We start from the raw sequence: 111,147 nt of genomic DNA on the forward strand, positions 1-111,147 counted from the left end.
CTTCATCTGCGCGGTCGGCACGGGCGGCACGCTGGCCGGCACCGGCATGGCCTTGAAGGAGCGCAACCCGAGGATCGCCATCGGTCTTGCCGACCCCATGGGCGCTGCCCTCCACAGCTACTACACCGCCGGCGAGCTGAAATCGACGGGATCCTCGATCACGGAAGGCATCGGTCAGGGCCGGATCACCGCGAACCTGGAGGGTGCGCCGATCGACGTGGCGTTCCAGATCCCGGACGAGGAAGCCGTGCCGATCATCTTCGACCTGCTGGAGCATGAGGGGCTGTGCCTCGGCGGATCCTCGGGCATCAATGTTGCCGGCGCGATCCGGCTCGCCCGGCATCTGGGACCTGGACACACCATCGTCACCGTGCTGTGCGACTCCGGCACGCGCTATCAGTCCAAGCTCTTCAACCCGGAATTCCTGCGCTCGAAGAACCTGCCTGTTCCACAATGGCTCGAAAGGCGCAGCACCATCGATCCGGGGCTCGTTTAGCCTGGGAGCGTCTCCGGCATATTGCAGCGTACGGGACACATGCCGCGTCCCGAGCGGACGGACGCGGCACCGTTATGTCATCCGGCCATCATGCGGCAGAGGATGTTCCGGCCTCGGATCCTGCAGTCGTGCCCGTGTCATCGGGGCGCTGTTGCTGGGGGCGGCTGAGATTGGCGGGCGAACGGTTTTGCGCGGTCGCTGCCGGCGCCCTCGGATTGACCGTGTGAAGATCGGCCTGGATGCTGTCGAGAAGATCGATGAGCCAGCTGTCGGTGCCCTGAATTCTGTCGCGAAGAGCCGACTTGGCGATGTCGACCTTCGCCGAAATCTCCATGGTGTTGCGCGATGGTAGGTCGCTGAAATCCTGCTCGATGGCGGAAAGCTCGCGCAGGAGTTCATCGCGCAGCGCGCGCTGGTCCTCTGCCATGATCAGCGGCGAGTTCAGCATGCCGCGCAGCGCAGCCCAGCGCAGGCCAAGCGCGCTCACCGACTGCGTTCCGTCGAGGCCTGACAGGTTTGAGGATTCAGCCACGGTCTTTTCCTTTTCGCGAGAACTCAGAATCGAGTTCGCGCAGAAGGGAGCATGGTTGTGGCGTGAATCGGGCAGCAGCCCGCAAAAACCCAGCGGGCCTTGCGCTATTTCGAGTATGGTTATCGAATTCAGCGGATAAAGAAATACAGTGTCAGTGCAGCGCCCACCGCGATCACGAGCCAGCGGATCACGCTTGCCGGCAGACGCCGGCCGAACACGACGCCAAGATAGCCGCCCACCACCGAGGCTGCGCCCACGATGACGGTCTCGGGCCAGCTCACGAGGCCTGCCGCGATGAACAACACGACCGCGACGAGCTGGATCAGCGTGGAGCACAGATGCTTCGCGGAATTGATCAGATGAAAGTCGTCGCCTTCGGTGATGGCGAGCGCCGCCAGCATGACGATGCCCATCCCGGCGCCGAAGAAGCCGCCATACACGGCAACACCCGTCTGAAACGCAAGGCCCGCAACCCACGCTTTCGTGGAGGGATGGCTGCCCTCCTGCTTTCCGATGGCGCGGGCAAGAGCCACGATGCGCGGGCTTGCGGCAAAGAGCAGGGTTGCGAACAGCAGCAGCCACGGCACGAGTTGCCGAAAGGATTCGTTGTTGGTGACGGTCAGAATGTAGGCGCCGCCCAGGCCCCCGACGAGGCTGACGATTCCAAGCGCTGCGAAGCGCCTGATGTTGGCGGCCAGCTCGCGTCGATAGGCCCAGGCGCTGGCCAGATTGGCGGGCGTCACCGCCACCGCGCTCGTGGCATTGGCGACCACGGGCGGGAGGCCTGCGGCGACGAGCGCCGAAAAGGTGAAGAAGGTGCCGCCGCCCGCAATCGCGTTGACGAGGCCGGCCGCGAGGCCCGAGGCGGCGAGAAGCGCCGCAGTTGCCAATTCCATGATCGATCAGTCTGGTGGTGAAAACCCGAGGGCAGGAGGGCAGCCCATAGCATGACCGGGCGGCTCCGGCCCATTAGGCCATTGTCTAGCCAGGTATGCATCGTCGGGTCGGGCGCTTCGGTTGCGCGGCTGGGTCAGGCAGCCGGGATCTGCTTGTAGAAGACGGTCGTGTCGCAGAAGCCGCCATGGGGCCACAGGGCATAGTTCGGAATGACGCCGGACCGCGTCCAGCCGACGCGCTCGTAGAGGCGCTCCGCATCGCCTCCGGTGACGGTGTCGAGCACCAGCACGGTCTTTCCCGCCCGGCGGGCTGCGTCCTCGGCGGCGCGCATGAGAGCCGCCCCGACGCCCTGCTTGCGGGCCTTGCGATGAACGAGCATCTTGGCGATGTCGGCACGATGCGGCTGGTTCTCCGGCTGCGTCAGAACCACCTGCACGGTTCCGACGATCTCGCCGCTGGACTGGTCCCGGGCCACCAGCAGGATCCGTTCGCCCGCGGCCACACCCTCGGCCACACCCTGCCAGAAGGCGTTCGCCCTCTCCTGCGTCAGGGGCAGCATGAAACTGACGGAGGCGCCGCCTTCGACGCAATCGATCAGAACGGAAGCCAAAGCCCCAATCTGCTCCCGAGCCTCGCCGGGGGACAATTGACTGATCGTGACGTGCTCACTCACGGGAGTTCCTCAACGTTGCGTGTAGCCAAGGCCGGCGCGCGTCTCGTCGGTGGCGAGCGCCACCACATAGCGAGCAGGCTGTTCGGACGGGTTTCGAAAAAGGATGGGCTGGTCGAGGCGCATGGACAGGCAATCGCCCGTGGCCAAGCGGTAGGTTTCGTCACCGAGTGTCAGATCGATCTCACCCTCGATCAGCCAGATCTGCTGGCCGATGCCCACGGAGCGCTGCGCCGTGTCGTAGGCCACCAGCGCCCCGGGCGGGAGAACCACCTCGACGAGTTCGATGGGAGACGGAAAGCCGGGGGCCGAAAGGTTGCGGCGCAGGTAGCCGCTGCTCGGGTCACGCCACAGGCGTTGATCGGCGCGGCGCGACAGAGGGGAAGCGCTGACGCTGGCCTTCTCGGCAAACAGGGATGCGAGAGTGACCCCCAGTCCTGCCGCGAGCTTGTCGAGCACAACGGCTGTGGGGCTGCTCTCGCCGCGCTCGATGAGCGAGATCATGGATCGGCTGACGCCGGTCCGGTCGGCCAAGCCATCGAGCGTCAGTCCCTGCTCGGAGCGAAGGCTCCGCAAGCGCCCGGCGAGGTGAGCATTGATGTCTGCCGGCTGTTCCATTAAATTAGAATATTCATCTAATAAATTGGAGTCAATCGATCGGGGAGGGTTATATTCCGGCACAGCGGCCTCACAAAAGGATCGCCAAGGCTCTTCTGAGGCCCTATGGCTGCGGTTTGCTGTGGATCACGCCAAGGCTGTCCATTGCCCTGGACGCTGCAAAAGAAGATTTTCAAAGCATGTCGAACGTGATCCCTCTCGCTCCGCGCCTGAAGCAAGGACGGTCCCCCGCCGTAGAGGTGGAGGAGAGGGCGGCTCTCGCAGCCGAGCTGATCGAGCTGATCGACCGGGTGAGGGACCTGACCGAGCATGTGGCCGGTCTTCCGGGCTCGCCCCTTCAAATCCAGCAGACGGCGCAGCAGCTGCTGGATGCCGGCACAGCCCTGGAGCGCGCCGTCGACTCCCTGACCGAAGGCGGCGAGTGGATTCCGTTCTAAGCCTTCGTGGGCCCAGCTCCACCGCTCCCCGCAGGCGCAAGGAGCGGGCTTATTTCAGCGCATCCATTCGCTCTCCGGCTTGAGGAACGCCACGGGCGCGGGCATGGGCATAGAATTCCCGCGCCTTGGCCACGTCGCCACGAATTCCCATGGCTCCCAGCCTGGAGAGGATATTGGGATCGAATGTCTCGGCGAGCAGGAAGGCCGCACGCGCATTGCCGCTTGCCAATGACCTTTCGAGGAGAAGCCGGGCTCCGCTCACGTCCCCTTTGCGGAGGAGTTCGTCCGCCCTGACCAGGAGACGGTCGTCGGCCTTGGGGGCGGACGCCGGCGGATCGATCTTCACGGCCGTGTTCGGTGGCGGCCCCACCCTCGCCTGATCCATGGTGGTGACGGCGCCCGGCAGAGGTTGGATGGCATCCGGCAGGGAAGCGATCATCACGGGGCCGGGCTCCCGCCGCGGCAGGGACGATGTGGCATCCTGGGGAGCCGGCCGGGGAGCCGCGGGCGCCGGTTTCAGCTCCGGTTCCGGTGACGGAAGAGGCTGAACGTCCAGGCTTTGCGCTGGAGCCAATGGGGCGTCCGCTCCTGAAGCCGCCAGGCGGAGCACCAGGGGTGTCGCGCTCGGCCGGTTCGGCTCCTGGAACGCGCGCAGCGCCTCGCCGGTATCGGCGAGTTCCTGCGAAAGGGCGTCGCCTCTCATCTGGGCTCGCGCCAAGGCCTTCTCCAGTTCGGCCACGCGCAACGATTCCGATGCGGTCACCTCGTCCTTGAAGGCTTGCAGGGCACGCAGCTCCCTCTGAACGCCCGCAAGCTGGCGTGTGGCCTGGTCGCTTTGCTCCCGTTCCTGCCGGAGGAGCGCCTCCAGGCCGGAGACGTTCGAGGGGACCGCGCCCGCATCCTGCTTCTTGGCCGCCTGCAAAGCGCGGTATTCCTCCTGGAGGGATGCGAGTTCGCGCATGGCGGCCTCGCGTTTCTCCTGCTCCTGCTGGAACGCCTTTTGAAGCTCCGAAACCTTGAAGCTCTGCGACGCCGTTTCGGTATCCAGGCGCGCCGTCAGGGCATTGTGCTCCTGCATCAGATCCGTCAGCGTCTGTGAGATCATGCTGGCGTAGGACTGCTCCTGCTCCAGCGCCTGCTGCAGTTCGGCGAGATTGGCCGCTGTCGGCACGGCAGGCGCGCTGCAGGCTGCAGATGGGCCTGCGGCGTTTGCAGCCTCTACCGGCGCAGAGGGGACGTCGCTTCGGAGCCCGAGATCCTGCAGGGTTGCGAGCAGGTTCGGATCGCGCAGGTGATCGGCCAGAACGATGGCGAGGGTGCCCACCTCGATGGCCGTGTTGAGGCTGTTCTCGGCACCTTTCAGATTGCCTTGCCGGATCGCGGCTTCAAGATCCGTTGCCAGCCGCTTCCGATCCTCGGACGTCAACAGGAGCGGCAGAAGGTTCTGGAGCTCGGCCACCCCTCCGGCCTTGACGGAGGCGCCATCGCTCGCGGGTGTTTTGAACGGGACGCTCAGGGTCTCCTGAGCCGATGCGGGCCCGAGTATCGATATGGCGAGGAAAGTGGTGGCCAGCAATCTGGTGGTCAAATGCTTCAATCGAAATTCATTTCGCCCAATCATTTCGGACCTCCTTTGTTGGTTGCCAAAGGCTCATGAAAAGCCTTTGGCTTCGGTCCTGTCTGGGATGGTCTCAGTCCTGCCGGGTCACGCGCCGGGGCGCCCTCTGCCGGTCGCTCTGCCATGCCAGAAACTCCCGGAAGAGGACCTCGCGCTGCTCGGCCGAAACAGCAAGGCCCCTGCTGCTCATGAAGCTCTCGAAGCTCTGGACCTGGGCCGAGGGCTTGCTGGCGGTTGCGGCGCGGTCGAGCCAATCCTGCGCAGGCTTCACGCGCTCCCAGCCGGGCACGTCGGCCGCCAGATTGACCTCTTTCCATTTCGGATGCCGGCCCGGCTGCAGGAACTCGTCGAACCGGGAGAAGAACGCATCCACGAAGCGCCTTACGCGATTGAACCGGTCGGAGTTCTCAGGCCAGTTGAACACCGCAAGCAGGCTGCCCACGGCCAGGGTCTCGACGGGCTTGTCCCTGTCGACGAGCTGAGGATAATCCGCATCCGCGAAGCGGGCCGGGAAGTAGCTTTCCGCGATCTCTCCCTCAAAGGGGATCGGGAGGAGATGGAAGCGGCCTTCTGTCTGGAATTCCGCAATGGCGCGCACCGGCCGTCCGGCGACATAGACGGCGGCCTGGATCTCCCCGGACTTGAGTCGAGCATAGGACGAGGCCTGATCGAAGGTGGTCATCTCGGGCTTGACGCCCAGCTTCTCGAAGATCAGGCGCGAGGTCAGGTTGGTGCCGCTGCCCGCCTTGTCAATATTGACCTTCTTGCCGTCGAGCTGCCGGATATCCGTGATGTCCCGGTTTGCGATGATGTGGACCTCTTCGTTGTAGAGGCGCGTGATGTAGCGCAGGCGGCGGACCGCATCGGTCTGGAGGTTCTCCGCCTGCAGCTGCTCACGGGCATCCATCTGGACGATGCCGATGTCGACGCCGCGCAGGAACATGATGTCGCGCAGGTTCTGCAGCGAGCCGCGGCCGATCATCGGCAGCACACGAATGTCATCCCCGTCGAGCACATTGGCGAGGTCGGCCGCGATCCGGATATAGGTGCCGTCAGCTCCCCCTGAGATCACGCCCAAGGTGCCGGCATTGGCGCGGGAAGGGTTGAAGGCGGGTGCGGTCTGGGACGAGGCGCAGAGCGTGCCGGAGAACAGAGCGGCTGCGACAACGGCGGCTTGAAGCGAGAAATGACCCAAAAGACTGCGGACTGAGGAGAAACCATAAACTCGACCCGACATTCGTTGCCCTCCCTGGACTGGCCTTACGGCCGCTTGTCGATTCGATCGTTTCGTTTTCGTTGGCTATGATTTAAGAAAGTAATCTTATAAATACTAATAACGAAACGAAGGAAGGGTCATCCTATGCCCATGAACCTCATGGTCAATTAAGCTTTTACGGATAGGTAATACTCAAGAAGTGCTAGCAAATACTCATTTAGGGATAGAGGATATCTTTATATTCCTTGAAAGGGCTGAATGTCTCATCCATGCGACATTGCGTCTGCAGGCAGCACTCAGATGTTTCCAGGGGCGGGCTACGCAAAATTCTTGGGCCGTGAAGCATCCTTTAACGGTCCGTTAACCATGAACGGTCGAAATCAGAGGGAATTAAAGGAATCTGAAATCCCGTGACCATTGCCGTTCGCACCCGCCCATCTCTTCGCTTCCGTGGCCGGTCCTTCATGGCCCTGGTCCTCGCGCCCGAGGTGCCGCTGAGGGACTGGCTCGAGGATCTCGACGCCGTCTCGGAGCGCTCGCCGGGCTTCTTTTCCGGACGCCCGATCATTGCCGACGTGTCGTCCCTGAAGCCGTCAAAGTCCGAGTTGAAGTTCCTCCTCGCCGCGTTCAAGATGCGCAACATCCGCATCATCGGCCTTGAGGGCGCTGCTCCCGAGAACGTCGACGCCGATATGCCGCCGGCGATCAACGGCGGCAAGCCTGCGGGCGAGATCGACGTGCCGGACGCGGCGAACGCCGCCGTCGCCGCAGCCGCCGGTTCGTTCGACCAGGCGCCGGCGCCGGAGAAGTCGCTCCTCATCGAGGGCTCCGTCCGGTCGGGCCAATCGATCCTTCATCCCGAGGGGGACGTGACGGTTCTGGGCTCCGTAGCATCCGGCTCCGAGATCGTCGCAGGCGGCTCGATCCACATCTACGGCACCCTGCGGGGTCGCGCCATCGCCGGCTGCACGGGCAATTCCCGCGCCCGCATCTTTTGCAGAAAATTCGAGGCCGAACTGATTGCAGTCGACGGGCTCTACAAGACAGCTGACGATCTGGGGGGCAAGTTCCTCGGTCAGCCCGTGCAAGTGAACCTGGATGGCGATTCCATCATCCTGAAAACATTGGATTAAAGAAAGAGAGACGACAATGGCCAAAGTCTTGGTCGTAACTTCCGGCAAGGGTGGCGTGGGCAAGACAACGTCCTCGGCAGCTTTGGGCGCAGCCCTCGCGCATGGCGGCGAAAAGGTGGTCGTCATCGATTTTGACGTCGGCCTGCGCAACCTGGATCTGGTGATGGGCGCCGAACGCCGCGTAGTCTTCGATCTCATCAACGTGGTGCAGGGCGACGCCAAGCTCAACCAGGCCCTCATCCGCGACAAGCGCATCGAGAACCTGTCGCTGCTTCCCGCCTCGCAGACCCGCGACAAGGACGCATTGACGGAAGAGGGCGTCGCTCGCGTTCTCGACGAACTGCGCCAGAAGTTCGACTGGATCATCTGCGACAGCCCGGCGGGCATCGAGCGCGGCGCCACCATGGCCATGCGCCATGCGGACGTGGCCGTGGTCGTCACCAACCCGGAAGTCTCCTCGGTGCGCGACTCCGACCGCATCATCGGCCTCCTCGATTCCAAGACGGAGCTGGCCGAGAAGGGCGGGCGCATCGAGAAGCACCTGCTGCTCACCCGCTACGACCCTGTCCGCGCCGAGCGCGGCGAGATGCTCAAAGTCGACGACGTGCTGGAGATCCTCTCCATCCCGCTGATCGGCATCATCCCGGAGAGCGAAGAGGTACTGCGGGCGTCGAACGTCGGCTCGCCGGTCACCCTCAACAATCCCGGCAGCGCGCCCGGCCGAGCCTATTTCGACGCCGTGCGCCGCCTCAAGGGAGAGACCGTCGAACTCACGATCCCCAGCGACAAGAAGAGCCTGTTCGGCAAGCTGTTCGGACGGAGGGCCGCATGAGCCTTTTAAGTTTCTTCAACCGGCGCACATCGGCGCCCGTTGCGCGCGAACGCCTGCAGATCCTGCTGGCGCACGAACGCGGCATCGTCGGAGGCAAGCCCGATCTGGTATCGCAGCTGCGGGAAGAGATCCTAGCCGTCGTCCGCCGCCACGTCATGGTCGAGCAAGACAACGTTCAGGTGAAGATGAATCGCGACTCGGACATCTCGACCCTTGAGATCGAGATCGAGATTCCCGCTCCTGCGGCAGCGGGCGCATAGGGCGCAATCACCGATCAGGCGGCCCCTGCTCCGGCAGGGGCCGCTTTTCTATGGCTGCTTGCTCCAGACGCCGATCTTCGCCTCGCGCGCCTTGTCGGCCGCCGCCTTGAGCTCCGGGGTCGCATCGGCCGTGGGCTGGCCGCCGCCGTTGAACAGCACGACCCGCGACAGGTCCTGCCCGCCCACCTGACAACGGTAGGTGTCGTTTGCGCCCATCGGCTCGCAGGAAACCTCGCGGCCCTTGAGGTACTGGGTCAGATCCTCCGGCTTGCCGCCGCCGGGAGCCCATTCGACGCCGAACAGGCGCACCACTTCGCCCTTGAGGGACAGGGTCGCCGTATCGATGACGTCCGGAACACCCTGAAGCGAGCTCGAGGAGGCGGTCGAGCCGGTCACCGATGGTTCCGGCTCACGCAAGGGCGTTGCGTCCGCGGCTGCCGTCTCGGCAGGCTGAGGGGCGCTGGCCTGAGGCGCAGCAGGATCGTCGTTCTGGAACAGGAAGGCTCCGACGCCAAGAAGCGCCAGGATGCCCAAGGCGCCGACGGCAAGGCCCGGCCGGGCCCAGGAGCGCACACGCATTCCGCTAAAGACGTTCCGTTCGTGCTCGGCCGCAACCGGGATGGCATGTCCAGTCGCCCGCGGTCCTGCGGCAGGATTCGTTGCGGCAGGGCCTATCGGAGCGGAGTCCGTTGCTGGGCCGGGCTTGAGCACCTTCAGGGCGTTGCGGGACCATTCATGAATGCGCACCCTGCCCTTATCCGCATTGACCGAAGCGGGCTCTGGGGTGAGTGGTGCGGCTGCACCTTCAGCCGCAGTCGCAGCCGCAGGCTTCGGCTCGCCGGAGTCGAGACTAAGCCAATCGCGCTTCGGCTTCTCCTGCGTCTTGGGAGCCTCCTCCGGCCAGCTCACCACGGCGGGGTCGGTCTTCGCCCGCCGGAACAGCACAGGATAGCGCACGCGAAACTCGTCGATGAGATCCTGGAGGGTGAACTCAACCTGCTGCCCGTCCTTCTCGATCATCCGGGGCTGACTGTTCTGATCGATGACGGTGAGCTTGAAGGCGCCATCGACCTCGGACGGGCGGACCGACGACTCGATGATGAGTTCGAGCGCCCGGCGGGCATCGTCCGTGGGATGGATCTTGTCGATCTCCTCGCGGATGACCGCTCGCATTCTCTCCGTCAGCCGGGTCCAGTTCCGAAGCGAGTCGTTCGGGGAGTCATGGGTCGTTTGATCGTCAATCATTCGAGGCACCCTCCAGAGCAAGGTTTCGCTTGCGCTCCTGGCCGAGCAACGTGCTGTGTTCCGCCACGATAACGGGCTTGTCGCCGATGAAGTGCACGACGAGCTGAAGGGCTCCGGTGCCCTGCGAAACCCGCCGCCGCTTGGGATGAGAGGCGGTGAAGTCGAACACGGCATGCACCGTGCAGACTTCGCCCGCCGGGTTGCAGACCGTGCCGACGCCGTCCGGGCGCGGACGATAGTCGCGCTCCGGCCAGCGGCGCACGAATCGGCGCTTCTCTTCGAACAGCCGTTTCATGCTGACCTCGCGGCCATGAAACAGGATGCGGGGCGCATAGAATGCCGCAGTGGCTTCAAGCGCGGAGTCATTCGGAGCCGACCAGGAATTCAAATAATCAAGGGCAAAGGCTTTGGCGACCGAGGTCCGCGCCGCACGCATGTCCGTATCGGGATCCTTCGTCGGCTGAGCGGCGGCAGCGGCAGGCGCCGGCTCGCGCGGCTGCTCCGCCTGACGGGTGGGGGGCGGCTCCGGCTTGACGACGGGAGTGTTCGGCTGCGCCGATTGTGCGGGCGGGTTTGCCGGGGCAGTAACAGGAGAAGCGACGGGAGCAGGGGCCGGTGCCGCTGCTTGCGGCACAGGTGCGGGCTCGGCCGGCGCCGGACTCGCAGGTTCTGGCGCAGGGGCAGGAGGCTGTGCGGGCGGCTGGGGCGCCGCTCCGGATGCGGGAGGGTCGACCCAGGGGCGTACCGCCTGAGCCACGGCCGTCGATCCGCCGGCCGTCAGCAGTGCCAGGAAGAAAACCGTTCTTGATGCCAGAGACCAGCTGATCTGCATGTGCTTTCCAAAAGGCCTCTCTTGGAGAAAAGGGACCTGGGAAAAGCGGGTGAAAGGCCTCTGGGTTCCATTTGCCGCCCTGACCGGAAGGCTCCGGCCGGGGCGGTTTGCAATGGTTCAGGTGATCGAAAAGGTATTTGGGTTGGAAGGACCCATCAAAGCTGGGCGACCGTCACCGAGGCAACGCCGGAGAGCCCGATCGCCTGCGCGGAGGCTTTCGAGAGATCGATGACGCGGCCGTGGGCATAAGGGCCACGGTCATTGATGCGCACGATCACGGACTTGCCGGTTTTCTTGTTCACGACCCGCACCTTGGTGCCGAAGGGCAGGGTGCGGTGGGCGGCGGTCAGGGCATTGGTATTGAAGGTCTCGCCGCTCGCCGTCCGCCGTCCGTGGAATCCCGGCCCGTACCAGGAGGCGCGGCCGCTTTGAACGACCCCGCCGGGTGCTCCTGCCGGCTCGGCATTGCCGGTGGCCGGGAAGAAGATTGCCGATCCAGAGATGAACAAGCTTGCGATGGTGAGCGTTACCTTGCGTTGATCCACAATGCATTCCCTTGTTTGTTTTAGGAAGTGCGCAAAATGGAGCCTAATGGGGCAAGAATAAGACGTTCTACATGGTAGGTTGTCGTCTCTATAGCCTCGATGGGCAAAACAATTCTGAAACAAACAATGTTGATATTGTAACAAGTTCGAATTTCTGAGCGCAAAATCAATCATCTTCTTTGTTGGTGCGCTCGTTTGAGCATCAGGATTTGGCTTGCGCCTGCTCGGTTGTGCGGGGCGGCAGCATGAACAGCCACAAGGCAACGGCGAGCGCTCCAGCAAGCAGAACCGTGACGAGCCCCGCCACTCCCGGCCACCCTCCTTTGGTCCAGAACACCCCGCCCAGGGTCCCGATGGCGCTCGAGCCCAGGTAGTAGCAGAACAGATAAAGAGCCGAGGCTTGCGCTTTGGCGCCGAGCGCCCGGTTGCCGACCCAGCTGCTGGCAATTGAATGAGCGCCGAAGAACCCGAAGGTGACGGCGACGATTCCAGCCAGAATCAACGCGAGATGGCTGAACAGGGTGAGCGCGACACCGGCGAGCATGATGGCGATCATCGCCCACAGAACGCGCCTGCGGCCCAGCTGTCCGGCCAGCGCGCCGATCCAAGCGGAGCTGAACGTTCCAACCAGATAGGCGGCGAAGATCGCCCCGATGGCGGTTTGGCTCAACGAGTAGGGCGGCTCCGTCAGACGGTAGCCGAGATAGTTGTAGAGGGTCACGAACCCGCCCATGAGCAGGAAGGCCTCCGCGAACAGGCCGCGCAGCCCCGGATCCCGCAGGTGCTCCGCAAATGAGCGCAGCAGATCCGCCGGATCGGCCCGCCGGGGCCGGAAATGGGCAGAGGCCGGCAGGCTCCGCCAGGCTGCGAGGGCCGAGGCCAGACCGATGGTTCCGATCAGGCCGACCGCAAGCCGCCAGGAGCCGAGATCCGTCAAAACACCGCTGATAACGCGGCCCGCCATCCCGCCGACCGCATTGCCGCCGATGAAGAGACCCATCGCCAAGCCGATCGACTTGGGGTCCACCTCCTCGCTCACATAGGCCATGGCGACCGCAGGCAGCCCGCTCAAGGTGATGCCGATCAGCATGCGGGAGAGGAGCAGGCTGGTCCAGTTCGGGGCAGCGGCGGAAAGAATTGTCAGGAGCGCCGATGCGAGAAGGGAGGCCACCATGACGGGCTTGCGTCCCCAGACCTCGGACAGGGATCCGGCGATCAGCATGGCGACGGCCAGGAGGCCCGTGGAGACCGACAGGGACAAGCTGCTGACGGCGGCGCTGACCTCGAATTCCCGCGAGAACTCCGGAAGCAGCGGCTGAACGCAATAAAGAATCGCGAAGGTTGAGAAGCCGGCCGCAAAGAGCGCGCGATTCAGCCGGCGAAATTCGGGAGTTCCGCTCACCAGGCGGCTCGGCGCATGATCGTGCATCGGTTCATCCTGCAGGCCGGCGATGGATCGCAGGCCTATGCGGTCTGGTTTTAGAGCAGGATCACCGCGGATGCCCTATGCCTGATATGCAAATGTAATCTAGAGGCCGAGCCGATCCATTCGCCTGAAGCATGGAGTGCCTGCCAAGTTTGCACTTCTCCCTAGAGCAAAACAGTATTGTATGAAAATCCATTACCTCCAAGACCTTAGACCTCCAGGCTCGCTGCGTCATCGCGCGAGCCTCATTTTTTGAGCGCTTCATGACCTCCAGCCCCGCTGCCCGGAAGAAGTCAGAGCCGTCGACGCCCGGGGGTCTGCCGGCGTCCTCTCCGCTGCGGGGTATTCTGCTGCTGGTGGCATCCACGGTGTTCTTTTCCGTGGGAGACGTGATCACCAAGCAACTGGCCCTCACCCTGCCGGCTCCCGAGGTCGCCTGGATGCGCTATGCCACCTTTGCGCTCCTGGTGGTTCCGTTCGTGCTCCTGAAGGGGGCGTGGGGCTTCTGCGCTCCCGGCGGCCCGGTCTGCAGGTTGTCAGAGGCTTCGGGATGGTCGGCTCGTCCCTCATGTTCATCGAGGGGCTGCGCTATCTCCCCGTGGCCGACGCCACCGCGATCTTCTTCGTCTCGCCGATCCTGATCATGGCGCTGTCGGTGGTTTTCCTCGGCGAGACGGTGGGCTGGCGGCGCTGGACCGCCGCGGCGGTCGGCCTGCTCGGGGTGCTGATCGTCATCCGCCCTGGTACGGGAGCGTTTCAGGCGGCGGCCTTCCTGCCCGTTCTCGGCGCAGCAAGCTGGGCCGTGGGTGCCGTGGTGACCCGCAAGATGAGCGGGGACAGCGCGCTGACGATGCTGGCCTATTCGGCTGTCATCGGCAGCCTCGTGCTGAGCGCCGCTCTCCCGTTCGGCTGGGTGACGCCGGGCTGGCGGGAGATGGGCCTCGGGCTCTGCATGGGTGTTCTGTTCTCGATCGGGCAGTGCTTCGTCGTCCTGGCCTATCGCCACGGCAGCGCCTCGCTGATTGCGCCCTTCTCCTACGTGCAGCTGATCTGGTCGGGCGCGCTCGGATATCTGGTGTTCGGTTCGCTGCCGGATTCCTGGACGATGACGGGCGCCTGCATCATCGCCATGAGCGGCCTCTACACCGCCTACCGCGAGCGCGTTCGCGCCCTGCAGAAGCGATTTCCGGCCTGACGGGAGGAGATCAGGCGCCTGAATGAACCACGCGCAGGCGCGGGCGGGCAGTGCGGCTGTAGAAGGTGAGTTCGACGAATTCCTCGGTCGCCGCGCCCTCGACGAGGCGGTAGCCGAACTGCTCCACGAGAGCGCGCACCTGCCCCAGATTAGCGCTCGAGATCCTGCGGCTGAACTCGGCCGGATCCTGGCTCATCAGCGCAGCCACGATCCCGATCTCGACCCCCTGATCGAAATCGGCGCTCCGCTCCGGAAATCGAAGCCTCATACCCTCGGCGAGATGGATGTGATGCATGGGATCCTGGTCAGTTCACGACGTTGGGGCCGCATTTATCGTTCGGGAGATCCTACCGCTTGCTTAAGGGCCGGTCGACCGCCTGGAGCGGGGGCAAACGTGGTTAATCCTTTGTGCTGACCCCTGCGATGGATCCGGAGGCCAGGCTTTGCATTGATGTTCCTGCAGGCCTCGCGCCACGCTTGCCGCAAAAGCGGCCGGCGCAGCCTGCCCGCTCAACGATGACGAGGCGCAGCATGAGGCATTTTCTGATCGGGGCCGCGCTTGCGGCGGGGGTGTTCGGGCCGGCGGCCCAGAGCGCGGAGTTGACCATGGTCACCCGTGCGCAGCCGGACCGCGCGATCTCACGCCTTGCAACCCAGGGGCTTGGCTATTCGGTCCTTCACGCGGTGCCGGGCGTTCCGCAGCGCTCGTATCGCGTGCACGTCACCTGCGCCATCGACGAGAGCTTCATGCAAACCTACTGCCCGACGCCGGTCTATGAGGCCTATTGCCCGAGCGCTCGGATCGCCTGCGGCGGCGCGGCTCAGGGTGGACGGCAGGCCCTGCGCCTGAAGTACTGACGGCCTCCGTCGAGGCGGGTATTCTCGCATGGAGGCTTACCTTCCGGGCTCCGGCATACTAAGAACGCGGGCGTTCAGGATGGGCCAGGCACAGTGCAGGATGTGAGACGAACCGGGGTTTACGGAACGCCGCCGGCAGAATTGGCGGAGGTGCCGGCGGGAGCCATGCAGTTCTCTCCCCTGATCCCCGGCTCCGCAAAGCTGGAGGAGGAGCCCCAAGGATCCTTCGGCGGCATGGTCGTCCTGGCTCCCCCCGGCACGGTCGAGCGGCGCACAGTCATCGCCCTGGCCCTGAGGGCGCTCGCGCCCGGCGGCGCCCTGACGGTTCTCGCCCCCAAGGACAAGGGCGGCTCGAGGATTGCCAAGGAGCTCAAGGGCTTCGGCTGCGCAGTGAACGAGACCTCCCGCCGCCATCACCGCATCTGCGCCAGCGAACGGCCCAATACCCTTGCTGGCATCGATGAGGCCCTGGCCGAAGGCCGTCCCCGGCTGGACGAAGCCTTAGGCCTGTGGACGCAGCCTGGCGTCTTCAGCTGGAACCGGCTCGATCCGGGCAGCGCGCTTCTGGAGCAGAACCTGCCCCCGTTGAGCGGGCGGGGGGCGGATTTCGGGTGCGGCATCGGCACTCTCAGCCGCGCGATCCTGGCGTCCCCCAAGGTCGAGCATCTGAGCCTGATCGATCTCGACCGCCGCGCCATCGAGATGGCCCAACGCAACATCGACGATGCCCGCGTGGCCTTTCACTGGGCGGATGTCCGCAGCGGCACCCCGCTCAAGGGCTTCGACTTCGTGGTGATGAATCCGCCGTTCCATGACGGCGGCGCCGAGGATCAGAGCCTGGGCCAAAACTTCATCCGCCGGGCCACGGAGGCCCTGCGTCCCGGCGGGGTCCTCTGGCTCGTCGCCAATCGCCATCTGCCCTACGAGGCGGTGCTGAAACCCCTGTTCCGGCGCATCAACCCTCGGGTCGAGGCCGCAGGATACAAGGTCTACGAGGCCCAGAAATGAGCAAGACGCCGACGCTTCGCCTGGACCGCCTCCTGGCCAATATGGGCTACGGCTCGCGCCGCGAGGTTCAGCAGTTGGCCCGCGCCGGTCTGGTGACGCTGGACGGGGCCGCGATCGAGGACGCCGATCAGCGCATCGCCGTGAGCCGTGACCTGCCGGACAGAATGCGCATCCAGGGCAAGCCGCTCGATCCGCCGCCGGGCCTCGCTCTGATGCTGCACAAGCCCTTGGGCGTCACCTGTTCGCACAAGGAGGCCGGCCCCTTGGTCTATGGGCTGCTGCCCGAGCGCTGGCGCCGCCGCGACCCGGCGCTCTCAACCATTGGGCGGCTCGACAAGGAGACGTCGGGCCTGCTGCTCATGACCGACGACGGCAACCTGCTGCACCGGATCATCTCGCCCCGCGCCCATATCCCCAAGCGCTACCGCGTGACCCTCGACCGCCCCCTCAAGGGCGACGAGGCGGAGATCTTCGCCGCCGGGACCCTGCTCCTCGAAGGCGAGGACAAGCCGCTCCTGCCTGCGCAGATGGAAGCGCTTTCCAGCACCAGCGCCTACCTGACCCTGACCGAGGGACGCTATCATCAGGTCCGGCGCATGTTCGCCGCCATAGGCAATCACGTGACGGCCCTGCACCGTGACCGTATCGGCGCCCTGACGCTGCCCGGCGATCTGGAGCCGGGACAATACCGGGTGCTCACCGAGGCCGACATCGATCTGGTCCTGCCGCCCGGCAAAGGCGCATCGGCAAGCGCTTCATGATCTTTGCCGGAGGCGCCGCCGTCGCGCTCCCGCGCCGGGCATTTCACGGCACCGTGCGTCAGAGGTTGCCCTGAGAGGCATAATCGGCTAGGGAAGGATCAGGCCCATCGCCGCAAGCACCCGTAGCTCAGCTGGATAGAGCGTTGCCCTCCGAAGGCAAAGGTCACACGTTCGAATCGTGTCGGGTGCGCCACTCTTTCCAGCAGCTTGAGCAAGATCGGCGGGGCGTCCCCGTCCGCCGAATGCGCCCGGACAGGCTGTCGCTGGAACGGCCAAAAGAAACATCACCTAACCTATCCGGTGCCCGAAGCGCCCGATCACGTCTGGCGACCAGACAGGCTGGAGGCATGCTTCCAGAAGGCCTCGGCCGCGCTGGTGAGCCGCGCTCTCGGGCGGAACAGGCGCACCTCGACGGAGATGTTCCATTCGGGTCCGCCTGCCAGCACGAGCCGTCCCGCTTCGAGACCAGCTTCCACCAGGCTGCGAATGACCCACGCGACGCCGGCGCTGCTCTGGGCCATTTCGGCCAACAGAACCGCGGGTCCGATGAAGCCTGGCTGAAGGGAGGCGGGCTGCTCCTTGGCGGCGAGCGAGCCCGCAACGATCCGGCCGATGCCTGACCCTGGATGATAGGTGAGGTGGGGCAGGGGAGCATCCAGGGTGCCGGGCAGCGCGAAGCGCGGCTTCCGGGCGTCGGCTTCGTCCGGCGCGCTCACAGGCACGACCAAGTCCTTGCCGATGAGAACGGACTGGAAGCGCGACGACTGGAGCCGCGTCGGCGCGAGCACATGATGATGAGCGATCAGGAACTGCGCCTCGCCGTCGATCAGCATGCGCTCGCAGGACGCCATGTTGGCGGAGACCAGCTGCAGGTTCATGCTGGAGGTGGCTTCGGCCTGCACCTGGCGGAACCAGTGGGGAAAGAACGTGATGGACAGCGCGTTCGTGACGGCAAAGCGCAGGGACTCGGTTGCCGCGTGGGCCTCCTCCAGAACCCGGTCACGGCCCGCCGCGACGCGGTGCAAAATGTCCTCCGCGATGGGCCGGAAAGCAGCTCCGGCACGCGTGAGCACCACAGTGTGGGTGTTGCGCTCAAACAGGGACGTGCCGAGCCATTGCTCCAGGGCGCGGATGTGCCGGCTCAAGGCAGGCTGTGTCACATGGCGCTTCTCCGCCGCCCGCGAAAAGCCGCCCGCATCGATCACTGCGAGGAAATCCTTCAACCAGCCGAGCTCGACATCCATGCGCTTAGCGTATCATTTCATGCCGTCTCTGCATTACACCTCCGAAAGTTTCGCGTCTATCAAAGTGTGAGCTGCCGGTCGGGCTGCCGCTTTTCCCGGCCGAATTCCTCAACAAGAACAGATCGCTGACGATCTGGGAACGCGCCATGACCCCTGCTCAGAATCCTTCGGACACCAGGCTCCAGAACGACAGCAATGCCAAACCGCGCATTGCCCTCACCATGGGCGACTGCACGGGCATCGGCCCTGAGCAATGCGCGCGCATCCTCTCCGACGGCCGCATGAACAGTGTTGCGAAGATCGTTCTGGTGGGCGATGCCCGGGTGCTCGACCGTGGTATGCAGGATGCAGGCGTGAGCTTCGATGTGCGCCGCGTCTCCTCCGCAAGCGACATCGACTGGAACGAGGACATCGTTCCCCTGATCGATCTGGGCAACACCGATCCGAGCACGCTTCCGCGCGCCTCGATCTCGCCGGAATCGGGCAAGCTCACGGGTGACACGCTGGCGCGCGCCATCGAGATCGCCGGCGAAGGCCATGTGGACGCGGTCACTTTCGCGCCGCTCAACAAGGCCGCGATGTTCGCGGGCGGATGGAAGTTCCCTGACGAGCACAAGATGTTCGCCCATCTCCTGGGCCACAAGACCTACTTTTCCGAGATGAACGTGCTCGACGGCCAGTGGATGTCCCGCGTGACAGGGCACGTGTCGCTTCGGCAAGCCCTCGAGGAGATCAACCCGCAGTCGATCTCCGATGCCGTGACGCTGGTGCACGAGATGCTGAGCAATGCCGGTATCGAGAATCCCCGCATCGCGGTGGCGGCGCTCAACCCCCATGCCGGCGAAGGCGGCCTGTTCGGCCGCGACGAGATCGAGATGATCGGGCCTACCGTGAAGGGGCTGGCCGAAAAGGGCATTAACTGCTCCGGGCCTTATCCGGCCGACACGGTCTACATCAGAGCGTTCAAAGGCGAGTTCGACAGCGTGGTCGCCATGTATCACGACCAGGGTCAGATCGCCACGAAGCTGAAAGGCTTCAACCGCGGCGTCACCGTCACGGCCGGTCTGAAAACCATCTTCACCACGCCCTCGCACGGCACGGCCTTCGACATCGTCGGCAAGGGCGTCGCCACCACCGGCGCACTGGAGTCGGCGATTGCGCTCGCCGCGACGCTGGCGAGCAACAGGGCGCGGCGGGCAGCCGCGGGGCGCTGACGGGCACACTGACCACAAGAGAAGATCACCAAAAAGGTGACAGCATTTTTCATCGGGCTGCCGCACGAAGCGGCGTTCGAAACACCAAGGAGGAACACGTGAAGAAAGCCATGACGATCGTTGCCGCGGCGGCTCTCGCACTCGCGAGCGCAAGCCCGGCATTCGCCGAGATCAAGCGCCTGGAGATCACCGCGCCGGCCGCCGCCGGCGGCGGCTACGACCAGAATGCCCGCATCATGCAGCAGGTGCTCCAGAAGGAGGGGCTCGCATCGGGTGTCCAGGTGGTCAACCAGCCCGGTGCGGGCGGCACCATCGGTCTTGCGAACTATGTCAACAACAAGAAGCGCACGCCAACCCTTCTCACAGGCGGTCTCGCGCTCGTGGGCGCCATCATCACCAACAAGTCCACGGTCACGTTCGAAGACACCTATCCGCTGGCCCGGCTGAGCGCCGACTACCAGCCGATTGTCGTTGCGGCCGACTCTCCGTACAAGACGCTTGAGGACCTCATCGCCAAGTTCAAGGCCGATCCGGGCTCCGTCTCGTGGGGCGGTTCCGGTCCCGGCAGCACGGACCACATGCTCTATGGCCTGCTTGCGAAGGCCGCCGGCGTCGAGCCGTCGAAGATCAATTACGTGGTGCTCACCTCCGGCGGCGAGATGCTGTCAGGCGTCATGGGCGGCCACGTAACCGTCGGCACCGGCGGCTACAGCGAGCTGTCCGCCCAGATCAACGCCGGCAAGGTGCGTGCGCTCGCCATCTCCTCGCCGGAGCGGCTCCCGGGCGTGGACGTTCCGACCTTCAAGGAGAAGGGCTACGACGTGAACCTGGTGAACTGGCGCGCGGTCTTCGCGCCCAAGGATCTCAAGGCAGAAGAGAAGCAGGAACTCGAGCAGGCCATCGACAAGATGGTGAAGAGCGAGGACTGGAAGGCCGCCGTCAAGCAGCGTGGCTGGAGCGACGTCTATATGCCGGCAGCCGAGTTCGCAGCCTTCGTCAAGCAGGAGCATGTCCGGGCTGAAACCCTGTTCAAGGAACTTGGCCTCCTGAAGTAAGCTCCCTGGCCGGACCCGTTCGCAGAATGGGTCCGGTCTGCCGTCCTGTTCCGCCACCGACGCGAGCCAGGGCCTTCACGGCAATCCCGCATTGCCCGGAAGCAGACCTGTTCGCGGCGTGGATGCCGACCAGATCATCGATGCGCCATGATGATCGACGGAGGTCGCTCGATGCATTCGACAACCAAGCTTCAGATCGGGAACCTCGCTCTCGGAGCCATCCTGTTCCTTCTTGCCGTTCTCGTGGCGGTGGAAACGGTCTCGCTGACCCCGCCCACGCAGCAGGCGACGGTTGGACCTGCCTTTTTCCCGTTGCTCGTTGCCCTCGGCCTCGCGGCGAATGCCGCGGCCCTGTTCTGGCAGGCGCTTCGGGGCAGGGTTTCCGCGGATCAATGGCTGAAGCACGACATGGCGCCTATGCTGATCGTGCTTGCGGGACTCGTCCTGCAGATGGCTCTGCTCACGACGGCCGGGTGGATCGTGGCGACAACGCTGCTTTTTGCAACCGTCGCGCGGGCGTTCGGCAGTCGCCGCATCGTGCTCGATCTCCTCATCGGCTTCCTGTTGAGCGCAGCATCCTTCTACATGTTCAACGAGGTGCTGGGACTTTCGCTGCCGCAGGGATGGATTGTCGAGACCTTCATGAACGACTGATCCCCCGCTTCCCACCCTTTGATGCAAACCATACCGGGCGCTTCGCGACATGATGGAAACGCTGCAACTACTCTTCCAGGGGTTCACTGTTTCCCTGGCTCCCATCAATCTCCTATGGGCAGCGGTGGGCGTCACGATCGGCACCGCCATCGGCGTGCTTCCGGGCATCGGGCCGTCGCTTACGGTCGCGCTCCTGTTGCCTGTTACCTCCGCCCTCGAGCCGACAGCCGCTTTCATCATGTTCGGCGGTATCTATTACGGCGCCATGTACGGCGGGTCGACCACGTCGATCCTGCTCAACACGCCGGGCGAATCCGGCGCGATCGTGACCGCCATCGACGGGCATGCCATGGCCCGTAAAGGCCGGGGCGCACAGGCTCTCGCGACCGCGGCCATCGGCTCCTTCGTGGCGGGCACCATCGCCACCCTGGCGATGACCTTTGTGGCCCCCGCCATGGTGTCGTTCGCGCTGCTGTTCGGCCCTGCCGAGTATTTCGGCCTCATGGTGCTGGCATTCGTGACCGTCACGGCCGTGCTGGGTGAGAACCTGGCTCTCGGGATGGCCAGCCTCATGCTCGGGCTGACGCTTGGTCTCGTAGGCATCGACAACCAGACAGGCGCCGCCCGCCTGACCTTCGGCATCCCGGAGCTGCTCGACGGCATCGACGTCGTCATCGTAGCCGTGGGCCTCTTTGCCATCGGCGAGGCGCTGTACCAGGCCTCGCGCTACCGGCACGAGAAGGAAGAGATCTATGCCCTCAAGGGCTCGCTTTGGATGAGCCGGGAGGATTGGAGCCGTTCCTGGAAGCCGTGGCTGCGCGGAACCGCCATCGGCTATCCCATCGGTTCGCTGCCCGCCGGCGGCAGCGAGATCCCGACCTTCCTGTCCTATGTGGTCGAAAAGCGCCTCGCCAAGAAGCCCGAGGAGTTCGGCCATGGGGCCATCGAGGCCGTGGCAGGGCCGGAGGCCGCCAACAACGCGTCGGCTGCCGGCGTGCTGACGCCCCTTCTCGCCCTGGGCCTGCCAACCTCCGCGACCGCCGCCATCATGCTCGCGGCGTTCCAGCAGTACGGGCTGCAGCCCGGTCCGCTGCTGTTCGAGAACGATCCGCAACTCGTCTGGGGCATGATCGCAAGCCTTTATATCGGCAACGTATTCCTGCTTCTGCTCAACCTGCCGATGGCGGGGATATGGGTGAAGCTGCTTCTCGTGCCCAAGCCCTGGCTCTACGGCGGCATTCTGGCCTTTGCGACGCTTGGCGCCTATTCGCTCAATAACAACATCGTCGATCTCGTGCTGCTTTGGCTCATCGGCATCGGCGGGTTCGGCATGAGGCTGCTCAACGTGCCTGTCGCGCCTTGTATCGTGGGCATCATTCTGGGTCCCATGGCCGAGCAGCACTTCCGCCGCGCGCTCGCCATCAGCCAAGGCGATCTGTCGGTGTTCTACAACCCGATGACCCATCCGCTGGCCGTGAGCCTGCTGGTGATCGCCGCGGCCTTCCTCCTCGTGCCGGTGGTTCTGCGGCTGCGCCGCGCCTGACCGCTTCTTTCCTTTTGACTCCCCTGGAGACCGACATGCCTGCTCCTCTTACAATCGCCGTTCTGCCCGGCGACCACATCGGCCCCGAAATCACCCACGCGGCCGTGCTTGCGCTCGAGGCCGCCAACGAGACCTATGGCCTGAACCTGCGGTTCAAGGAGCATATGGTGGGCCATGCAAGCCTGAAGGCCCACGGCACCACGCTCACGGACAGCGTGTACAAAGCTGCCATCGAAGCCGACGGCATCCTCCTCGGACCGTGCGACAATGGCGGTTATCCCGCGCCTGGCGAGGGCGGCATCAACGTCCCGGGCCGGTTCCGCCACGATCTCGATCTCTATGCCAACCTGCGCCCCTCGCGCTCGCACCCCAGCGTGCCCCACGCGCGGCCCGGCCTCGATGTGCTGATCGTGCGCGAGAATTCGGAGGGCTTCTATCCGGACCGCAACATGTTCGAAGGTTATGGCGAGGTGATGCCGGTGGAGGGCGTCGCGATCTCCATGCGCAAGATCACCGCGCATGCCTCGAACCGGATCGCGCGCAGCGCGTTCGAATGGGCGCGCAGGCGGCGCAAGCATGTGACCATCGTCACCAAGAAGCACATCTTCCGCATGACGGACGGCCTCTTCTACAATGAATGCGTGAAGGTGGCCGCAGAGTATCCGGACGTGCAATGGACCTCGTCCATTGTCGATGCCTTCAACGCCGATGTCTACATGACGCCGGATCGCTACGATGTTGTGGTGATGACGAACCTGTTCGGGGACATCATCTCCAATCTATGCTCCGCGCTCGCGGGCGGCCTCGGCCTTGGCGGCGGTGTCAATGCCGGCGTCAATCACGCCATGGCGAACGCCTCTCACGGCTCCGCGCCGGATATCGCAGGCCAAGACAAGGCCAACCCGATCAGCATGGTCACGTCGGGAGCGATGCTCCTCGGCTGGCTCGGCCAGAAGCATGGGCGCGAGGATCTGCTCGAGGCCGAGAAGGCCATCGAGCGGGCTGTCGATCGCGTGCTCGAAAGCCCGGAGACCCGCACGGTCGATGTCGGCGGCAACGCATCCTGCAGCCGGTCCGCCGCCGCCATTGCGGACGCAATCCGCCAGAAGGTATAGGAATGCCCGTAACAGGGAAGGGGCCGATGCGCCCGGCCCCGCATTCCTTCCCCCAGGCAGCAGCCAAGGCTTAATCCCGGATTGCCGATGACCCCGACCCGGGACCATGTTCCCCTCGCGTCCCTCTTTCTCGTGTTCTTTCGCGTGGGGCTGTTCAGCTTCGGCGGCGGGCTCTCGGGCTGGATCTATCGCGAGGTGGTGACCCTGCGGGGCTGGATGAACGACGACGATTTCTTCTCGGGCCTGGCGCTCTCCCAGATCCTGCCGGGAGCAAACGTCACCAATCTGTCGGTCTATATTGGGCAGCGCCTGCGCGGCCCCGTGGGGGCGGTCTGCGCTCTCACCGGTCTCGTGATCGGCCCGTTCTTTGCGGTGATCGCGCTGGCGACAGCCTATGCCCAGATCGCCACGATGCCGTGGATCCAGGACGCCATGAGCGGGGCGGCGGCAGCGGCCATCGGGCTTCTGCTGATCGTCGCCCTCAAGGGCGCCTACGGCGCGAGCCGCAAGCTCGTGCCGTTCCTGATCCTGATGACGACCTTCGTGGCCGTGGGCCTGCTGCAATGGCCGCTGGTGCCGGTCGTGCTGGGGCTTGCGCCCGTCTCCATCGCCTTTGCCTGGTGGAAGGCCTCGTCCGATGCGTGAGAACGTTCTTTGGTCCCTGATCGCCGTGTTCGTGCCGTTCTCGCTGGTCTCCATCGGCGGAGGTCCCAGCATCTTTGCGGGCATCCAGCATCAGTCCGTTGAAGTCCATCGCTGGGTGACCGCCCGTGAGTTCGTCGACCTCTTCGCCATTGCTCGCGCCGCACCCGGCCCGGGTTCCATGCTCGTCACCCTGCTGGGCTGGAAGGTGGCGGGCTGGACCGGCGCCATCGTGGCGACGCTTGCGCTGTTTATCCCCTCATCGCTCCTCTGCTACGGCGTGACCAAGATGTGGAACCATTATCGCGGCCGCCACTGGCACACCGCCTTGGAGGCCGGGCTTGCGCCCATTGGCGCAGGGCTGATCTTGGCCGGGGTTTTCGCGGTTTTCCGCATCGCCGGTGCGGGCATCCTGTCCTGGGCAGTGGCAGGCATCGCGGCTGCCGTCCTCGGCTGGCGTCCGACGCTCAATCCGCTGATCCTGCTCGCGGCCGGCGCTGTCGCTTTCGCGATCCTGCACGACGGGCTTTGATCGCTTAGGATTCTCGCGCAAACGAGAAGCGTAACTCTTTGAAGGCTCCTTTTCGGAAGGCTTTCATGAAGCAATATCAAGCCCTCCTCCATCCTCTGGAGCAATGCTGCTGAACTGGCATATATTGGCCGAATGCCGGCAGCCCGGCTCGCACTGCATTGGAGCAATGAATGACCCATCGTTTCAACGGCATATCATCCATGGCAACGAGGCAAATTCTGGCCGATCTTGCTGCGGTGTATGAACAAAGGGCAGGGGTGCAGTTTGCAGTAAGGTCCATGGGTGGCGTGGAGGCAGCCCGGCTGCTCCGGGCCGGTGAGCCCGCCGACATCGTCGTCCTGGCCGGAAACGTCATGGAGCAACTGGAGTCCGAGGGGCATATCGCCTCCGGGACCCGAATGGGATTTGCACGATCATCCATTGCGATGGCGGTTCGCTCGGGCATGCAGCGGCCTGATGTCAGTGACGAAGAAGCCGTCAAGCAGGCGATCTTGCAGGCGGACAAGATCTGCTATTCCACCGGGCCAAGCGGCGACCATCTCATGCGGTTGCTGGAGCGATGGGGCATGTCCCAGTCAGCCGCGCAGCGCGCTCTTCAGGCTCCTCCAGGTGTACCGGTGGGCACGATGCTGGCGCGAGGTGAGGCGGATCTCGGCTTCCAACAGTTGAGCGAACTGCTGCATGTTCCCGGCATCGAGATCGTAGGCTCCTTGCCGCCTGAGATCCAAGCCGTAACCATCTTCACGGCTGGCGTATCCACCATGTCCTCCCACCCCGAGGAAGCGCACGCACTGGTCGCCTACTTGACCTCACCGGAAGCGGATGCGGTGAAACGCCAGTATGGTATGGAGCCCGCATAAGCGGCGGCCCTCACAGCGGGACCTCTCGCCGTGAAGGCGCCGGCCCGCTTGCCTGTACGCGACGGACAGGTCAGGCGGCCTTTGAGCTGGGAAACTGGACGACCTGGGCCGCTACAGGACTCTTCAAAGCCTGCAGGACCTCGAGAACCCGCATGGCGGCCGCCGGTTGAATGAAAACTGCATGTGCGGACGGCATATCGGCCGGACTGGCAGGGGAGATCAGCAGCGCTGGCCGGTCGGGGTGATGCTGATGGTATTCGTCCTCCAGGATCCATCCGCAGACGAGCCCTGGCAGGCTCACCTTGCTTACGAGCCAGTCGATCTCGTCTCCCTGCTGGCTCAAGAGCAGCAAGCCCCGCTCCCCGGTTGGTGCGACGATCACATCGAAGCCGCCTGTCTGAAGCAGCTGAGCGAGGAGCTCGCGGGTGACCGCGTCATCTTCGACGATAAGGACCGTGGCCTTTGATCGGGAATCCGTAAGCATCTTGGTTTCCCCAAATGATGCTCGATTTTCCGCCCGATCCGATTAATGCCGGCTTAATCGAACATGCCACTTTGAGGGATCATCCCAAATAGAGTTGGCGCCCGACGCAAAGGGAAGGCCTAGCCTTGCGATGCCGCCGCACCTCCTCGATCGATTCTTTGGCAACTGTCCATCGCAGGAGCGGGACGCGGCTGCTCCTGAAACATTCTTATAAACTCCGTGATGGAATAGGCGGGCAATCGCCTGCGTTTGCTGACCATGCGTCCTCAACAAGGAATCAAGGTCAAGCCTATGAACAACATCCAAACTCTGGAAGCCGCACAGGGCAGCGCTTCGTCTCCCGTCCAAGCAACCAGCCCCGGCCCATCTCTCCAGCGCGCGTCGATCATGTTTGTCGCCTCCGTGAGTTCATTCATCGGGGCAAGCCTTCTGCTCGCCAGCCTCTGACGGGCCTTGAACTGCAGAGCAGGATCTCTCCAGTCTCAGCCGCTTCCACCGAGCTTCCGCGAAGATGCGGAAGCTCGCATCTTGTTCGAGGCGGAGAATGAAGGACTGCAGGGAACCTCGGACGTGTGCGCTGGTTGGCCTGGCACGCTCCTTTGCAAGGTGAGGCCAAGCCGATGATCTGCCAATTCTGCCAGCAGGACGTAAGCGAGCCCTGTCATGACACCCAAGACATGCGCCGGCGCGCCATGAGCCATGTCGATCGCTGCGAGAAAGCCCTCAAGGACGATCTGAGCGATGGGATCAACCCAAGCGACGGTCAGAGCGCCGGGAGCATCTGAGGCTCAAGCTGCAAGGTTCGGACAGGGCCTGGGCTGCCGATGGGCGGCTCACCTACTCCCTGCCTTGCTCGCGGCGGGCCAGCGTTTCCACGAGCTCCGCCAAACGAGCCGGGAGGGACTCCTCGACCGGAGCATAGGTCTCCTGCAGGAGTTCTCCGAGCCTTTGAAGCTCGGGGGAGTCCAGTAATCGATTGGACGCGCTGTCGGCCGGGAGGGAAAACGTGGCTGCCGGGGCGTCAGTCGGGGGAAGACCTAACATTCAAGAGCTCTCGCTGTTGGCGCGGGTATGCCGCTGAATGCCCCTTCATTCTTGCCCCGTTCAGGGTCGCTGCTGTGCAAAGCAGCGGGATTTTGTGGCGAATGTGCGGTCAGGGTGGCAGGTCTCCTCTCTTTGCAACCTGATTGGGATCAAGATCCTAGAGACATCGGGTGGATCGGCCGTTGCCGCAACATCTCCATTCAGCCATGCACGAGAGAACACCCACCCAAACAGGAACCTCTTGGAACAGGCCTACGTTGGCCAGGAGCATCAGAGGTTCAGCCCATGAAGAAGATTGCACTCGCCGCCGCCGTCATGCTCTCGCTCGGCGTTGCCGCTGGCTCGGCCGAGGCTCAGAGCCGCCCCGGCGGTTGTCTCAAGTACGGTCTGGGCGGGGCTGTCGCCGGTCATTTCGCCGGCGGTCACCGGATAAAAGGCGCTCTCGCGGGCTGCGCCCTCGGCATTTATCAGCGCAGACAATACGAGCGCCAGGTTCGGGAGCAGAATGAAATCCGCAACAGGATTCCCGAGCGCCGGCGCGTGCCCAACCCGCAACCTAATGACACCTATGAGAATCGCGACAGGAGCGCCAACCGGGCTCCCCTGCCTCAGAGGCCCATGCCGCGTCAGGAGGGAACCAGCCCTTACGAGGACCTTGGCCTTGGTCGCGGTGGTCCCACCACCCGTGAGCAGGCCACGAGAGGCCAGGATCGCATCGGCAGTCAGACCGCCGGGCAGGGCGGTCATACATCCGGCGGGGCCTTCGCACGGGGGCAACAGGAGAGCCGTGACCGTGTCCAGAACCGGGAGTGGGTTCCCAATGCGGGACAGCTCAGGCGCGCGGATCCTGAGGCGACCGGCAGCTTCCCTCGTTCGAACGGGCAGATGTACTAGCTCGGCTTGAGGTCGTTCGATCCCGTGAGCCATTGCGCCGGCCAGCGGCGCCAAGGAGGCCCCTGCTGGGGCCTCGCTCCCGAGCGCGGCAAACGGTCTCAGCGTGGCTGGCGGGCGATGATCCAGACCGCATGCACGATTCCCGGAATGTAACCCAGGATCGTCAAAAGGATGTTGAGCCAGAACTGCCCGCCCAACCCGACCGTGAAGAACACGCCGACAGGGGGCAGCAGGATGGCAAGCAGGACGCGCAGAAGATTTCCCATGGCACCGCAGTCAGAGTTGAAACTGCCAAGGGAACGGCATTGCGACCATCCTGTTCCGGGCTCAGCCTTCAGGCAATCGTGACGCCGCCATCCACCACAATGGTCTGGCCGGTCATGAAGCGTGCCGCCGGGGAGGCCAGGAAGGCGGCCACGGGGCCGATCTCGTCGGGGGTTCCGATCCGGCGCAGGGGTGTCTGGCTGTTGCGCTGCTCCAGGGCCTCAGGGTTCTCCCAGAGGGCGCGGGCGAAATCCGTCCGGATCAGGCCCGGCGCGATGCAGTTGACCCGTACGTTCCTCGGGCCCCATTCCACCGCAAGGTTGCGGGCAAGCGCAAAGTCGGCGGCTTTCGAGATGCCGTAGCCGCCGATCACGCCCGTGCCTCTCAGCCCCGCGATCGACGAGATGATCACGACCGCGCCGTCGCCGCGCTCCGCCATGCCCGGGATGACGAGATTGCAGAGCCAGAGATTGCTCTTCACGTTGGATCCCATGATCTTGTCGAAGGCTTCGTCAGTTAACGAGCTCATGGGGCCGTAGACGGGATTGACGGCAGCGTTGCAGACCAGGATGTCCACGGGTCCGAAACGCTCCTGCGTGCCGGCCACCAGCGCCTCCACCTCGTCCTTGCGGGAGATGTTGCAGGGGATGGCGACCGCTTCACCGCCCCGTTGCCGAATGCCTTCCACCACCGGCTCGCAGGCCTCGATCTTGCGGCTCGATACAACCACCTTGGCCCCCAGGCCCGCCATGGTTTCCGCGATGGAGCGACCGATGCCGCGGCTCGATCCGGTGACGATGGCAACCTTGCCGGTGAGGTCGAACGGAGTTGTCATGCGGCAGGCCCTGTATTGTGCAGCCGGTCGGCGGCTTTGTATTTGGCCAATTCGATCTTGGCGACCGTCTCGCGATGCACTTCGTCCGGACCGTCCGCGAGCCTGAGCACACGGGCGCGGGCATAGGCGTAAGCCAAGTGGAAATCCTGGGACACGCCGCCTCCGCCGCAAACCTGGATGGCGCGGTCCACCACCTTCTGGGCCACGTTCGGGGCTACCACCTTGATCATGGCGATCTCGGCGCGGGCCGCCTTGTTGCCGACCTCGTCCATCATGCGCGCGGCCTGAAGCGTCAGCAGGCGAGCCTGATCGATCTCCATGCGCGATTCGGCGATCCAGTGGCGCGTCACGCCGTGGTCGGCCACCGGCCTGCCGAAGGTGCTGCGGGACAGGGCGCGCTTGCACAAGGTCTCGAGCGCCCGCTCGGCCAAGCCGATGGAGCGCATGCAGTGATGGATGCGCCCCGGCCCGAGGCGCCCTTGCGCGATCTCGAAGCCGCGGCCCTCGCCAAGCAGCATGTTGGAGGCCGGCACGCGCACGTTTTCGAACGCGACTTCCGCATGGCCATGAGGCGCATCGTCATAGCCGAAGACCGTGAGCGGGCGGATCACCTGTACGCCCGGCGTGTCCATCGGCACCAGGATCATCGATTGCTGCTGATGCTTCGGCGCGTCGGGATCGGTCTTGCCCATGACGATGGCGATCCTGCAGCGCGGGTCCATGGCGCCGGAGGTCCACCACTTGCGGCCGTTGATGACGTAATCGTCGCCGTCGCGGCGGATCTCGGTGCGGATGTTGGTGGCGTCGGACGAAGCGACGTCCGGCTCCGTCATGGCAAAGCAGGAGCGGATCTCGCCCTCCATCAGGGGCTTCAGCCAGCGCTGCTTGTGCTCGTCCGTGCCATACAGGATGAGGGTTTCCATATTGCCGGTATCGGGCGCCGAGCAGTTGAAGGGTTCCGCGCCGATGGGCGAGCGGCCCATGATCTCGCAGATCATGGCGTATTCCAGATTCGATAACGAATCCGGATAATGGCGCTTCGGCAGAAACAGATTCCACAACCCTTGAGCCTTGGCGCGCGCTTTCAGATCCTCCATCACGGACGGCACGCCCCAGCGGCTAGGCATGGCATTGAGCTGCTGCTCGAAGATCTCCTCCGCCGGATAAACGTGAGCTTCCATGAACTCCGCCACGCGGCTGCGGAGTTCTTCGGCGCGTTGGCTGATGGGAAACAGCATCGGGGTGCCCTCTCTAGGCTGCCATCAGGCCGCCGGCTTCGGCGAGTTTGGACAAATGATGATCGGCATCGCCGAACAGGATGTCGATCATGGTCACCCGCTTGAAGAGATGGCCCACCTTGTATTCCATGGTCATGCCGACGCCGCCATGGAGCTGAACCGCCTGCTGGCCGACGAAGCGGCCGGAGCGCCCGATCTGCACCTTCGCGGCCGAAATCGCCTTGCGGCGCTCCTCGGCATTCCGGTCCTGCGCCATCATGGCCGCGAACATCGCCATGCTTCGGCCCTGTTCGACGGCAATGAACACCTCGGAAGAGCGGTGCTGCAGCACCTGGAAAGATCCGATGGTGGTGTTGAACTGGCGGCGGGTCTTCAGGTAGTCCACCGTGAGCTTGAGCATCTCGTCCATGGCGCCGATGGCCTCCGCAGCCAGAGCCGCAATGGCCACATCGGTCACGCGCTCGATCACAGGCAAGGCACCTTCCGGGTTGCCGATGACGTTGTTCGCATCGACCCGCACACCTTCCAGCGTCACCTCCGCGGCGCGCTGGCCGTCCTGAGTCGGATAGCCACGTCGCGACAGGCCCGGAGCATTCGCATCGACCAGGAACAGGCCGATGCCGTCGCGGTCGCGGCGGGAGCCGGCAACACGCGCCGACACCAGGATCTTGTCCGCACTGTCGCCGTGCAGCACGACGCTCTTTTGACCGTCGAGAACGAAGCTGCCACCGTCGCGCCGCGCCGTCGTGCCGATATCGAAGAGATCGTAGCGCGATTGCCGCTCCGTGTGGGCGAAGGCGAGCCGCAGGTCGCCTGTGGCGACCTGCGGCAGATAGACGGCTTTCTGCTCGTCGCTGCCGCCGTGCTGGATCAGTCCGCCGCCAAGGATCACGGTTGCCAGATAGGGCTCGAGCGCAAGGGAGCGTCCGAAGGCCTCCATAATCGTCATGGTCTCCACCGGCCCGCCGCCGAAGCCCCCATGAGCCTCATCGAAGGGCAGGGCCAGGAGACCGAGTTCCGCATAGGCGCTCCACAGGTCCCGGCTCCAGCCTTCCGGCTCCTTTGCATAGCGCTGGCGGCTCTCGAAATCGTAGCGGTCCGCCATCAGGCGGTCGACGCTGTCCTTCAGGAGGCGCTGCTCTTCGCTGAGATCAAAGTCCATTGTCGCGTTCCCTTAAAACTCTTGTCACAGAGGTCAGAACCCCAGGATCGCCTTGGCGATAATGTTCTTCTGGATTTCGTTCGAGCCGCCATAGATCGAGATCTTGCGCCAGTTGAAGTATGTTGGCGCGATGGTGCTCGCCCAATCGGGTCCATCCGTGGGTTCGTTGCGTCCTTCCTCCTCCGGCTGATAGGGCAGGGCGAAGGGACCCACGACCTCCATCAGCAGCTCGGTGGTGGCCTGCTGGATCTCGGAGCCCTTGATCTTGAGGATCGAGGAGGCCGGATCGGGCTTGCCCTTCTCGCGCCTGCCCTCGGCGGCGACCACGCGCAGCTGCGTCATCTCGAGCGCCTTCAGCTCCACCTCGACGGCCGCGAGCTTCTCGCGAAAGCGCGGAATCTCGATCAGCGGAACGTCGCCTACGCGCTCCAGGCTCGCGAGCTCGCGCACGCGCTTCAGCCGCGCCTTCGAGATGCCGATGCGGGCGATGCCTACGCGCTCGTTGCCGAGCAGGAACTTGGCATAATCCCAGCCCTTGTTCTCCTGGCCCACGAGATTCTCGACCGGCACGCGCACATCGTCGAGGAACACCTCGTTGACCTCGTGGCCGCCGTCGATGGTCTGAATGGGACGCACCGTAATCCCCGGCGTCTTCATGTCGATGAGCAGGAACGAGATTCCCTCCTGCTTCTTCACGGCGGAGTCGGTGCGCGCGAGGCAGAAGATCCAGTCCGCATGCTGGGCCAGCGTGGTCCAGGTCTTCTGGCCGTTGACGATGTAATGATCGCCGTCCCGCTTGGCCGTGGTCTTCAGGGATGCGAGATCCGATCCGGCGCCGGGCTCCGAGAAGCCCTGGCACCACCAGTCGTCGAGATTGGCGATGCGGGGCAGGAAGCGGCGCTTCTGATCGTCGTTGCCGAAGGTGTAGATCACAGGACCCACCATGCTGACGCCGAAGGCGAGCGGTTCGGGGGCGGGCGCCTGCTGCAGCTCGTCGCGGAAGATGTACTGCTTGACCGGGCTCCAGCCGGTGCCGCCCCATTCCACGGGCCAGTGCGGCACCGCCCAGCCCTTGGCGTTGAGGATGCGGCTCCAGGTGACGAGGTCATCCTTGCTCGGATGATGGCCCTCAATCATCCTGCGGCGGATCGGGTCGGGGAGCGATGTGCGAAAGAATTCGCGAACCTCTTCGCGGAAGGCGAGCTCCTCATCGGTGAAGCGCAGATCCATGGCGGATGTCCTCTAGACGGAAAATCGAGTTGAGCAGATGAGAGTGGTCATGATGCGGCGCGCTCAGTCGTGCCGCGTTCGGCTTCGCGCAGCTCGACCTTGGACAGCTTGCCCACGGAGGTGCGGGGAAGAGCGTCGCGAATTTCGAGGGCCGCCGGCATTTCGTGCTTGCCGAGCTTGTCGGCGAGAAACGACTGCAGCTCGTCCAGGGTGAAGCCCGGCGCATCCGCTTTCAGCTTGACGAACACCTTGGCGGCCTCGCCGCGATAGGGATCGGGAATGCCCACAACGGCCGCCTCCTCCACCTGCGGATGCTCGTAGACGGCCTGCTCGATCACCTGCGGATACACGTTGAAGCCGCCGGAGATGATCATGTCCTTGCGGCGGTCGACGATGAAGAAATAGCCGTCCTCGTCCCTGTAGCCGATATCGCCGGTCAGGAATCCTTCCGGCGTGAAGGCCTCGGCGGTCTCCTTGGGCTTGTTCCAGTAGCCGCGGCTGACATTCTGCCCCCTGATGCGCAGCTCTCCGATCTCTTTGACGCCAAGAACGGTGCGTGGCTCCTCGAGGGACACGATGTCGAGCTCGACGCCCGGCATGGGAATGCCGATGGAGCCCGGTTTCGGCGGTCCCCGCAGCGGCAGGTTCGTGCCGGCAGGCGAGGTCTCGGTCATGCCCCAGCCGCCCAGAAGCCTCTGGCCCGTCAGGCGCCTGAAGCGCTCCGCCACCTCGATGGGAAGCGGCGCTGCGCCCGAGCTGCAATGGATCAGGGAGGAGAAGTCGCGCTTCTCGAGATCCGGGTAGTTGGCCAGCGCGATCCACATGGTGGGAACGCCCGGAAAAGCTGTGGCGCGCTTCGTCTCGATATCGCTCAGGGTCGTCTCGGGATCGAAGCGCAGGCGCAGCAGGATCTCGTTGCCGTTCCGGATCTGCCGCAGCAGGATCGTCGTCAGGGCATAGATGTGGAACAGCGGCAGGACGCAGATCACCTTCTGCTCGCCGGGACGCGTGTTCAGCTGCGGGCCGAACCAGGCCTCGTACATGGCAACTGCGGCCGTGAGATTGCCATGGGTAAGGATGGCTCCTTTCGGCGTGCCGGTGGTGCCGCCGGTATATTGCAGCAGAGCGATGTCGTCGGCCGTGATCGAAGGCCATCGCGGATGCGGATCCGCATCCCGCGTAAACGCTTCGAAGGAGGTCACATCCGGCCTGTCGGGGATCGGCATGACAGGGGCCGGCGAGGGGCCCCACACCGCATCCTCGCCGACGATCACCCGATCCACATGGCCGCCGTCGAGGAGCTTGAGGGCCATGGTCAGCATGGTGGCGAGGTTCGTCGTCACGAGAATGCGCGCGCCGCTGTCATGCAGCTTGTGCGCCAGCTCGCGCTCCGCATCGAGAGGACTCAGGTGAACGAGCCGGATGCCGGCCTTCGCGCCGCCGAAGAATGCGAAGGGATGGTAGGGCGTATTGGGCAGATAGAGAGCAAGAGCCCCGTCGGCGCCGATGCCCGTCGCCAGAAGGGCCGACGCCATGGCATCGGCTTGGCGGCCGATCTCCGAATAGCTGATGTGCCTGTCCCGGTATTCGATGGCGGGCCTGTCGCCATAGGCGCTGACAGCCTCGTCGAGAAGCTTCGGCAGGGTGGTCTGCCTGATAGGCGCGTCCCAGCGGACGCCCGGCGGATAGGAGCGCTCCCAGGGAAAGGTCTGACGGCTCATCGGCCCTCCGTTCCGTCGATGGTCACAACGATCTTGCCCATCGCCTTGCGGGCACTGAGCGCCGCGATGGCATCGCCTGCTCGGGCCAGGGGAACGCGCTCGGAGATAGCCGGCCTGATGGCGCCGCGCGCATAGAGGTCGAGAAGCTCGCGGATGTTGGCCGCATTGGCCGCAGGATCCCGCTTGGCGAAGGCGCCCCAGAACACGCCGACGATCTGGCAGGATTTCAGGAGCGGCAGGTTGAGCGGAAGCTTCGGAATGCCCGCCGGAAACCCGACCACGAGAAACCGCCCCTCCCAAGCAATGGCGCGCAGCGCCGCCTCGGAATAATCGCCGCCGACCGGATCGTAGATCACGTCGGCGCCGCTCGACCCGCACGCGGCCTTGAACTGCTCGGCCAGAGCTTTCGCGCCGTCCTTGTCCAAGGGGCCGGCGGGATAGACGATGCTTTCGTCGGCGCCGTGCTTTCTCGCAAGGGCCGCCTTCTCGTCCGACGAGGCGGCTGCAACGACCCGCGCCCCCATGGCTTTGCCGAGTTCGACGGCTGCGAGCCCGACGCCTCCGGCCGCGCCCAGAACCAGCAGAACCTCGCCGGCTTTCAGAGCGGCCCGGTCCTTGAGGGCGTGATAGGAGGTGCCATAGGTCATGATGAAGGCTGCCGCTTCGTCGAACGGCATCGCGTCCGGCATCGGGATGCAGCGCTCGGCGGGAAGGGCGAGCTTCTCGGCCATCCCGCCCCAGCCGCAGGAGCCGATCACCCGATCCCCTACCTTGAGGGAGGTCACGCCCTCGCCCAGAGCCTCGACAATTCCGGAGACCTCGCTGCCCGGCGCAAAGGGACGTTCGGGCCTGAACTGGTAGCGGTCCTCGATGATCAGCGCATCGGGATAGTTCACCCCGCATGCCCGTACGGCGAGCAGGATTTCGCCCGGCTTCGGGCGCGGCTCGGCCAGGGTTTCCAGCGCGAGCGTCTCCGGTCCGCCCGGCCGCCTGCTGAGTAGGGCCAGCATCCTTCGCTTCCTCCCGAGAAAGCGCATCGTTGTTGTTGGTGGGTAGGGTACTGCCGATGGTTTGATATGCAAGCCGATTTTTCGAAAAACATCAGGAAATGGAAATTTTCTTATATTTTCAAAGGTATTTGGGGTAGACAAAAACATACCGCTTTTGTCATTAATACACTCCAAAAAGGCGAAACCACGTGGCCTGGCCTGATTCAAGCCACCTCGAGAGCAGGAAGCCCCAAGGGCTCCCGACGGTCCAGGGAGGATCTCCAAATGCGTGAGGCTGTCATCGTTTCCACCGCGCGTACCCCGATCGGCAAGGCGTATCGCGGCGCGTTCAACAATACCCAGGCCCAGGCTCTCGGGGGTCATGCGATCGCCGAGGCCGTGAAGCGCGCCGGCATCGATCCCGGCGAGATCGGCGACGTGGTCATGGGCGCGGCCCTTCAGCAGGGTTCGACCGGCGGCAACGTCGCCCGCCAGTCCGCCCTGCGCGCCGGGTTGCCCACGGGCGTCGCCGGCATGAGCATGGACCGCCAATGCGCCTCTGGCCTCATGGCCATCGCGACGGCCGCCAAGGAGATCATGGTCGACGGCATCGACGTTGCGGTGGGCGGCGGGCTCGAATCGATCTCGCTCGTCCAGAACGAGCACGCCAACCGCTACCGCGGGCAGGATCCCGCGCTCGTGGAGCGCATTCCGGCGCTGTACATGTCCATGCTCGAAACGGCGGAGATCGTCGCCGACCGCTACGGCGTTTCCCGCGAGGCGCAGGACGAATATGCCCTCCAGTCGCAGCAGCGCACGGCGCAGGCCCAGTCGGAAGGGCGCTTCAAGGCCGAGATCGCCCCGATGACAACCAGCATGATCGTCGTCGACAAGGCGAGCGGCGCCGCCTCCGAGCGGGAGGTGACCCTCTCGCAGGACGAGGGCAATCGACCGCAGACCCGGCTCGAGGATCTGCAAGGCCTGAAGCCCGTCTTCAAGGATGGGCAGCAGGTGAGGGAAGGGCGTTTCATCACGGCAGGCAATGCCTCACAGCTCTCGGACGGAGCTTCGGCCTCCGTTCTGATGGAGGCGCGAGAAGCCGAGCGCCGCGGCCTCCAGCCGCTCGGGGCCTATCGCGGCATGGCGGTTGCCGGATGCAGCCCGGACGAGATGGGCATCGGTCCTGTCTTTGCCGTGCCGAAGCTGCTCAAGCAGCATGGCCTCACGGTGGACGACATCGACATCTGGGAGCTGAACGAAGCCTTCGCCTGCCAGGTGCTCTACTGCCGCGACAGGCTCGGCATCCCGAACGACAAGCTCAATGTGAGCGGCGGCGCGATTTCCATCGGCCATCCTTACGGCATGTCGGGAGCCCGCATGACGGGGCACATCCTTGTCGAGGGCAAGCGCCGGGGCGCCAAATACGGCGTCGTCACCATGTGCGTCGGCGGCGGCATGGGGGCTGCGGGTCTTTTCGAAATCTACTAAGACAACGCTTCGGCACGAAGCCGAGGATCTGGGATGGAGAACAGCATGGATACGGCGGCAGAAGCAGCTTCGAGAACCCGCATCAATCCTGTCGTCGAACTGGCGCGAGACGGCGAGGTCGCCGTGCTCACCGTCGATTCGCCTCCGGTAAACGCGCTCTCGGCTCAGGTCCGCGAAGGCCTCGTGGAAGGCATCCGGCAGACCGACGCCGATCCGGCCGTCAAGGCCGTGGTGCTGCACTGCGCGGGCCGTACCTTCTTCGCGGGCGCCGACATCAGCGAGTTCGGCAAGCCGCCGAAGCATCCGAACCTTCCCGAGGTGGTGGACATCATCGAAGCCTCCACGAAGCCGGTGATCGCCGCCCTTCACGGCACGGCCCTCGGCGGCGGACTGGAGACGGCGCTCGCCTGCCACTACCGGCTCGCCGTGCCCTCGGCCAAGTGCGGTTTTCCGGAGGTGAAGCTGGGACTTCTGCCGGGAGCCGGCGGCACGCAGCGCCTTCCGCGTCTGGTCGGTCCCGAGCGGGCGCTCGACCTCGTCACGTCCGGCAGCCAGATTTCTGCAAAAGCCGCGCAGGAAATGGGCATTGTCGACGAGCTTGTGGAGGAAGGCAGCCTGCCGGCGAGCGCGATTGCCTTCGCTCGCAAGGTCGTCGCGGAGAACCGCCCCTTGAAGAAGGTGCGCGATCTCGACGACAAGATCGAGGCGGCCCGCGGCAGGCCGGAGATCTTCGATGATTTCCGCAAGGCCAATGCCCGCAAGTTCCGCGGCTTCCAGGCGCCGGAATACAACATCCGCTGCGTCGAGGCCGCCGTGAACCTGCCCTTCGACGAGGGCATCAGGCTGGAGCGCCAGCTGTTTCAGGAGCTCGTGAGCGGCGAGCAATCCGCCGCCCAGCGGCACGTGTTCTTCGCGGAGCGCCAGGTCTGGAAGATCCCCGATATTTCCGACGACACGCCGACGCTGCCCGTCAAGAAGGTGGGCATCATCGGCGCCGGCACCATGGGTGGCGGCATCTCCATGAACTTCGCCAATGCCGGGCTGCCTGTCACCATCGTCGAGGCCAAGCCGGAGGCTCTGGAACGCGGCCTGTCGGTGATCCGGCGCAACTACGAGAGCACGGCCAAGAAGGGCCGCATGACGGCCGAGGACGTGGAGCGCCGCATGGAGCTCCTCACCGGCAGCCTCGATCTGTCCGCGCTAGCCGATTGCGACCTCATCATCGAGGCCGTGTTCGAGAACATGGCCATCAAGAAGGAAATCTTCACGAAGCTCGATGCCATCGCCAAGCCGGGCGCGATTCTCGCCACCAACACGTCCTATCTCAACGTGAACGAGATCGCCGCGATGACGAAGCGGCCCGAGCACGTGCTCGGCATGCACTTCTTCTCGCCGGCCAACGTCATGCGGCTTCTCGAGGTCGTGCGCGGTGAGAAGACCGACAAGCGGGTGATCGCCACCGCCATGCAGCTCGGCCGCAAGATCGGCAAGATCGCGGTGCTGGTGGGCGTCTGCCACGGCTTCGTGGGCAACCGGATGCTAGAGCCGCGCCAGCGCGAGGCCAACCGCCTGGTGCTGGAAGGCGCGATGCCATGGGACGTGGACCGCGTGCTCTACGATTTCGGCTTCCCCATGGGGCCCTTCGCCATGGCCGATCTCGCCGGCCTCGACATCGGTTGGTCGCGGGAGACCTCGAAGGGCGAGACGGTGCGGGAGATCCTCTGCGAGCAGGACCGGCGCGGCCAGAAGACGGGCGCGGGCTTCTACGATTATGACGAGAACCGCAAGGCGAAGCCGTCCGGGCTCGTGGAGCAGATCATCCTCGACCTCTCCGCCAAGAAGGGCATCACGCGGCGAGCGATCTCGGACCAGGAAATCCTGGAGCGCTGCGTGTATTCGATGGTGAACGAGGGTGCCAAGATCCTGGAAGAGGGCATCGCCATCCGTTCTTCAGACATCGATATCGTGTGGATCAACGGCTATGGCTGGCCCGTCTATCGCGGCGGCCCGATGTTCTATGGCGAGCAGGTGGGTCTGGCCAAGGTGCTCGAACGGCTCCGGGACTACGAGGCGAAGCTCGGGCCGGAGTTCAAGCCCTCCGCTCTGCTCGAGCGCCTCGCCTCCGAGGGCAGGGGCTTTCGGGAGCTCTAACGTCTGACACGGATCGCGCCCGGCATGAACGATGTGGTTCACCAACCGAGCCTCCGTACCCTCTCCGGTGCGCACCCCGGCGCGCCGGACTGGTTCGAGAAGGCTCTTGCGGACGCTCCCGAGCGCGGCTTCGTCGAGGCGGCAGGCGCCCGGATCGAAACCTTGACCTGGGGGGAGCGCGGAAAGCCCGGGCTCCTCTTCCTGCACGGCAACGGCGCGCATGCGGATTGGTGGAGCTTCATCGCGCCGTTCTTCGCAAAGCACTACCGGTGTGCCGCGCCGTCCTGGTCCGGCATGGGCGGCTCGGATCGCCGCGAGCGCTACTCCTTCGACCTCTTCCTCCAGGAGGCCATGACGGTTGCCGAGAAGACAGGTCTTTTCGCCGGCCCGGCAAAGCCCGTCTTCATCGGCCACTCCTTCGGAGGCTTCCCCATCCTCGAGGCCGCTGCGCGGCACGGCGAGCGCCTGGGCGGGGTCATCACGGTCGACACGCCGATTTTCTCGCCCGAACGGAGCCGGGAGCGCCGGAACAAGGGCGCCGCCTGGGAGATGCGCCCCCACAAGATCTATCCTACCCTTGAGGCGGCGCTGCAGCGCTTCCGCCTCGTTCCCGCGCAACCCTGCGAGAACCTCTTCATTGCGGATTTCATCGCCCGAACCTCGCTCGCTCAGGTTCAAACACCGGAAGGCTCAGGCTGGACCTGGCGCTTCGATCCGTTTCTCTGGCGCGACTACGAATGGGAAGATCCGGCGCCCGCCCTGTCCGCCCCAAAATGTCCCCTGTCCATCCTCCTGGGCGCCCGGTCGACGCTGATGCAGGCGGGCGATATCGAGCGCATGCGCCGCATCCCGCCGCCCGGCACGCCGATCGTCGAGATCCCGGAAGCCTACCACCATGTGCCGATCGATCAGCCGCTTGCCCTGGTTGCCGCGATCCGTGCCGTGCTGGCGGGCTGGGCCTCCGCTTCGGCCTCCGGGGTGAACACGCCCATGAACAGGGGCTTTGCGTAGAGGTCGGCTGCGGATACCGGGGTGATCCCGGGAACCCACCATTCCAGCTCGACGGCTGCGTTGATGATGCTGTCGACCATATGAGCGGCCACGGAGGGATCGAGCGGGCGGATCGACCCGTCGACCATACCGTCCACCACAAAGCTGCCGAAGCGCTGCGCCAGCCGGTCCATGGTGCGCTTCGTCTCGCCTCTCATGGCTTCAGGAAGAGCGCTGAAGGCGGAGATGCGCAGAAGGGGCCCCTGGTCGGAGAGCTGATAGCGAACGAGCTCGCTCGTCGCCGCGCAGAGATGGTCCCAGCCGGTCTCCCCATTGGCCTCGGCGGCCCGTTGAACCTGGCGCACGACCGCAAAGGTCCGCTCGAAGCAGGCTGCGATGAGGTCGTCCTTGTTGTCGTTGTGGTGATAGAACGAGCCCTTGGTCACATTGAGCCGGGCCGAGATCTTCTCGACGGAGGCGCCGCGATAGCCCTGCTCGTTGATCAGGATGGTGGCCGAGCGCAGGAAGGCCTCGGGAGAGACCTCCTCGGCCGACGGCCAAGTCATCTGCGGAAGCACGGTCGGACCCCAGCCGGATCGCGCCGCGGCGAGGCCTCCGATGAGAATGTCGCTCACCCTGTCGGCGACGCGCCGGTAATCCTCCGGCTCATAATGGTCGATCCAGTGCCGGACGCCGTGCATGACCGAGATGATCAGATGGGTCCGGGCGTTGCGGTGGGCGCGGGTCAGGAAAGGATCGCTGTCCAGCTCGAAAAGGCCGCGCAGATGCCGGAACATCTGGTTGTAGGTGCCGAACACCAGCTCCGCATGAGGAGAGGTCAGGGACCGCATGTCGCTGAAGCTCATGAGGGGAGGCTGGTCACCGGATGCGCTCTCCGCAAGCTTGTCGCAGTAGAGGTGCAGGATCGCACGCAGCCGATCCTCGGGAGCAGCCTCCTGGAGGGCTGCGGCAATCATCCCTTCCAGCACGTCGATGGAGCGCACGAGGCACGCGGTCGCGAGCTCCTCCTTTTTGCGGTAGTAATAGGTGACGCTGTTGGTGATGAGCCCGACGCTCTGCGCCACATCCGCCAAGGTGGTTCCCTTCAGGCCCTTCTGGTTGAACAGGCGCACCGCAGCATCGAGAATGGCTTGCCGCTTCTGCTCATAGCGCTTGGTCTGGCGCGGGAGGGCACTGGAAGAGGGCGTCATAACAATCTCGCGGCTCCTTGCCGGGGAGGCGGGTGCACAAGCCACCCATCGTTCAGCTCCTAGCATGATTTTAAGTCGAGCGCGATGCCGGGATCGCCACAGAATGACTGTACCGGTTATTCTAATATGCCGCAGCGACACAGTTCGAGACGTCAACGAAAGGCTTAAAAAACGGACTCAAGGATCCGTTGACGCCATATTTATATCGTGTCAGTCTTTTGCCCAATCACCGGTGGCGCCAATGCAGTGCCGCCGGCGGTACGGTCCATAAAAAAATCCGTACCGTTCATTCGAGAGGAAACGATCCGAGGATCTCGGTTGGTTCGATGTGAGGTGCCTGCGGCCGCAAGGCCAAGCCCTCGTTCCTGCCCTAGCCAGGCGGGAATTTCGTGACCGAAGCCGGCCCCGGTGCCCAAGAGGAGGACGCGGCTCCTTGAACATATTTTTCCAGCAGCTTTTGAACGGGCTTACGCTCGGCAGCGTCTATGCGCTCGTGGCGCTCGGTCTGACGCTCGTCTACGGGATTCTCCACATCCCCAACTTCGCCCATGGCGCGCTTTACATGGTCGGGGCCTATGCGGCCTTCTACTTCGTCGGCACCTTGGGGGCCAACTACTGGGTCGCCATGATCGGCGCCGCCGCAGTGGTCGCGCTGCTGGCCGTGCTGTCAGACCGGCTCATCTTTCACAGGCTTAAGGATGCGCCGCCGCTGCACGACATGATCGCGGCCATCGGGCTTCTCCTCTTCCTCGAAGCCTGCATCCAGGCGACCTGGGGCGCGGAGTTCCATCGCCTCGCTCCTCCCTATCCGCAGATCGTCCGGGTCTTCGACCTCGTCGCGCCCGCCCAGCGTCTCATCATCATCGCGGCTGCGTTCGGGCTGATGCTGGTCCTGCATCTCTTCCTCACGCGCACGCTCGTCGGCTCGACGATCATCGCGATGGCGCAGAACCGGGAAGGGGCCTCTCTTGTGGGCATCGACGCCACGAAGGTGTCCATCCTCACCTTCGCCATCTCGGGAGCTCTGGCGGCCGTGGCCGCAACCCTCTTCTCGCCGATCAACCTGATCTATCCGTCCATGGGCCATCTGGTGATCATGAAGGCCTTCGTGATCATCATTCTCGGCGGCATGGGCAGCATTCCGGGCGCCATCGTCGGCGGCCTCGTGATCGGGTTCGCGGAGAGTTTCGGCGCCTTCTACGTGTCCACCAACTACAAGGACATCATCGCCTTCGCGCTTCTCGTCCTGATCCTGTCCTTGAGGCCCCAGGGCCTCTTTCCAAGCGGAGCCCGGTGATGCCCTCGACCGCATTGCAGAAACCTCTGCTCGCTCTCCTTCTGGTCGCGGCCATCGCCTTCCCGGTGATCGCAGCCAACGACTACTACATCTACGTGATGTCGCTGGCCTACATCATGGCCATCGCGGCGGTGGGGCTGAACCTGATCCTCGGCTATACCGGGCAGCTCAACCTCGCCCATGCAGGCTTCATGGCCATCGGCGCCTACACGGTCGGCATCCTGACCGTGGATTACGGGGTGCCCTACTGGATCGCCTTCGTGATCGCAGGCTTTCTTTCCGCCTTCATCGGCGTCTTCGCAGGCCTCCTGTCGCTGCGGCTCAAAGGGCACTTCTTTTCGATCTTCACCCTGTGCGTCGGCTTCATCATCTATCTCATCATCGAGAAGTGGGATGCCCTGACCCATGGCACGGTGGGCATCATCGACATCCCGGCGCCCACCGGGATCGGGCCGCTCCGCTTCGACCACACCTGGTCCCAGTACTACCTCGTTCTGTTCTTCCTGGTGGCGAGCCTGTGGCTGATGAGCCGGATCGTGCATTCGCTCCTCGGCCGGGCCTTCGTGGCCATCCGCAACAGCGAGGATCTCGCCGAGACCCTGGGCATCAGCCTGATGCGCACCAAGGTGCTCGCCTTCGTGCTGTCCACCTTCTACGCGGGCATGGCCGGCGCGCTCTATGCCGGATTCGTGCGCTTCATCGGCCCAGGCATGGCGCTCGAGAGTCACACCTTCGACATGATCGCCTTCATTCTGGTCGGCGGGATCGGGACGCTGTTCGGGCCTCTTCTGGGCGCGATCCTGCTCACTTGGCTGACCCAATCCCTGCAATTCCTGCAGGACTACCGGATGATCATCTTCGGTCCTCTCCTGATCCTCTTGGTCATGTACTTCCCGCAAGGTCTCATCGGCTACTACCGGGAGCGGCAGATCAAGCGCGCGGCCGCATCCGTGCAGGACAGACGCCTTCAAAGAGCCGTTCTGGGCTCCGGGCAGGAGGCGCGCACCAATGCTTGAGATCCAAGGACTGACCAAGCGCTTCGGCGGACTGACCGCGGTGCGCGACGTGACCACCTCCTTCGAGAGGGGACGCATCAACGCCATCATCGGGCCGAACGGGGCAGGCAAGACAACCTTCTTCAATCTGGTGAGCGGGTCCCACCGGCCCACAGCAGGCCGCATCGTCTTCGACGGGCAGGATGTGACAGGGTTGAGGCCCGATCAGGTTGCCAGGCTCGGCGTCGCCCGGACCTTCCAGTCGACCCACCTGTTCGATCAGGCAACCGTGCTCGACAACCTGATCGTCGGTCACCGCCTGCGCACCTCCTCCACCTTCTGGGACGTGATCTTCAACACCCAGCGCCTCAAGGAAGACGAGCGAAGCTGCCGCGCGAAAGCCAAGGAGGTGCTCAACTTCGTGGGGCTCTCGTCGGTCGCCCATCATCGGGCGGCGGACATCTCGCAGGAGGAGCGCAAGCGGGTCGCCTTTGCGCTGGCGCTCGCCACCGATCCCAAGATCGTTCTGCTCGACGAGCCCGCCGGCGGCGTCAACCCTGAGGAAACTCTGGGGCTCGCCGAACTGATCCGCAAGATGGTTCGCAGCGGCCTCACCGTCTGCCTGATCGAGCACAAGATGGACATGATCATGAGCCTTGCCGACAAGATCGTCGTGCTCGACCATGGCGAGATGATCGCCGAGGGAACGCCGGCCCAAATCCGATCCGACCAGCGGGTGATCGAAGCCTATCTGGGAGCCGACTATGCTGCGGCTTGAGGGGGCTCAGCTGAACTACGGCAGCTTCCGGGCGCTCGACGGAATCACGATCCATGCCGATCCGGGCGAACTCGTGGTGATGCTGGGGGCCAACGGCGCCGGCAAGAGCTCGCTCTTCCTGGCGATCAGCGGCCTGCGGAAGCTCAGTCGCGGCAACATCTGGTTCAAGGATCAGAACATCGCCGGGCGCAAGCCGTCGCAGATCGTGCAGGCGGGCGTGGTGCATTGCCCCGAAGGGCGCAAGCTCTTTCCCGAGATGTCCGTGCGCAAGAACCTGCTTCTCGGCGCCTATGTGCATCGCCAAGACAAGAAGGAGACCCAGAAGATCCTTGATCAGGTCTTCGAGATGTTTCCGATCCTTCACGAGAAGCGCAACGATGCGGCCGGATCCTTGAGCGGCGGCCAGCAGCAGATGGTGGCCATCGGCCGCGCCCTGATGGGGCGGCCCGAGGTCCTGCTTCTCGACGAGCCTTCGCTTGGGCTCGCACCCCTCGTGGTGAAGCAGGTGCTCGGCGTGATCAAGACCATCAACGACAATGGGACGACGGTGCTGCTCGCGGAGCAGAACGCATACGCCGCGTTGCAGATTGCCCGTCGCGCCTACGTCATCGAGAGCGGCCGGATCGTCATGGAAGGCGATCGCGAGACGCTGCTCAATGATGAGCGTGTTCGAAAAGCCTATATCGGCGCCTGATCGGAGCGCCGGTAGCGCAGGCCTGCGAGCCATGGAAGGTTCGTCAAAAGAGGAAGGCAGGGGCCGGCTATAATCGAGCTCCTGCCCCATGAAGAACAAGAGGAGAGGAAACAGATGGCTCTTTGGAAACACTTGGTTCAGGCCGCAAGCGCGATCACGCTTGCCGCAGCCTTCACGTCCGTGGCATCGGCTCAGGAAACCGTCAATATCGGCTATACCGGCCCGCTCAGCGGCGGCGCGGCGCTCTACGGCAAGAACACCCTGGTCGGCCTGGAGATGGCCGCCAAGGAGATCAACGAAGCCGGCGGCTTCGAGGTCGGCGGCAAGAAGTACAAGTTCAACATCGTGGCGCTCGACGACAAGTACTCCCCCAGCGAAGCGGCCGTGAATGCCAAGCGGCTCAAGTCCCAGAACAACACCCCCATGGTGTTCACGCCCCACTCCGGCGGCGCCTTTGCCATCCAGGCCTTCAACGAGCAGGACAACTTCATTCTCGGCGCCTATACCAGCGTGCCCAACATGACGGAGCGGGGCAACAAGCTGACCTTGCGCATCCCGCCGTCATTCGCAGGCTACGTGCAGCCCTTCATCAATGTGGAAATGAAGGCTTTCGGCAAGAAGCTCGCCATGGCCGGCGGCGACCACGACTACGCCAAGGCCTGGGCGCAGCTCTTCGGACCGGCCTGGAAGCAGGCGGGCGGCGAGATCGTTGCCGAGAACCCGATGTCCTACAACAAGGACACCGATTTCTACAGCGGCGTGAGCCGCGTTCTGGCGGCCAACCCCGACGTCCTGTTCGTGGGCGGCGCCTCCGAGCCGACGGCTCTGGTCGCCAAGCAGGCGCGCGAGCTCGGCTTCAAGGGCGGCTTCGTCGTTATGGATCAAGCCAAGCTCGACGAGATGGCGGCGGTTGTGGGCGGCATGGACATGCTGGAAGGTTCTGTCGGAGTTCTTCCGCTTATTTATGACAAGCGGCCGGGCACTGAAGCCTTCATCGCGAAGTTCAAGAAGCTCTACGACCGCAACCCCGGAACCGAGGCTTCCTACCACTACTCGACCCTGAACGCGGTGAGCGAAGCCATGAAGCTTGCCGGCACCGTCTCCGACCCGAAGGCCATCCACGCCAAGCTCAGCGAAGCCTACGGCAAGCTGCCGCCGGAGCGTAATCCTGCCCGCATCACCAGCGTCGATGACCGTGGCGGCACCAACGCCAACATCGTCGTCGGCATGGTCAAGAACGGCAAGGTCGAGACCATCGAGGCGGCAAGCCTCGGTCAGTAAGTGACACATGAAGGCACGGCTTGCAAAAGCCGGCCGTGCCTTCGGCTGCTTCTGTCAACGGGGTGGTAGCGACATGGACGCGATCTCATTCGAAAGTCGAGCTGACGAGATTCGTAAGCACGTGTCCCTACAAGGATTCATGAACCTTCTTGGCGCGGAACTCGATGAGCTAACGCCAGGATCATCGACGCTTTCCGTCTCACGCCGCAGCGACCTCCTACAGCAGAACGGCCTCTTCCATGGAGGCGTCACGGCTTTCCTGATCGACAATGGGACGACCATTGCAGCGGCAACGGTCCTGAACTCACAGCAAGGTGTGCTCACCGCGGAGTACAAGCTCAATCTCTTCTCGCCAGCAGATGGCGATCAGCTCATCTGTCGTTCGCGGGTGGTCAAGCCCGGCAGCCGCCTGGTGATTGTGGCGGCCGACGTGTTCACCAAAAAGGATGGGCGAGAGAAGCAGACCGCCGTTGCACTTGCGACAATAGCTGTTCTGGATCAATCGTCCCTGCCGCTGTTGCGGCATGCCGGGTAGTTGATCCGGCTGACCCATATTTCCTGACAATAAAGCAAAGAGGGAAGAAACGATGTTGAAGGGAATGATGATGGATCGGCCGCTGTCGATCCCCGCGATCATCGATCTGGCGGCGGAGGTTCACGCCAAAACGGAGATCGTCTCGGTCGCCACCGAAGGCGGAATTCATCGCACAACCTATGGGGACATCCATAAGCGGGTGGCCCAGCTGGCTCACGGTCTACGCGCCCTTGGCGTCAAGCCTGGAGACCGCGTGGCGACGCTTGCCTGGAACGGCTACCGGCATTTCGAGCTCTATTATGCCATCTCGGGCATCGGAGCGGTGTGCCACACGGTGAACCCGCGCCTGTTCCCAGAGCAGCTGGTCTACATCATCAATCACGCGCAGGACACGGCGCTCTTCTTCGACATCACCTTCGCTCCCCTGATCGCAGCCCTGCGGCCGAAGCTGCCTGAAGGTCTCACCTATGTGGCGATGACGGGCCGCGAGGCGATGCCGGCGCAGGAAGGGCTCGACGGCCTCCTGTGCTACGAGGATCTGCTCGCCGGTCAGCCCGAGACGATAACCTGGCCCGACCTCGACGAGAACACCGCCGCGGCGCTGAGCTATACCTCCGGCACCACGGGCGAGCCCAAGGGCGTGCTCTACTCGCACCGCTCGCAGGTGATCCACGCCATGACGTCGGTGATCGGGGCCTCGCGCTATTTCGGCATGGGAAAGAAGATCCTGCCGGTCGTGCCGCTGTTTCACGTCAACGCATGGGCGCTGCCCTATTCGGCCCCCATCTCCGGCACATCCCTGATCTTCCCGGGCGCGAAGCTCGACGGTGCAAGCCTCTTCAACCTCATGGACACCGAGAAGGTCGACAACAGCTGGGGCGTACCCACCGTGTGGCTCGGCCTTCTGAACGAGATGAATCAGCGTGGCCGCAAACCGGAAGGGCTCACGGATGTCATCATCGGCGGCTCGGCGGCACCTCAGCCCATGATCGAAGCCTTCGAGCGCAATTTCGGCATCAGCGTCTGCCATGGCTGGGGCATGACCGAGATGAGCCCCATCGGCACATTCGGCATGCTGAGCCCGGAGATGGAGCGGCTGCCGCTGGACGAGAAGGTTGCCCTGAAGGTGCGCCAGGGGCGGCGTCTCTTCACGGTGGACATGAAGATCGTCGACGAGAACGGCAGGGAACTGCCCAAGGACGGCGTGGTCTTCGGCGAGCTCTGCGTGCGCGGTCCCGCAGTAGCCTCGGGCTACTACAACAACGAAGCCGCGACGGCCCAGGCAATCGATTCTGAGGGCTGGTTCAAGACAGGCGACGTGGCCAAGATCACCCCGGATGGGTTCCTTCAGATCGTGGACCGCACCAAGGATCTCGTGAAATCCGGCGGTGAGTGGATTTCCTCCATCGACCTGGAGAACGCGGCCCTCGGCTGTCCGGGCGTTGCCAATTGCGCCGTGCTTGCCATGCCGCATCCGCGCTGGGGTGAGCGGCCGCTCCTCATCGTTGTGCCGAGGCCGGATGCCAAGCCAGCGAAGGAGGACATCTTGGCCTACCTGGCCACAAAGGTCGCAAGCTGGCAGGTGCCGGACGATGTGCTGTTCGTTGAGAACATCCCGCTGACGGCGACCGGCAAGATCTCCAAGCTCGAGCTGCGCAAGACGCTGAAGGATTATGTCCTTCCCTCGGCGGCGTGATCGGCAATGCCGCAGGATTATCTCAACAGCCTGTTCTCGGTCGCCAGCAAGACGGCGCTCGTAACCGGCGGCGCAACCGGCATCGGGCGCATGATCGCCGAAGCGCTCGTGCGGGCAGGCGCGCGGGTGCTGATCGCTTCGCGTAAAGGAGAAGCCTGCGAGGCGGTGGCCAGGGAGCTGAACGCTCTCGGGGCTGCCGGCTCTGTGGAGGGCTTTGCGGGCGATGTGGCAACCGAGGCCGGCGTGCTGGCTCTGGCCGCCGAGGTGAAGGCCAGAACCTCGCGCCTTCACATCCTGGTCAACAACGCCGGCAAGACCTGGGGCGAGTCCCTGGAGCGCTTTCCGCACAAGGCTTGGGACGGCGTGTTCTCGGTCAATGTGGCGGGGCTCTTCACGCTGACCCAGCAGCTGCTCCCCTTGCTCAACGAAGCCGCATCGGATGACGATCCTGCCCGCATCGTCAATCTCGGATCGGTGATGGGCGCGCAGCCCATCGGCGACAATGCCTACTCCTATGGGGCATCAAAGGCTGCCGTGCACCATCTCACCCGAATCCTTGCGAAGGAACTTGCCGAGCGTCGCATCACCGTGAATGCCTTCGCGCCGGGGCCCTTTCGAAGCCGCATGACGGCCTTTGCGACAGGGGACGAGCACAAGCGCGCCCTCGTTGCTGCCGGTGTTCCCTTAGGCCGCATCGGCCGGCCGGAGGATATTGCCGGAGCGCTCCTGTTCCTGTGCGGGCGCGGTGGCGCCTACACGACAGGGGCAATCATCCCGCTTGACGGGGGCATCGGAGTCGAGACGGGCCACAAGATTTTCGGCGAGGCGGCGGAATGAACGCGCATGCACCCGTGCCCGTTTCGCTTGATGATCTGAAAGGCCAAGTTGGCCAGGAGATTGGTGTATCGCCCTGGACGACCATCGATCAGGAGAGGATCGACCGCTTTGCTGAAGTTACGGCGGATCGCCAGTTCATCCACGTGGACCCGGAGAGGGCTGCCGCAGAGACGCCTTTCGGCGGCACCATCGCGCATGGCTTCCTGACCCTGTCGCTTCTGTCCGCCATGGCACAGGAGGCGTTGCCGGTGCTCGCGAACCGCACCATGGGCATCAATTACGGCTTGGAGCGGGTCCGCTTTCTCGCGCCCGTACCGGCTGGAGCGCGGGTGAGGGGACGCTTCACGCTCGCGGATGTTTCCATGCGCTCCTCCGTACAGGCCATGCTCCGCTATCAGGTGACCGTCGAGATCGAGGGCGCCGATAAGCCGGCGCTTGCGGCCGAGTGGATCACCCTTGCCGTGCTCGGCTGAGGTGGCGTCAGCCCAGGGCATATGAAGGAGGCCGTCTGCCCGTGACAGCGCAAGCAACAGCACATCTCGAAGCCGAACGTCTCGGCCCCTATCTTGCGGCGCACGTTCCGGCCTTCGGGCAGCTTGTCAGCGCCGAGAAATTCGCCGGCGGCCAGTCGAACCCAACCTTCCTGATCACGTCGACGGAGGGCCGCTTCGTGTTGCGGCGCAAGCCTCCGGGAGCCCTTTTGAAATCCGCCCATGCGGTCGACCGCGAATACCGGATCATGGCGGCACTGGCTCAGACGGACGTGCCCGTGCCGCACGTTCTGCATCTCTGCACGGATGACTCCGTCATCGGGTCCATGTTCTACGTCATGGAACATGTCGAGGGGCGGATCTTCTGGGACGGCAAGCTGCCGGAACTTCAGCCCGATGAGCGCCGCGCCATCTACGATTCCATGAATGCGGCGCTTGCGGCCCTGCATAAAGTTGATCCCGCTGCGGTTGGGCTGGCCGATTACGGGAAACCAGGAAGCTACTTCGAGCGGCAGGTTGCCCGCTGGACGGAGCAATACAGGGCATCCGAGATCCACCCGATCCCGGCCATGGATGCGCTGATCGAATGGCTTGTGAGCGCGATGCCGGAGGATGACGGGCGGGTAAGCCTCGTTCATGGCGATTACCGCATCGACAACATGATCTTCGAGCCGTCGGGCGCGCGGATCCTCGCGGTTCTCGACTGGGAGCTGTCGACCTTAGGCCACCCCCTCGCGGATCTCGCTTACCAATGTATGCAGTGGCGCCTGCCGTCCGAGGGTGCGTTCCGCGGCTTGGGGGGAATTGACCGGCAGGCCTATGGCATCCCGACCGAAGCAGAATATGTCGAGCTCTACTGCAAGCGATCCGGCGTTGACGTCATCGGCAACTGGCCCTTCTATCTCGCCTTCAGCTTCTTCCGGCTCGCCGCCATTCTCCAGGGCGTCTACAAGCGGGCGCTGGATGGGAACGCATCCAACCCCGAGCGCGGACGCCGCATGGGGGAAGCCGTTCCCATGATGGCCGATATGGCATTGGAGGTCGTCCGCTCCCGCTGAGGGAGCTTCAACCGAAAGCCTCGGCGCGCCTCATGTCTGAGACGCCCGGCAGGATCGAAGCAGAGAGGCCTGTCAGGGCTTTGCCAGCATCCATTCATGATCCGGATCGTTGTGGAACTTCCACACACGCTTCGGGCCTGCCATCACATTCAGGTAGTAAAGCTCATAACCGTGCGGTGCGCCGACAGGATGGTATCCCTCCGGCACCAGCACTACATCGCCATTGGCGGCGGCCAGCGTTTCATCGAGAGAGCGGTCGTCGGTGTAGACCCGCTGGAGTGCGAAGCCCGAGGGCGGGTTGAGCCGGTGGTAATAGGTCTCCTCGAGCAGCGACTCGTTGGGCAGCATGTCCCGGTCGTGCTTGTGGGGCGGGTAGCTCGACCAGTGGCCGGACGGGGTGATGACCTCGACCACGAGCAGGCTCTCTGCCGGTTCCGTTTCCGGCAGGATGTTGCGCACATGGCGCGTGTTCGTGCCTTGGCCGCGGGTTTCCTGGCCCACCTGATCGGGACGGATCACGCGAGCCGGGAGCTTGCCTTCGCCCGGTGCCGTGCAGACGGCGACCTCGCAGTCGGTTTCCGCCTGCAGCGACCATTCCGAGCGCGCGGGTGCATAGAGCGACCACGGGTCTGCCTCGAAGGGTGAGGAGCGCCCGCCGATGGTGCCGAAATCCTGGCCCGCCGCGCCCACGCGCGCTGTGCCGGAGAGCAGGACGATGCAGGCCTCCCGGTCTCCCGTCTCCTGCTTGAGGCTCTGCCCGCTTTTCAACCGATAGACCTCGAAGCCCACATAGGTCCATCCGGCGGATGCGGGCGTGATGGCGTGGATGCGCCCTTGTTCATCGGGTTTCGACGGTTTGACCAGGAGCTTCGACATCGCATCTGTTCCTTATCGCAGGCCGGCTTCCTTGAGGAAGCGGGTGAGATTGGCATAGCCCATCTTGGCATAGGTGAGCGGGTGAGCCTTCTTGGGATCCTGCTCCGCCTCGATCACCACCCATCCGCTGTAGCCCGGCAGTTCCTTGAAGACGGAGACGAAGTCCACCATGCCGTCACCCGGCACGGTGTAGACGCCTTCGAGAACGGAATCGAGGAAGCTCCAACCCTTGGAGCGCGAGCGCTCCATCACCACCTTGCGCACGTCCTTGGTGTGCACATGGCTGATGCGGTTGCGATAGCGGCGTGCAAGCTCCGCGGGGTTTGCCCCGCCCCATGTGGCATGCCCCGTATCGAGGAGAAGATGCACGGCCTCGCCCGTGGAGCGCATGAAGGCGTCGATATCGGCCTCGGATTCCACGATGGTGCCCATGTGGTGGTGATAGACGACACGCACCCCCTCCTGCAGGGTGCGCTCGGCCACCTGCGTGATGCGGCGGCCGAACTCGGCCCAGTCGCCTTCCTGCATCACGGGTCGCTGCGACAGGGGCTTGGAGCGATCGCCATGGATCGCGTTCGATGTCTCGGCGAAGACGAGCACGTTCGAGCCCATGCTTTTCAGGAGATCGAGATGCGGGCGGAGCGCCTTCATCTCCGCATCGGCATCGCGCGTGAGAAGCTCGGCGGAGTACCAGCCCGACACGCAGGCCATGCCGAAAGGTGCAAGCGCCTTCTTCAACGCCTCCGGCTCGCGGGGAAACTTATTGCCGAGCTCCATGCCTTCGAAGCCAGCCTCCTTGGCCTCGGCGAGGCAGACCTCCAGCGGCGTCTCGCCGCCGAGCTCCAGCATGTCGTCGTTGGACCAGCCGATGGGATTGGCCCCGATGCGGATCGTCATTGTCTTTATCCTTCGTGTTTTGATCAGTCGCCCACCCGCTGTGCGGCCAAGGCTGTTTCATAATCCTTGCGGGCGGCCTTCACCTGCTCGCGCACCGAGACTTCCGGCACCGCAACGTCCCACCAGTGACCGCCCTCATCCGTTGAGATCAGCGGGTCGGTATCAATGACAATGACCGTGCTGCGGTCTGCCTGACGCGCCTGCTTCAATGCGTCTTCCAGTTCGGCGATGCTCTTCACCTTGGTCGCCTGCGCTCCGAGGCTTGCCGCATGAGCGGCGAAGTCGATATCGGGCAGGGTCACGTGGTTCGTATGCTGCAGGAGGTTGTTGAAGCTTTCACCGCCGGTGGCGCGCTGCAGGCGATTGATGCAGCCATAGCCACGGTTGTCGAGGAGCACCACGGTAAGCCTGTGGCCCAGCATGACAGAGGTGGCGAGTTCGGAATTCATCATGAGGTAGGAACCGTCACCCACCATCACGATCACCTCGCGGCTTGGATCCGCCATCTTCACGCCGAGCCCGCCTGCGATCTCGTAGCCCATGCAGGAATAACCATATTCCATGTGGTAGCCGAGAGCGGTGCTCGCCTTCCAGTGCTTGTGCAGTTCGCCCGGCAACCCGCCTGCGGCGCAGACCACCACATCTGTTAGCGAGGAGGTGCGCTGCACCGCGCCGATCACCTGCGCGTCGGAGGGAAGTTCGGCATTGGTGGGGTCCGTGTAGCGGTCGGCGGTCTCGGACCAGCGTGCCTTCTCATCCCGGCCCTTGGCGGTCCAGGTGTCGGGCGCCTTCCAGCTTCCCAGCGCGTGGCTTAATTCCTCGAGGCCGACGCGGGCATCCGCCACCAGCGTCTGGGCGCTATGCTTCGCGGCATCGAAAGCCTGTACGTTGAGCCCGACGATGCGCCGGTTCGGATCCTTGAACAGGGCCCAGGAGCCGGTGGTGAAATCCTGCAGACGCGTGCCGACCGCGATCACCACGTCGGCGTTCTCGGCGAGCGCATTGGCAGCCCCCGTGCCGGTGACGCCTACGGCACCCAGGCAGGCCGGGTGATCATGCGGAACGCTCGACTTGCCGGCCTGTGTCTCGCCGATGAAGAGGCCATGTTTTTCGGCAAATTCCGCCAGCACCTTTTCAGCGCCCGAATAGAGAACGCCGCCGCCGGCGATGATGAAGGGCTTCTTCGCGTTGCAGATGATGGCGGCCGCCTCTGCGAGTTCGGTCTCATCCGGGCGGATGCGGCGCGGCGACCAGATCTTTTCCGCAAAGAAGCTTTCGGGATAATCGTAAGCCTCGGCCTGCGTGTCCTGGCACAGCGCAAGGGTTACCGGGCCGCAATCGGCAGGATCGGTGAGCACGTTCATGGCGCGCTGGAGCGCGGGAATGATCTGCTCCGGCCGCGAGATGCGGTCGAAGTAGCGGGAGACGGGCTTGAAGCAGTCGTTGGCCGAAACCGTGCCATCCGAGAAGCTTTCGATCTGCTGCAGCACCGGGTCGGGCCTGCGGTTGGCGAACACGTCGCCCGGCAGCAGCAGCACCGGAAGGCGATTCACATGGGCAACCGCTGCCGCCGTCACCATGTTGGTGGCGCCGGGGCCGATGGAGGTGGTGCAGGCCATCATGCGACGCCGCCGCGAGGCCTTTGCAAAGGCCACCGCTGCGTGGGCCATGCCCTGCTCGTTGTGGGCGCGGAATGTGGGCAGACGGTCACGCACCCCGTGCAAGGCCTCGCCCATGCCGGCCACGTTGCCATGACCGAAGATGGCCCAGACGCCACCGAACAGCGGCAGGACCTCTCCGTCAACTTCGGTTTTCTGCGCCGTCAGGAAGCGGGCAATGGCTTGCGCCATGGTGAGGCGGGTCGTGCTCATGCGTGCTCCAAATGAATCGCGCCGACCTTGCAGGAGGGGCGCAGCCTTCTCAAGCTGGTCTTCAGGATAGGAAGGGGGTTGAACATGGAACCGCCCGTTATCGTTCATGCGGCTTTCGCTCGCTCGGAGACCCGCTGCCAGGCATCGACGAGGCGCTGAAAGCGTGAGGCCATGTCACAGATGGCGGCTTCGCCCGTGATCTCGCCTTTGAGCCAGCGGCGGGCGGCGTCGTTGAAGATGGTGCGGCCGACCGCGAATCCCTTCACTTGGCGCTCGCCCGCGGCTGCCGCAAAAGCCGCCTCCAGCTCGTCTTCCGGCGCTTCGAGGCCGAGCAGTACGATGCCGCGGCAATAGGGATCATTGCGGGTGATCACCTCTCCGATGGCGTGCCATGCCGCTTTGTCGCGCTGCGGCTCCAGCTTCCACCAATCGGGCTTGATCCCGAGATCATAGAGGCGCTGGAGAACGCCGGCGACCGTATCGGTTTTGAGCACTCCGTGCTTTCCCGCGATGATCTCGACAAGAAGCTCGCGGCCGATGCGACGTGCGGCATCGTGGAGCCGCAGCAGGTCGCGTTCCTGGCGCTGCTTCAGCTCCGGCGGGTCGTCCGGGTGGTAGAAGCACAGACACTTGATGGTGTGCCCGACCGGCCATTCGACCAGTTGCGCGCCAAGGCTGCCGCCGCCCTCGAAGTCGAGGGGGCGCGAACCCGGAAGCTCTACCGGACGCCCGATCCAAAACGGATGATCGGCGGCGCGAAACAGAGCTTCGCGGCCATAGGTGCCATCGATCAGCATGCCGAAACCGGGGCGGCCATCTGCAACGCGCGCCGCAGCCTGCACGGCAAGCACCTTGAAATCGGGAATGCGGCCGACGGGTGCGCCGACCTCGTGCGCCATCGCTTCCAACTGCATGCGGTGGTCGATGGCAAGCGCCATCAGCGTGTCCGCTTGAGGCCTTCGGGTCGTCGCCCAGTGGATGTGATTGATGTCTTGGTCGAACCGCAACGCCTTGTGGCGGCTGCCCTCCTGCAGAAAATGCTGCAGCTCGGGAAAAGTTGGGATTTCGGGCGAGCAGAGGAGGCGCGAGACCGCGAAGGCGCCGCTGGCATTCGCATAAGCGCAGCACGTTTCAAGCGTCTCATCCCTGAGCCAGCCGCGCAGGAAGCCGGAGAGAAACGCATCGCCGGCGCCGAGCACGTTGTAGACCTCGACCGGAAAGCCAGGGCCTTTCACCCCGTCATCGAGAGAGGCCGGGATCTCATCAGGAAACACCACGCACCCCATGGGACCGCGCTTGCACACGATAGTAGCCTTCGAAATGGACCGAATGGCACGGATCGCCGCAAGCGTATCCTCGGAGCCTCCTGCGATATGCAATTCCTCTTCCGTTCCAACGATGAGATCGCAATCGGCCAGGATTGGTTTCAGGTGTTCCGTCACCGCATCCGAGCGCACATAGCGCGCCTCGCCTGCGCTGTGGCCGAGAAGACCCCAGAGATTGGGGCGGTAATCCACATCGAACACCACCTTGCGCCCGTTCGCCTTGGCGATGCGGATCGCCTTCCTCTGCGCGGCTGCCGTTGTTTCCCGGGAAAAGTGCGTGCCTGTGACGACGATGGCCGCGGCAGAGGCGATGAAGCTCTCGTCGATATCGTTCTCGGTGAGCGCCATGTCGGCGCAGTTGTCGCGGTAGAAGATCAGTGGAAAGGAATTCTCGTCCCGCACCCCAAGGATCACGAGGGCGGTCAGGCGCTGCTCGTCCGTGACGATTCCTTGCGTCGTGACACCCTCGCGCTCCATCTGCTCCCGGATGAAGCGGCCCATGGCTTCATTGCCGACACGGGTGACAAACCCCGATTTCAATCCGAGCCGCGCCGTGCCGATGGCGATGTTCGCCGGGCATCCCCCGACCGCCTTGGAGAAGGAGGCCATGTCCTCCAGCCGCCCGCCCACCTGCTGGCCATAAAGATCCACCGAGGAGCGGCCGATGGTGATCACATCCAAGGCTGGCTTCATGCTATTCCTCCCGCTTCCGGCTCTCGTGAGCCTTGTTCGGCCCTTGCGGTCATAGAACGTTTATTCTATTAGCAAGTTATGCTGGAATATCAATTCTAAATTTGCTGTGAGCCGGCAAAGGATATGAGGGGACAGATGATCAGGATCGCCGTTCTGGGCGCGGGCCGCATCGGCCGCATTCACGGGCGCAACGCCGCCAGCCATCCCGATGCGCGCCTGGTGGCGGTGGCCGACCCGCATACGCCTTCCGCCCAGGATCTGGCGGTGTCGACGGGGGCCGAGGTCGCGTCCTTGGACGAGATCGTCGAGCGCTCCGATGTGGACGCCATCCTGGTCTGCACGCCGACCACGACCCATGCGGATCTGATCGAGCGCGGGGCGCGGGCCGGCAAGGCGGTGTTCTGCGAGAAGCCCGTCGATCTCTCGAGCGCGCGCATCGAGGCTTGTCTCGCCACAGTGGAGAAGGCCGGCACGCCGCTGATGATCGGCTTCAACCGCCGCTTCGACCCGAACTTCGCTGCCTTGCGCCGCCGCCTCGCCGACGGGGAGGTGGGCGAGGTGGAGCTGGTGACGATCCTGTCCCGCGATCCCGGCCCGCCGCCGGTAAGCTACATCGCCACCTCGGGCGGCCTGTTCCGGGACATGATGATCCACGACCTCGACATGGCCCGCTTCCTGCTGCTGGGTGACGAGCCGGTGGAGGTTCATGCGGTCGGATCCTCCCTGGTCGATCCGGCCATCGGCGAGGCGGGCGATGTGGACACGGCGGCCGTGATGCTCAAGACCGCCAGGGGGCGGATCGTGCAGATTTCCAACTCCCGCCGCGCCACCTACGGCTACGACCAGCGCATCGAGGTGCATGGCTCCAAGGGCATGATCCGTGCCGGCAACATTCACCGCACCACCGTGGAGGTGGCGAATGCGTCGGGCGTCACCGCCGATCCGGTGCAGGACTTCTTCCTGGAGCGCTATGCGGAGGCCTACCGCGACGAGCTCGCCGCCTTCCTGAACGCCGTGCGCGACGGCAAGGCCTGCGACCCCACCGGCCACGATGGCCTCATGGCCCAGCGGCTGGCGGATGCGGCGACGGAGTCGGCGAAGGAAGGAAAGCCGGTGCGGGTCTGACAGTGTCATCTCGGACAGAGCGCAGCGACGATCCGGGATCGTAGTCCGAATAAAGTGCCGTCATCCCGGGGCTGCGGAGCAGAGCCCGGGATCCATAACCGCTAACGTTGCAGAACAAGACGCGACGCTGTTCGCCCTCTCCTGAGACGTCAGTGGTTATGGATCCCCGCCTGCGCGGGGATGACAGCGTTGAGGATCCAGCACTTGATCCTGCACCCGGTCCCGGATCGGCTGCGCCGTCCGGGATAACGGCCGGATCAGCCTTCCGCCCGCTTCTCCGCCGTGCCCACGGCGAGCGCCATGGCCAGCGCGAAGGAGGCGGACAGCGACCGGAAGGCGCCGAAATCGGCCTCCGCCACCTCCAGCCACACATCGGCGCTCGTCACCAGGGGGCTGAAGGCCGAGTCGGTGATCGCCACCACCGGGATGTTGCGCTGCGCGGCGCCGGCCGCGAGATCGGCAGTCACGGGCGCATAGGGCGTGAAGCTGATGGCGAGCACCGCGTCCCGCCGGGCGGCGGTGGCGAGCTGCTCGGGGCCGAGCTGGCCCACATGATCGATGAGAATCGCCCGCACCCCTAGCTTGCCGAACGCGTAGGCGCAATAGGCGATGACCGGAAACACCCGGCGCGCGCCGAGGAGATAGATCGTGTCGGCCTTGGCGAGCGTTTCGATGGCGCGGGCCAGTTCCTCCGGGCGCACGGAGCCGCGCATGCGGTCCAGCGACAGGGCGGCGGCGCCGGCGAAGCCTTCGAGCAGGGAGGCCGCATGAACATGATGCCCCTCGGGGCTGCGCAAACCCTTGAGGCGCTCGCGATAATCGGGGAAGCGCTCCCGCAGGCGGTCGCGAAAGATCTGCTGCAGATGGGAAAAGCCGTCATAGCCCAGGCTTTTGGCGAAACGCACCAGGGTGGAGGGCTGCACGCCCGCATGCTCGGCGATGCCCGCCACCGTCCCGAAGGCCACCTCCTCGGGATGCTCCAGGGCGAAGGTTGCAAGCTGCTTGAGACGCTTGGGCATGGCGTCGTGGCGGCTGAGCAGAAGCGCCCGCAGCCCATCGAAACTGTCCGGAGCCTCTGTGGTGACCTCTGCCTCGCTCATGCTCTTGCCTGCTCTCATGCCCCAAAGGGCTGCTCCGGATCGGGCCTTGACACCGATCGTACAAAAATGGAATAAAAATTCCAATATATAAACAAAAAGGTTCTGGCGTTCTGCTTGAAGTGGAAGACCGAACTGACAGAGGGAACGCCAGGAAACGGACGATTCGCTCTCGAATCTCTGGTGTTTCCCTGACAACTCATACCAGCGGCCCTGGAAGCCGCAGCGTTCAGCCGGGCCAAATCTCTGGCAGGTTGCGTGCATGAGATACCAGTTGGGAGGAAGCACATGAAATCGTTCGTCACCGGTCTGGCTGCCGCGGCTGCCCTGACCCTCGCCGCGGTCGCGCCGGTCGCCGCGCAGCAGAATTCCCGCATCATCGTCGTCAGCCACGGCCAGGCCAACGACCCGTTCTGGTCCGTGGTCAAGAACGGGGTGGCGGCGGGCGGCCAGGACATGAAGGTCCAGGTCGATTACCGGGCGCCCGAGACCTTCGACATGGTCGCCATGGCCCAGCTCATCGACGCCGCCGTGAACCAGAAGCCCGCCGGCCTCATCGTGTCGATCCCCGACGCCTCGGCGCTTGGGCCCTCGATCCAGAAGGCTGTGGCCGCCGGCATTCCGGTGATCTCCATGAACTCGGGCTCCGACGTGTCGAAGAAGCTCGGCGCCCTGCTCCATGTGGGCCAGGACGAGGTCGAGGCCGGGCGCATTGCCGGCGCGAAGCTGAAGGAGATGGGCGGCAAGGTCGGCCTGTGCGTGAACCAGGAGGTCGGCAACGTTTCGCTCGACCTGCGCTGCAAGGGCTTCACGGAAGGGTTCGGCGGCAAGGTGACCGTTCTGCCCGTGTCCAACGATCCGGCGGACATTCGCGCCAAGGTGAAGGCGGCGGTTGCCTCCGACGCGTCGGTCGACACGATCCTGGCGCTGGGCGCAGGCACGGCGGGCGAGCCGTCGGTTGCGGCGGTCAAGGAGGCTGGCAAGACCGGCGCCATTCGCGTTGCCACCTTCGACATGTCGGCGGGCTTCCTCAAGTCGGTGGCCGCCGGCGAGGCGGTCTTCGCCATCGACCAGCAGCAGTACCTCCAGGGTTATCTGCCGGTGGTGTTCCTGGCCAACTACGCCAAGTACGGCCTGATGCCGGGCGGCGACGTGGCCTCGGGCCCGAACCTGATCACCAAGGAGAAGGCCGGTCAGGTGGTCGAGCTGTCCGCCAAGGGCATCCGCTAACCGCCACTCAAGGCCCGCAGCCGCACGGGTTGCGGGCCTTTCGTTCTACCGAATCGCTTCGGGGAGGCGCCCATGGTGAACACCACTCAGCCGACCGCGGATCTCAGCCCGCCTCCAGCGGTCAAGCAGATCCAGGACGAACGCCTGAGGGATGTCTCCCTCGTGACCAAGATCATGCGGCGTCCCGAACTCGGGGCGCTGGCCGGCCTCGTCCTGGTCGCGATCTTCTTCGTCTCCACCGCCGATGCGTCCATGTTCACGCTCGCGGGCATCATGAACATCCTGTCGCCCGCAGCCCAGCTCGGCATTCTGGCCATCGCTGCGGCCCTGCTGATGATCGGCGGCGAGTTCGATCTTTCCATCGGCTCGATGGTTGCCTTCACCGGGCTCATCTTCGGCGCCTTCATCACCCTGAACAGCTGGCCCCTGCTGCTGGCGATCGTCGCCACCTTCGGGTTAGCGGCCCTGCTCGGGGGGCTCAACGGCCAGATCGTCATCCGCAGCCGGCTGCCGTCCTTCATCGTGACCCTGGCCTTCCTGTTCATCCTGCGCGGCCTCTCGCTGGTGGGCCTCAAATGGGCCACCGGCGGCTCGACCCAGATGCGCGGCATCGGCGATCAGGCCGGTGAGGGCCTCATTCGCGAGCTGTTCTCCGGCGTTGCCTTCGAGGGTGTCTTCGCGTGGCTCGCCGCCAACGACCTCATCGGCAAGTTTCCCAATGGCACGCCGACCGTGACGGGTGTGCCCGTCTCCATCGTCTGGTTCGTCGGCTTCGCGCTTCTCGCCACCTGGATCCTTCTGCGCACGCGCGCGGGCAACTGGATTTTTGCAGCCGGCGGCGATCCTAATGCGGCGCGCAATTCCGGCGTGCCGGTGGACCGGGTGAAGACCGCGCTTTTCATGCTCACCGCCTTTGCGGCCGCACTTGTCGCCGTTCTGACCGTGCTCGATGCCGGCTCGACCGATGCGCGGCGCGGCTTTCAGAAGGAGTTCGAGGCCATCATCGCGGCGGTGATCGGCGGCTGCCTGCTCACGGGCGGCTACGGCTCGGCCATCGGAGCGTTCTTCGGCGCCATCATCTTCGGCATGGTGTCCATCGGCCTCACCTACACGCGGTTCGATTCCGACTGGTTCCAGGTTTTCTTAGGCGCCATGCTGCTGCTCGCGGTGCTGTTCAACAACTTCATCCGCCGGAAAGTCACGGGAGAGCGCTGATGGACCAGGATGTTCCGCTCATCGAGATCCGCAATCTGGTCAAGCATTTCGGCTCGGTGATCGCGCTGTCGGGCGTGTCGCTCACCGTCAATCGCGGGGAGGTCATGTGCCTGCTCGGCGACAACGGCGCGGGAAAATCCACGCTGATCAAGACGCTCGCCGGGGTGCACCGTCCCACCTCGGGCGACTTCCTGGTGGAGGGCCGGCCCGTGAGCTTCACCAGCCCGCGCGATGCGCTCGATGCGGGGATCGCCACGGTCTATCAGGATCTGGCGATGATCTCGCTCATGTCGGTGACGCGCAACTTCTTCATGGGCCGGGAGCCGGTGAAGGGCGTCTGGCCCTTCCGCCGCGTGGACTTCGATCACTGCGACGCGGTCACCCGCGAGGAGATGCAGCGCATCGGCATCGACGTGCGCGATCCGCATCAGGCGGTGGGCACGCTTTCCGGTGGCGAGCGGCAATGCGTGGCCATTGCCCGCGCGGTCTATTTCGGCGCCAAGGTGCTGATCCTCGACGAGCCCACCTCGGCGCTGGGTGTGGCGCAAACCTCCATGGTGCTGAAATACATCCATCAGGTTCGGCAGAAGGGGCTGGGCGTCATCTTCATCACCCACAACGTGCGCCATGCCTACGCGGTGGGCGACCGCTTCACCGTGCTCAACCGCGGCAAGACGCTGGGCACCTACGACAAGGCGGGAATCCAGATCGACGAGCTGCAGAACCTCATGGCCGGCGGCAAGGAATTGCAGGCGGTGTCGGCGGAACTCGGCGGGATGGTGTGAAGCGAAGAGCATCCCCTCTCCCGTGCGGGAGAGGGGCAGGGGTGAGGGTGTGCGGCTTTACCAGTCAGGCGCCGTCGTCCCCGCTGCAACGTGGTCCCCTCAACGCCACACCCAGCGCCGGCCTTCCCTCACCCCAACCCTCTCCCACTCGGGAGAGGGAGAGACACGCCACCTCCACGAGACGAGGGCAGCCGATCATTCTTCATCGCAGGAGCTCGTAGCATGACATCACTCGGCATCGGCCTCATCGGCACCGGCTACATGGGCAAGTGCCATGCGCTGGCCTGGAATGCGGTGGCGGCCGTGTTCGGGGATGTGGCCCGGCCGCGTCTTGCGGTGCTGGCCGAGCACTCCCAGGAGCTGGCGGACAGAAAGGCGCGGGAGCTCGGATTCGAGCGTGCAACGGGCGACTGGCGCAGCCTCGTCACGGATCCTGCCGTCGACGTGGTGTCCGTCACCACGCCCAACGCCTTTCACCCCGAGATGGCGATTGCGGCGCTGGAGGCGGGAAAGCACCTCTGGTGCGAGAAGCCCATGGCCGTGAGGCTCGAGGATGCGGAGCGCATGCTGGCGGCAGCCCGCGCTTACGGCAAGGTGGCGGCGCTCGGCTACAACTACATCCAGAACCCGATCGTCCGGTTGATCCGGCGCCTTCTCGACGAGGGCCGGATCGGGGACGTGAACCATGTGCGCCTCGAGATGGACGAGGACTTCATGGCCGATCCCGAGGCGCTGTTCACTTGGAAGAGCGAGGCATCTTCGGGCCACGGGGCGCTCGACGATTTCGGCGTCCATCCCTTGAGCCTCGTCCAAGCCTTGTTCGGCGGCGTGCGGCGCGTGTGCGGCCATATGGCGAAGCCCTATGCCGACAGACCTGTCGAGGGCGGCGCACGGCGTCCGGTCGAGACCTACGACATCGCGTCAGTTCTGATGGAGCTGGAGAACGGCGCGTCAGGCGTGATGGCCCTCAACCGCTCCGCCTGGGGCCGCAAGGGCCGCATCGCGCTCCAGCTCTTCGGCCACAAGGGCAGCATCGTCTACGACCAGGAGCGCATGAACGAGGTGCAGCTCTACACGGCCGAAGGAGCCCAGGAGACCCAGGGCTTTCGCACCATCCTGGCCGCGCCGCATCACCCGCCCTACGACCGGTTCATCCCGGCGCCCGGCCATGGGCTCGGCTTCAACGACCTGAAGATCATCGAGTGCCGCGAGCTGATCCGCCGCATCGGCGGCGAGGCGGCGCATCTCATCACGTTCGAGGACGGCATCCGCATCGAGCGCACGGTGGACGCGATCGCGCGCAGCGCGCACGAGGGGCGGTGGGTTGAGGTGACGGGTGGGTAGAGAACGCGTCGGTTCAAGACGCGCTGTCATTCCGGGGCCGCGCAGCGGAGCCCGGAATGACGGTGCGCCTCAACCGGCGTGCGCCTTGAGCACCTCGAGAAACACGTCCGCATAGCGGTCGAGCTTGGCCTGACCCACCCCGTGGATCTTGCCGAAGGCCCGCACCGTGACGGGCCGCTTGGCCGCCATGTCGATGAGGCTGCGGTCGGAGAAGATCACGTAGGCCGGCACGCCTTCTTCCTTGGCGAGCTTCGTGCGCAGGCCTTTCAGGTCGAGAAGCAGCGGATCGTCGGACGGCACCACGGATTCGGCTTCCATCCGGCCGCGCCGTCGGCGGCGCTCGGCGGGCTTCATCAGCACGTCGGAGCGCAGCTCGATTCCTTCCTGGCCTTTGAGCACGGCGACGCCCTTGTCGGTGAGGGTCCAGCGCCCGTATTCGGCGAGCTCCAGGCTGATCAGGCCCGCCGCATAGATCTGGCGCAGCAGCGAGCGCCATTCGGGCTTCGAGCGATCATTGCCCACGCCGAAGGTCTTGAGCTTGTCGTGGCCGAAGCGGCGGATCGAATCCGTGTTCTCGCCCACCAGAATGCTGATGAGATGCTCCGTGCCGAAGCGCTCGCCGGTGCGCACGATGGCGGAGAGGATCTTTTGCGCCTCGATGGTGCCGTCGAAGGACATGACGCCGTCGATGCACAGGTCGCAGTTGCCGCAGGGCTCCGTGGTTTCGCCGAAATAGGCGAGCAGGGTCTGGCGGCGGCAGCGCGGGGCCTCGCACAGGGCGACGAGCGCGTTGAGGCGCTGGCGCTCCACGCGCTTCTGCTCGTCGGCCGCGTCGCTCTCCTCGATCTGCAGGCGGCGCAGGCGCATGTCGTCGAGGCCGTAGAGGGTGAGCGTGTCGGCGGGCGCGCCGTCGCGGCCCGCGCGGCCGATCTCCTGGTAGTAGGCCTCGATGGATTTCGGCAGGGCGGCGTGCGCCACGAAGCGCACGTCGGGCTTGTCGATGCCCATGCCGAAGGCGACGGTGGCCACCATCACCACCCCGTCCTCCTGCAGGAAGATGTCCTGGTTCTTGGCCCGGTCCTGCTGGTGCATGCCCGCGTGATAGGGAAGCGCCCGATAGCCCGCCTGGCTCAACGAATCGGCGAGCCGCTCCGTGGCGTCCCGGGACGAGCAATAGACGATGCCGCTCTCGTGCCGGTGCTTGTCGAGGAAGCCGAAGAGCTGGCGCTTGGAATTCTCCTTCGCCTGCATGGCGAGCCGCAGGTTCGGCCGGTCGAAGCCGTGGATGAAGAGGCGCGGCTCCTGCTCGAACAGCCGGCGCATGATGTCGCCGCGCGTCGCCACGTCGGCGGTGGCGGTGAGCGCGATGGTCTGCACGTTGCCCAGGCGCTGGCGCACCTCGCCGAGCATGGCGTATTCGGGCCTGAAATCATGTCCCCATTGCGAGACGCAGTGCGCCTCGTCGATGGCGAGCATGTTCACGCCGGCGCGCCCCAGCCACTCGGTCGTGCCCGTATTCGCCAAGCGCTCCGGCGAGGCGTAGAGGATGCGCATGCGCCGGTCGCGCACCGCGTCCACCACGCGGCGGTTCTCCTCCGGGTCGTTGGCGGAGTTCAGGCTGCCGGCCTCGATGCCGAAATGGCGCAAAGCCGCCACCTGGTCGCGCATGAGCGCGATGAGCGGCGAGACCACGAGGGTCAGGCCCTCGCGGGCAAGCGTCGGCAATTGGAAGCAGAGGGACTTGCCCGCGCCGGTCGGCATGACGGCGAGCACGTCCTCGCCGGCCAGCACCGCGCGCACGATCTCCTCCTGTCCTTCGCGGAAGGACGGGAAGCCGAACACGTCGTGGAGGATTTTAACCGGATCGATCACGTCTGCCGTGTGGCCGATGAAGGCCCCGAGGTCAATGCGGCATCGGGAATCCGGAACGAGGCCAGCACCCCGCGGGCCGCCGCGATGCCGGTGGCGAAGGTGGCCTGGAGCAGGTAGCCGCCGGTGGGCGCCTCCCAGTCCAGCATCTCGCCGGCCACGAACACGCCCGGCATCCGGCGCAGCATCAGGTGGGCGTCGAGCTCGCCGAAGGGCACGCCGCCGGCGCTGGAAATGGCGCGGTCGAGGGATTGCGTGCTGGCCAGAGTCAGGGGCACGGCCTTGATCAGGCGGGCGAGGGCCTCCGGCTCCGACGGCAGGGCCGGGGAGGCCTCCCGCAGCAGACCGATGCCCACGGGGCTCAAACCGGCAGCCTTGCGCAGGAAGGTGGAGGCGGACTGGCCCTTGCGGGGCGCTGCAAGCTTCGGCACGAGGATCTCGTGCGACACGTCGGGCCGAAGATCGACGTGAACAGTGGCGCTGCCGCGCTGCTCGACAGCATCGCGCAGGGGGCCCGAGAGGGCATAGACCGCGCCGCCCTCGATCCCGTCCGCCGTCACGATGGCCTCGCCCCTCACCGTCGTGCCCTCGAAGGCAAGCGCGATGCGCTTCAGGGGCTCGCCCTCGTGGCGGCGCATGAACGGGGACCAGGGGAGGGTGAAGCCCATATTGGCCGGGCGCAGGGGGCGGACCGGAATGCCCCGTTGGGCCAGGAGATCCGCCCAGGTCCCGTCGGAGCCGAGGCGGGGCCAGCTGGCGCCCCCAAGGGCCAGGATCGTGGCATCGGGTTGCGTCCGGACCGGCTCCCCCGCCGCATCGGTGAAGACCAGAGCGCCGTCCTCGTCCCAGCCCTGCCAGCGATGGCGCAGGGCGAAGCGCACGTTCAGGGCTTCCAGCCGCTGCAGCCAGGCCCGCAGGAGGGGCGAGGCCTTGAAGGCCTTGGGGAACACCCGTCCGCTGGAGCCCACGAACGTTTCCTGCCCTAAGCCCTCGCACCAGGCGCGAAGATCCTCCGGGCGGAAGGCCTCGATCAGGGGCCTGAGCTGGGGCTGGGCCTCCGCATAACGGGAGAGGAAGCGCTCGAATTCTTCGGAATGGGTCAGGTTCAGGCCGCCCCGGCCCGCCATGAGCAGCTTGCGGCCCACCGACGGCATGCGGTCGTAGACCGTGACGGCAACGCCCGCGCGCGCCAGAACCTCGGCGGCAACCAAGCCGGCAGGGCCGCCGCCCACGATGGCGGCTTCGGGAGGGGAGGATTTTGAGGGCATGCGGTCAGCTGACGCGGGAGGAGAAGGAATCTGGACCCTCACGCTGCAACATGGCATGCAGCGCCATCGGGTTCATGGCTTGATGCACATGAACGCCACAGGTGTTTTTTTCAAGAGGAGCGGCGCTGAACGCCGCCCGAAGGGGAATGCGATGCGTGCTCTTGTCCTCTCGGCTCTGATCGCGCTGGGGCTGGCCGGCTGCGCGGGCGACTCGGTGCTGACGCCCCAGGATGCGGTCCTGGCGAGCTCCACGAACGATGCCGCCCAGGCCGCAGCCCTCATCTCGGCCTATCGGGTGTCGAAGGGCCTGAGCCCGGTGACGGTGGATTCCCGCCTGAACAGGGCGGCGGAGCACCAGGCGCGGGTGGTGGCGGCGGCGGGCCGGCTCAGCCACGGCAGCTTCGTGAGCCGCATGGATCAATACGGGATCAACGGCTACTCGGCCGAGAACCTGTCGGCGGGCTCGTCCTCCGTGGACGGGGCCATCAGCCGCTGGAAGGCCTCGCCCGGCCACAACAGCAACCTCCTGATGCCCCAGGCCCGCAGGATCGGGCTCGCGCGAGCGGATGCCAACAACCGCTACGGCCGCTACTGGGCGCTGGTGCTCGGACAATAAGGCCTCAAGGCACAAACAAGGTCATGGCGCGTTAGGAAGCTGATTCCTCTCGCTTGCAGATTTCATGACCCAGCCACAAATTCTTTCCTTCGCCATCGTCGCCGGGATGATGGGGCTCTTCGTCTGGGGACGCCTCCGCTACGATCTCGTGGCGGTGCTGTCCCTCCTGGCCGCCGTGCTCGTGGGCATCGTGCCGGCCGACAAGGCCTTCACGGGCTTCAGCGACGACATCGTCATCATCGTGGCAAGCGCGCTGCTGGTCAGCGCCGCTGTGGCGAAGTCGGGCATCCTCGAGGTCGGGCTCAACCATGTGGGGCCGTATCTTCGCACCACGCAGATCCAGGTGGTGGTGCTCGTCGGCGTGGTGACGGTGCTGTCCGCCTTCGTGAAGAACATCGGCGCGCTCGCCATGATGATCCCGGTGGCGTTCCAGATCGCCCGGCGCACCAACACGCCGCCGTCGAGCTTTCTCATGCCCATGGCGTTCGGGTCGCTGCTCGGCGGCATCGTGACGCTCGTGGGCACCTCGCCCAACATCATCGTGTCCCGGGTCCGGCAGGAGCTCCTGGGCGAGCCTTTCGGCATGTTCGACTTCACCCCCGTGGGCCTGGGCATCGCGCTCGCGGGCGTGGTCTTCCTGGCCTTCGGCTACCGCCTGCTGCCCCAGGGGCGCAAAGGGGCGGCCTCCCTGGACGAGGCGCTGAACATCAAGGACTACGTCACGGAAGCCCGGGTGACGCCGGAATCCGATGTGGTCGGCCAGACGGTGGCGGACCTGCACAAGCTCGCCAACGGCGAGGTGAAGATCGCGGCCATCATCCGCAACGAGAACCGCAGCTCGAGCCCGCTGCCCGATGCCAAGATCCGCGAGAACGACGTGCTCATGCTCGAGGGCGAGTCGGACGCCCTCGAGAGCGCCGTGGTGCGGGCCGGACTGAAGCTCAGCCGCGAGCACCACCAGCCGGAGACCGAGGAGGCCACCGACGAGATCGGCGTGATTGAGGCCATCGTCGGGCCGAGCTCGGTTCTGACCGGGGTCTCTGCGGAGCGCATCGGCCTCTACGAGCGCTTCGGGGTCAACCTCATCGCGGTGAGCCGCAGCGGCGAGCGCTTCAAGGAGCGCCTGCGCACCATCACGCTCCGCTCCGGCGACGTGATCGTGCTCCAGGGCAACCTGAAGAAGCTGCCCGACACCTTGCGCGATCTCGGCTGCCTGCCCCTCGCCGAGCGCGAGATCCGCCTCGGCAGCGCCCGCAGGAGCCTCGTTCCGGCGCTGATCCTCGTGGGCACCATGGTGCTGGTGGCCTTCAACATCCTGCCGGTGGCCATCGCGTTCTTCGGCGCGGGCGTCCTGCTGGTGCTGTTCGGCTCGCTCACCTTGAGGGAAGCCTACGAGACCATCGAGTGGCCCATCCTGGTGATGCTCGGCGCGCTGATCCCGGTCAGCGAATCGATCCGAACCACCGGCGGCACGGACCTCATCGCCGCCTGGCTCTCGTCCATCGCCAACATGCTGCCGCCCACCGGGGCCCTCGTGCTGATCATGGTGGCCGCCATGGCGGTGACGCCCTTCCTCAACAATGCCGCCACCGTGCTGGTGATGGCGCCGATTGCGGCAAGCTTCGCCACCCAGCTGGGCTTCAGGCCCGACGCCTTCCTGATGGCGGTGGCGATCGGGGCGGCCTGCGACTTCCTCACCCCCATCGGCCACCAGTGCAACACCCTGGTGATGGGCCCGGGCGGCTACCGCTTCGGCGATTACTGGCGCCTCGGCCTGCCGCTCTCGATCATCGTGGTGGTGGTGGGCGTGCCGCTGATCATGCTGTTCTGGCCCCTGCGGTAGGGCGGTTCGGCAGGGTGAAACCTGAAACCAGCATGCCGCTTCTCCCTCTCCCGAGTGGGAGAGGGGAGGCCATGGCGGCCTCGCGCTCTTCCGATGAAAGCCCGTAATCCGGCTTTCCTAACCCTCAGCCTCCTCCCTTCAAGAGACAGGCTCTCAGTCCCCCTTCAAGAGACAGGCTCTCAGTGCAGGAAGGCCGCGAGGAGAAGGGTGGTGCCTGCCGCCGAGGAGGACAGGGTCACGATCATGGCCCAGAGATGCAGCCGGTCCCGCTCCTCCTGGTTGAGCAGGGGACGGTAGCGCGCATCCGAGCGGCCGAAGATGAAGCTCGCCGTCCGGGCCGGTCTCGGCGCATGCGGCATGACGCAAAAGCTCGACCTCACCATGCGCATCGGCTGCCGGTGCGTGCCGGCATCGTAGGAGGGGTCGTGGGAGATCTGCGGGTTCATCGCTGACGCAACACAAGAAGAGATCGTGACCAGACGCTCGCCCGGAAGCCATGAACGCGGGGTAAAGATGCAGCCCCGGTTGCCGGCGTCGTAAACCAAACCTTTATGGTGGGCCCATCTTACCGGTGGACAAGTCCAGCCGTGCGGTCCGAGGAGGCGCTTGCGCTGCCGCGTGCCACGAGCGAATCGCGCTCCACGTCTTGAGCGGCGGCCTGGGTAGCATTCCCGGCCGTAGCGCAGCGAAGGGGGCCAAGGCGCTGAGGGCTGAATGGATCCCCTTCCCTCGCTCCGCTTGGCCTTAGGATGACAGGGGCACCACCTTCGATGTCATTCCCGGCCGGAGATGGCGCAAGCCATCGCAGGGGAAGGGAATCCATGCGCTGCATGGAGTGGATCCCCTTCCCGGTCCTACGGACCGCCGGGGATGACAGCGGAGCGCTAACCTGGGTGTCATTCCCGGAAGGACGCGCAGCGGAGGGGAAGGAAATCCACTCAGTGGCTCACCACCATGGATCCCCTTCCCGGTCCTACGGACCGCCGGGGCAACAGGAAACCACGAGCGCGGTTACCGCCGCCACAGGAAACGGGTCGCCCGAGGGCTGAACCTGTGTCATCCGTCGGCTAACGAAAGGGGCGCCCGCATGACGCAAGCACCGGTTCACAAAACCATGACGGCATCCGACTGGGCGCTTCTGATCGCCCTGTCCGTGGTCTGGGGCGGTTCGTTTCTCTTCGTGGGGGTTGCCGTCAAGGAGCTGCCGCCGCTGACCATCGTGGCGTCTCGCGTCGTCATGGGAGCCCTGGCCCTGCTGGCCGTGCTTTATGTCATGAGCCTTCAGCTCCCGCGCACCCGGCAGGCCTGGGGCGCCTTCCTGGGCATGTCGATCCTCAACAACGTCATCCCGTTCACCCTGATCGTCTGGGGGCAGAGCCACATCGCCAGCGGGCTTGCCTCCATCCTCAACGCCACCACGCCGCTCTTCACCGTGATCGTGGCCCATTACCTCACGGACGACGAGCATCTGACGGCCCAGAAATTCTCCGGCGTGATCGTGGGCTTTGCCGGCGTCGCCGTGATGATCGGCGCGGCCGCCATGGCCGCCTGGGACGCCGGCATCCTGGCGCAGCTCGCCGTGCTGGGCGCGGCCCTGTCCTACGGCTTTTCGGGCGTGTTCGGGCGACGGTTCAAGACCATGGGCATTCCGCCGCTCGCGACCGCCGCCGGGCAGGTCACCGTCTCCAGCGCCCTCCTGCTGCCCGTGGCGCTGATCGTCGACCGACCCTGGACCCTGGGCGTGCCGAGCACCGGCGCCCTGTTGTCCATGGCGGCTCTCGGGCTCGTTTCGACGGCGTTTGCCTACCTGATCTTCTTCCGCCTGCTGGCGCGGGCGGGCGCCACGAATGTGGGCCTCGTGACCTTCCTCATTCCCGTGAGCGCGATTCTGCTCGGTGTGCTCGTCCTGGGCGAGACGCTGGCCCCCCGGCACGTCGCCGGCATGGCGCTGATCGCGGCGGGCCTCGTCCTGATCGACGGTCGGCTGGTGTCGCGCCTGAAGGGGTTTCTCAGCGCGAAGGAGCCGGCGACGCGCGGAAACGGTTGAACATCATGTCGGGCGCGCTGGTGTTGTGGCGCGACGGCACGAGGCGGCCCATCCAGGCATCCGTCGCCTTGGCGCCGGGGAAGTTCATGATCGGCTCCTCGCGCCAGGAGCGGGCACCCGCCTCGCGCACGGCCATGCGCGCCACGTCCGCGTTGAACTCGGTCACGTACATGGAGCGCAGGCCCGCGAACGGCATGCCCGAGATGGGCTGGTCGAAGGCGACGTCGAGCGTCTGCCGCTCCTCGTTGAGGGCCTTGACCGCGACGCTCGCCTTGCCGCCCTTGGCGAGGGTGAGCGTGAAGGTCATGGTGGCCGGATCGAAGGCCACGTCCTTCAGGTTCACCACGGGGCGCTGGTCGAACTCCACCGGTCCGACCAGGAAGGACGAGCCGTAGGAGGTCCAGTCCAGGTGCTCGGGCGGAAGCGGCTTGATGCGCCAGTACCCGTCGCCCGGATAGATCACCAGCACCTCGATGGCCTTGTCGCCCCGCTTCTTCAGGAGCTGGAGCAGGTGGATCCTGGGCGTCACCGTGCCGCCGATGGTCACCGTCACGTCGCTCGGGCGCCAGAACTCGGTGAAGGACAGGCCCATGATCCGCACGTTGCCGTCCTCGTAAAGCGTGCTCATGGTCGGGTGCGGCTTGGCGGAGGTTTCCTCGGAGATGTCCTCGCAGGCCGTCCAGTCCGGCTCCCAGCGGTCCTGGCGCAGCGAGCCCATATAGGCCGGATGCACGGCCTCGATCTGGAAGTGGCGCACCTCCGCCGATGCGAAGTTGATGGCCACGTTGTCCTTTTCGGCGCAGAGCACGGGCTCGCTGGTGTTCGTCACGTCGACGGCCAGCCCGTCGAGGCTGGCAGCCTGCGCCGCCGAGGCGAGGCCGAGAAGTCCAAGGGCGATGAGCCGGGGGAGGAGGGTGTGCATCGTTTAAGGGTTCTTCATGAAAAGCGGGGCTGTCGACCGGCAGAGATAGCGCGCTCCCTCTATGCCGTCGAGCCAAGAGGTCTTTGCAGGCGGGCTTGTTGATCCGGCATGGCAGCCATCGCATATGTGCCATTAGGGTTCACATCGCGCCTGTGATAGGGTGCAGACGATCCTGAAGCTTGGCTTCATGGGCGGTTTGCCCCCAAAAAGCCCATTCGCCTGCCAGTTTTGAGGCCTTTGCCCGAGTTTATCGATGATGCGCCTGACCTTGAGCCTCTCCGACAATCCCGCCACCACGTCCGTGGAACGGGCGATCATGGAGTTCCGCAGCGCCCGCCCGGTGGTGATCGACGGCCCAGAGGGCAGCGCGCTCGTGCTCGGGGTCGAGAACCTGGACGAGGCCATGGGCGCCGAGATCGAGGCGATTGCCGGCGGCCATGCCCATCTGGTGCTGCCGGCGGCACGGCTGCGCCGCCTCGGCCTCGAGCGGGAGGCCCCGGGCCGCGTGGCCCTGCCGATGGTCGACCGGGCCAGGGTGGAAGCCTTGGCGTTGAAAGCCGACGGCCGCATCGATGCGCCGGTCCGTCCCGCCGGAGCCCCCGACGAGGAGGCGCTTGAGCTCGCCCGCCTGTCGCTGGTGCTCCCCGCCGTGGTCGTGGTGCCGCTGGCATCGGGCATCGAGATCGATCCGTCCCTCGTGCGCGTCTCGGGCCCGGCGATCCGGGACTACCGGCGGGCCAAGGCGCTCGATCTTGCCATCGTCAGCCGTGCGCCGGTGCCTCTGGAGGGTGCGCCCACCAGCGAGTTCGTGGTGTTTCGCGGCGGCGAGGGCCTGCGCGACCAGGTGGCGATCGTCGTGGGCAAGCCCGACCTGTCGAAGCCCGTGACCGTGCGGCTGCATTCGGCCTGCCTCACGGGCGATCTCTTCGGCTCCCTGAAATGCGATTGCGGCGACCAGCTGCGCGAGACCGTGCGGTTCATGGCGCAGAACGACGGCGGCATCCTGCTCTATCTCGACCAGGAGGGGCGCGGAAACGGCATTGCCAACAAGATCCGCGCCTACAAGCTCCAGTCGCAAGGCTACGACACCTACGACGCCGACGAGGTGCTGGGCTTCGAGGCTGATCAGCGCCGCTTCGATTTCGCGGCCGTGATGCTGAAACAGCTCGGCGTCGGCGCCGTGCGGCTCATGACCAACAATCCCGAGAAGATCGCAGCCCTCGAAAAGGCCGGCTTGAGCGTCGTGTCCGACCACCGGGTGCTGGGCCGTCCGACGGCGGAGAATGTGAGCTATCTCGCCGCCAAGCGCGACCGGGCCGGGCATTACATCGACGTCGAGGGCCTGCTCGCCTGCTCGAACAAGGACTGAGCCCGGCGCTCGCGGGGCTTCCGGTCTTGGAGGCCCATGGGGCCTTGAGAATCCCGGCGGTCTCCCGCAGCTCGCGGAATTATGTCCCTTCAAGCCATTGATATCATTCGCTATTTTAATCGCGCATCAAGCGGCCTTGCCGTCTGCCAAGTCGATGTATAGTATACTATACGTAGCTCGATACGAGGAGATGACGGAATGCTGCGTGGGATTTCGCTTGCTGTTGCGGTTGTGGGGGCTCTGACGACCGGCGCCTATGGGCATGGGGTCTGGACGGCCCAGCGCCATGGAGACTTGGCCGTCGTCTACGGCCATGGCGCCGGGGACGAAGCCTACGGGCCGGAGAAGGTCAGGAAGGCCATCTCGCACCTGCCGTCCGGCGAAACCCGGGACAGCAAGGTTCTGCCCCAGGCGAAGAATGCCCTCGTGGAGCCCGCTCCGGGCGCGGTGGCGCTGACCGTCGTGTTCGACAACGGGGTCTGGACCAAGGGTGCCGACGGGACGTCGGTGAACAGGCCGAAGCGCGAGGTGAACGGGGCGCAATCGGCAAGCCATTCGGTGAAGATCAACACGACCGTTCTCAAGGAGGGCGCCGCCCTCAAGCCGACGGGCCAAGGCCTCGAGATCGTGCCGCTGGTCGATCCCATGGGCCTGAAGATGGGCGACGACCTCCCGGTCCAGGTTTTTGCGGACGGCAAGCCGCTCCCAGGCGTCCCTCTCTATCCCGATTACGTGAACGACGGCCATGCCCAGAGCGGCAAGACGGATCAGGACGGGAAGGTGGTGCTCTTCGTGCGCAACGACGGCTTGAACGTGATCGGCGTCTCGCACGCGAAGAAGACGCCCGACAATGCCGAGATCGATCAGGTCGGCTATTTCGCGACGCTCTCCTTCGCCCTGCCGCACGCGGACGATTGAAAGAGCCCGGCAAGACCGGCCTTTCCGCAAAAGGATAAAGGCTGACCCCGCGAACGGGGCCAGCCTTTCTGGTTGGCGCATCGGATAGGATCCCAAAAGTGCAAGTCCACTTTTGGGTCGAGTGATCTAGCGCGCCGGCATGCCGTTCTCGACGATCTTCGCCCAGAGCGAGACGCCATAGGGGCTCGCCTCGTCGTTGAAGTCGTAGGCCGGGTGATGGACGCCCGCCGTGTCGCCGTTGCCGATGAAGATGTAGGCGCCCGGGCGCTGCTCCAGCATGTAGGAGAAGTCCTCGGCTCCCATGAGCGGCGGCACCGTGGTGTCGACCGCGTTCTCGCCGCCCACCGCGCGGGCGACGGCCGCCATGAACTCGGTCTTGTCGGGATCGTTCATGGTGACCGGGTAGCCGCGGTCGTACTCGACCTCCGCCTTCGCCCCGAAGGCGGCGCAGATGTTCTCGACGATGGCGCGCATGCGGGTCTCGACCAGATCGCGCACCTCCGGCGACAGGGTGCGCACGGTGCCGAGCAGCATGGCCGTCTGCGGAATCACGTTGAACGCATCGCCCGCCCTGACGGTGCACACCGAGACCACCGCCGAATCGAGCGGATCGGCGTTGCGCGAGGTGATCGTCTGGAGGGCCGTGATCACATGGGCCGCGACCACGACGGGATCGATGCAGTTGTGCGGCATGGCGGCGTGGCCGCCCTTGCCCTCGATGTTGATCGTGAAGCGATCCGCGGAGGCCATCATCGGGCCCGGCCGGATGGCGAACTGGCCCACGGGAATGCCCGGCATGTTGTGCATGCCGTAGACCTCCTGCACGCCGAAGCGCTCCATGAGGCCGTCCTTGAGCATCTCGTTGCCGCCGCCGCCGCCCTCCTCGGCGGGCTGGAAGATCACCACCGCCGTGCCGTCGAAGTTGCGCGTCTCGGCCAGGTACTTCGCGGCGCCCAGCAGCATGGCGGTGTGGCCGTCATGGCCGCAGGCATGCATCTTGCCGGGCACCTTGGACTTGTGCGGAACGTCGGTCGCTTCCTCGATGGGAAGGGCATCCATGTCGGCGCGCAGGCCGATCACCTTGCCTGAAGTGTTGGTGCGCCCCTTGATCACGCCCACGACGCCGGTGCGCCCGAGACCGGTGACCACCTCGTCGCAGCCGAAGCTCTTGAGCTTCTCCGCCACGATTCCGGCGGTGCGGTGCACGTCGAACAGGAGCTCCGGGTTCTCGTGAAAGTCGCGGCGCCAGGCGGTGACTTCATCGGCAATGTCGGCGACGCGGTTGATGATCGGCATGAGCAATCCTCGAGCAATAGGTTCGAAGACGTCAGCCAAGCAGAGGCAGGACCCTTCCGTCAACCGTTATAGGGTTCACCATCTGCCGAAACGAAAGATCACGCCTTCCGGCTCAGAACGGCCTTGGGCCGGGTGGTGCGGAATTGCCCGCGTTCGATGGCGACGAAAATCAGCACCAGGACGACGAGGGCCGTGAACCACCACACCTGCGTGGTGCCGATGCCGAGGCAGCCCAGGGCATAGGCGCAGGCAAAGGCCGCCATGATGGCGGGACCCACGGTGGCCCGGTGCCCGCGGGCCCGGACGACCGCCTGGTAAAGCAGGATGCTGCCGGCTGCGGCCCCCACGAGGCCGAGCTCGTACCAGAGCTCGAACAGCAGGGTGGACGGGGAGGACCAGGGCAGCAGGCCGAAGAGCCGGCCGCGCATGGCGGTCTCCAGCCCGTGCCCCGTCAGGAGCCGGAGCGGCTCGTCGAGGATGATCCGGCGCCAGACGCCGAGGCTTGCCGCCACCGGGGATTTCGGCCCCAGAATGCCGTCCGCCAGGGGCTTGAGCAGGAAGGGCAGGAGCGGCGCAAACAGGAGAAGCCCCGCCATGGCCAAGCCGGTCAGCCGGGACCCGATGACGGGCATCGATGCGGTGACGACGAAGACCAGGGCGCCTGCGGCCAGCCCATAGAAGGGCAGGCCGTCCCGGGTGAGCAGCGCCCCCACGGCAACCGCAAGCGCAAGGCCGATGGCCTCCAGGTTCCTCCCGCGGGAGTGGAGCCACGCGAGCGCCGGCCAGAGCAGCAGCACGAGGGTGATCATGCCCCGCTCCAGGCTCAGGCCCTCCGGATCGAACCGGCTGCTGCCCCGGATCGCCAGCGGAATCCCGATCAGGGCGGCAAGGCCGACGCCTATGGGAAGAATGTAGAGATTGGCCGAACGCATGCGCTCCGGCACCGCCAGATAGCCGGCCAGAGCCATCAGGGCCATGCCGGTGAGGTTGAGAAGGCGCTCGGAGGCCTGCGGCAGAAAGGGCGTCCAGAGCAGGGACAGGCCGGCCCACAGCAGCAGGACCAGCCCGGCCATCCCACCGGGGGAGATCGCGAGCGCCATCAGCTTCTCCCGGGGGTGCTTCGCGCTGCCGTCGAGGGCCGCGGCGAGAACGAGGAGAACAACCGCGAGAGGCGCCATCACCACGAGCGCGCGACGGCTGAACAGGGACGCCAGGGGAACGGCAAAGAAAAGCAGCGCGAAGCCGAGGCGCCGCAGCACGGCGGCGGCATCGGCTGAAGGGTTGGCCGTTTGAATCGTGGGACGGGCCATGCGGGCGGGCAATCGACAGTTGAGCGTTCGGAAGCCGGGAGACTAATGGACGAACAGCTGAAAAGCTGTAGGTGTCTTGCAACACATCTCATTCCTTTCACGCCGTTCAGGGAGAGCAAGGTGCCCGGCGCCGGCCCGCCTCAGAAGCATCTCCTCCTGGTCGGGGGCGGGCACGCCCATGTGCTCGTGCTGGATGCCTTTGCCCGTAAGCCGGAGCCGGACCTGGAGATCACCCTCGTGACCAAAGCCGGGCTGACGCCCTATTCGGGCATGCTGCCGGGGCATCTGGCCGGAGCCTACCGGCGGGAGGAGATCCATATCGACCTGGAGCGGCTCGCGAGGAGGAGCGGCGCGCGGCTGATTCGGGACGAAGCCGTCCGTTTCGACACCCGCGCCAGGCGGGTTTGCCTCAGAAGCGGCAGGGCGCTGCCCTACGATGTTCTGTCCATCGATATCGGCATCACCCCGGACCTGTCCGAGATCGCGGGAGCGGCCGAGCATGCCCTTGCGGTCAAGCCCATCGGCGATCTGCTGGAGGGGTGGGACCGGCTCGTCGCCGACCGGGCAGGGGCGGGCGGGCCGCGCCGCTTCGCGGTGGTCGGCGGCGGCGTGGCGGGGATCTGCCTTGCCTTCGCGGTATCGGCCTTTCTCAGGGCGAGGACTGCTGAGCCGGTGCAGGTTGCTCTGGTGGGTGCGTCCGCTTCGCCTGAGATCAACGCCGGGATGCGCCGGCGCATCGCCAAAGCGCTGACGCGCCTGGGGATCGGGGTTCACGAGGGCGACCCGGCCGTGGCCGTCGATCCCGGGGGCGTGAGGCTGGCGAGCGGCGGCCATGTTCCGGCCGACGCGGTGCTCGTCGCAACCCGCGCCGGGCCGCCGCCTTCGATCCGCGATGCGGCACTGGCCAAGGACCGGGACGGCTTCCTGGCCGTCGGCCCGACCCTGCAGTCGCTGGACGACGAGGCCGTTTTCGCGGCCGGAGACTGCGCCGCCATGGTGGCGCATCCGCGCCCGAAGGCCGGCGTCTTCGCCGTGCGGCAGGGGCCGGTGCTCGCGCGAAACCTGAGACGCGCGCTCAGGGGCGAGGCGCTCGAGGCGTATGTTCCGCAGCGCGATCACCTGATGCTGATCGCAACGGGAGACGGCCGCGCCATCGGCGGTCGCGGGCGCTTCATCGCGTTCGAGGGCCGTCTTGCCTGGCGGCTGAAGGACTGGCTCGACCGGCGCTTCATGCGCCGGTTCGCGTGAGGGAATAGCCCAGGCCCCATCCGGGCATGAAGGCCGCTACCGCATCCCCTCTCCCGAGTGGGAGAGGGAGACCAGTGCGTTCTTCCAAGATGCGCGGCGTCACTCCGTCCGTCCGCGAATGAAGTTGATGATGCCGCTGTAATCGTCGCCCTCATGGCCCGATCCGGCAAAGAGGCCGAAGAGCTGCGCGGCTTCCGCTCCCAGGGGGGTCGACGCGCCCGACGCCAGGGCCGCCTGCTGGGCGAGCTTCAGGTCCTTGAGCATCAGCGCCGCCGCGAATCCCGGCTTATAGCCGTTGTTGGCCGCAGACGTTGGAACCAGCTCGGGCACGGGGCAATGGTTCATCAGGGCCCAGCACTGGCCGGACGACGTGGAGGCCACGTCGAACAGGGCCTGATGGGACAGCCCGAGCTTTTCGCCGAGCACGAAAGCCTCCGCCACGCCGATCATCGAGATGCCGAGGATCATGTTGTTGCAGATCTTGGCCGCCTGGCCCGCGCCCGCCTCGCCGCAATGAACCACTCGTCTGCCCATTTTGGACAGGATCGGCTCGGCCCTGTCGAAAGCCGCTTTCGCGCCGCCCGCCATGAAGGTGAGCGTCGCGCCCTTGGCGCCGGCCACGCCGCCGGAAACCGGCGCGTCGAGGGATTGCAGGCCGCGCTCGCCCGCCAGCCCATGGGCCTTGCGGGCGCTCTCCACATCGACGGTGGAGCAGTCGATGAGGAGCGCGCCCTCCTTCACCGAGGGAATAATGTCGGTCCAGACCGAGAGCACGTGCCGGCCCGCCGGCAGCATGGTGACGACGATCTCTGCATCGCGCACCGCCTCGACGGTCGAGGCGGCGATGCCCACCCCGTCGCCCCGCGCCTGATCGCAGGAGGCGGGGGAAAGGTCGAAGCCGGTGACGGAGTGCCCGGCCTTGACGAGGTTTGCGGCCATGGGTCCGCCCATGTTGCCGAGGCCGATGAAGGCGATGTTGGTCATGATGGTCCTCCCTTGTTGTCGTGTGACGGTTGTAGCAGCCACATCGAGCCTAATGCCATGACGAGGCCGCTGACTGCATGCAGCAGAAGATGTTTCGGGCTCTCGACACCCCGTTCCAGGAAGACGAGGACGACGTCGCCTGCGGGAATGAGAACCGTAAGCCCCAGCACCACGCCGAGGGTGCGCCGCGTCGACAGACGCGACAAGGCCGCGAGATAGGACCCGAAGGCCAGGTCGCGCAGGCCGATGGCAGACACATAGGACAAGCCAGGGCCTTCCGGAGCCGCGATGCCGAACAGGGCCGCTCCCGCACGCGGCGCGAAGACGAACACCAGCCCGAGGGCGATGAAGACGCCCGAGAGGGCGAGAACGAGCCAGGCGCGGGGCTCGCTCCATGACAGTCCCGATGGCCCGCCTCGGTCGGTCATGCGCGCCGGGCCACCCACAGGGCTCCCGCAAGCGCGAAGCCGTAGAACCACAGCATCAGCGATCCGAAGACCTTGTCGAGGGCCGGATCGAGGCGCGGGAAGAACACCGCGAAATGGGAGCCGACCGCCGCCATGATCAGCATGCCCGGAACGGCCGCGAGCGCTATGGCGTCCGTTGCGGCTTTTCGCGGCGCGCCCAGGATCCGGTGGACCAGCAGGCCCAGCGCCAGTCCGAGAGCCGCTCCTGCCGTGAAGTTGAGCTGGAACGGCCTGCGTCCGTCGAGGAAGAACCATGAGCCTGCGAAATGAAACAGCGCGAAGATCGCAGCGGCGATGCCGAAGCCGAGGAGGAGCGATTTGAACGCTATGGCCATCATGCTCTCACCTCGTCCTGAAAGTCCGGCTCATGAAGGTTATTCGCTGGCTTTCCCCTCCCCCTTGCGGGGAAGGAGTGGGGGTGGTGCGACCGGGTGAGACCTGGAACCAGCCAACACGTCTCCCTCTCCCGGGTGGGAGAGGGCTGGGGTGAGGGAAGGCCGGTGCTGGAAGAGACGCTGCGGGACCTGTGTTGCAGCTGAGATGACGGCGCTTTGCTGCTGAAGCCGCACGCCCTCACCCCTGCCCCTCTCCCACCCGGGAGAGGGGAGCTGTAGAGTCTCTTGTGATCTTTGAACGAAGCACAGCGCTCTGACTTTCCGACCTCCACCCGGCCGCTGCGCTACTGCCCCTCCCCACAAGGGGGAGGAAAACACGCGCGGTTGGAAAGGGCCCGGCACCCACGATCATCGATTGCCGCGCCCCACCAGGTCGCGGGCCACGATCAGGCGCATGATCTCGTTGGTGCCCTCCAGGATCTGGTGCACGCGAAGATCCCGCACGATCTTCTCCACGCCGTAATCGGCCAGATAGCCGTAGCCGCCGTGGAGCTGGAGCGCATCGTTCGCCACCTGGAAGCCCACATCGGTGGCCATGCGCTTGGCCATGGCGCAGAGCTTGGTGGCATCGAGCGCCTTGGCGTCGAGCGCGGAGGCCGCGCGCCACAGGAAGGTGCGCGCCGCTTCGAGCTCGGTCGCCATGTCGGCAAGCTTGAACTGCAGCGCCTGGAAATCCGCGATGCGCTTGCCGAAGGCTTTTCTGTCGCCCGTATAGGCGAGGGCCTTGTCCAGCGCCGCCTGCGCGCCGCCGAGCGAGCAGGCGCCGATGTTGATGCGTCCGCCGTCGAGGCCCGACATGGCGATCTTGAAGCCCATGCCCTCGTCCGCCAGGCGGTTCGCGACCGGCACGCGCACGTCCTCGAAAATCACCGCGGCGGTGGGCTGCGCGTTCCAGCCCATCTTCTTTTCCTGCGCGCCGAAGGACACGCCGGGCATATCCTTCTCGATCACCAGGGTCGAGATGCCGGAGGCCCCTTCCTCGCCGGTGCGCACCATGGTGACATAGATGTCCGAGGTGCCGGCGCCCGAGATGAACTGCTTGACGCCGTTGACCACGTAGTGATCGCCGTCGCGCACCGCCCTGGTCTTGAGCGCCGCCGCGTCCGAGCCGGAGCCCGGCTCGGTGAGGCAGTAGCTCGCGATCAGCTCCATGGTGGCGAGGCGCGGGATGTAGCGCTCGCGCTGCTCCTGCGAGCCGTAGCGGTCGATCATCCAAGCGGCCATGTTGTGGATCGACAGATAGGCCGAGACGGCCGGGCAGCCGGTGGCGAGCGCTTCGAAGATCAGCGCAGCATCAAGCCGCGTCATGCCCGATCCGCCCACATCGTCGCGGGTGTAGATCGCCGCCATGCCCAAGGCTGCCGCCTCGCGCATCACGTCCACGGGAAAATGCTTCTTCTCGTCCCATTCGAGGGCATGGGGCGCAAGGTTGTCCGCCGCGAAGGCCAGCGCCATGTCGCGAACGGCGATTTGATCGTCTGTGAGGGAAAACTGGGTCATGGCCTCAATCGTCATACCGGAGGGGTTTGGGCAACCGTGACTTTCGATCTAGGGCGGAGGTGAAACACACCAAGCTCGCGTGCTTAGGGACCCTAGCGATCCCTTGCTGTAAGCTTCTCGACTTCATTCCTCATGGCACGATCAAGAAGAAACCACCTATCTGGGGAGCGAGAAGGGGGTTGTGTTTCTACAGTGAGTTCGATCTCTCGCCCCAAACGCTTACAGAGGCCAAAACCGCCATCTATATCTTTAAAAAGAGGGTTATTCTGGTTGGATAACCCGTCGAAGCCATCAGCAATATAGATTTTCTCCCCATGGCCAGACAGGATATCATTCTCCTCTTCTTGGATATTAGAGCATCCGCCATCGCACCAGCCTTTATAGATAATCCTCGCATACGGCTTCCTGTCACCCTTTATCCATTCAGTGACTTTGAAGGTCAGAATGAAGACCGGGTACTCTTCGTCAGGACCTATAAATTGGACATTGATTGCATGGCCTTTGAAGATGGATGGTGCCTCTGCGACTTTCTTGGCAGCGAACTGTGCCATGCCCTCGACCATCTCATTCACGGGCATTTTAAAGCGCCAGAATTGGGGGTGAGCGCACTGAAGCGCCTGAGCCGGCCATGCGAAAACCGCCGCTCCCAGGGTGAGAGCGGCGGCAAGAGATTTTCGCGAAGCGGCCTTCAAGCCGTTCTCACTTCATCGTCGGAATGGAGAATTCCGCGCCTTCCTTGATGCCGGAAGGCCAGCGGGAGGTGACTGTCTTGGTCTTGGTGTAGAAGCGCACCGCGTCCGGGCCGTGCTGGTTGAGGTCGCCGAAGCCCGAGGCCTTCCAGCCGCCGAAGGTGTAGTAGGCGAGCGGCACCGGGATCGGCACGTTGATGCCCACCATGCCCACATTCACCCGGGAGGCGAAGTCGCGGGCAGCGTCGCCGTCGCGGGTGTAGATCGCGACGCCGTTGCCGTATTCGTGGTCGGACGGCAGGCGCAGCGCATCCTCGTAATCCTTGGCGCGCACCACGGAGAGCACGGGCCCGAAGATCTCCTCCTTGTAGATGCGCATGTCGGTCCGCACCTCGTCGAAGAGGCAGCCGCCCATGTAGAAGCCGTTCTCGTAGCCCTGCATCTTGAAGTCGCGGCCGTCGACCACGAGCTTGGCGCCTTCCTGCACGCCGATATCCACGTAGGAGCGCACCTTCTCCATGTGCGCCTTCGTGACCATGGGGCCGAAATCGGCCGACGGGTCGGTGGAGGGGCCGACCTTCAGGCTCTCGACGCGGGGAATCAGCTTGTCGAGCAGCGCGTCCGCCGTGGCCTTGCCCACCGGGACCGCCACCGAGATCGCCATGCAGCGCTCGCCCGCCGAGCCGTAGCCGGCGCCGATGAGCGCGTCCGCCGCCTGATCGAGATCGGCGTCAGGCATGATGATCATGTGGTTCTTGGCGCCGCCGAAGCACTGGGCGCGCTTGCCGTTGGCGGTGGCGCGGGAATAGACGTACTGCGCGATGGGCGAGGAGCCCACGAAGCCCACGGCCTTGATGTCCGGATCGTCCAGGATGCCGTCGACCGCTTCCTTGTCGCCGTTGACCACGTTGAGGATGCCGGCGGGCAGGCCCGCTTCCATCATCAGCTCGGCCAGGCGCAGGGGCACGCCGGGGGCGCGCTCGGAGGGCTTCAGGATGAAGGCGTTGCCGCAGGCAATGGCCGGCGAGAGCTTCCAGAGCGGGATCATGGCCGGGAAGTTGAACGGCGTGATGCCGGCGACCACGCCCAGCGGCTGGCGAATCGAATACATGTCGATGCCGGGGCCGGCGCCTTCCGTGAACTCGCCCTTGAGCAGGTGCGGGATGCCGGTGCAGAACTCCGCCACCTCGACGCCGCGCTGAATGTCGCCCTTGGCGTCCACGACCGTCTTGCCGTGCTCGCGCGCCAGCAGCTCGGCAAGCGTGTCGTTTTCCTTGGCGATGAGCTCCAGGAACTTCATCATCACGCGGGCGCGGCGCTGCGGGTTGGTGGCGGCCCAGGCCGGCTGGGCGGCCTTGGCGTTCTCGACCGCCTGGCGCAGCTCGTCGCGGGAGGCCAGCGCGACCCTGCCGATGACCTCGCCGGTCATGGGCTGGAAGAATTCCGTTGTCCGGCCCGACTGGCCCTGGACGTGCTTGCCGCCGATGAAATGTCCGACCTCACGCATGGCGTCTCTCCTCCTCAAAGGGTGTTTTTCGTGCATCTCTTCTATCATTGTCGAAATCGCACGACTATGGGTGAAACTAAAGCACCGTTGTGCGAAAACACCCATATGGCTGACGAGCGGGCATGAGCGCTTTCGATTGGGACGATCTCCGCTTCTTTCTCGCCGTCGCCCGGGCGGGCCGCCTCACGGCGGCTGCCCGCCAGCTGGAGGCCGACCACACCACCGTCTCCCGCCGCATCTCGGCCCTGGAAGCGGCCCTCAAGGCCAAGCTGTTCGAGCGCAGCCCTCAGGGCTATACCCTCACCGAGCCGGGCGAGCGGCTGCTGAAACATGCGGAGACCATGGAAACCCAGGCGCTGGCGGTGGCAAGCGAGCTCGGCGGCGCGGACTTGGCGCTCACGGGCACCGTGCGCATCGGCGCGCCGGACGGGATCGGCACCTATTTCCTGGCCCCCGAGCTTGGGGCTTTGGCCGAGCGGCATCCGGGGCTGACCCTCCAGCTCGTGGCGCTGCCGCGCACCTTCTCGCTCTCCAAGCGCGAGGCGGACATTGCGGTGACCCTGGAGCAGCCGACGGAGGGGCGTCTCGTGTCGCGCAAGCTCACCGACTACCGCCTCAGGCTCTACGCCTCGAAGGAGTATCTCGCCCGCCACGGGCCGATTCGGGAACTGCCGGATCTCTCCGGCAAGACCCTCGTCACTTATGTGGCGGACCTGCTCTACAGCCCGGTGCTCGACTACTTTTCCGCGCTCGAGAAACACACCGCCCGCCGGTTCGAATGCGCCAGCGTGGTGGCGCAGGCAGAAGCCGTGCGGGCGGGCGTGGGCATTGGCATCCTGCACGATTACGCGGTGCGGCAGTTTCCGGAGCTTCAGGTGGTGCTGCCAGAGGTCTCATACTTGCGCACCTACTGGCTCGTGACCCATGCGGATGCGCGAACCTTGCGCCGGGTGGAGGAGGTGTATTCGTTTATCTTAAGCCGGGTGCGGGCGAACCGGGGGCTGTTTGTGTAGAATCGCTCCCGTGTCATCCCCGGCGCACGAAGTGCGGGACGGGGATCCATGGCATTGCGCGTGTGGGTGGATTCCCTTCCCCTCCGCTGACGCTTCGGCCGGGAATGACATTGAGGTTAGCGCTCCGCTGTTATCCCCGGCGGTCCGCAGGACCGGGAAGGGGATCCACAATGCTGAGCCTAAGCGTGGATTCCCTTCCCCTCCAGCGGCTCTGCCGCTTCCGGCCGGGAATGACACAGAGGTCAGGTAAGCGCCACCCTGTCATCCCCGGCGAGCGTCAGCGAGGGAAGGGGATCCACGCTTAGGCTCAGCATATGGATCCCTCCTCTCCGCCGCGCGTCCCTCCGGGGCTGACAACAGAGATGCATTTGATCCTTTCCCCTTCACGCGGGCACCTCAACCCACTAAGTCAGGCTAAAGCGAAACCCACGGAGATCCGCATGCCCTCCAAGCTCGACCAATTGCGCGCCATGACGGTGGTGGTCGCCGATACCGGCGACCTCGAGGCGGTGCGCCGCCTGAAGCCCCAGGATTGCACCACCAACCCGACCCTGCTCCTGAAGGCGGCCGAGACCCCGGCCTATGGGCACATCATGGACGAGGCCCTGGCCTGGGGCCGCGCCCAAGGCGGCTCCCGCGAGGGCGCGATCGCGGCGATCTGCGACCGGCTCGCCGTGGCCTTCGGCGCCGAGCTTGCCGGCATCGTGCCCGGCCGCGTCTCCACGGAGGTGGACGCGGATCTGTCCTTCGACACGGACGCGACGGTCGCGAAGGCGCGGGCCATCGTCAAGGCTTACGAGGAGCGCGGCATCGGGCGCGAGAAGATCCTGATCAAGATCGCCTCCACCTGGGAGGGCATCCGCGCGGCGGAGGTGCTCCAGAACGAGGGCGTCGACTGCAATCTCACGCTGCTGTTCTCCCAAGCCCAGGCCCAGGCCTGCGCCGAGGCCGGCGTGTTCCTGATCTCGCCCTTCGTCGGGCGCATCCTCGACTGGCATGTGAAGGCGGGCGGCGGGCCCTATACGGGCGAGACCGATCCGGGCGTGATCTCGGTGCGCAAGATCTATGCGTCCTACAAGGCGCAAGGCATCAAGACCGTGGTGATGGGCGCCTCCTTCCGCAATATCGGGGAGATCGAGGCGCTCGCAGGCTGCGACCAGCTGACCATCTCGCCCGCGCTCCTCGACGAGCTGGCTGCTTCGCAAGGCGAGCTGCCGCGCAAGCTGTCGTCGGACAATGTCGAGGCGATCGCACCCTTGCCGCCCATGGACGAGAAGAGCTTCCGCTTTGCCATGAACGAGGACGCCATGGCGTCCGAGAAGCTGTCCGAGGGCATCCGCTCCTTCGTGAAGGACCTGCGTTCGCTGCGCAGCCTCGTGGCGCAGCGTCTGGAGGAGAAGGAGGCGGCTTGAAACCGCCTCCTTGCCTTGATTATCGGAGCCGGCCTAACGGTTGTCGGGCCGGCCTCTCACCGCCTGCAAGCCCTGCCGGGTGATGCGGTAAGGGCCGCCGTTCGTGGATGCGATCAGCCCTTTCTGGCGCAGGGCCTTGAACAGGTCGAGCGTGCAGAGGGTGAGCAGCCATCCCTCGCGGGTGAGGCATTCGATGTCGGAGGTGCGGCCGCCCTCGTCCTTGTAATGACGAATGACGCCGCCCTGTGCGAGCACGTGGAGCACGCGCTGCCCATTGCGTGAAACGTTCACGGGGAAAACCTGAAGCTTTGAGTGGTGTCGGAGAGTGCGCGCACGTGCGCGTTCGGCTGATCTCGATCAGCCGCTGCCCGCTGTACTGCCAGCGGGCCTTACCGGGTCTCGGTCTCTCCGCGCATCAAAGCTCCAAAAGGAAACGGCGGCGTTATAAGCGCCGCCGTGTCGGGCCGTCAAGTTTGAGCGAATTGCCACCACTGTCATTCCGGGGCCGCGCAGCGGAGCCCGGAATCCATTAACATGGCAGTGTTTCAGTGAGGCGCTTCGAGAGCCGCTGCGCGCTGTCTTGCAATGTCAGCGGTTATGGATTCCGGGCTCGGCCTGTGGCCGCCCCCGAATGACGGTGGAGGGTTACTTCTTCTCCGCCAGAGCCTTCTCGCGGATCGCCGAGAGCGACATGGAAGGCGTGATCGCCTCCGGGTCGATCATGCAATGCAGGATCGCAGGCTTGCCGGAGGTGAGCGCCCTCTGGAGAGCGGGGGCGAAATCGTCCGTCATCTCCACGCGCTCGCCATAGCCGCCGAAGGCGCGGGCATAGGCTGCGAAGTCCGGGTTCTGCAGCATGGTGGCCGAGACGCGGCCGGGATATTCGCGCTCCTGGTGCATGCGGATCGTGCCATACATGCCGTTGTCGAGCAGGATCACCAGGATGGGCAGGTCGTACTGCACGGCGGTGGCGAATTCCTGCCCGTTCATGAGGAAGTCCCCGTCGCCGGCAAACACCACCACGGGGCTGTCGGGCTGCATGCGCTTGGCGCCCACCGCCGCCGGCACCCCGTAGCCCATGGAGCCGGAGGTGGGCGCGAGCTGCGTGCCGTATTGCCTGAAGGGCCAGAAGCGGTGGACCCAGGTGGCGAAGTTGCCGGCGCCGTTGCAGAAGATCGTGTCGGCGGGCATCACCTCGCGCAGATGCCGCATCACCTGGCCTATCTGCAGGGCACCGGGATGATGGATCTCGCCCGGATTGCTCCAGGCCAGATAGCTCTCATGGGCCGCCCTGGTGCCCTCGCTCCAGGGGAGCGAGGCGGGCGGATGCACCGCCTCCAGCGCCGCCGTAAAGGCCACCGGCGAGGCGTTGATGGCCAGATGCGGGAAATAGACCCGGCCGAGCTCGTTCGAGTCGGGATGGATGTGCACCAGCTTTTGCCGGGGCGCCGGAATGTCGAGGAGCGTGTAGGCCTGGCTCGGAATCTCGGACAGGCGCCCGCCCACGAGGAGGATGAGGTCGGCTTCCTTGATGCGGGCCAGAAGCTTCGGGTTCACGCCGAGCCCGAGATCGCCGATATAGGACGCGTGATCGGCCGGAAACAGCATCTGGCGGCGGAACGTGCAGGCGACCGGCAGTTCGAAACGCTCGGCAAAGCGTTTGATGCGCTGCACGGCCACGTCCGACCAGCGGCTGCCGCCGAGCAGCGCCACCGGGTTCTTCGCGCCATGCAGCAGCTTCTGCAGCTCCGCCATCTGCGTGAGGCCCGGATGGGTCTCGATCACCTGATAGGGCGGGGCGTCCGCCACCTGCGCCATCTCGGTCAGAACGTCCTCAGGCAGCGCGATCACCACGGGGCCGGGGCGGCCCGAGGTGGCCACATGGAAGGCGCGGGAGACGATCTCGGGAAAGCGCGCCGGGTCGTCCACTTCCGTCGCCCATTTGGCGAGCGGGCCGAAGGCGGCCCGGTAGTCGAGTTCCTGGAACGCCTCGCGCTCGCGCATGCCGCGCTCGATCTGGCCGACGAACAGGATCATCGGGGTCGAGTCCTGCTTGGCGATGTGAATGCCGGGCGAGGCGTTCGTGGCGCCGGGGCCGCGGGTGACGAAGCAGATGCCGGGGCGTCCCGTGAGCTTGCCGTAGGCCTCGGCCATCATGGCAGCGCCGCCTTCCTGGCGGCAGACCGTTATGGCGATGCTGGCGTCATGGAGCGCATCCAGCGCCGCCAGATAGCTCTCGCCCGGAACGCAGAAGATGTGATCGACCCCATGAACAAGAAGCTGATCGACAAGAATCTGGCCGCCGGTGCGGGAGGGCGCTGTCATGGAAGGCTCGCGATGTGAGAGGCTGGATATGAAAACGGAGGGCATCGCTGCCCACCGTTGGGTCTTATGACGATCAGGCGTCCACGTCGAACTTCACGCCCTGGGCGAGCGGAAGCGTGTTGCCGTAATTGACCGTATTGGTGGCGCGGCGCATGTACGCCTTCCAGGAATCCGAGCCGGATTCACGCCCGCCGCCCGTTTCCTTCTCGCCCCCGAAGGCTCCGCCGATCTCGGCGCCCGAGGGGCCGATATTCACGTTGGCGATGCCGCAATCGGAGCCCGTCGCCGAAATGAAGGCCTCGGCCTCGCGCATGTTGAGGGTGAAGATCGAGGAGGAAAGGCCGGCGCCCACCGCATTATGGAGCGCGATCACCTCGTCGAAATCCGAATAGCGCATCACGTAGAGGATCGGCGCGAAGGTCTCGCGCGTCACCGGGCCGGTCTGGCCAGGCATCTCCACGAGAGCGGGACGGGCATAAACGCCGTCGCCCGCCACATCCGAGTAGCGTCCGCCGCCATGCACGGTGCCGCCGGCCGCGCGGGCCTCGTCGAGGGCGCGCTCCATGCCGTCGAAGGCCGCCTGGTCGATCAGCGGGCCGACCAGCGTGCCGGGCTCGCGCGGATCGCCGATCTTCACGCTGCCATAGACCTTCGCGAGACGCGGCACGAGGCTGTCATAGACGCTCTCGTGCACGAAGAGGCGGCGCAGCGTGGTGCAACGCTGGCCCGCCGTGCCCATGGCGGCGAACGCGATTCCGCGGAGCGCCAGGTCGAGATCGGCGGAGGGAGCGACAATGGCTGCGTTGTTGCCGCCGAGCTCCAGGATCGCACGGGCAAAGCGCTCGGCGAGCTTGGGCGCGACCTGACGGCCCATGGCGGTGGAGCCGGTGGCGGAGAGGATCGGAACGCGGTGATCCTCGACCAGGATCTCGCCGACCTCGCGGCCGCCGAGCAGCACCTCGCACAGGCCCTCCGGCACGCCGCCGAAGCGCTTGGCGGCGCGTTCCATGATGGCGTGGGTGGCGAGCGCGGTCAGCAGGGTCTTCTCGGAAGGCTTCCACACCACGCTGTCGCCGCACACGAGCGCGAGCGCCGCATTCCACGACCACACGGCCACGGGGAAGTTGAAGGCGGAGATCACGCCGCAGACCCCGAGCGGATGCCAGGTTTCCATCATGCGGTGGTCGGCGCGCTCGGTGGCGATGGTCAGGCCGTAGAGCTGGCGCGAGAGGCCGACGGCGAAGTCGCAGATGTCGATCATCTCCTGCACCTCGCCGAGTCCCTCGGAGACGATCTTGCCGGCCTCCAGGGTCACGAGGCGGCCGAGGTCGTCTTTTGAGGCGCGCAGCTCCTCGCCGAGGAGGCGGATGAACTCGCCGCGCCGGGGCGCCGGGATCTTGCGCCAAGCCTTGAAGGCGGCGTCGGCCCGGCCGATGGCGGCCTTGGCCTCGTCCGGGGTGGTCTCGCGCACATGGGCGATCACCTCGCCGGTGATCGGGGAACGGGCCGGGCGGCCGCCGGACGCGAAGGCGCTGTCCGGCACGCCGAGGCGCGCGAGAATGGCGCGGGCCTCGTCCGCAACGGAGGCGGGCGCGGAGGATACGGGTTTCAGGCTCGCGGACATCTTGAATCTCCCTCGATGCGGGCTTGGGCTCGGCATGAAGCCCATGGCCGCCGATTGTTGTCGGAACGAAACGACGGCGGCTGTCAGGCCACCGTCTTAAAGCATTTCGGGACAAGCAGGGAACTGCTTTTCCCGAATAGGGTCATGCGCTTTTGTAAAGAAGCCAGAAGCTTGGCTCAGGCGCCCTCCCCACAAGGGAAGGTTGAAGGGGAGCTGTCATCCACGGGCGCGCAGGCCGGGACGCGGACTCATGGCGTTGCGCGTGTGAGTGGATTCCCTTCCCCTCCGCTTTCGCTCCGGCTGGGAATGACATTGAAGGTGGTGCCCCTGTCATCCCCGGCGAGCCGGAGGCGAGGGAAGGGGATCCACTCACACGTCGAGCCCTATGGATTCCCTGCCCCGCTATGGCTTGCGCCATCTCAGGCCGGGAATGACATTCCCCTCACGCCACCGCGTCGAGGCGGATGTTCTTCACCGCCGGCTCGTGGTCCTCGTCCAGGCGCTCGCCCGCATAAACGCGGCCGAAGCGGTTGGCCAGGAACGTGTCGAGGTCGATCTCCTCCTGGCGCACGAAGCCCTGCTTCGGCAGCTTGCCCGCGACCAGCAGGTCGAGCATGGCGCAGATGCCGGCGGCGGTGGTCACCTGGATGGCGGTGCGCTGGGTGCCTGCCACCGTCTGGCCGTAGATGCTGCGGGCATAGGTTTCCTGCACGTAGCGGCCGCCGCGCTCGCCGGTGACGGTGACGAACACGATGACCATATCCTGCATGGTGGCCGGAACGGCATTCTCCAGGATGTCCTTGAGCACCTCGCGGCGGTTGCGCAGCCCCAGGTCGTTGAGGAGCACCCGCATCAGGCCGCAGTGGCCCGGATAGCGGATGGTCTTGTAGTTCAGGTTGCGCACCTTGCCGTCCAGGGTCTCGCACAGGGTGCCCAGGCCCCCGGAGGTGTTGAAGGCCTCGTAGCGGGTGCCGTCGAGGGAGAACTCCTCGAGCTCCTCCATGGCCGGCACCTCGCGCAGGCGGCCGTCGACCACGGCCTCGCAGCGCTCGATATACTCGTTGATGACCCCGTCCGTGCTCCAGGTGAGGTTGTAGGACAGGGCGTTCGACGGATATTGCGGAAGCGCCCCGACGCGCAGGCGCACCGTGTCGAGCTTGTCGAAGCGGCTGGCGATGTCGTGCGCCACGATGGAGATGAAGCCGGGGGCGAGGCCGCATTGCGGGATGAAGGCCGTCGAGGCGCCCTCGGCCAGTTCCTTCACCATGCGGGTGGTGGCCACGTCCTCGGTGAGGTCGAAATAGTTGACGTCGGCAAGGCGCGCGGCCTGGGCCACGTGGCCGGTCAGGTGATAGGGGGCTGCGCTGAGCACCGCGTAATGGCCCTTCAGGATGCTCTGCAGGGCGACCGCGTCGTTGAAGTCGAGCTGGATCGTCTTGATCCCGTCCTTGGCGACGGCTTCCAGCGCTGCGGCGGAGTTGTCCGCGACGGTGACGTCGTAGTCGCCGGTCTCATTGAGCATGTCGACAATGGTGGAGCCGATCTTGCCGGCGCCGATGACGAGAATCGAATGCATTCAAACCTCCCTGTGAAGGGAGCAGAAAAAGGCAAAGGCGGGCAAAGCGCCATAGACAAGCTGACGGAAAGCCGAGTAGTTCTCGGCAGAACGCCGACACAACTGGTCACAACGATGCTCGACGCCACGGATCGTGCCTTGATCGCCCTCCTGCGGGAGAATGCCCGCATCGGTCATGCGGAGGCGGCACGGCGCCTGAAGCTCTCCCGCACCACGGTGCAGGCCCGGGTCGAGAGCCTGGAGCGCCGGGGCGTGATCGCCGGCTATACCCTGCGTCTGGCCGAGGAGGTTTCGAGCCGCCTGGTGCGGGCCCATGTGACCATCGTGGTGGTGCCCAAGGCCTCCGGGGGCGTGGTTTCGGCGCTCCAGCGCATGCCTGAATTGCGCGCGCTTCATTCGGTCGCCGGTGTCTTCGATCTCCTGGCGGTGGTAGAGGCTCAGGACGTTCCCTCCCTGGACGCCGCCATCGACAAGATCGGCGCGCTCGAGGGGGTGGAGCGCACCCAGTCCTCCATCATCCTTTCAACGAAATTCGAACGATGACCCCAGCCACCTCCCTCTCAGCCGATGTGGTGATCGTCGGCGGCGCCGTGATGGGCTCCTCCACGGCTTATCACCTGCTCGCCGATTCAGGCTTCAAGGGCCGCGTCATCGTGGTCGAGAAGGACCCGACCTACCAGCTTTCGGCCTCGGCGCTCTCGGCCGCCTCGATCCGGCAGCAATATTCCAGCGCCGTGAACATCCGCATCTCCCTTTATGGCATCCGGTTCCTGCGAGGCATCGGCGACCATCTCGCCGTCGATGGCGAGCGGCCCGAGATCGGATTGAAGGAGGGCGGCTATCTCTATTGCGCAACGGAAGCGGGTGCGCCGGTTCTGCGTGAGAACCAGGCGCTCCAGTCGGCGGAGGGCGCGGACATCCTGTTCCTGCAGCCGGACGAGCTGAAAAGCCGCTTCCCCTGGCTCAACGTGGAGGATCTGGCGGCCGGCACCTGGGGCCGTTCGGGCGAGGGCTGGTTCGACGGCTGGGGCCTGCTCCAGGCCTTCCGGCGGAAGGCGCGCTCGCTTGGCGCGGAGTATGTGAAAGGCGAGGTGGCCGAGGTGGAGCGGGACGGCGATACCATCGTGGCCGTGCGCCTCAAGGACGGCACGCGGATCGCCTGCGGGGCTCTCGTCAACTGCGCCGGCTCCGGCGGACGGGCGCTGGCCGCAAAAGCCGGGCTCGACATCCCGGTCCAGGCCAAGCGCCGCTACGTGTTCACCTTCGCCTGCAAGGAGGCCGTGGAAGGCTGCCCGCTGCTCATCGACACGTCGGGCGCCTATGTGCGCCCGGAAGGAGAGGGCCATTTCATCTGCGGCGCCTCGCCGGAGGCCGATCTCGACTCCGACTGGTTCGACGAGGATCCGTCATCGCAGGAGATCGACCACTCCTTCTTCGAGGAGTTCATCTGGCCGTCGCTCGCCCACCGGGTTCCGGCCTTCGAGGCGATCAAGCCCGGCCGCGCCTGGTCGGGTCCCTACGATATGTGCCTGCTCGACCACAATGCCATCATTGGTCAGGCAGGCGCGTTCAAGAACTTCTATCTATGCAACGGCTTCTCGGGCCATGGGCTCCAGCAGGCCCCTGCCATCGGCCGGGGGCTTGCCGAGCTGATCGTCCATGGCGGCTATCGGACCTTGGACCTGTCCGAGCTCGGCTACGCGCGTGTTCTGGCCAATCGGCCGTTGCTCGAGCGCAACGTGATCTAGCAATGTCGTCTAGGCGGTGCCGCTGCCGGGGGAGCCGAACACCCACACGCGGCCGCCCCGGTGCATGTGACGCTCGAGAAGGCCTGCCTGAACAGGCACGGGGCCGGACCCGGCATCCAGCTCGTTGACGCCCTCCCGGTCGGCGCGCGCGTCGCCGCGGCGCGTGCCGGTTCCCACCGTGGTGCTCGACCCTTGGTTCGGCTGCGAGATCTCGTCCGTTTGCAGGTCGGAGCTGCCGAGATCGTCGGCCGCCTCCCCCATCAGGCCCATGCCGGGCACGGCGCTGGTGTTGGTCATGCCGGCCGCGGATCCGCCGGTGAGCCCGGCGCCGAGCGGAGCGCCCAAGTCCACGCCGCCCAAGTCCACGCCGCCCTGGTCCACGCCGCTCTGGTCCTGACCGCCGCCACCGGAGCCGCTTTCGTTCAGCCATTCCCGGCTGCTGCTGTCCAGATCGACCGGATCGAACATCTCCAGCACGCGGGCGGCCTCCTCTAGATTTTCCCTGTCGACCCGGGCGGCTATCAAGGAGCAACCCCGTTGCAGTCCCTGTTCGAAGAGCCGCAGGTCGGATTCCGGCAGGTCGAGGCCGTGGAGGGCCGCCCCGGATTCGTCCTGGGCCTCAAGGGTCCGGAAGCCCGAGATCGACGAGATCTCCCGCGCATCCTCGTTGCCGACTGCAACGATGCGCGTCTGGGCGATGCCCATCTCCAGCAGGGCCTGGAGACCTTGGCGGGCTTGGGCAGGATCCCTGAAAAGGGCTGTGATCATCTGGGGCATGGGGCTCTTACCTATGGTTACTCCCTCAACGAAGAGGCGCTCGGGCCTGTTCCCGGGCCGGGGCATTAAGCCTTTTTGATGAGAGGGCTTCCATTTTGAAGCCGGCTATGATTGTCATGTTTTCGTCATCAAAACGTCATCCGGGTTTAACCCAGGGGTGATGAACGACAATAACATCCCAGCGGGATGATACGGGAGAGATTAGAATGATGAAGAAGTCCCTTCTCGGCGCTTTGGCCCTCTGCCTCGTGACGAGCACCTCCGCCTTCGCACAGACGGAACTCCAGTGGTGGCACGCCATGACGGGCGCCAACAACGACATCATCAACAAGCTTGCGGCCGATTTCAACGCAAGCCAGAGCGAGTACAAGGTCGTCCCAACCTATAAGGGCACCTATCCCGACACCATGAACGCCGGCATCGCCGCCTTCCGCGCCGGCAACGCTCCCCACATCATCCAGGTCTTCGAGGTCGGCACCGCCACCATGATGGGCGCCCGCGGCGCCGTGAAGCCGGTCCACGAGCTGATGAAGGAAGCGGGCGAGAAGTTCGATCCGCAGGCCTATCTGCCCACCATCACCGGCTACTATTCCACGGCCAAGGGCGAGATGCTCTCCTTCCCGTTCAACTCCTCCTCCATGGTCATGTGGGTCAACCGGGACGAGCTGAAGAAGGCCGGCGTCGCCGAGGTTCCGAAGACCTGGCCTCAGGTGTTCGACGCGGCCAAGAAGCTCAAGGCCGCCGGACACGAGACCTGCGGCTTCTCCTCGGCCTGGATCACCTGGGCGATGATCGAGCAGTTCTCCGCCTGGCACAACGTGCCGATGGCCACCAAGGCCAACGGCCTCGACGGCTTCGACACGGAGATGAAGTTCAACTCCCCGCTCCACGTGAAGCACCTGCAGACCCTTGTGGACCTGCAGAAGGACAAGACCTTCGACTATTCGGGCCGCGACTCGAAGTCTGAGGGCCGCTTCACCTCCGGCGAATGCGCGATCTTCCTCAACTCCTCGGGCTTCTTCGGCAACGTGAAGGCGAACGCGAAGTTCGACTACGCTTCGGTGCCGATGCCGTACTACCCGGACGTTCAGGGCGCTCCGCAGAACTCCATCATCGGCGGCGCATCGCTCTGGGTCATGGGCGGCAAGAAGGCTGACGAGTACAAGGGCGTCGCCAAGTTCTTCACCTTCCTGTCGGACACGGACCGCCAGTCGAAGCTGCACCAGGAGTCGGGCTACCTGCCGATCACCAAGGCAGCCTACGAGAAGACTAAGGCTTCGGGCTTCTACGAGAAGAACCCGGTCGTGCAGACGCCTCTGCTCGAGCTCACCAACAAGGAGCCGACCGAGAACTCCCGCGGCCTGCGCTTCGGCAACATGGTTCAGATCCGCGACATGATCTCGGAGGAGATCGAGGCTGCCCTCGCCGGCCAGAAGTCGGCCAAGGACGCCCTCGACGCAGCCGTGACCCGCAGCAACCAGACCCTTCGCCAGTTTGAGCGCACCGTCAGCCGCTAAGACTTTATAGGCGATCATGTTGTCCCGGGCGGTCTGTGACCGCCCGGGACGATGCTGTAAAAAAGACAAGAAGAAGCCTGCGGCACGGAGGACGTCGATCCGGGCAGGTTCGCACCGGGTGACCCAAGGACCATGGAAAAACGAGCTCTGTTTTCGAGCAAGACCCTGCCATACATGCTGCTCCTGCCGCAGATGGCGATCACGCTCATCTTCTTCTACTGGCCTGCCTCCCAGGCCATCTGGCAATCGTTCCTGCTCGAGGACGCCTTCGGCCTCTCGAGCGAGTTCGTCGGCTTCGAGAATTACCGCGCCCTGTTCGGGCAGCCCGAATACTACCGGGCCATGGTGACGACCGGCGTGTTCTCCGCCGCCGTTGCTTTCCTGTCCCTGTCGCTCGCCCTGCTCCTCGCCTCCCAGGCCGACAAGCAGCTGCGCTTCGGGCAGGGCTATAAGACCCTGCTGATCTGGCCCTATGCGGTGGCTCCCGCCATTGCGGGCGTTCTGTGGATCTTCATGTTCCATCCCACCCTCGGCATGGTGTCCGGGCCGATCAGGGCGATGGGTGTCAACTGGAACCCGATGCTCAACGCCAACCACGCCATGATCCTGCTGGTGCTGTCGGCGACCTGGAAGCAGGTGAGCTACAACTTCCTGTTCTTCCTCGCGGGCCTGCAGGCGATCCCCAAGAGCGTGATCGAGGCGGCGGCCATCGACGGTTCCGGCCCCATGCGCCGCTTCTGGACCATCATCTTCCCGCTCCTTTCGCCCACGACCTTCTTCCTCATCGTCGTCACCATCGTGTACGTGTTCTTCGAAACCTTCGGCATCATCGACGCCGTGACGGGTGGCGGACCGGCCGGGCAGACCACGACCCTGGTCTACAAAGTGTATGCGGACGGCCGCCTCGGCGGCGATCTCGGCGGCTCGGCCGCACAGTCGGTGATCCTGATGGTGATCGTGATCGCGCTGACCGCCATCCAGTTCCGTTACGTCGAGCGGAAGGTGCAGTACTGATGGTCGAGAATCGTCCCTTCGGCAATTTCATTGCCTACCTGACCCTGGCCCTCGGCGTCTTCATCGTGGCCTTCCCGGTCTATGTGGCCTTCGTGGCGTCCACCTACGATTCCGCCACCATCAGCAACGGCAACATGTCGCTGATCCCCGGCGATCAGGCCCCGGTCAACTATTACCGCACCCTGTTCGAGGGCACCGCCCGCACGTCTGGCCAGTCGGTCGGCGGCATGATGGTGAACTCGTTCATCATGGCCATGGGCATCGCCCTCGGGAAGATCCTGATCTCGATCCTGTCCGCCTTCGCGGTGGTGTATTTCAACTTCCCGTTCCGCAAGACGGCGTTCTGGATCATCTTCATCACCCTGATGCTGCCCGTGGAAGTGCGCATCTATCCGACCTATAAGATCGTCGCCGATCTGGGGATGCTCGACACCTATACGGGCCTCATCCTGCCGCTCATCGCCTCGGCCACCGGCACGCTGCTGTTCCGGCAGTTCTTCATGACGATTCCCGACGAGCTGCTGGAGGCGTCGAAAATCGACGGCGCGGGCGCGTTCCGCTTCTTCAAGGATACGCTGGTCCCGCTCTCCGTCACGACGATCGCGGCGCTGTTCGTGATTCAGTTCATCTATGGCTGGAACCAGTATCTCTGGCCGCTCCTGATCACCACGAAGAGCTCCATGCAGACCATCGTCATCGGCATCAAGCAGATGCTCACGACCCAGGACGTTCTGACGGAGTGGCAGATCGCCATGACGACCGCGGTGCTCGCCATGCTGCCGCCGGTGCTCGTGGTCATCTTCATGCAGAGGCTCTTCGTGAAGGGCCTCGTCGAAACGGAAAAATAACGCGCAAGGTCGCGCATGGCCCCTCCTGCCCAGGCAGGAGGGGCTCTTCTCCCTCACTGAAATTATCGCCCGGAGCCCTTGAGCTGTGCGGGCAGGGGTTAAAAGGAAAAGACCGATGGCAGGGGTAACGCTCGATACCGTCAGGAAAGTTTACGCGGGCAATGTGGAGGCCGTGAAGGGCGTGTCGCTCGGCATCGAGGACGGCTCCTTCTGCGTGCTGGTCGGCCCGTCGGGCTGCGGCAAGTCCACGTTGCTGCGCATGATCGCAGGCCTGGAGACCATCTCGGGCGGCGAGGTGAAGATCGGCAACCGGGTCGTGAACCAGGTCGAGCCTGCGGATCGCGACATCGCGATGGTGTTCCAGAACTACGCGCTCTACCCGCATATGAGCGTCTACGACAACATGGCCTATGGCCTGAAGAACCGCGGCACGCCCAAGGACGAGATCGAGAAACGCGTGAAGGAGGCAGCCCGCATCCTCGCCATCGAGCCCTTCCTCACCCGCAAGCCGCGCGCCCTCTCCGGCGGCCAGCGCCAGCGCGTCGCCATGGGCCGCGCCATCGTGCGCAAGCCCCAGGTGTTCCTGTTCGACGAGCCGCTCTCCAACCTCGACGCCAAGCTGCGCGTGCAGATGCGCGTGGAGATCAAGCGCCTGCAGCGGGCGCTCGGCGTGACCTCGATCTACGTGACCCACGATCAGGTCGAAGCCATGACGCTTTCCGACAAGCTGGTGGTGATGTCCGGCGGCCAGATCGAGCAGGTCGGCACCCCGGCCGAGGTCTACCGCCGTCCCGAGACCCGGTTCGTCGCCACCTTCATCGGCTCCCCGCCCATGAACATCCTGCCCGGAACCGTGGAAGGCCCAGGCCGCGTCTCCGTGGGCGGTCAGTCGATCGCGGTCACCGACATGCGTGACGGCCTCACTCCGGGCTCCGCCATCGAGGTGGGCCTGCGTCCCGAGGACGTGCAGGCCGGCGGCACTGGCGCGAGCTCGCTGTCCATGGACGTGGATTTCGTCGAGGAACTCGGCGCGACCCAGCTCTTCCACGGCAAGGTCGCCGGAGCGGAATTCGTCGTGCAGGCCTCCACGGGCCAGATCGCCGCCGACACCCGCAAGCTGACGCTCGCCGTCGACCCGGCCAACGTCCACCTCTTCGACCCGCAGACCACAAAGCGTCTCGGCCGGGTCTGATCCCGATTGCGGGGTTCGGTATCGAGCACTTCAGGCCTCGGGCATGCCCGAGGCCTTTTTCATGGCTACGTCCATGATGCCGCGCCGGCTCTGCGACGAACCTGTGCGAGGGCAGCGGTTGCACCTCGTTCGAAGCCCCGGTATCCCTCTTGCTACAACGTGAGGAACAGCGATGACGGTCAAGCTCGACGGGGCCACTCTCGACATTCAGGACGTGGTGCGCGTATCGCGCCCCGACGCCGGGGGCCAGTTTGCGCCGGCCGCCCTGGCCCCGGAGGCGCGCGAGCGGATCGCCGCCACGCGGGATTATATCGACCGCACCTGGATGCATGATGACGCGCCGCTCATGTACGCCTTCAACACCGGCGTCGGCCTGTTCAAGGACCAGCGCGTTCTCATCAGCGACATGGCGGCCTACCAGCAGAAGACCGTCTATGCCCATGCGACCGGCGTCGGCGAGCCCTTTGCCGAGGACGTGACCCGGGCCATGATGCTGCTGCGCGCCAACGCCTTCGCGTCGAACTATTCCGGCCCGCAGGTTGAACTGGTCGAGCGGCTGCTTGCCTTCCTCAATGCGGGCCTGCATCCCGTGATCCCCCAGAAAGGCTCCGTGGGCGCATCGGGCGATCTCGCGCCGCTGGCCCATATGGCCGGCGCGGTCTGCGGCTTTGCGGAAGCCCACATGGTCTATCGCGGCCGCATCATGCCGGCCCGCGAGGCAATTGCGGCTGCGGGCTTCGATCCGGATTTCGAGCTCGGCGCCAAGGATGCCTCGGCGCTCATCAACGGCTCGACCACCTCGCTGGCGCTGGGCGCTCTCGCCACGCACGATGCGCGCCGCATCCTGAAGCATGCCGACGTCGCCATGTGCCTGTCGCTGGAGGCCATGCGCGGCGAGCTCGCAGCCTTCGACCCTCGCGTGCACAAGGCCCGTCCCCACCCGGGCCAGGCGCGGGTGGCGCGCAACCTGCTGCGGATCCTCGACGGCACGAAGCGCTGCTCGCAGGATGCGCGCAACATCGTCTTTCCCGACGAGCCGCGACAGCCGGGCCAGCCCGCCGCTCCCCGCGTGCAGGACGTTTATTCGCTGCGCTGCACGCCGCAGGTGCACGGTCCTGCCGTGGAGGCGGTGGAGTATGTGGAGCGCATCGTCGGCACGGAGATGAACTCCGCCACCGACAACCCGCTGATCTTCGACGACGGCCAGGGCGGCTACGTGTCGATCTCCGGCGGGCATTTCCACGGCCAGTACATGGCGCAGGCGATGGATTTCCTGTCGATCGCCATGGCCGATCTCGGCTCCATCTCCGAGCGGCGCCTCGCGCGCCTCATCGATCCCACCATGTCCTACGGCCTGCCGCGCAACCTGCTTGCCGGCAAGCGCGGCCTCAACACGGGCTTTGCCACGGTGCAGTGCTCCCTGTCGGCGCTCGTCATGGAGAACCGGAGCCTTGCGACCCCAGGTTCGGTCGATTCCATTCCGGGCAAGTCGAATGCCGAGGACCATGTCTCCAACTCCACCTGGTGCGGGCGCAAAGCCCGCAGCATCGTGGAGAACGTGGAGCAGATCGTAGCGGGCGAATTGCTGATGGCAGCACAGGCTCTGACCCTGGTGGAGCCGATTGCCGGCGATTATCCGCTCGGCAGGGGCTCGCGCGCCGCCATCGAGGCCATTCGCGCCGTCATCCCGCCGGCCCTCGAAGGCGACCGCTGGTACGCCACCGAAATGCGCCAGGCGCTCGACCTCGTGCGTTCAGGCGCCGTGGTCGAGGCGGTCGAGAGCGCCATCGGCGAACTGGAATAGCAAAAGGGCCCGGTTCGCACCGGGCCCTTGATCGTTCCGGCCGAGATGGATCAACGGCAGCGGCGAATGGTGCGGTAAACCACGTTGCCGTTCGGGCGGTAGACACGCTCGCGAATCGTGCGGCAGCGTTCGACACGGCCGAAGCCGCGGCCCACGCCGCAATTGCGCACAGTGCGATAGACCACCCGTCCGTTGGGCCGCACGGTGCGGATCCGGCGGGTGACGCATTGCACGTTGTCCACGAGCGTCGGCGCTTCCAGCTGCTGAGCGCCGAAACGCGCCTGAGCCTCCTGCGGGGCCGCAAAGAAGCCTGCGCCGAGAGCAAGGGCGAAAGCGGGGAGAATGATGGCTCGCATGGTCCATTCCTTGTTATGAGAAGGGGCTGACGACAACGGCATGCTTATGCCATGGTTCCTGAAGCTGGAATGAACCCCTATGCCGTCCCGCGTTGCGATTCGCCCCGTTCAAGCCTCCGACGGCGCCGAGCTCGTTGCCGCCAACCTGGCGAGCATCGACCTCCACGAACCCTGGGTGTCGCCCTGCCGCGACCAGGCGAGCTTCCTCGGCTACCTCATGCGCTGCGACGGCGACCGGTCCATGGGCTTCATCGCCCGCGACCGGGAGAGCGGCAGGATCGTGGGCGTGGTGAATCTCAGCGAGATCGTGCGCGGCTTCTTCCAGAGCGCCTATATGGGCTATTACGGCATGGCCGGCATGACCGGGCGCGGCCTGATGGGCGAAGCCGTGGGCCTCGTGGTCGCCCATGCCTTCGGGGAGCTCGGCCTGCACCGGGTGGAGGCCAACATCCAGCCGGGCAACGAGCCCTCGCGGGCGCTCGTCAAAAGGCTGGGCTTTCGACAGGAGGGCTACTCGCCCCGCTACCTCAAGATCGACGGCGACTGGCGCGACCATGAGCGCTGGGCCGTGCTGTCGGAGGAATGGCGCGGCTGAGCCCGCTCAGAGAGCGCCGTCGAGCTTCTTCTGCAGGAAGAAGCGGCTGAACCCGGCCGGGTAGTCCTTGAGCTCGCCGAAAATCTCATAGCCCAAGCGCCGGTAGAGCGTGAGCGCACCGGGGTTGAGCGTATCGAGCCAGGCCGAATGGCAGCCGCGGCGCCGAGCCTCCTCCTCGGCCATAGCGACGAGCCTCGTAGCAAGTCCCATGCCCCGGAAGGCTTCGGGCACGAAGATCAGCTCGATGGCGAGCCATCCTCCGGCCGTGCGGCCCAGGAGGCCTCCGACAGGCTCGTCCCTGTCCGGGTCACGAATGGCGATGGCGAGGTCCTGGCCCGGCGGATGATTGGCGAACAGGGTCTTGTTGAACGCCCGCACCCCTTCCAGGACAACAGCCTGGAGCTCGGGATCAGGGTCCACAAATGCGATGACCGGCGCACCCGTCATCGGGAAAACCCGTACCGGCAAATCACGCGACAATCCGTTTCACGGCCTCGATCAGCACCCGCGCCGCCGCGTCCGCGTCCTCGACCGTAATCGACTCCGCCGGGTTGTGGCTGATGCCGCCCTTGCAGCGCACGAAGAGCATGGCGGAGGGGCAAAGATTGGCCATGGCGACCGCATCGTGTCCGGCGCCGGAGGCGAGGTGAAGCGGCTCGATGCCGAGGCTTCTCACCGCGTTTTCGAGTTGCCCGATGAGACCCTTGTCCATGGGCGTGGCGGGCGAATCCATGAACGGCTCGATGGAAAGATTCACGCCGCGCCGTTGGGCGGCGGCCTGGCATTCGGTGGTGATGTCCTGCACCATGGCTTGGCGCACCGCGTCGTCGGGCGCGCGCGCATCGAGGGTGAAGTCGACCCGCGCCGGGATCACGTTGATCGCGCCCGGCTGCACCTGGGCGACGCCGACGGTCGCCACCGTGTCGGTGCGGATGGAGCCCGCGCGCTCCACGATGCCGATCATCTCGGCCACCGCCGCCAGGGCATCGCGGCGCATATGCATGGGTACCGTTCCCGCATGGCCCGCCTCGCCGATCAAGGTGGCGCGGGCGCGGGTGATGCCGTTGATGGCCGACACGATGCCGACCGCCAAATCCTCCGCTTCGAGCTGCGGGCCCTGCTCGATATGCACCTCGAGATAGCCAAGAGTGCGGGCGGGATCGCGGGCGAGCGCCGCAGCGCCGTCGGGATCGCCGCCGAAGCGGACAAGCGCATCGCGAAGCGTGACGCCGTCCTGATCCTTCCCGTCGAGCCAAGCCGGGTTGAAGAGGCCCGCAAGGGCATGGGAGGTGGACAGATTGGTGGGGAAGCGCACGTTCTCCTCGTCCCCGAAGGCCACGACCTCGATGGGGCAGGCCGGCGCGATCCCCTGCCGGCGCAGGGCTTCGATTGCGACGATGCCGAGCACCACGCCGAGATTGCCGTCGTAGCGGCCCGCATCCACCACGGAATCGATATGGGAGCCGATGATGAGGGCAGGGGCGTCGGGATCGCTGCCTTCGATGCGGCCGATCACGGAGCCGAGGGCATCGATATGGGCGTTCAGGCCCGCCTCCTGCATCAGCCCCAAGGTGGCTTCCGCCGCCCTGCGGTGCGCATCGGAGAGATAAAGGCGCGTGAGGCGGCCGGGCTCGTCGCTGTGTTGGGCAAGCTCCTCGATCATCGCCATCACGCGGCGGCCGAGGGTGAGATTTGTCGGGTCTGTCATGGGCGCGAGAGTTTCAGGAACCGGGCCGCTTCGCAAGGGGAGAGCGGGCTAGTTCTCAAAAGCTTTCGCCGTTGGAGCTACCCGAAACCTCATCCTGCGAAGGTCGCGCCGCGAGGATTTCGAAGGAGAACCCGGTGCTCTCTGAGACATCCTCCGTCATCACCGGCCTTGTGCCGGTGATCCCGATCGGACATGCGCGCCGCTTCATGGAATCGAGATGGCCGTCCCCGGATCATGTCCGAGAACGGCCATGACGTGCGGAGGCTGTCCGCAACGCGTAGAAGCAGAAGATTCAAGCCGCCACGCCGAGCTTCTTCTGCAGGCTCGTGGACGATGTGGTGTATTGGAACAGCAGCCGCTTCTCGGGATACACGTAGCGATGCACCTTCTGCGCCGCGAGCGCGCCCTCGTGGAAGCCCGAGAGGATGAGCTTCAGCTTGCCCGGATAGGTGTTGATGTCGCCGATGGCGAAGATGCCCGGAACGTTGGTCTCGAACTTCTCCGTATCGACGGGGATCAGGTTCTCGTGCAGGTTCAGGCCCCACTCGCCGATGGGGCCGAGCTTCATGGTGAGCCCGAAGAAGGGCAGCATCACGTCGCAATCCACCAGGTGCTCCGAGCCGTCGTCCTTGCGGACCACAGCCCCTTCCAGCACGTGATTGTTGCCCTTGAGCGCGCTTACCTGGCCCAGATGCAGGTCCATGTCGCCGGCAGCGACCAGCGAGCGCATCTTCTCCACCGTATGGGGCGCGGCCCGGAAGGCGTCGCGGCGGTGAAGCAGGGTGAGGCGCTTGGCGATGGGCTGCAGGTTCACGGTCCAGTCGAGGGCGGAATCGCCGCCGCCGACGATGAGCACCTTCTTGTTCCGGAACATCTCCATCTTGCGCACCGCATAGAACACGCTCGTGCCCTCGTAGGCCTCGATGTTGTCGATCGGGGGCTTCTTGGGCTGGAACGAGCCGCCGCCGGCCGCGATGATCACCGCCTTGCAGGTGAAGGTGGTGCCGTTCTCGGAGGTCTTGACCCGGAAGAGCGGCGCCTCGGGCGTGCCCAGGACTTCCAGGCTTTCCACCATTTCGTTGAGGTGGAAGGTCGCGTTGAAGGGCTCGATCTGCGACATCAGGTTGTCGACGAGGCCCTGGCCCGTGACCATGGGAAAACCCGGAATGTCGTAGATCGGCTTTTCCGGGTACAGCTCGGCGCATTGGCCGCCCACCTTCGGCAGGATGTCGATGAGGTGGCATTTGATGTCGAGGAGGCCCAGTTCGAACACGGCGAACAGGCCCACGGGCCCGGCACCGATGATGACGACGTCGGTTTCGATATGGTCGGTCATGAACAGGCTCCTTCGAGACCCTTACAGGTCAGGTCTCTATCGTATTGGCAATGCAGCAGGATAAAGGTCACTCGCCGGTCGGCGCGAGGGTGACCTCCAGGCCGTCGAGTTCGGGGCTCCAGAGGATCTGGCAGGACAGGCGGGAATTCGGCTTGGTCACCACGGTGTCGAGCTGATCCTCTTCCTCGTCGGTGGCCGGATAGAGCTTGTCCACCCACCCCTCGGAGACGAAGACGTGGCAGGTGGCGCATTCGCAGGCTCCGCCGCACAGGCCCTCGATGGGCAGGCCCCAATCCCTGATGATCTCCATGACCCGCCAGCCCTCGACGGCTTCGAGAGTGTGGCGCTGGCCGGTCCGGTCGGTCACATGGATGACGCCCATGAAGCGGGAATTCCTTTGGGTAATTCGGGAAGATGGCGCGGCAGGCGCGCCCTGGGCTGCATATCGTCCTTTGAGCCCGTTCCGTCAACGGTTTAGCGTTGCCTTTATGGCCCGGGCCGGGGCGTCATGGTGGCGCTCTCAGACACCCAGCGTCTCCGCCCGCAGGGCCTCGTTCGCCATAAGCTCGGCCATGGAGCCCTGGAAGCGGATCTCGCCGCGCTCGATCACGCAGGCCCGGTCGCTGATGCCCGCCGCGAAGGCCCAGTTCTGCTCCGACAGCAGCACCGCCACGCCTTCCGCCTTCATGGCCCGGACCGCCTCGGCCATCATCTGGACGATCACCGGGGCAATGCCCTCGGAAGGCTCGTCGAGCAGGATGGCGTCCGGGTTGCCCATGAGGGTGCGGGCGATCGCCAGCATCTGCTGCTCGCCGCCCGACATCTGGTTGCCGCGCCGCCCGCGCATCTCGGCCAGATTGGGAAACAGCCGGAAAAGCCGCTCCGGCGTCCAGGGCGAGCGGCCTGCGCTGGCCTGCCTGCGGCCCGTCTCCAGGTTCTCCTCGACGGTGAGATCCGTGAAGATGCGCCGGTCCTCGGGCACGTAGCCCAGGCCCAGCCGGGCAATCTTGTAGGTGGGAAGGCTTCCGAGCGAGTGCCCCTTGAAGGTTGCCTGCTTGGCTGACGCGGAGACCAGCCCCATGATCGCCTTGAGGGTGGTGGTCTTGCCCGCCCCGTTGCGGCCGACCAGGGCCATGACCTCGCCGGCCTGAAGCCGGAAGGTGAGGTCGAACAGCACCTGGGCGCGGCCATAGAAGGCGCAGAGGTTCCAGACTTCCAGAAGCGGCGTGCTCATGCGGAGCTCACCCCTGTCGGTGGCTCAAGGGCGTGCTCGTCCCCCAGATAGGCGCACCTGACCTGCTCGTTCTGGCGAATCTCGTCCGGGGTCCCGGCGGCGATGATCTGGCCGCGCAGGAGAACGAGCACCCGGGCCGCGTGGCCGAAGACCACATCCATGTCATGCTCGGTAAAGAGAACGCCGATCCCTTGCGAGGCTGCGATGGAGGCGGTCAGGTCCATCAGCGCCGCCCGTTCGCGGGGCGCCATGCCGGCGGTGGGCTCGTCCATGAGGAGGAGCTTGGGCTGACCCGCCAGGGCGATGGCCAGTTCCACCCGTTTCACGTCGCCATAGGCGAGCGACGAGCAGGGAGCGTCCGCGGCCTCCGCCATGCCGACCTGGGAGAGGAGCTCCAGGGCCTTGTCCCGGTGGCGCTCCCGGGCCGGGGTCCAGAGCCCGTTGCTGTTCCGGTGGCAGCTGATCAGCGCCATCTGGACGTTTTCGGCAGCGCTCATGGAGAGAAATGTCTGCGCCACCTGGAAGGTGCGGCCCACGCCCCGGCGGAAGCGCTTCTGCGGCGAGGCGGCGGTGATATCCTGCCCGTCCAGCAGAACACGGCCCTGATCCGGGCGGAGCTGGCCGCCGACCATGTTGAACACGGTGGACTTGCCGGCGCCGTTGGGACCGATGATGGCGAGCATCTCGCCGCGCTCCACCGTGAACGCCACGTCGCGGGCCGCCACCACGCCGCCGAACGATTTGTGCAGGCCCTGGACGGACAGAAGCGTCATGCCCGCTCCTCCCGCCAGTAGCGAATTGTGCCGACGAGGCCTCGCGGAAAAATCAGCACCATGGCGATGATGCTCAGGCCGAGCAGCAGCCGCCAGAACGGCGTGAGCGGCATGATCAGATCCCGCAGGAAGTGCAGCACGCCCGCGCCCACGAGCGGGCCCGTCACGGTCTGGATGCCGCCGAGGAGCAGCATGGTGAGGGCATCCACGGAGGTGGAGATGCCGAGCAGGCTCGGGTCGACGGAGCCGCGGGAGAAGGCGTAGATGCCGCCCGCGAGCCCCGCGGCGGCGCCCGAGATCACGAAAGCGAGCCAGCGGTGCTGGCGCACTTTCAACCCGATGGCCTCGGCGCGGGCTTCCGAGTCGCGGGCTGCGCGCAATGCATAGCCGAAGGGCGCGTCGATGATGCGCCGGAGAAGGAAGACCGCCACCACCGTCACCGCGAGCGTCAGGAGGTAGTAGGGCACAGGTCCGCTCGCCCAGCCTGACGGCCAGACGCCGACGATGCCGTTGTCGCCGCCTGTCACCTCCACCCACTGGAAGGCGACCGCATAGAGGATCTGCGCGGCGGCGAGCGTCATCATGGCCAGATAGATGCCCGACAGGCGCACCACGAAGGCGCCGATCAGCGCCGCGCCCAAAGCGGCGAGACACAACCCGAGAGGCAGGGCCGCCTCCATGGACGCGCCGTACCATTTGACCGCCAGCGCAGCGCCGTAGGCGCCAAGGCCGAAGAAGGCCGCATGCCCGAAGCTCACGAGGCCGCCGACGCCGATGAGAAGCTGCAGGCTGAAGGCGAAGAGCGCGAAGATCAGGATCTCGGTTGCCACCTTCAGGAGGTAGGCATCGCCCACCAGGGGCAGGCAGGCGAGCGCTGCGATCGCGATCCATGCGGCGAGCGTGCCACGGGGCATGCGCTTGTGGCTTGCAATGCCCACCGCATGGGTTCCGCCGATCACCTCGGCACGCCCGAAGAAGCCGTAGGGCCGGACCGCCAGCACCACGGCCATGAGCAGGAACACCACGACGAGGGTGCTTTTGGGAAAGATCAGGATGCCGAAGGCCTGCAGCTGCCCGATGATGAGGGCCGCAAGAAACGCCCCCGGCACGCTGCCCATGCCGCCCACCACCGTGACCACGAAGGCCTCCGCGATGATCGACAGGTCCATGCCGGTGTTGGCGGACACGCGCGGGATCTGGAGCGCGCCGCCGAGGCCTGCGAGAAAAGCGCCGAGAAACAGCGTGCCGGTAAACAGCATCGCCTGGTTGACGCCAAGCGACGCCACCATGTCGCGATCCTGCGTTGCCGCGCGCACGAGAACGCCGAAGCGCGTCTTGCGCAGGAGCAGCCAGACCAGCCCCAGAACCACGGGGCCTGCGGCGATCAGAACGAGCTCATAGGACGGGAAGCGCCGGCCGAGGATCTCGACGGGCGCGCGCAAACCCGGCGCGCGGGGCCCCAGGATGTCCTGCGGACCGAAGACCTGCACCACCAGATCCTGCACCACGAGCACGACCCCGAAGGTGGCGAGCAGCTGGAAGAGTTCCGGCGCGCCGTAGATGCGGCGCAGCAGCAGAACCTCGATGAGGACGCCGATGAGCCCGACGATGAGAGCCGAGGCCAGAATGCCGGCCCAGAATGTCGCTGGCCCAAAGGAGAGTTCGAGCAGGCGCGGCACCAGGGTCGCGGCCGTGTAGGCGCCGATCATGTAGAGCGAGCCGTGCGCGAAGTTCACGATCCTGGTGACGCCGAAGACAATGGTCAGGCCGCAAGCGGTGATGAAGAGCGAGGAGGCGCTGGACAGGCCGCTGAGCGCCTGAACGGCCAGGAAGGCGGGGTCCATTCCTTACCCTCCCCTTGAGGGGGAGGGTCGGCCATCAGGCCGGGGTGGGGTGGGAAGCGCAAGCGCCTCCGATTGGGGCGAGCCATACAGAGCCGCGTAAATGGTGTCGAGAACGCCGTTCATGTTCTCGGTCAACTCGGCGTTCCAGAAGCGGACCACGCGGTAGCCTTCGCTTTCGAGCCATCGGGTTCGATGTTCATCTTTGATGGCGATATCATCTTGCGAATGATGACCGCCGTCGAGTTCGATGATAAGGCGGGCCTTCAGGCAAGCGAAGTCGGCCACATAGGGACCAATCGGCACCTGTCGCCGGAAGTGACTGCCGTAGACAGGAATGTTCTTCAGCGCGCGCCAGAGAACCTGCTCCGGCCCGGTGTCATTCGAGCGGAGCTGCTTTGCTCTTTCGCGTCTGAAGCGGCTGATATTCGACATGCCTGGTTTTCTGTTGTGGTACCACCCCACCCCGACCTGCGGTCGACCCTCCCCCTCAAGGGGAGGGTGAGGGCGCGTCTAATCCTTCCGAACCGCTTTGACCTCGGCCTCGGTGGGCATGAACGAGGCGCCGTCCTTGTAGGTCCAATCCGTCATGCCGCCGGAAGCGCCCTTGAGCACCAGCTTGCCGACCCAGGCGCCCATGGTGGACTGGTTGTCGAGACCGCGCATGGTGACGGGGCCGGCGACGGTGTCGAACTTCGCGTCCTCAAGCGCCTTGATGAGAGCCTCGGACTCGACCGAGCCCGCGCGCTCGATGGTGTCGCGGATCATGGTGACGACCATGTAGCCGAGGAGCGAGCCCAGGCGCGGGGTGTCGTTGTACTTCGCCCGGTAGGCGTCCACGAAGGCCTTGTGCTTGGGCTCCGTGATCTCGTCCCAAGGGTAGCCGGTCACGGTCCAGCCCTCGGGCACCTCGTCCTTGAGGGGCAGGAGCCATTCGGGCTCGCCGGTGAGGAGCGAAAGCACCGTGGCGTCCTCGAAGAGGCCGCGGGTGTTGCCCTCGCGCACGAACTGGGTGAGGTCGGGGCCGAAGAGCACGTTGAAGATGCCGTCGGGCTTGGCCTGCTCGATGGCGGACGCCGTGGCGCCCGCCTCGATCTTGCCCAGCGCCGGGTACTGCTCGGCGACGATCTGGGCTCCCGGAACCCGCTCCTGGATCAGGCGCTTGAACACGGCGGCCGCCGACTGGCCGTATTCGTAGTTCGGCGCGACGATGGCCCAGCGCTTGGCGCCGGAGGCCTTCGCCTGGTCCACCAGCATGCCCACCTGCATGAAGTTGTTGGGCCGGATGCGGTAGGTGTAGCGGTTGCCCTGCGCCATGGTGACGGCGTCCGTCAGGGGCTCGGCCGCGATGTAGACGATCTTCTTCTGGTTGGCGTAGTCCGCCATGGCCACGCCCACATTCGACAGGAACGAGCCGAAGAGCAGGGAGACGCCCTCGCGGGTCACGAGCTCGTCGGCCACGCGGGTAGCGCTGCCCGTGGTGGCACCGTCGTCGCGGGAGACGATCTCGAGCTTGCGGCCGAGCACGCCGCCCTTGGCGTTGATTTCCTCGACGGCCAGTTGCCACCCGTTGCGGTAGGGCACGGTGAAGGCCGCCCATTGCGCATAGGAGTTCAGCTCGCCGAGCTTGATCGGAGGCTGCTGCGCCTGGGCCGCCGGTGCTCCAAGGGGGGCTCCAAGCGCGAGCGCCGCTCCAAGAGCCAGCCAGCGGATCGTCGATGTCTTCGCCATTGCGCGTTCCTTAGCCTGAGAACCTGCGAGGATGTAGGGCCTACGGGGGCGGGAAGAAAGGCCAAACTGTCAAGGTTCGCCATTTCCTGCCTTGCTCCCGATGCTCATCTTCTCCACTGGCGCGTCGTTGATCGCGGGCCCTGAGGGCCGCGTCAGCGAAAACCGGGTCCACTTTTCCGCACGATGCGCTAGGAGAGAATGACACATTCGCCGTCCGTTCGTTCCCTCACCCCGCATTCTCACCTTGGCAGGCCCATGCTTCTCGACCGCGACCCCGCACATGCCTTCATGCCTTACCCGGCCGTTCCCGTCCCCCACGCCCCGAGCGGGCCGCTGTCGGGGCTGAGTTTCGCCGCCAAGGACCTCTTCGACGTGGCGGGCTACCCGACGAGCGCGGGGTCGCCCCACATGCTCGCCCTGTCGGGCATCAAGACCCGGACGGCGCCCACCGTCCAGAGGCTGCTCGATGCGGGCGCCAGCCTTGCGGGCAAGACCATCACGGACGAGCTCGCCTTCTCCATGAGCGGCAAGAACGCCCATTTCGGCACCCCGGTGAACGGCGGCGCTCCCGATCGCATTCCCGGCGGCTCGTCGTCGGGCTCGGCTGCCGCCGTCTCGAACGGCTTATGCGATTTCGCGCTCGGCACCGATACGGGCGGCTCCGTGCGGGCGCCGGCCAACCATTGCGGCCTCTTCGGTATCCGGCCGACCCATGGCCGGGTCAGCCTCGAACTCTGCCACGACCTTGCGCCCTCCTTCGATACGTGCGGGTATTTCACCCGCGACGGCGCAACCTTCGTTCGCGTCGGGGAGGTGCTGCTCGGGGCCGACAGCCAGCCCCTGCCGGACACCCCGCGGGTTCTGCTGGCAAGGGATGCTTTCGCCCTCCTGGCAGAGGAGGTGAAGGAGGCGCTTGCGCCCGCCCTTCGGCGAGCCGAGGCTGTGCTGGGACAGTCTGAAGAGGTGGAGGTGGCCACGGAAGGGTTCACCTCCCTGTACTGGGCCATGCGCCACATCCAGAGCCGGGAGGCCTGGACCGTGGACGGGCCGATGATCGAGCGCTACCGGCCGCCCCTCGGGCCAGGGGTCGCGGACCGGTTCGAATTCTCAAGAGCGGTGACGGACAGCCAGGTGGCCGAAGCCCAAGAGGTTCGCGCGGCCTTCCGCGAGCGGTTCGGCGCGCTTCTGGGGGGCGATGCGGTGCTGATCCTGCCGA

At 65.4% G+C, this 111,147-nt stretch carries 108 protein-coding genes and 1 tRNA gene (2 of these 109 running past the window's edge); 55 read left to right on the plus strand and 54 right to left on the minus strand.

Features of this window, described 5'->3' with window-relative positions; all coding sequences use genetic code 11:
• Positions 1–496, plus strand: the 3' end of a protein-coding gene (locus tag JKG68_RS04995; RefSeq protein WP_202056467.1) for a cysteine synthase A. Its footprint begins 536 nt before the window's first position; the window shows 496 of its 1,032 coding nt (coding positions 537–1,032); its start codon lies off the left edge, out of view; the stop codon is at positions 494–496.
• Between the two features lie 88 nt (positions 497–584).
• Here JKG68_RS04995 and JKG68_RS05000 read toward each other — a convergent pair whose 3' ends face one another.
• From JKG68_RS05000 to JKG68_RS05015, 4 genes are all read right to left on the minus strand, one after another.
• Positions 585–1,028: a hypothetical protein gene (locus JKG68_RS05000; RefSeq protein WP_202056470.1), complete on the minus strand. Its 444-nt coding sequence runs from the start codon at positions 1,026–1,028 to the stop codon at positions 585–587.
• 128 nt (positions 1,029–1,156) lie between these two features.
• Complete coding sequence (locus JKG68_RS05005) at positions 1,157–1,924, minus strand: sulfite exporter TauE/SafE family protein (protein WP_202056473.1); 768 nt, start codon at positions 1,922–1,924, stop codon at positions 1,157–1,159.
• A 134-nt stretch (positions 1,925–2,058) separates the two neighbouring features.
• The gene (locus JKG68_RS05010) at positions 2,059–2,598 is read right to left on the minus strand and encodes a GNAT family N-acetyltransferase (RefSeq protein WP_202056474.1); all 540 of its coding nucleotides are present in this window, start codon (positions 2,596–2,598) and stop codon (positions 2,059–2,061) included.
• 9 nt (positions 2,599–2,607) lie between these two features.
• Complete coding sequence (locus tag JKG68_RS05015; RefSeq protein WP_202056477.1) at positions 2,608–3,213, minus strand: helix-turn-helix domain-containing protein; 606 nt, start codon at positions 3,211–3,213, stop codon at positions 2,608–2,610.
• Positions 3,214–3,392: 179 nt separating this feature from the next.
• On the opposite strand from JKG68_RS05015, the gene JKG68_RS05020 reads away from it, so the two are divergent.
• Entirely contained in the window at positions 3,393–3,650 is a 258-nt protein-coding gene (locus tag JKG68_RS05020) for a hypothetical protein (protein WP_202056479.1), read from the plus strand.
• A gap of 49 nt (positions 3,651–3,699) precedes the next feature.
• On the opposite strand, the gene JKG68_RS05025 is transcribed toward JKG68_RS05020, so the two are convergent.
• Together JKG68_RS05025 and JKG68_RS05030 are read right to left on the minus strand one after the other, a co-directional pair.
• Entirely contained in the window at positions 3,700–5,238 is a 1,539-nt protein-coding gene (locus JKG68_RS05025; protein WP_202056481.1) for a hypothetical protein, read from the minus strand.
• 103 nt (positions 5,239–5,341) lie between these two features.
• Positions 5,342–6,505 carry a TAXI family TRAP transporter solute-binding subunit gene (locus tag JKG68_RS05030; RefSeq protein ID WP_202056491.1) on the minus strand — a complete coding sequence of 388 codons (1,164 nt, stop codon included), beginning with the start codon at positions 6,503–6,505 and terminating at the stop codon, positions 5,342–5,344.
• A gap of 389 nt (positions 6,506–6,894) precedes the next feature.
• On the opposite strand from JKG68_RS05030, the gene minC reads away from it, so the two are divergent.
• Genes minC through minE form a run of 3 tightly spaced genes read left to right on the plus strand, consistent with a single transcriptional unit; the run spans position 6,895 to position 8,709 of the window.
• Positions 6,895–7,617, plus strand: coding sequence for a septum site-determining protein MinC (minC, locus tag JKG68_RS05035; protein WP_202056493.1), 723 nt, complete (start codon positions 6,895–6,897; stop codon positions 7,615–7,617).
• 16 nt (positions 7,618–7,633) lie between these two features.
• A complete protein-coding gene (gene minD, locus JKG68_RS05040; protein WP_202056495.1) occupies positions 7,634–8,449 on the plus strand; it encodes a septum site-determining protein MinD in 816 nt (271 codons plus the stop codon).
• On the plus strand, positions 8,446–8,709 hold the full coding sequence (gene minE / locus JKG68_RS05045) for a cell division topological specificity factor MinE (RefSeq protein ID WP_202056503.1): 264 nt from the start codon (positions 8,446–8,448) through the stop codon (positions 8,707–8,709). Before minD ends, minE begins: the two co-directional genes overlap by 4 nt.
• 48 nt (positions 8,710–8,757) lie before the next feature.
• Here the strand turns inward: minE and JKG68_RS05050 are convergent, their stop codons facing one another.
• The 4 genes from JKG68_RS05050 to JKG68_RS05065 all read right to left on the minus strand — a co-directional run bounded on the left by JKG68_RS05050 (position 8,758) and on the right by JKG68_RS05065 (position 12,760).
• Positions 8,758–9,954, minus strand: a complete 1,197-nt coding sequence (locus JKG68_RS05050; protein WP_202056507.1) for a thermonuclease family protein — start codon at positions 9,952–9,954, stop codon at positions 8,758–8,760.
• Positions 9,947–10,786 carry a hypothetical protein gene (locus JKG68_RS05055; RefSeq protein ID WP_202056509.1) on the minus strand — a complete coding sequence of 280 codons (840 nt, stop codon included), beginning with the start codon at positions 10,784–10,786 and terminating at the stop codon, positions 9,947–9,949. The genes JKG68_RS05050 and JKG68_RS05055 overlap by 8 nt, the downstream gene beginning before the upstream one ends.
• Before the next feature lie 155 nt (positions 10,787–10,941).
• Complete coding sequence (locus JKG68_RS05060; RefSeq protein WP_312890736.1) at positions 10,942–11,274, minus strand: septal ring lytic transglycosylase RlpA family protein; 333 nt, start codon at positions 11,272–11,274, stop codon at positions 10,942–10,944.
• A 259-nt stretch (positions 11,275–11,533) separates the two neighbouring features.
• Positions 11,534–12,760 carry an MFS transporter gene (locus JKG68_RS05065; RefSeq protein WP_202056513.1) on the minus strand — a complete coding sequence of 409 codons (1,227 nt, stop codon included), beginning with the start codon at positions 12,758–12,760 and terminating at the stop codon, positions 11,534–11,536.
• A 493-nt stretch (positions 12,761–13,253) separates the two neighbouring features.
• On the opposite strand from JKG68_RS05065, the gene JKG68_RS05070 reads away from it, so the two are divergent.
• On the plus strand, positions 13,254–13,952 hold the full coding sequence (locus tag JKG68_RS05070; RefSeq protein ID WP_312890733.1) for a DMT family transporter: 699 nt from the start codon (positions 13,254–13,256) through the stop codon (positions 13,950–13,952).
• A 10-nt stretch (positions 13,953–13,962) separates the two neighbouring features.
• On the opposite strand, the gene JKG68_RS05075 is transcribed toward JKG68_RS05070, so the two are convergent.
• On the minus strand, positions 13,963–14,247 hold the full coding sequence (locus JKG68_RS05075; protein WP_202056515.1) for a hypothetical protein: 285 nt from the start codon (positions 14,245–14,247) through the stop codon (positions 13,963–13,965).
• A 236-nt stretch (positions 14,248–14,483) separates the two neighbouring features.
• Between JKG68_RS05075 and JKG68_RS05080 the strand changes: the two genes are divergently transcribed.
• The 4 genes from JKG68_RS05080 (at position 14,484) to JKG68_RS05095 (ending at position 16,772) form a co-directional block, all read left to right on the plus strand.
• The gene (locus JKG68_RS05080) at positions 14,484–14,810 is read left to right on the plus strand and encodes a hypothetical protein (protein ID WP_202056518.1); all 327 of its coding nucleotides are present in this window, start codon (positions 14,484–14,486) and stop codon (positions 14,808–14,810) included.
• 165 nt (positions 14,811–14,975) lie between these two features.
• Positions 14,976–15,818: a class I SAM-dependent methyltransferase gene (locus JKG68_RS05085; RefSeq protein WP_202056519.1), complete on the plus strand. Its 843-nt coding sequence runs from the start codon at positions 14,976–14,978 to the stop codon at positions 15,816–15,818.
• On the plus strand, positions 15,815–16,579 hold the full coding sequence (locus JKG68_RS05090) for a pseudouridine synthase (protein ID WP_202056521.1): 765 nt from the start codon (positions 15,815–15,817) through the stop codon (positions 16,577–16,579). Before JKG68_RS05085 ends, JKG68_RS05090 begins: the two co-directional genes overlap by 4 nt.
• A gap of 116 nt (positions 16,580–16,695) precedes the next feature.
• Positions 16,696–16,772: transfer RNA gene (locus JKG68_RS05095), tRNA-Arg, on the plus strand.
• 124 nt (positions 16,773–16,896) lie between these two features.
• Here JKG68_RS05095 and JKG68_RS05100 read toward each other — a convergent pair.
• Positions 16,897–17,823 (minus strand): LysR family transcriptional regulator, encoded by a 927-nt coding sequence (locus JKG68_RS05100; protein ID WP_202056530.1) that lies wholly within the window; start codon positions 17,821–17,823, stop codon positions 16,897–16,899.
• Positions 17,824–17,969: 146 nt separating this feature from the next.
• On the opposite strand from JKG68_RS05100, the gene JKG68_RS05105 reads away from it, so the two are divergent.
• The 8 genes from JKG68_RS05105 (at position 17,970) to JKG68_RS05140 (ending at position 25,438) form a co-directional block, all read left to right on the plus strand.
• Entirely contained in the window at positions 17,970–19,037 is a 1,068-nt protein-coding gene (locus tag JKG68_RS05105) for a PdxA family dehydrogenase (protein ID WP_202056540.1), read from the plus strand.
• 98 nt (positions 19,038–19,135) lie between these two features.
• Positions 19,136–20,092 (plus strand): Bug family tripartite tricarboxylate transporter substrate binding protein, encoded by a 957-nt coding sequence (locus tag JKG68_RS05110; RefSeq protein WP_312890734.1) that lies wholly within the window; start codon positions 19,136–19,138, stop codon positions 20,090–20,092.
• A gap of 171 nt (positions 20,093–20,263) precedes the next feature.
• A complete protein-coding gene (locus JKG68_RS05115; protein WP_202056548.1) occupies positions 20,264–20,746 on the plus strand; it encodes a tripartite tricarboxylate transporter TctB family protein in 483 nt (160 codons plus the stop codon).
• A 52-nt stretch (positions 20,747–20,798) separates the two neighbouring features.
• Positions 20,799–22,289, plus strand: a complete 1,491-nt coding sequence (locus JKG68_RS05120) for a tripartite tricarboxylate transporter permease (RefSeq protein WP_202056767.1) — start codon at positions 20,799–20,801, stop codon at positions 22,287–22,289.
• 35 nt (positions 22,290–22,324) lie between these two features.
• A complete protein-coding gene (locus tag JKG68_RS05125; RefSeq protein ID WP_202056550.1) occupies positions 22,325–23,404 on the plus strand; it encodes an isocitrate/isopropylmalate dehydrogenase family protein in 1,080 nt (359 codons plus the stop codon).
• An 87-nt stretch (positions 23,405–23,491) separates the two neighbouring features.
• Positions 23,492–24,049 (plus strand): chromate transporter, encoded by a 558-nt coding sequence (locus JKG68_RS05130; RefSeq protein WP_202056553.1) that lies wholly within the window; start codon positions 23,492–23,494, stop codon positions 24,047–24,049.
• Entirely contained in the window at positions 24,042–24,578 is a 537-nt protein-coding gene (locus tag JKG68_RS05135) for a chromate transporter (RefSeq protein WP_202056557.1), read from the plus strand. The genes JKG68_RS05130 and JKG68_RS05135 overlap by 8 nt, the downstream gene beginning before the upstream one ends.
• A gap of 170 nt (positions 24,579–24,748) precedes the next feature.
• Positions 24,749–25,438 (plus strand): substrate-binding domain-containing protein, encoded by a 690-nt coding sequence (locus tag JKG68_RS05140; RefSeq protein WP_202056560.1) that lies wholly within the window; start codon positions 24,749–24,751, stop codon positions 25,436–25,438.
• Between the two features lie 70 nt (positions 25,439–25,508).
• Here the strand turns inward: JKG68_RS05140 and JKG68_RS05145 are convergent, their stop codons facing one another.
• Positions 25,509–25,922: a response regulator gene (locus JKG68_RS05145; protein WP_202056565.1), complete on the minus strand. Its 414-nt coding sequence runs from the start codon at positions 25,920–25,922 to the stop codon at positions 25,509–25,511.
• A gap of 620 nt (positions 25,923–26,542) precedes the next feature.
• Between JKG68_RS05145 and JKG68_RS05150 the strand changes: the two genes are divergently transcribed.
• Positions 26,543–26,707 (plus strand): hypothetical protein, encoded by a 165-nt coding sequence (locus tag JKG68_RS05150; protein WP_202056567.1) that lies wholly within the window; start codon positions 26,543–26,545, stop codon positions 26,705–26,707.
• A gap of 52 nt (positions 26,708–26,759) precedes the next feature.
• Here the strand turns inward: JKG68_RS05150 and JKG68_RS05155 are convergent, their stop codons facing one another.
• Positions 26,760–26,966: a hypothetical protein gene (locus tag JKG68_RS05155; protein ID WP_202056570.1), complete on the minus strand. Its 207-nt coding sequence runs from the start codon at positions 26,964–26,966 to the stop codon at positions 26,760–26,762.
• Positions 26,967–27,251: 285 nt separating this feature from the next.
• On the opposite strand from JKG68_RS05155, the gene JKG68_RS05160 reads away from it, so the two are divergent.
• The gene (locus tag JKG68_RS05160; protein WP_202056572.1) at positions 27,252–27,860 is read left to right on the plus strand and encodes a hypothetical protein; all 609 of its coding nucleotides are present in this window, start codon (positions 27,252–27,254) and stop codon (positions 27,858–27,860) included.
• Between the two features lie 98 nt (positions 27,861–27,958).
• Here the strand turns inward: JKG68_RS05160 and JKG68_RS05165 are convergent, their stop codons facing one another.
• The 7 genes from JKG68_RS05165 to JKG68_RS05195 form a co-directional block, all read right to left on the minus strand.
• Positions 27,959–28,126, minus strand: coding sequence for a YqaE/Pmp3 family membrane protein (locus JKG68_RS05165; protein ID WP_202056574.1), 168 nt, complete (start codon positions 28,124–28,126; stop codon positions 27,959–27,961).
• A gap of 68 nt (positions 28,127–28,194) precedes the next feature.
• The gene (locus JKG68_RS05170; RefSeq protein WP_202056576.1) at positions 28,195–28,959 is read right to left on the minus strand and encodes an SDR family NAD(P)-dependent oxidoreductase; all 765 of its coding nucleotides are present in this window, start codon (positions 28,957–28,959) and stop codon (positions 28,195–28,197) included.
• On the minus strand, positions 28,956–30,197 hold the full coding sequence (locus tag JKG68_RS05175; RefSeq protein WP_202056578.1) for an acyl-CoA dehydrogenase: 1,242 nt from the start codon (positions 30,195–30,197) through the stop codon (positions 28,956–28,958). Before JKG68_RS05175 ends, JKG68_RS05170 begins: the two co-directional genes overlap by 4 nt.
• A gap of 13 nt (positions 30,198–30,210) precedes the next feature.
• Positions 30,211–31,359 (minus strand): acyl-CoA dehydrogenase family protein, encoded by a 1,149-nt coding sequence (locus tag JKG68_RS05180; protein ID WP_202056581.1) that lies wholly within the window; start codon positions 31,357–31,359, stop codon positions 30,211–30,213.
• Between the two features lie 33 nt (positions 31,360–31,392).
• Positions 31,393–32,589 (minus strand): pimeloyl-CoA dehydrogenase large subunit, encoded by a 1,197-nt coding sequence (gene pimC, locus JKG68_RS05185; protein WP_202056584.1) that lies wholly within the window; start codon positions 32,587–32,589, stop codon positions 31,393–31,395.
• A 47-nt stretch (positions 32,590–32,636) separates the two neighbouring features.
• Entirely contained in the window at positions 32,637–34,310 is a 1,674-nt protein-coding gene (gene pimA, locus JKG68_RS05190) for a dicarboxylate--CoA ligase PimA (RefSeq protein WP_202056587.1), read from the minus strand.
• Positions 34,307–35,320: an NADPH:quinone oxidoreductase family protein gene (locus JKG68_RS05195; RefSeq protein WP_202056589.1), complete on the minus strand. Its 1,014-nt coding sequence runs from the start codon at positions 35,318–35,320 to the stop codon at positions 34,307–34,309. Before JKG68_RS05195 ends, pimA begins: the two co-directional genes overlap by 4 nt.
• Positions 35,321–35,584: 264 nt before the next feature.
• Between JKG68_RS05195 and JKG68_RS05200 the strand changes: the two genes are divergently transcribed.
• The 3 genes from JKG68_RS05200 to JKG68_RS05210 are packed head-to-tail and all read left to right on the plus strand — an operon-like array spanning position 35,585 to position 39,949.
• Positions 35,585–36,787 carry an acetyl-CoA C-acyltransferase gene (locus JKG68_RS05200; protein ID WP_202056591.1) on the plus strand — a complete coding sequence of 401 codons (1,203 nt, stop codon included), beginning with the start codon at positions 35,585–35,587 and terminating at the stop codon, positions 36,785–36,787.
• A gap of 45 nt (positions 36,788–36,832) precedes the next feature.
• Positions 36,833–38,938, plus strand: a complete 2,106-nt coding sequence (locus JKG68_RS05205) for a 3-hydroxyacyl-CoA dehydrogenase NAD-binding domain-containing protein (protein ID WP_202056592.1) — start codon at positions 36,833–36,835, stop codon at positions 38,936–38,938.
• Positions 38,939–38,962: 24 nt separating this feature from the next.
• Entirely contained in the window at positions 38,963–39,949 is a 987-nt protein-coding gene (locus JKG68_RS05210) for an alpha/beta fold hydrolase (RefSeq protein ID WP_202056593.1), read from the plus strand.
• Here the strand turns inward: JKG68_RS05210 and JKG68_RS05215 are convergent.
• Positions 39,847–41,139, minus strand: coding sequence for a TetR/AcrR family transcriptional regulator (locus JKG68_RS05215; RefSeq protein ID WP_246515104.1), 1,293 nt, complete (start codon positions 41,137–41,139; stop codon positions 39,847–39,849). The genes JKG68_RS05210 and JKG68_RS05215 overlap by 103 nt on opposite strands.
• Before the next feature lie 433 nt (positions 41,140–41,572).
• On the opposite strand from JKG68_RS05215, the gene JKG68_RS05220 reads away from it, so the two are divergent.
• The 10 genes from JKG68_RS05220 (at position 41,573) to JKG68_RS05265 (ending at position 50,801) form a co-directional block, all read left to right on the plus strand.
• Positions 41,573–42,436 (plus strand): branched-chain amino acid ABC transporter permease, encoded by an 864-nt coding sequence (locus JKG68_RS05220; RefSeq protein WP_202056599.1) that lies wholly within the window; start codon positions 41,573–41,575, stop codon positions 42,434–42,436.
• Complete coding sequence (locus JKG68_RS05225; protein WP_202056600.1) at positions 42,436–43,452, plus strand: branched-chain amino acid ABC transporter permease; 1,017 nt, start codon at positions 42,436–42,438, stop codon at positions 43,450–43,452. Before JKG68_RS05220 ends, JKG68_RS05225 begins: the two co-directional genes overlap by 1 nt.
• A complete protein-coding gene (locus JKG68_RS05230) occupies positions 43,445–44,209 on the plus strand; it encodes an ABC transporter ATP-binding protein (protein WP_202056769.1) in 765 nt (254 codons plus the stop codon). The genes JKG68_RS05225 and JKG68_RS05230 overlap by 8 nt, the downstream gene beginning before the upstream one ends.
• Positions 44,196–44,903, plus strand: a complete 708-nt coding sequence (locus JKG68_RS05235) for an ABC transporter ATP-binding protein (protein WP_202056603.1) — start codon at positions 44,196–44,198, stop codon at positions 44,901–44,903. The genes JKG68_RS05230 and JKG68_RS05235 overlap by 14 nt, the downstream gene beginning before the upstream one ends.
• A 114-nt stretch (positions 44,904–45,017) precedes the next feature.
• On the plus strand, positions 45,018–46,184 hold the full coding sequence (locus JKG68_RS05240; protein WP_202056605.1) for an ABC transporter substrate-binding protein: 1,167 nt from the start codon (positions 45,018–45,020) through the stop codon (positions 46,182–46,184).
• Between the two features lie 73 nt (positions 46,185–46,257).
• The gene (locus tag JKG68_RS05245) at positions 46,258–46,719 is read left to right on the plus strand and encodes a PaaI family thioesterase (RefSeq protein WP_202056772.1); all 462 of its coding nucleotides are present in this window, start codon (positions 46,258–46,260) and stop codon (positions 46,717–46,719) included.
• Between the two features lie 55 nt (positions 46,720–46,774).
• The gene (locus JKG68_RS05250) at positions 46,775–48,415 is read left to right on the plus strand and encodes a long-chain fatty acid--CoA ligase (RefSeq protein WP_202056774.1); all 1,641 of its coding nucleotides are present in this window, start codon (positions 46,775–46,777) and stop codon (positions 48,413–48,415) included.
• Between the two features lie 6 nt (positions 48,416–48,421).
• Positions 48,422–49,252 (plus strand): SDR family oxidoreductase, encoded by an 831-nt coding sequence (locus tag JKG68_RS05255; protein WP_202056606.1) that lies wholly within the window; start codon positions 48,422–48,424, stop codon positions 49,250–49,252.
• Positions 49,249–49,725, plus strand: a complete 477-nt coding sequence (locus tag JKG68_RS05260) for a MaoC family dehydratase (RefSeq protein ID WP_202056609.1) — start codon at positions 49,249–49,251, stop codon at positions 49,723–49,725. The genes JKG68_RS05255 and JKG68_RS05260 overlap by 4 nt, the downstream gene beginning before the upstream one ends.
• A 41-nt stretch (positions 49,726–49,766) precedes the next feature.
• Entirely contained in the window at positions 49,767–50,801 is a 1,035-nt protein-coding gene (locus tag JKG68_RS05265; RefSeq protein WP_202056614.1) for a phosphotransferase, read from the plus strand.
• A 72-nt stretch (positions 50,802–50,873) separates the two neighbouring features.
• Here the strand turns inward: JKG68_RS05265 and iolB are convergent, their stop codons facing one another.
• The 4 genes from iolB to JKG68_RS05285 form a co-directional block, all read right to left on the minus strand.
• Positions 50,874–51,677 (minus strand): 5-deoxy-glucuronate isomerase, encoded by an 804-nt coding sequence (gene iolB / locus JKG68_RS05270; protein ID WP_202056622.1) that lies wholly within the window; start codon positions 51,675–51,677, stop codon positions 50,874–50,876.
• Between the two features lie 12 nt (positions 51,678–51,689).
• On the minus strand, positions 51,690–52,574 hold the full coding sequence (iolE, locus tag JKG68_RS05275) for a myo-inosose-2 dehydratase (RefSeq protein WP_202056629.1): 885 nt from the start codon (positions 52,572–52,574) through the stop codon (positions 51,690–51,692).
• A gap of 23 nt (positions 52,575–52,597) precedes the next feature.
• Complete coding sequence (gene iolD / locus JKG68_RS05280; RefSeq protein ID WP_202056639.1) at positions 52,598–54,445, minus strand: 3D-(3,5/4)-trihydroxycyclohexane-1,2-dione acylhydrolase (decyclizing); 1,848 nt, start codon at positions 54,443–54,445, stop codon at positions 52,598–52,600.
• Between the two features lie 104 nt (positions 54,446–54,549).
• Positions 54,550–56,463 (minus strand): bifunctional 5-dehydro-2-deoxygluconokinase/5-dehydro-2-deoxyphosphogluconate aldolase, encoded by a 1,914-nt coding sequence (locus JKG68_RS05285; RefSeq protein ID WP_202056644.1) that lies wholly within the window; start codon positions 56,461–56,463, stop codon positions 54,550–54,552.
• A gap of 135 nt (positions 56,464–56,598) precedes the next feature.
• On the opposite strand from JKG68_RS05285, the gene iolG reads away from it, so the two are divergent.
• Positions 56,599–57,588 (plus strand): inositol 2-dehydrogenase, encoded by a 990-nt coding sequence (gene iolG, locus JKG68_RS05290; protein ID WP_202056645.1) that lies wholly within the window; start codon positions 56,599–56,601, stop codon positions 57,586–57,588.
• 257 nt (positions 57,589–57,845) lie between these two features.
• Here iolG and JKG68_RS05295 read toward each other — a convergent pair whose 3' ends face one another.
• Entirely contained in the window at positions 57,846–58,688 is an 843-nt protein-coding gene (locus JKG68_RS05295; RefSeq protein WP_202056646.1) for a MurR/RpiR family transcriptional regulator, read from the minus strand.
• Between the two features lie 285 nt (positions 58,689–58,973).
• Between JKG68_RS05295 and JKG68_RS05300 the strand changes: the two genes are divergently transcribed.
• The 4 genes from JKG68_RS05300 to JKG68_RS05315 all read left to right on the plus strand — a co-directional run bounded on the left by JKG68_RS05300 (position 58,974) and on the right by JKG68_RS05315 (position 63,259).
• A complete protein-coding gene (locus JKG68_RS05300; RefSeq protein WP_202056647.1) occupies positions 58,974–59,915 on the plus strand; it encodes a sugar ABC transporter substrate-binding protein in 942 nt (313 codons plus the stop codon).
• Between the two features lie 72 nt (positions 59,916–59,987).
• On the plus strand, positions 59,988–61,130 hold the full coding sequence (locus JKG68_RS05305) for an ABC transporter permease (RefSeq protein ID WP_246515106.1): 1,143 nt from the start codon (positions 59,988–59,990) through the stop codon (positions 61,128–61,130).
• Positions 61,130–61,915 (plus strand): ATP-binding cassette domain-containing protein, encoded by a 786-nt coding sequence (locus JKG68_RS05310; protein ID WP_202056648.1) that lies wholly within the window; start codon positions 61,130–61,132, stop codon positions 61,913–61,915. The genes JKG68_RS05305 and JKG68_RS05310 overlap by 1 nt, the downstream gene beginning before the upstream one ends.
• 222 nt (positions 61,916–62,137) lie before the next feature.
• Positions 62,138–63,259: a Gfo/Idh/MocA family protein gene (locus JKG68_RS05315; RefSeq protein WP_202056650.1), complete on the plus strand. Its 1,122-nt coding sequence runs from the start codon at positions 62,138–62,140 to the stop codon at positions 63,257–63,259.
• Positions 63,260–63,328: 69 nt separating this feature from the next.
• Here the strand turns inward: JKG68_RS05315 and recQ are convergent, their stop codons facing one another.
• Together recQ and JKG68_RS05325 are read right to left on the minus strand one after the other, a co-directional pair.
• Positions 63,329–65,131 (minus strand): DNA helicase RecQ, encoded by a 1,803-nt coding sequence (gene recQ, locus JKG68_RS05320; protein ID WP_202056653.1) that lies wholly within the window; start codon positions 65,129–65,131, stop codon positions 63,329–63,331.
• The gene (locus JKG68_RS05325) at positions 65,128–66,396 is read right to left on the minus strand and encodes a BaiN/RdsA family NAD(P)/FAD-dependent oxidoreductase (protein ID WP_202056654.1); all 1,269 of its coding nucleotides are present in this window, start codon (positions 66,394–66,396) and stop codon (positions 65,128–65,130) included. Before JKG68_RS05325 ends, recQ begins: the two co-directional genes overlap by 4 nt.
• 151 nt (positions 66,397–66,547) lie before the next feature.
• Here JKG68_RS05325 and JKG68_RS05330 point away from each other — a divergent pair, with 151 nt between their 5' ends.
• Both JKG68_RS05330 and JKG68_RS05335 read left to right on the plus strand, forming a co-directional pair.
• A complete protein-coding gene (locus JKG68_RS05330; protein ID WP_202056655.1) occupies positions 66,548–67,012 on the plus strand; it encodes a CAP domain-containing protein in 465 nt (154 codons plus the stop codon).
• A 64-nt stretch (positions 67,013–67,076) separates the two neighbouring features.
• Positions 67,077–68,855, plus strand: coding sequence for an SLC13 family permease (locus JKG68_RS05335; protein ID WP_202056656.1), 1,779 nt, complete (start codon positions 67,077–67,079; stop codon positions 68,853–68,855).
• Positions 68,856–69,034: 179 nt separating this feature from the next.
• On the opposite strand, the gene JKG68_RS05340 is transcribed toward JKG68_RS05335, so the two are convergent.
• Complete coding sequence (locus tag JKG68_RS05340; protein ID WP_202056657.1) at positions 69,035–69,301, minus strand: hypothetical protein; 267 nt, start codon at positions 69,299–69,301, stop codon at positions 69,035–69,037.
• Between the two features lie 641 nt (positions 69,302–69,942).
• Between JKG68_RS05340 and JKG68_RS05345 the strand changes: the two genes are divergently transcribed.
• On the plus strand, positions 69,943–70,902 hold the full coding sequence (locus JKG68_RS05345) for a DMT family transporter (protein ID WP_202056658.1): 960 nt from the start codon (positions 69,943–69,945) through the stop codon (positions 70,900–70,902).
• On the opposite strand, the gene JKG68_RS05350 is transcribed toward JKG68_RS05345, so the two are convergent.
• Entirely contained in the window at positions 70,865–71,824 is a 960-nt protein-coding gene (locus JKG68_RS05350) for a hypothetical protein (protein ID WP_202056659.1), read from the minus strand. The genes JKG68_RS05345 and JKG68_RS05350 overlap by 38 nt on opposite strands.
• Before the next feature lie 256 nt (positions 71,825–72,080).
• Here JKG68_RS05350 and ribA point away from each other — a divergent pair, with 256 nt between their 5' ends.
• Together ribA and JKG68_RS05360 are read left to right on the plus strand one after the other, a co-directional pair.
• On the plus strand, positions 72,081–73,193 hold the full coding sequence (ribA, locus tag JKG68_RS05355) for a GTP cyclohydrolase II RibA (protein ID WP_202056778.1): 1,113 nt from the start codon (positions 72,081–72,083) through the stop codon (positions 73,191–73,193).
• Between the two features lie 198 nt (positions 73,194–73,391).
• Complete coding sequence (locus JKG68_RS05360) at positions 73,392–74,111, plus strand: DUF4198 domain-containing protein (RefSeq protein WP_202056661.1); 720 nt, start codon at positions 73,392–73,394, stop codon at positions 74,109–74,111.
• A 126-nt stretch (positions 74,112–74,237) separates the two neighbouring features.
• On the opposite strand, the gene JKG68_RS05365 is transcribed toward JKG68_RS05360, so the two are convergent.
• Both JKG68_RS05365 and JKG68_RS05370 read right to left on the minus strand, forming a co-directional pair.
• Positions 74,238–75,407, minus strand: a complete 1,170-nt coding sequence (locus tag JKG68_RS05365; protein ID WP_202056663.1) for a M20 aminoacylase family protein — start codon at positions 75,405–75,407, stop codon at positions 74,238–74,240.
• 98 nt (positions 75,408–75,505) lie between these two features.
• Positions 75,506–76,717, minus strand: coding sequence for a peptide ABC transporter permease (locus JKG68_RS05370; protein WP_202056665.1), 1,212 nt, complete (start codon positions 76,715–76,717; stop codon positions 75,506–75,508).
• 120 nt (positions 76,718–76,837) lie between these two features.
• Between JKG68_RS05370 and JKG68_RS05375 the strand changes: the two genes are divergently transcribed.
• Positions 76,838–77,965, plus strand: coding sequence for a slr1591 family oxidoreductase (locus JKG68_RS05375; protein ID WP_202056670.1), 1,128 nt, complete (start codon positions 76,838–76,840; stop codon positions 77,963–77,965).
• Between the two features lie 99 nt (positions 77,966–78,064).
• Here the strand turns inward: JKG68_RS05375 and mmsB are convergent, their stop codons facing one another.
• From mmsB to JKG68_RS05405, 6 genes are all read right to left on the minus strand, one after another.
• Positions 78,065–78,949, minus strand: a complete 885-nt coding sequence (gene mmsB, locus JKG68_RS05380; RefSeq protein WP_202056673.1) for a 3-hydroxyisobutyrate dehydrogenase — start codon at positions 78,947–78,949, stop codon at positions 78,065–78,067.
• Entirely contained in the window at positions 78,946–79,377 is a 432-nt protein-coding gene (locus tag JKG68_RS05385) for a DUF4267 domain-containing protein (protein ID WP_202056675.1), read from the minus strand. The genes mmsB and JKG68_RS05385 overlap by 4 nt, the downstream gene beginning before the upstream one ends.
• Entirely contained in the window at positions 79,374–79,754 is a 381-nt protein-coding gene (locus JKG68_RS05390; RefSeq protein ID WP_202056677.1) for a DUF5367 family protein, read from the minus strand. The genes JKG68_RS05385 and JKG68_RS05390 overlap by 4 nt, the downstream gene beginning before the upstream one ends.
• 405 nt (positions 79,755–80,159) lie before the next feature.
• Complete coding sequence (locus JKG68_RS05395; protein WP_202056680.1) at positions 80,160–81,311, minus strand: isobutyryl-CoA dehydrogenase; 1,152 nt, start codon at positions 81,309–81,311, stop codon at positions 80,160–80,162.
• 92 nt (positions 81,312–81,403) lie between these two features.
• Positions 81,404–82,003 (minus strand): hypothetical protein, encoded by a 600-nt coding sequence (locus tag JKG68_RS05400; protein WP_202056682.1) that lies wholly within the window; start codon positions 82,001–82,003, stop codon positions 81,404–81,406.
• Between the two features lie 7 nt (positions 82,004–82,010).
• On the minus strand, positions 82,011–83,507 hold the full coding sequence (locus JKG68_RS05405) for a CoA-acylating methylmalonate-semialdehyde dehydrogenase (protein ID WP_202056684.1): 1,497 nt from the start codon (positions 83,505–83,507) through the stop codon (positions 82,011–82,013).
• Between the two features lie 122 nt (positions 83,508–83,629).
• Here JKG68_RS05405 and JKG68_RS05410 point away from each other — a divergent pair, with 122 nt between their 5' ends.
• Both JKG68_RS05410 and tal read left to right on the plus strand, forming a co-directional pair.
• Positions 83,630–84,520 (plus strand): LysR family transcriptional regulator, encoded by an 891-nt coding sequence (locus tag JKG68_RS05410; protein ID WP_202056686.1) that lies wholly within the window; start codon positions 83,630–83,632, stop codon positions 84,518–84,520.
• Positions 84,521–84,960: 440 nt separating this feature from the next.
• On the plus strand, positions 84,961–85,932 hold the full coding sequence (gene tal / locus JKG68_RS05415) for a transaldolase (protein ID WP_202056688.1): 972 nt from the start codon (positions 84,961–84,963) through the stop codon (positions 85,930–85,932).
• 33 nt (positions 85,933–85,965) lie between these two features.
• Here the strand turns inward: tal and JKG68_RS05420 are convergent, their stop codons facing one another.
• The 4 genes from JKG68_RS05420 to JKG68_RS05435 all read right to left on the minus strand — a co-directional run bounded on the left by JKG68_RS05420 (position 85,966) and on the right by JKG68_RS05435 (position 91,457).
• On the minus strand, positions 85,966–86,223 hold the full coding sequence (locus JKG68_RS05420; protein WP_202056691.1) for a YjhX family toxin: 258 nt from the start codon (positions 86,221–86,223) through the stop codon (positions 85,966–85,968).
• Between the two features lie 354 nt (positions 86,224–86,577).
• Complete coding sequence (locus JKG68_RS05425) at positions 86,578–88,257, minus strand: thiamine pyrophosphate-binding protein (protein ID WP_202056693.1); 1,680 nt, start codon at positions 88,255–88,257, stop codon at positions 86,578–86,580.
• A 73-nt stretch (positions 88,258–88,330) separates the two neighbouring features.
• The gene (gene amaB, locus JKG68_RS05430) at positions 88,331–89,881 is read right to left on the minus strand and encodes an L-piperidine-6-carboxylate dehydrogenase (protein WP_202056694.1); all 1,551 of its coding nucleotides are present in this window, start codon (positions 89,879–89,881) and stop codon (positions 88,331–88,333) included.
• A gap of 442 nt (positions 89,882–90,323) precedes the next feature.
• Positions 90,324–91,457 (minus strand): saccharopine dehydrogenase family protein, encoded by a 1,134-nt coding sequence (locus JKG68_RS05435; RefSeq protein ID WP_202056695.1) that lies wholly within the window; start codon positions 91,455–91,457, stop codon positions 90,324–90,326.
• A 114-nt stretch (positions 91,458–91,571) separates the two neighbouring features.
• Here JKG68_RS05435 and JKG68_RS05440 point away from each other — a divergent pair, with 114 nt between their 5' ends.
• The gene (locus JKG68_RS05440) at positions 91,572–92,000 is read left to right on the plus strand and encodes an Lrp/AsnC family transcriptional regulator (protein WP_202056788.1); all 429 of its coding nucleotides are present in this window, start codon (positions 91,572–91,574) and stop codon (positions 91,998–92,000) included.
• On the plus strand, positions 91,997–93,205 hold the full coding sequence (locus JKG68_RS05445) for an NAD(P)/FAD-dependent oxidoreductase (RefSeq protein WP_202056696.1): 1,209 nt from the start codon (positions 91,997–91,999) through the stop codon (positions 93,203–93,205). The genes JKG68_RS05440 and JKG68_RS05445 overlap by 4 nt, the downstream gene beginning before the upstream one ends.
• A gap of 9 nt (positions 93,206–93,214) precedes the next feature.
• Here the strand turns inward: JKG68_RS05445 and JKG68_RS05450 are convergent, their stop codons facing one another.
• On the minus strand, positions 93,215–93,982 hold the full coding sequence (locus JKG68_RS05450) for a hypothetical protein (protein ID WP_202056697.1): 768 nt from the start codon (positions 93,980–93,982) through the stop codon (positions 93,215–93,217).
• A 206-nt stretch (positions 93,983–94,188) separates the two neighbouring features.
• On the opposite strand from JKG68_RS05450, the gene ugpB reads away from it, so the two are divergent.
• The 5 genes from ugpB to JKG68_RS05475 all read left to right on the plus strand — a co-directional run bounded on the left by ugpB (position 94,189) and on the right by JKG68_RS05475 (position 100,357).
• Positions 94,189–95,499, plus strand: coding sequence for a sn-glycerol-3-phosphate ABC transporter substrate-binding protein UgpB (ugpB, locus tag JKG68_RS05455; RefSeq protein WP_202056698.1), 1,311 nt, complete (start codon positions 94,189–94,191; stop codon positions 95,497–95,499).
• Positions 95,500–95,631: 132 nt separating this feature from the next.
• Positions 95,632–96,513 carry a sn-glycerol-3-phosphate ABC transporter permease UgpA gene (gene ugpA / locus JKG68_RS05460; protein WP_202056707.1) on the plus strand — a complete coding sequence of 294 codons (882 nt, stop codon included), beginning with the start codon at positions 95,632–95,634 and terminating at the stop codon, positions 96,511–96,513.
• Positions 96,513–97,361 (plus strand): sn-glycerol-3-phosphate ABC transporter permease UgpE, encoded by an 849-nt coding sequence (ugpE, locus tag JKG68_RS05465; RefSeq protein ID WP_202056708.1) that lies wholly within the window; start codon positions 96,513–96,515, stop codon positions 97,359–97,361. Before ugpA ends, ugpE begins: the two co-directional genes overlap by 1 nt.
• 115 nt (positions 97,362–97,476) lie before the next feature.
• Positions 97,477–98,553, plus strand: a complete 1,077-nt coding sequence (locus JKG68_RS05470) for a sn-glycerol-3-phosphate import ATP-binding protein UgpC (RefSeq protein WP_202056709.1) — start codon at positions 97,477–97,479, stop codon at positions 98,551–98,553.
• A gap of 172 nt (positions 98,554–98,725) precedes the next feature.
• Positions 98,726–100,357, plus strand: a complete 1,632-nt coding sequence (locus JKG68_RS05475; RefSeq protein ID WP_202056710.1) for an HAL/PAL/TAL family ammonia-lyase — start codon at positions 98,726–98,728, stop codon at positions 100,355–100,357.
• A 50-nt stretch (positions 100,358–100,407) separates the two neighbouring features.
• On the opposite strand, the gene JKG68_RS05480 is transcribed toward JKG68_RS05475, so the two are convergent.
• Positions 100,408–100,713 (minus strand): hypothetical protein, encoded by a 306-nt coding sequence (locus JKG68_RS05480; protein WP_202056712.1) that lies wholly within the window; start codon positions 100,711–100,713, stop codon positions 100,408–100,410.
• A gap of 79 nt (positions 100,714–100,792) precedes the next feature.
• Between JKG68_RS05480 and JKG68_RS05485 the strand changes: the two genes are divergently transcribed.
• Positions 100,793–101,308 carry a GNAT family N-acetyltransferase gene (locus JKG68_RS05485; RefSeq protein ID WP_202056713.1) on the plus strand — a complete coding sequence of 172 codons (516 nt, stop codon included), beginning with the start codon at positions 100,793–100,795 and terminating at the stop codon, positions 101,306–101,308.
• A gap of 6 nt (positions 101,309–101,314) precedes the next feature.
• On the opposite strand, the gene JKG68_RS05490 is transcribed toward JKG68_RS05485, so the two are convergent.
• From JKG68_RS05490 to JKG68_RS05530, 9 genes are all read right to left on the minus strand, one after another.
• Positions 101,315–101,755: a GNAT family N-acetyltransferase gene (locus tag JKG68_RS05490; protein ID WP_202056714.1), complete on the minus strand. Its 441-nt coding sequence runs from the start codon at positions 101,753–101,755 to the stop codon at positions 101,315–101,317.
• Between the two features lie 22 nt (positions 101,756–101,777).
• Entirely contained in the window at positions 101,778–103,016 is a 1,239-nt protein-coding gene (locus JKG68_RS05495; RefSeq protein ID WP_202056717.1) for an allantoate amidohydrolase, read from the minus strand.
• 292 nt (positions 103,017–103,308) lie between these two features.
• Positions 103,309–104,352 carry an NAD(P)/FAD-dependent oxidoreductase gene (locus JKG68_RS05500; RefSeq protein WP_202056719.1) on the minus strand — a complete coding sequence of 348 codons (1,044 nt, stop codon included), beginning with the start codon at positions 104,350–104,352 and terminating at the stop codon, positions 103,309–103,311.
• Between the two features lie 67 nt (positions 104,353–104,419).
• A complete protein-coding gene (locus tag JKG68_RS05505) occupies positions 104,420–104,734 on the minus strand; it encodes a 2Fe-2S iron-sulfur cluster-binding protein (protein WP_202056721.1) in 315 nt (104 codons plus the stop codon).
• A gap of 138 nt (positions 104,735–104,872) precedes the next feature.
• Positions 104,873–105,586 (minus strand): ABC transporter ATP-binding protein, encoded by a 714-nt coding sequence (locus JKG68_RS05510; RefSeq protein ID WP_202056723.1) that lies wholly within the window; start codon positions 105,584–105,586, stop codon positions 104,873–104,875.
• Positions 105,583–106,359, minus strand: a complete 777-nt coding sequence (locus JKG68_RS05515; protein ID WP_202056725.1) for an ABC transporter ATP-binding protein — start codon at positions 106,357–106,359, stop codon at positions 105,583–105,585. Before JKG68_RS05515 ends, JKG68_RS05510 begins: the two co-directional genes overlap by 4 nt.
• Positions 106,356–108,203 carry an ABC transporter permease gene (locus JKG68_RS05520; protein ID WP_202056727.1) on the minus strand — a complete coding sequence of 616 codons (1,848 nt, stop codon included), beginning with the start codon at positions 108,201–108,203 and terminating at the stop codon, positions 106,356–106,358. The genes JKG68_RS05515 and JKG68_RS05520 overlap by 4 nt, the downstream gene beginning before the upstream one ends.
• 3 nt (positions 108,204–108,206) lie before the next feature.
• On the minus strand, positions 108,207–108,635 hold the full coding sequence (locus JKG68_RS05525; protein WP_202056730.1) for an endonuclease domain-containing protein: 429 nt from the start codon (positions 108,633–108,635) through the stop codon (positions 108,207–108,209).
• Positions 108,636–108,713: 78 nt separating this feature from the next.
• Positions 108,714–109,931, minus strand: coding sequence for an ABC transporter substrate-binding protein (locus tag JKG68_RS05530; RefSeq protein ID WP_202056731.1), 1,218 nt, complete (start codon positions 109,929–109,931; stop codon positions 108,714–108,716).
• 198 nt (positions 109,932–110,129) lie between these two features.
• Between JKG68_RS05530 and JKG68_RS05535 the strand changes: the two genes are divergently transcribed.
• A protein-coding gene (locus tag JKG68_RS05535; RefSeq protein WP_246515110.1) for an amidase crosses the window boundary here: on the plus strand, positions 110,130–111,147 show its 5' portion. Its footprint extends 233 nt past the window's final position; only the first 1,018 of its 1,251 coding nucleotides appear in the window; the start codon lies at positions 110,130–110,132; its stop codon lies beyond the right edge, outside the window.

The sequence above is a fragment of the Microvirga aerilata genome (assembly GCF_016743775.1).
GTDB lineage: Bacteria > Pseudomonadota > Alphaproteobacteria > Rhizobiales > Beijerinckiaceae > Microvirga > Microvirga aerilata.

What these genes read in the sequence shown, in the direction of transcription:
- JKG68_RS05330 (WP_202056655.1), top strand. Translation starts at nt 66,548, where the DNA reads ATGCGTGCTCTTGTCCTCTCGGCTCTGATCGCGCTGGGGCTGGCCGGC.
- JKG68_RS05370 (WP_202056665.1), bottom strand. Translation starts at nt 76,717, where the DNA reads ATGGCCCGTCCCACGATTCAAACGGCCAACCCTTCAGCCGATGCCGCC.
- JKG68_RS05215 (WP_246515104.1), bottom strand. Translation starts at nt 41,139, where the DNA reads ATGACGCCCTCTTCCAGTGCCCTCCCGCGCCAGACCAAGCGCTATGAG.
- ugpA (WP_202056707.1), top strand. Translation starts at nt 95,632, where the DNA reads ATGGAAAAACGAGCTCTGTTTTCGAGCAAGACCCTGCCATACATGCTG.
- JKG68_RS05195 (WP_202056589.1), bottom strand. Translation starts at nt 35,320, where the DNA reads ATGCTGGCCCTACTCAGCAGGCGGCCGGGCGGACCGGAGACGCTCGCG.
- JKG68_RS05520 (WP_202056727.1), bottom strand. Translation starts at nt 108,203, where the DNA reads ATGGACCCCGCCTTCCTGGCCGTTCAGGCGCTCAGCGGCCTGTCCAGC.
- JKG68_RS05165 (WP_202056574.1), bottom strand. Translation starts at nt 28,126, where the DNA reads ATGGGAAATCTTCTGCGCGTCCTGCTTGCCATCCTGCTGCCCCCTGTC.
- JKG68_RS05145 (WP_202056565.1), bottom strand. Translation starts at nt 25,922, where the DNA reads ATGCTTACGGATTCCCGATCAAAGGCCACGGTCCTTATCGTCGAAGAT.
- iolB (WP_202056622.1), bottom strand. Translation starts at nt 51,677, where the DNA reads ATGTCGAAGCTCCTGGTCAAACCGTCGAAACCCGATGAACAAGGGCGC.
- JKG68_RS05350 (WP_202056659.1), bottom strand. Translation starts at nt 71,824, where the DNA reads ATGCACACCCTCCTCCCCCGGCTCATCGCCCTTGGACTTCTCGGCCTC.
- amaB (WP_202056694.1), bottom strand. Translation starts at nt 89,881, where the DNA reads ATGTCCGCGAGCCTGAAACCCGTATCCTCCGCGCCCGCCTCCGTTGCG.
- JKG68_RS05160 (WP_202056572.1), top strand. Translation starts at nt 27,252, where the DNA reads ATGAAGAAGATTGCACTCGCCGCCGCCGTCATGCTCTCGCTCGGCGTT.
- JKG68_RS05510 (WP_202056723.1), bottom strand. Translation starts at nt 105,586, where the DNA reads ATGAGCACGCCGCTTCTGGAAGTCTGGAACCTCTGCGCCTTCTATGGC.
- JKG68_RS05285 (WP_202056644.1), bottom strand. Translation starts at nt 56,463, where the DNA reads ATGAAGCCAGCCTTGGATGTGATCACCATCGGCCGCTCCTCGGTGGAT.
- JKG68_RS05490 (WP_202056714.1), bottom strand. Translation starts at nt 101,755, where the DNA reads ATGACGGGTGCGCCGGTCATCGCATTTGTGGACCCTGATCCCGAGCTC.
- JKG68_RS05200 (WP_202056591.1), top strand. Translation starts at nt 35,585, where the DNA reads ATGCGTGAGGCTGTCATCGTTTCCACCGCGCGTACCCCGATCGGCAAG.
- JKG68_RS05255 (WP_202056606.1), top strand. Translation starts at nt 48,422, where the DNA reads ATGCCGCAGGATTATCTCAACAGCCTGTTCTCGGTCGCCAGCAAGACG.
- JKG68_RS05500 (WP_202056719.1), bottom strand. Translation starts at nt 104,352, where the DNA reads ATGACCGACCATATCGAAACCGACGTCGTCATCATCGGTGCCGGGCCC.
- JKG68_RS05480 (WP_202056712.1), bottom strand. Translation starts at nt 100,713, where the DNA reads ATGCGAGCCATCATTCTCCCCGCTTTCGCCCTTGCTCTCGGCGCAGGC.
- JKG68_RS05395 (WP_202056680.1), bottom strand. Translation starts at nt 81,311, where the DNA reads ATGACCCAGTTTTCCCTCACAGACGATCAAATCGCCGTTCGCGACATG.
- JKG68_RS05445 (WP_202056696.1), top strand. Translation starts at nt 91,997, where the DNA reads ATGACCCCAGCCACCTCCCTCTCAGCCGATGTGGTGATCGTCGGCGGC.
- JKG68_RS05030 (WP_202056491.1), bottom strand. Translation starts at nt 6,505, where the DNA reads ATGTCGGGTCGAGTTTATGGTTTCTCCTCAGTCCGCAGTCTTTTGGGT.
- JKG68_RS05310 (WP_202056648.1), top strand. Translation starts at nt 61,130, where the DNA reads ATGGACCAGGATGTTCCGCTCATCGAGATCCGCAATCTGGTCAAGCAT.
- JKG68_RS05495 (WP_202056717.1), bottom strand. Translation starts at nt 103,016, where the DNA reads ATGACAGACCCGACAAATCTCACCCTCGGCCGCCGCGTGATGGCGATG.
- JKG68_RS05260 (WP_202056609.1), top strand. Translation starts at nt 49,249, where the DNA reads ATGAACGCGCATGCACCCGTGCCCGTTTCGCTTGATGATCTGAAAGGC.
- iolD (WP_202056639.1), bottom strand. Translation starts at nt 54,445, where the DNA reads ATGAGCACGACCCGCCTCACCATGGCGCAAGCCATTGCCCGCTTCCTG.
- JKG68_RS05410 (WP_202056686.1), top strand. Translation starts at nt 83,630, where the DNA reads ATGAGCGCTTTCGATTGGGACGATCTCCGCTTCTTTCTCGCCGTCGCC.
- JKG68_RS05240 (WP_202056605.1), top strand. Translation starts at nt 45,018, where the DNA reads ATGGCTCTTTGGAAACACTTGGTTCAGGCCGCAAGCGCGATCACGCTT.
- JKG68_RS05120 (WP_202056767.1), top strand. Translation starts at nt 20,799, where the DNA reads ATGGAAACGCTGCAACTACTCTTCCAGGGGTTCACTGTTTCCCTGGCT.
- JKG68_RS05505 (WP_202056721.1), bottom strand. Translation starts at nt 104,734, where the DNA reads ATGGGCGTCATCCATGTGACCGACCGGACCGGCCAGCGCCACACTCTC.
- JKG68_RS05245 (WP_202056772.1), top strand. Translation starts at nt 46,258, where the DNA reads ATGGACGCGATCTCATTCGAAAGTCGAGCTGACGAGATTCGTAAGCAC.
- JKG68_RS05205 (WP_202056592.1), top strand. Translation starts at nt 36,833, where the DNA reads ATGGATACGGCGGCAGAAGCAGCTTCGAGAACCCGCATCAATCCTGTC.
- JKG68_RS05100 (WP_202056530.1), bottom strand. Translation starts at nt 17,823, where the DNA reads ATGGATGTCGAGCTCGGCTGGTTGAAGGATTTCCTCGCAGTGATCGAT.
- JKG68_RS05130 (WP_202056553.1), top strand. Translation starts at nt 23,492, where the DNA reads ATGACCCCGACCCGGGACCATGTTCCCCTCGCGTCCCTCTTTCTCGTG.
- JKG68_RS05425 (WP_202056693.1), bottom strand. Translation starts at nt 88,257, where the DNA reads ATGACAGCGCCCTCCCGCACCGGCGGCCAGATTCTTGTCGATCAGCTT.
- JKG68_RS05435 (WP_202056695.1), bottom strand. Translation starts at nt 91,457, where the DNA reads ATGCATTCGATTCTCGTCATCGGCGCCGGCAAGATCGGCTCCACCATT.
- JKG68_RS05150 (WP_202056567.1), top strand. Translation starts at nt 26,543, where the DNA reads ATGATCTGCCAATTCTGCCAGCAGGACGTAAGCGAGCCCTGTCATGAC.
- minE (WP_202056503.1), top strand. Translation starts at nt 8,446, where the DNA reads ATGAGCCTTTTAAGTTTCTTCAACCGGCGCACATCGGCGCCCGTTGCG.
- JKG68_RS05065 (WP_202056513.1), bottom strand. Translation starts at nt 12,760, where the DNA reads ATGCACGATCATGCGCCGAGCCGCCTGGTGAGCGGAACTCCCGAATTT.
- JKG68_RS05235 (WP_202056603.1), top strand. Translation starts at nt 44,196, where the DNA reads ATGCTGCGGCTTGAGGGGGCTCAGCTGAACTACGGCAGCTTCCGGGCG.
- JKG68_RS05470 (WP_202056709.1), top strand. Translation starts at nt 97,477, where the DNA reads ATGGCAGGGGTAACGCTCGATACCGTCAGGAAAGTTTACGCGGGCAAT.
- JKG68_RS05115 (WP_202056548.1), top strand. Translation starts at nt 20,264, where the DNA reads ATGCATTCGACAACCAAGCTTCAGATCGGGAACCTCGCTCTCGGAGCC.
- JKG68_RS05210 (WP_202056593.1), top strand. Translation starts at nt 38,963, where the DNA reads ATGAACGATGTGGTTCACCAACCGAGCCTCCGTACCCTCTCCGGTGCG.
- JKG68_RS05365 (WP_202056663.1), bottom strand. Translation starts at nt 75,407, where the DNA reads ATGCCGATCATCAACCGCGTCGCCGACATTGCCGATGAAGTCACCGCC.
- JKG68_RS05485 (WP_202056713.1), top strand. Translation starts at nt 100,793, where the DNA reads ATGCCGTCCCGCGTTGCGATTCGCCCCGTTCAAGCCTCCGACGGCGCC.
- JKG68_RS05360 (WP_202056661.1), top strand. Translation starts at nt 73,392, where the DNA reads ATGCTGCGTGGGATTTCGCTTGCTGTTGCGGTTGTGGGGGCTCTGACG.
- JKG68_RS05335 (WP_202056656.1), top strand. Translation starts at nt 67,077, where the DNA reads ATGACCCAGCCACAAATTCTTTCCTTCGCCATCGTCGCCGGGATGATG.
- iolG (WP_202056645.1), top strand. Translation starts at nt 56,599, where the DNA reads ATGATCAGGATCGCCGTTCTGGGCGCGGGCCGCATCGGCCGCATTCAC.
- JKG68_RS05175 (WP_202056578.1), bottom strand. Translation starts at nt 30,197, where the DNA reads ATGCTGTTTCCCATCAGCCAACGCGCCGAAGAACTCCGCAGCCGCGTG.
- JKG68_RS05385 (WP_202056675.1), bottom strand. Translation starts at nt 79,377, where the DNA reads ATGACCGACCGAGGCGGGCCATCGGGACTGTCATGGAGCGAGCCCCGC.
- JKG68_RS05015 (WP_202056477.1), bottom strand. Translation starts at nt 3,213, where the DNA reads ATGGAACAGCCGGCAGACATCAATGCTCACCTCGCCGGGCGCTTGCGG.
- JKG68_RS05020 (WP_202056479.1), top strand. Translation starts at nt 3,393, where the DNA reads ATGTCGAACGTGATCCCTCTCGCTCCGCGCCTGAAGCAAGGACGGTCC.
- JKG68_RS05075 (WP_202056515.1), bottom strand. Translation starts at nt 14,247, where the DNA reads ATGCATCACATCCATCTCGCCGAGGGTATGAGGCTTCGATTTCCGGAG.
- ugpE (WP_202056708.1), top strand. Translation starts at nt 96,513, where the DNA reads ATGGTCGAGAATCGTCCCTTCGGCAATTTCATTGCCTACCTGACCCTG.
- JKG68_RS05085 (WP_202056519.1), top strand. Translation starts at nt 14,976, where the DNA reads ATGCAGTTCTCTCCCCTGATCCCCGGCTCCGCAAAGCTGGAGGAGGAG.
- pimA (WP_202056587.1), bottom strand. Translation starts at nt 34,310, where the DNA reads ATGAGCCGTCAGACCTTTCCCTGGGAGCGCTCCTATCCGCCGGGCGTC.
- mmsB (WP_202056673.1), bottom strand. Translation starts at nt 78,949, where the DNA reads ATGACCAACATCGCCTTCATCGGCCTCGGCAACATGGGCGGACCCATG.
- JKG68_RS05125 (WP_202056550.1), top strand. Translation starts at nt 22,325, where the DNA reads ATGCCTGCTCCTCTTACAATCGCCGTTCTGCCCGGCGACCACATCGGC.
- JKG68_RS05405 (WP_202056684.1), bottom strand. Translation starts at nt 83,507, where the DNA reads ATGCGTGAGGTCGGACATTTCATCGGCGGCAAGCACGTCCAGGGCCAG.
- JKG68_RS05005 (WP_202056473.1), bottom strand. Translation starts at nt 1,924, where the DNA reads ATGGAATTGGCAACTGCGGCGCTTCTCGCCGCCTCGGGCCTCGCGGCC.
- JKG68_RS05515 (WP_202056725.1), bottom strand. Translation starts at nt 106,359, where the DNA reads ATGACGCTTCTGTCCGTCCAGGGCCTGCACAAATCGTTCGGCGGCGTG.
- ugpB (WP_202056698.1), top strand. Translation starts at nt 94,189, where the DNA reads ATGATGAAGAAGTCCCTTCTCGGCGCTTTGGCCCTCTGCCTCGTGACG.
- JKG68_RS05230 (WP_202056769.1), top strand. Translation starts at nt 43,445, where the DNA reads ATGCTTGAGATCCAAGGACTGACCAAGCGCTTCGGCGGACTGACCGCG.
- JKG68_RS05050 (WP_202056507.1), bottom strand. Translation starts at nt 9,954, where the DNA reads ATGATTGACGATCAAACGACCCATGACTCCCCGAACGACTCGCTTCGG.
- tal (WP_202056688.1), top strand. Translation starts at nt 84,961, where the DNA reads ATGCCCTCCAAGCTCGACCAATTGCGCGCCATGACGGTGGTGGTCGCC.
- JKG68_RS05315 (WP_202056650.1), top strand. Translation starts at nt 62,138, where the DNA reads ATGACATCACTCGGCATCGGCCTCATCGGCACCGGCTACATGGGCAAG.
- JKG68_RS05135 (WP_202056557.1), top strand. Translation starts at nt 24,042, where the DNA reads ATGCGTGAGAACGTTCTTTGGTCCCTGATCGCCGTGTTCGTGCCGTTC.
- pimC (WP_202056584.1), bottom strand. Translation starts at nt 32,589, where the DNA reads ATGGATCTGCGCTTCACCGATGAGGAGCTCGCCTTCCGCGAAGAGGTT.
- JKG68_RS05225 (WP_202056600.1), top strand. Translation starts at nt 42,436, where the DNA reads ATGCCCTCGACCGCATTGCAGAAACCTCTGCTCGCTCTCCTTCTGGTC.
- minD (WP_202056495.1), top strand. Translation starts at nt 7,634, where the DNA reads ATGGCCAAAGTCTTGGTCGTAACTTCCGGCAAGGGTGGCGTGGGCAAG.
- JKG68_RS05440 (WP_202056788.1), top strand. Translation starts at nt 91,572, where the DNA reads ATGCTCGACGCCACGGATCGTGCCTTGATCGCCCTCCTGCGGGAGAAT.
- JKG68_RS05305 (WP_246515106.1), top strand. Translation starts at nt 59,988, where the DNA reads ATGGTGAACACCACTCAGCCGACCGCGGATCTCAGCCCGCCTCCAGCG.
- JKG68_RS05390 (WP_202056677.1), bottom strand. Translation starts at nt 79,754, where the DNA reads ATGATGGCCATAGCGTTCAAATCGCTCCTCCTCGGCTTCGGCATCGCC.
- JKG68_RS05105 (WP_202056540.1), top strand. Translation starts at nt 17,970, where the DNA reads ATGACCCCTGCTCAGAATCCTTCGGACACCAGGCTCCAGAACGACAGC.
- JKG68_RS05345 (WP_202056658.1), top strand. Translation starts at nt 69,943, where the DNA reads ATGACGCAAGCACCGGTTCACAAAACCATGACGGCATCCGACTGGGCG.
- JKG68_RS05180 (WP_202056581.1), bottom strand. Translation starts at nt 31,359, where the DNA reads ATGGACTTTGATCTCAGCGAAGAGCAGCGCCTCCTGAAGGACAGCGTC.
- JKG68_RS05140 (WP_202056560.1), top strand. Translation starts at nt 24,749, where the DNA reads ATGACCCATCGTTTCAACGGCATATCATCCATGGCAACGAGGCAAATT.
- JKG68_RS05080 (WP_202056518.1), top strand. Translation starts at nt 14,484, where the DNA reads ATGAGGCATTTTCTGATCGGGGCCGCGCTTGCGGCGGGGGTGTTCGGG.
- JKG68_RS05055 (WP_202056509.1), bottom strand. Translation starts at nt 10,786, where the DNA reads ATGCAGATCAGCTGGTCTCTGGCATCAAGAACGGTTTTCTTCCTGGCA.
- ribA (WP_202056778.1), top strand. Translation starts at nt 72,081, where the DNA reads ATGCGCCTGACCTTGAGCCTCTCCGACAATCCCGCCACCACGTCCGTG.
- JKG68_RS05340 (WP_202056657.1), bottom strand. Translation starts at nt 69,301, where the DNA reads ATGAACCCGCAGATCTCCCACGACCCCTCCTACGATGCCGGCACGCAC.
- JKG68_RS05475 (WP_202056710.1), top strand. Translation starts at nt 98,726, where the DNA reads ATGACGGTCAAGCTCGACGGGGCCACTCTCGACATTCAGGACGTGGTG.
- iolE (WP_202056629.1), bottom strand. Translation starts at nt 52,574, where the DNA reads ATGACGATCCGCATCGGGGCCAATCCCATCGGCTGGTCCAACGACGAC.
- JKG68_RS05155 (WP_202056570.1), bottom strand. Translation starts at nt 26,966, where the DNA reads ATGTTAGGTCTTCCCCCGACTGACGCCCCGGCAGCCACGTTTTCCCTC.
- JKG68_RS05325 (WP_202056654.1), bottom strand. Translation starts at nt 66,396, where the DNA reads ATGCCCTCAAAATCCTCCCCTCCCGAAGCCGCCATCGTGGGCGGCGGC.
- JKG68_RS05170 (WP_202056576.1), bottom strand. Translation starts at nt 28,959, where the DNA reads ATGACAACTCCGTTCGACCTCACCGGCAAGGTTGCCATCGTCACCGGA.
- JKG68_RS05300 (WP_202056647.1), top strand. Translation starts at nt 58,974, where the DNA reads ATGAAATCGTTCGTCACCGGTCTGGCTGCCGCGGCTGCCCTGACCCTC.
- JKG68_RS05530 (WP_202056731.1), bottom strand. Translation starts at nt 109,931, where the DNA reads ATGGCGAAGACATCGACGATCCGCTGGCTGGCTCTTGGAGCGGCGCTC.
- JKG68_RS05450 (WP_202056697.1), bottom strand. Translation starts at nt 93,982, where the DNA reads ATGCCCCAGATGATCACAGCCCTTTTCAGGGATCCTGCCCAAGCCCGC.
- JKG68_RS05525 (WP_202056730.1), bottom strand. Translation starts at nt 108,635, where the DNA reads ATGTCGAATATCAGCCGCTTCAGACGCGAAAGAGCAAAGCAGCTCCGC.
- JKG68_RS05090 (WP_202056521.1), top strand. Translation starts at nt 15,815, where the DNA reads ATGAGCAAGACGCCGACGCTTCGCCTGGACCGCCTCCTGGCCAATATG.
- JKG68_RS05295 (WP_202056646.1), bottom strand. Translation starts at nt 58,688, where the DNA reads ATGAGCGAGGCAGAGGTCACCACAGAGGCTCCGGACAGTTTCGATGGG.